At 41.1% G+C, this 102,525-nt stretch carries 91 protein-coding genes; 30 read left to right on the top strand and 61 right to left on the bottom strand.

Annotated features, from left to right (window positions below; genetic code table 11):
- Positions 1–75: 75 nt before the first annotated feature.
- Positions 76–1,596 (top strand): M20/M25/M40 family metallo-hydrolase, encoded by a 1,521-nt coding sequence (locus tag OU792_RS08450; RefSeq protein WP_274669952.1) that lies wholly within the window; start codon positions 76–78, stop codon positions 1,594–1,596.
- Here the strand turns inward: OU792_RS08450 and OU792_RS08455 are convergent, their stop codons facing one another.
- Complete coding sequence (locus OU792_RS08455; RefSeq protein WP_134202000.1) at positions 1,597–2,298, bottom strand: NUDIX hydrolase; 702 nt, start codon at positions 2,296–2,298, stop codon at positions 1,597–1,599. It lies immediately after the preceding gene.
- Between the two features lie 88 nt (positions 2,299–2,386).
- On the opposite strand from OU792_RS08455, the gene OU792_RS08460 reads away from it, so the two are divergent.
- Complete coding sequence (locus OU792_RS08460) at positions 2,387–4,024, top strand: carboxylesterase/lipase family protein (protein ID WP_134201999.1); 1,638 nt, start codon at positions 2,387–2,389, stop codon at positions 4,022–4,024.
- 13 nt (positions 4,025–4,037) lie between these two features.
- Here OU792_RS08460 and OU792_RS08465 read toward each other — a convergent pair whose 3' ends face one another.
- Positions 4,038–6,296 carry a helix-turn-helix domain-containing protein gene (locus OU792_RS08465; RefSeq protein WP_134201998.1) on the bottom strand — a complete coding sequence of 753 codons (2,259 nt, stop codon included), beginning with the start codon at positions 6,294–6,296 and terminating at the stop codon, positions 4,038–4,040.
- Between the two features lie 194 nt (positions 6,297–6,490).
- Between OU792_RS08465 and OU792_RS08470 the strand changes: the two genes are divergently transcribed.
- Positions 6,491–6,775 (top strand): hypothetical protein, encoded by a 285-nt coding sequence (locus OU792_RS08470; RefSeq protein ID WP_134201997.1) that lies wholly within the window; start codon positions 6,491–6,493, stop codon positions 6,773–6,775.
- 3 nt (positions 6,776–6,778) lie between these two features.
- On the opposite strand, the gene OU792_RS08475 is transcribed toward OU792_RS08470, so the two are convergent.
- Positions 6,779–8,407 carry a hypothetical protein gene (locus OU792_RS08475; protein ID WP_134201996.1) on the bottom strand — a complete coding sequence of 543 codons (1,629 nt, stop codon included), beginning with the start codon at positions 8,405–8,407 and terminating at the stop codon, positions 6,779–6,781.
- 47 nt (positions 8,408–8,454) lie between these two features.
- Between OU792_RS08475 and OU792_RS08480 the strand changes: the two genes are divergently transcribed.
- Both OU792_RS08480 and OU792_RS08485 read left to right on the top strand, forming a co-directional pair.
- Positions 8,455–9,258: an endonuclease/exonuclease/phosphatase family protein gene (locus tag OU792_RS08480; protein ID WP_134201995.1), complete on the top strand. Its 804-nt coding sequence runs from the start codon at positions 8,455–8,457 to the stop codon at positions 9,256–9,258.
- A 2-nt stretch (positions 9,259–9,260) separates the two neighbouring features.
- Positions 9,261–10,115, top strand: a complete 855-nt coding sequence (locus OU792_RS08485; RefSeq protein ID WP_134201994.1) for a 3-keto-disaccharide hydrolase — start codon at positions 9,261–9,263, stop codon at positions 10,113–10,115.
- Here the strand turns inward: OU792_RS08485 and OU792_RS08490 are convergent.
- From OU792_RS08490 to OU792_RS08565, 16 genes are all read right to left on the bottom strand, one after another.
- The gene (locus OU792_RS08490) at positions 10,112–11,518 is read right to left on the bottom strand and encodes a Gfo/Idh/MocA family protein (RefSeq protein ID WP_134201993.1); all 1,407 of its coding nucleotides are present in this window, start codon (positions 11,516–11,518) and stop codon (positions 10,112–10,114) included. The two genes, OU792_RS08485 and OU792_RS08490, sit on opposite strands and share 4 nt — an antisense overlap.
- Before the next feature lie 240 nt (positions 11,519–11,758).
- On the bottom strand, positions 11,759–11,968 hold the full coding sequence (locus OU792_RS08495; protein ID WP_026946028.1) for a YgaP family membrane protein: 210 nt from the start codon (positions 11,966–11,968) through the stop codon (positions 11,759–11,761).
- Positions 11,969–12,065: 97 nt separating this feature from the next.
- Positions 12,066–13,106 (bottom strand): glycoside hydrolase family 113, encoded by a 1,041-nt coding sequence (locus OU792_RS08500; RefSeq protein WP_274669953.1) that lies wholly within the window; start codon positions 13,104–13,106, stop codon positions 12,066–12,068.
- Complete coding sequence (locus OU792_RS08505; RefSeq protein WP_222582916.1) at positions 13,103–14,320, bottom strand: bifunctional alpha/beta hydrolase/OsmC family protein; 1,218 nt, start codon at positions 14,318–14,320, stop codon at positions 13,103–13,105. The genes OU792_RS08500 and OU792_RS08505 overlap by 4 nt, the downstream gene beginning before the upstream one ends.
- A 6-nt stretch (positions 14,321–14,326) precedes the next feature.
- A complete protein-coding gene (locus tag OU792_RS08510; RefSeq protein ID WP_274669954.1) occupies positions 14,327–15,070 on the bottom strand; it encodes a DUF6503 family protein in 744 nt (247 codons plus the stop codon).
- A gap of 2 nt (positions 15,071–15,072) precedes the next feature.
- Entirely contained in the window at positions 15,073–17,127 is a 2,055-nt protein-coding gene (locus tag OU792_RS08515) for a glycosyltransferase family 87 protein (RefSeq protein ID WP_134201990.1), read from the bottom strand.
- 20 nt (positions 17,128–17,147) lie between these two features.
- Positions 17,148–18,029, bottom strand: a complete 882-nt coding sequence (locus OU792_RS08520) for a hypothetical protein (RefSeq protein WP_274669955.1) — start codon at positions 18,027–18,029, stop codon at positions 17,148–17,150.
- A 10-nt stretch (positions 18,030–18,039) separates the two neighbouring features.
- Positions 18,040–18,741: a glycosyltransferase family 2 protein gene (locus OU792_RS08525; protein WP_134201988.1), complete on the bottom strand. Its 702-nt coding sequence runs from the start codon at positions 18,739–18,741 to the stop codon at positions 18,040–18,042.
- 3 nt (positions 18,742–18,744) lie between these two features.
- Positions 18,745–20,214 (bottom strand): cellulose synthase family protein, encoded by a 1,470-nt coding sequence (locus OU792_RS08530; protein ID WP_134201987.1) that lies wholly within the window; start codon positions 20,212–20,214, stop codon positions 18,745–18,747.
- On the bottom strand, positions 20,207–21,751 hold the full coding sequence (locus OU792_RS08535) for a 4Fe-4S binding protein (RefSeq protein WP_274669956.1): 1,545 nt from the start codon (positions 21,749–21,751) through the stop codon (positions 20,207–20,209). The genes OU792_RS08530 and OU792_RS08535 overlap by 8 nt, the downstream gene beginning before the upstream one ends.
- A complete protein-coding gene (locus OU792_RS08540; protein WP_134201985.1) occupies positions 21,748–23,103 on the bottom strand; it encodes an NAD(P)/FAD-dependent oxidoreductase in 1,356 nt (451 codons plus the stop codon). Before OU792_RS08540 ends, OU792_RS08535 begins: the two co-directional genes overlap by 4 nt.
- 27 nt (positions 23,104–23,130) lie before the next feature.
- Positions 23,131–23,883, bottom strand: coding sequence for a DUF547 domain-containing protein (locus OU792_RS08545; RefSeq protein ID WP_134201984.1), 753 nt, complete (start codon positions 23,881–23,883; stop codon positions 23,131–23,133).
- Positions 23,884–23,961: 78 nt separating this feature from the next.
- Positions 23,962–24,468: a rhodanese-like domain-containing protein gene (locus OU792_RS08550; RefSeq protein WP_134201983.1), complete on the bottom strand. Its 507-nt coding sequence runs from the start codon at positions 24,466–24,468 to the stop codon at positions 23,962–23,964.
- A 35-nt stretch (positions 24,469–24,503) separates the two neighbouring features.
- Positions 24,504–25,217, bottom strand: a complete 714-nt coding sequence (locus OU792_RS08555) for a Crp/Fnr family transcriptional regulator (RefSeq protein ID WP_134201982.1) — start codon at positions 25,215–25,217, stop codon at positions 24,504–24,506.
- 56 nt (positions 25,218–25,273) lie between these two features.
- Complete coding sequence (locus OU792_RS08560; RefSeq protein ID WP_026946041.1) at positions 25,274–25,753, bottom strand: type I restriction enzyme HsdR N-terminal domain-containing protein; 480 nt, start codon at positions 25,751–25,753, stop codon at positions 25,274–25,276.
- A gap of 28 nt (positions 25,754–25,781) precedes the next feature.
- A complete protein-coding gene (locus OU792_RS08565; RefSeq protein ID WP_134201981.1) occupies positions 25,782–26,447 on the bottom strand; it encodes a ComEA family DNA-binding protein in 666 nt (221 codons plus the stop codon).
- Between the two features lie 172 nt (positions 26,448–26,619).
- Here OU792_RS08565 and hemA point away from each other — a divergent pair, with 172 nt between their 5' ends.
- The gene (hemA, locus tag OU792_RS08570; RefSeq protein WP_026946043.1) at positions 26,620–27,888 is read left to right on the top strand and encodes a glutamyl-tRNA reductase; all 1,269 of its coding nucleotides are present in this window, start codon (positions 26,620–26,622) and stop codon (positions 27,886–27,888) included.
- A gap of 65 nt (positions 27,889–27,953) precedes the next feature.
- On the top strand, positions 27,954–29,519 hold the full coding sequence (locus OU792_RS08575) for a WG repeat-containing protein (RefSeq protein WP_134201980.1): 1,566 nt from the start codon (positions 27,954–27,956) through the stop codon (positions 29,517–29,519).
- A gap of 9 nt (positions 29,520–29,528) precedes the next feature.
- On the opposite strand, the gene floA is transcribed toward OU792_RS08575, so the two are convergent.
- The 3 genes from floA to proS form a co-directional block, all read right to left on the bottom strand.
- On the bottom strand, positions 29,529–30,521 hold the full coding sequence (floA, locus tag OU792_RS08580; protein ID WP_394373325.1) for a flotillin-like protein FloA: 993 nt from the start codon (positions 30,519–30,521) through the stop codon (positions 29,529–29,531).
- A gap of 20 nt (positions 30,522–30,541) precedes the next feature.
- The gene (locus tag OU792_RS08585) at positions 30,542–31,000 is read right to left on the bottom strand and encodes an NfeD family protein (protein WP_134201979.1); all 459 of its coding nucleotides are present in this window, start codon (positions 30,998–31,000) and stop codon (positions 30,542–30,544) included.
- A gap of 124 nt (positions 31,001–31,124) precedes the next feature.
- Positions 31,125–32,606, bottom strand: a complete 1,482-nt coding sequence (proS, locus tag OU792_RS08590) for a proline--tRNA ligase (protein WP_134201978.1) — start codon at positions 32,604–32,606, stop codon at positions 31,125–31,127.
- Positions 32,607–32,726: 120 nt separating this feature from the next.
- Between proS and OU792_RS08595 the strand changes: the two genes are divergently transcribed.
- Together OU792_RS08595 and OU792_RS08600 are read left to right on the top strand one after the other, a co-directional pair.
- Entirely contained in the window at positions 32,727–34,058 is a 1,332-nt protein-coding gene (locus OU792_RS08595) for a DUF5320 domain-containing protein (RefSeq protein WP_134201977.1), read from the top strand.
- A 77-nt stretch (positions 34,059–34,135) separates the two neighbouring features.
- Complete coding sequence (locus OU792_RS08600) at positions 34,136–35,641, top strand: OmpP1/FadL family transporter (RefSeq protein ID WP_134201976.1); 1,506 nt, start codon at positions 34,136–34,138, stop codon at positions 35,639–35,641.
- Here OU792_RS08600 and OU792_RS08605 read toward each other — a convergent pair.
- The 3 genes from OU792_RS08605 to OU792_RS08615 are packed head-to-tail and all read right to left on the bottom strand — an operon-like array spanning position 35,618 to position 37,798.
- Positions 35,618–36,160, bottom strand: coding sequence for a shikimate kinase (locus OU792_RS08605; protein WP_035483433.1), 543 nt, complete (start codon positions 36,158–36,160; stop codon positions 35,618–35,620). The genes OU792_RS08600 and OU792_RS08605 overlap by 24 nt on opposite strands.
- Positions 36,157–37,257 (bottom strand): BT_3928 family protein, encoded by a 1,101-nt coding sequence (locus OU792_RS08610; protein ID WP_134201974.1) that lies wholly within the window; start codon positions 37,255–37,257, stop codon positions 36,157–36,159. Before OU792_RS08610 ends, OU792_RS08605 begins: the two co-directional genes overlap by 4 nt.
- On the bottom strand, positions 37,247–37,798 hold the full coding sequence (locus OU792_RS08615; RefSeq protein WP_026946052.1) for a DUF1599 domain-containing protein: 552 nt from the start codon (positions 37,796–37,798) through the stop codon (positions 37,247–37,249). The genes OU792_RS08610 and OU792_RS08615 overlap by 11 nt, the downstream gene beginning before the upstream one ends.
- 15 nt (positions 37,799–37,813) lie before the next feature.
- On the opposite strand from OU792_RS08615, the gene folP reads away from it, so the two are divergent.
- Complete coding sequence (gene folP, locus OU792_RS08620) at positions 37,814–38,695, top strand: dihydropteroate synthase (RefSeq protein WP_166669401.1); 882 nt, start codon at positions 37,814–37,816, stop codon at positions 38,693–38,695.
- Positions 38,692–39,567, top strand: a complete 876-nt coding sequence (gene cdaA / locus OU792_RS08625; RefSeq protein WP_026946054.1) for a diadenylate cyclase CdaA — start codon at positions 38,692–38,694, stop codon at positions 39,565–39,567. The genes folP and cdaA overlap by 4 nt, the downstream gene beginning before the upstream one ends.
- On the opposite strand, the gene OU792_RS08630 is transcribed toward cdaA, so the two are convergent.
- On the bottom strand, positions 39,568–40,161 hold the full coding sequence (locus tag OU792_RS08630) for a helix-turn-helix domain-containing protein (protein ID WP_274669957.1): 594 nt from the start codon (positions 40,159–40,161) through the stop codon (positions 39,568–39,570).
- A 147-nt stretch (positions 40,162–40,308) separates the two neighbouring features.
- Complete coding sequence (gene kbl, locus OU792_RS08635) at positions 40,309–41,505, bottom strand: glycine C-acetyltransferase (protein WP_274669958.1); 1,197 nt, start codon at positions 41,503–41,505, stop codon at positions 40,309–40,311.
- Between the two features lie 155 nt (positions 41,506–41,660).
- Between kbl and OU792_RS08640 the strand changes: the two genes are divergently transcribed.
- Positions 41,661–42,617 carry an NAD-dependent epimerase/dehydratase family protein gene (locus OU792_RS08640; RefSeq protein ID WP_134201971.1) on the top strand — a complete coding sequence of 319 codons (957 nt, stop codon included), beginning with the start codon at positions 41,661–41,663 and terminating at the stop codon, positions 42,615–42,617.
- Here the strand turns inward: OU792_RS08640 and OU792_RS08645 are convergent.
- The 21 genes from OU792_RS08645 to OU792_RS08745 all read right to left on the bottom strand — a co-directional run bounded on the left by OU792_RS08645 (position 42,607) and on the right by OU792_RS08745 (position 61,623).
- Positions 42,607–43,614: a helix-turn-helix domain-containing protein gene (locus tag OU792_RS08645; protein ID WP_274669959.1), complete on the bottom strand. Its 1,008-nt coding sequence runs from the start codon at positions 43,612–43,614 to the stop codon at positions 42,607–42,609. The two genes, OU792_RS08640 and OU792_RS08645, sit on opposite strands and share 11 nt — an antisense overlap.
- A 17-nt stretch (positions 43,615–43,631) precedes the next feature.
- Positions 43,632–44,279, bottom strand: coding sequence for a carboxypeptidase-like regulatory domain-containing protein (locus tag OU792_RS08650; RefSeq protein ID WP_100627352.1), 648 nt, complete (start codon positions 44,277–44,279; stop codon positions 43,632–43,634).
- Complete coding sequence (locus OU792_RS08655) at positions 44,269–45,669, bottom strand: CsgG/HfaB family protein (RefSeq protein ID WP_051260677.1); 1,401 nt, start codon at positions 45,667–45,669, stop codon at positions 44,269–44,271. The genes OU792_RS08650 and OU792_RS08655 overlap by 11 nt, the downstream gene beginning before the upstream one ends.
- A gap of 13 nt (positions 45,670–45,682) precedes the next feature.
- Positions 45,683–46,105, bottom strand: coding sequence for a curli production assembly/transport component CsgF (locus OU792_RS08660; RefSeq protein ID WP_134201969.1), 423 nt, complete (start codon positions 46,103–46,105; stop codon positions 45,683–45,685).
- A gap of 12 nt (positions 46,106–46,117) precedes the next feature.
- Complete coding sequence (locus OU792_RS08665; protein ID WP_026945147.1) at positions 46,118–46,642, bottom strand: CsgE family curli-type amyloid fiber assembly protein; 525 nt, start codon at positions 46,640–46,642, stop codon at positions 46,118–46,120.
- 60 nt (positions 46,643–46,702) lie between these two features.
- The gene (locus tag OU792_RS08670; protein WP_134201968.1) at positions 46,703–47,362 is read right to left on the bottom strand and encodes a hypothetical protein; all 660 of its coding nucleotides are present in this window, start codon (positions 47,360–47,362) and stop codon (positions 46,703–46,705) included.
- A gap of 11 nt (positions 47,363–47,373) precedes the next feature.
- Positions 47,374–48,354, bottom strand: a complete 981-nt coding sequence (locus tag OU792_RS08675; protein ID WP_274669960.1) for a hypothetical protein — start codon at positions 48,352–48,354, stop codon at positions 47,374–47,376.
- Positions 48,355–48,406: 52 nt separating this feature from the next.
- Positions 48,407–49,249 (bottom strand): hypothetical protein, encoded by an 843-nt coding sequence (locus OU792_RS08680; RefSeq protein ID WP_134201966.1) that lies wholly within the window; start codon positions 49,247–49,249, stop codon positions 48,407–48,409.
- A 508-nt stretch (positions 49,250–49,757) separates the two neighbouring features.
- Positions 49,758–50,108: a Spx/MgsR family RNA polymerase-binding regulatory protein gene (locus OU792_RS08685; RefSeq protein ID WP_134201965.1), complete on the bottom strand. Its 351-nt coding sequence runs from the start codon at positions 50,106–50,108 to the stop codon at positions 49,758–49,760.
- 2 nt (positions 50,109–50,110) lie between these two features.
- On the bottom strand, positions 50,111–51,412 hold the full coding sequence (gene hemL, locus OU792_RS08690) for a glutamate-1-semialdehyde 2,1-aminomutase (protein WP_274669961.1): 1,302 nt from the start codon (positions 51,410–51,412) through the stop codon (positions 50,111–50,113).
- Entirely contained in the window at positions 51,412–53,058 is a 1,647-nt protein-coding gene (locus OU792_RS08695; protein ID WP_274669962.1) for an ABC transporter substrate-binding protein, read from the bottom strand. The genes hemL and OU792_RS08695 overlap by 1 nt, the downstream gene beginning before the upstream one ends.
- A 268-nt stretch (positions 53,059–53,326) precedes the next feature.
- Complete coding sequence (guaA, locus tag OU792_RS08700) at positions 53,327–54,856, bottom strand: glutamine-hydrolyzing GMP synthase (RefSeq protein WP_274669963.1); 1,530 nt, start codon at positions 54,854–54,856, stop codon at positions 53,327–53,329.
- Positions 54,857–54,996: 140 nt separating this feature from the next.
- On the bottom strand, positions 54,997–55,896 hold the full coding sequence (locus OU792_RS08705; protein ID WP_274669964.1) for a phosphotriesterase family protein: 900 nt from the start codon (positions 55,894–55,896) through the stop codon (positions 54,997–54,999).
- Between the two features lie 191 nt (positions 55,897–56,087).
- Positions 56,088–57,083, bottom strand: a complete 996-nt coding sequence (locus tag OU792_RS08710) for a ligase-associated DNA damage response exonuclease (protein ID WP_134201961.1) — start codon at positions 57,081–57,083, stop codon at positions 56,088–56,090.
- 43 nt (positions 57,084–57,126) lie between these two features.
- Complete coding sequence (locus OU792_RS08715; RefSeq protein ID WP_134201960.1) at positions 57,127–58,266, bottom strand: hypothetical protein; 1,140 nt, start codon at positions 58,264–58,266, stop codon at positions 57,127–57,129.
- A gap of 74 nt (positions 58,267–58,340) precedes the next feature.
- Positions 58,341–58,970, bottom strand: a complete 630-nt coding sequence (locus tag OU792_RS08720) for a flavin reductase family protein (RefSeq protein WP_134202982.1) — start codon at positions 58,968–58,970, stop codon at positions 58,341–58,343.
- Positions 58,967–59,410, bottom strand: coding sequence for a hypothetical protein (locus OU792_RS08725; RefSeq protein WP_026945134.1), 444 nt, complete (start codon positions 59,408–59,410; stop codon positions 58,967–58,969). Before OU792_RS08725 ends, OU792_RS08720 begins: the two co-directional genes overlap by 4 nt.
- A 15-nt stretch (positions 59,411–59,425) precedes the next feature.
- Positions 59,426–59,689 carry a hypothetical protein gene (locus OU792_RS08730; RefSeq protein WP_026945133.1) on the bottom strand — a complete coding sequence of 88 codons (264 nt, stop codon included), beginning with the start codon at positions 59,687–59,689 and terminating at the stop codon, positions 59,426–59,428.
- A 69-nt stretch (positions 59,690–59,758) separates the two neighbouring features.
- A complete protein-coding gene (locus OU792_RS08735; RefSeq protein ID WP_274669965.1) occupies positions 59,759–60,439 on the bottom strand; it encodes an SDR family NAD(P)-dependent oxidoreductase in 681 nt (226 codons plus the stop codon).
- A gap of 109 nt (positions 60,440–60,548) precedes the next feature.
- Complete coding sequence (gene folE, locus OU792_RS08740; protein WP_026945131.1) at positions 60,549–61,253, bottom strand: GTP cyclohydrolase I FolE; 705 nt, start codon at positions 61,251–61,253, stop codon at positions 60,549–60,551.
- Complete coding sequence (locus tag OU792_RS08745) at positions 61,213–61,623, bottom strand: 6-pyruvoyl trahydropterin synthase family protein (protein WP_024281987.1); 411 nt, start codon at positions 61,621–61,623, stop codon at positions 61,213–61,215. The genes folE and OU792_RS08745 overlap by 41 nt, the downstream gene beginning before the upstream one ends.
- A 282-nt stretch (positions 61,624–61,905) precedes the next feature.
- On the opposite strand from OU792_RS08745, the gene OU792_RS08750 reads away from it, so the two are divergent.
- A complete protein-coding gene (locus tag OU792_RS08750; protein ID WP_134202984.1) occupies positions 61,906–62,607 on the top strand; it encodes a murein L,D-transpeptidase catalytic domain family protein in 702 nt (233 codons plus the stop codon).
- Here the strand turns inward: OU792_RS08750 and OU792_RS08755 are convergent.
- From OU792_RS08755 to OU792_RS08770, 4 genes are read right to left on the bottom strand one after another with little or no spacing between them, the layout of a single operon-like run.
- Positions 62,587–64,206, bottom strand: a complete 1,620-nt coding sequence (locus OU792_RS08755) for a L,D-transpeptidase family protein (RefSeq protein ID WP_274669966.1) — start codon at positions 64,204–64,206, stop codon at positions 62,587–62,589. The genes OU792_RS08750 and OU792_RS08755 overlap by 21 nt on opposite strands.
- A 5-nt stretch (positions 64,207–64,211) precedes the next feature.
- Complete coding sequence (kdsA, locus tag OU792_RS08760) at positions 64,212–65,039, bottom strand: 3-deoxy-8-phosphooctulonate synthase (protein ID WP_274669967.1); 828 nt, start codon at positions 65,037–65,039, stop codon at positions 64,212–64,214.
- Positions 65,040–65,046: 7 nt separating this feature from the next.
- Positions 65,047–65,631 (bottom strand): KdsC family phosphatase, encoded by a 585-nt coding sequence (locus OU792_RS08765; protein WP_166669436.1) that lies wholly within the window; start codon positions 65,629–65,631, stop codon positions 65,047–65,049.
- Positions 65,613–67,154, bottom strand: a complete 1,542-nt coding sequence (locus tag OU792_RS08770) for a bifunctional GNAT family N-acetyltransferase/carbon-nitrogen hydrolase family protein (RefSeq protein ID WP_026945126.1) — start codon at positions 67,152–67,154, stop codon at positions 65,613–65,615. The genes OU792_RS08765 and OU792_RS08770 overlap by 19 nt, the downstream gene beginning before the upstream one ends.
- Positions 67,155–67,317: 163 nt before the next feature.
- On the opposite strand from OU792_RS08770, the gene OU792_RS08775 reads away from it, so the two are divergent.
- From OU792_RS08775 to OU792_RS08785, 3 genes are all read left to right on the top strand, one after another.
- Complete coding sequence (locus OU792_RS08775; RefSeq protein WP_026945125.1) at positions 67,318–68,226, top strand: mechanosensitive ion channel family protein; 909 nt, start codon at positions 67,318–67,320, stop codon at positions 68,224–68,226.
- A 45-nt stretch (positions 68,227–68,271) separates the two neighbouring features.
- Positions 68,272–69,201 (top strand): hypothetical protein, encoded by a 930-nt coding sequence (locus OU792_RS08780; RefSeq protein ID WP_026945124.1) that lies wholly within the window; start codon positions 68,272–68,274, stop codon positions 69,199–69,201.
- Between the two features lie 149 nt (positions 69,202–69,350).
- Positions 69,351–71,036, top strand: a complete 1,686-nt coding sequence (locus OU792_RS08785) for a Na/Pi cotransporter family protein (protein ID WP_274669968.1) — start codon at positions 69,351–69,353, stop codon at positions 71,034–71,036.
- On the opposite strand, the gene OU792_RS08790 is transcribed toward OU792_RS08785, so the two are convergent.
- Positions 71,000–71,824, bottom strand: a complete 825-nt coding sequence (locus OU792_RS08790) for a universal stress protein (RefSeq protein WP_274669969.1) — start codon at positions 71,822–71,824, stop codon at positions 71,000–71,002. The two genes, OU792_RS08785 and OU792_RS08790, sit on opposite strands and share 37 nt — an antisense overlap.
- Positions 71,825–71,925: 101 nt before the next feature.
- Positions 71,926–72,387 carry a GNAT family N-acetyltransferase gene (locus OU792_RS08795; protein WP_274669970.1) on the bottom strand — a complete coding sequence of 154 codons (462 nt, stop codon included), beginning with the start codon at positions 72,385–72,387 and terminating at the stop codon, positions 71,926–71,928.
- Positions 72,388–72,457: 70 nt separating this feature from the next.
- On the opposite strand from OU792_RS08795, the gene OU792_RS08800 reads away from it, so the two are divergent.
- Positions 72,458–72,961, top strand: a complete 504-nt coding sequence (locus tag OU792_RS08800) for a RidA family protein (protein ID WP_134202989.1) — start codon at positions 72,458–72,460, stop codon at positions 72,959–72,961.
- Positions 72,961–73,485 carry a hypothetical protein gene (locus tag OU792_RS08805; RefSeq protein ID WP_274669971.1) on the top strand — a complete coding sequence of 175 codons (525 nt, stop codon included), beginning with the start codon at positions 72,961–72,963 and terminating at the stop codon, positions 73,483–73,485. Before OU792_RS08800 ends, OU792_RS08805 begins: the two co-directional genes overlap by 1 nt.
- A gap of 1 nt (position 73,486) precedes the next feature.
- On the opposite strand, the gene OU792_RS08810 is transcribed toward OU792_RS08805, so the two are convergent.
- Positions 73,487–76,324 carry a PD-(D/E)XK nuclease family protein gene (locus OU792_RS08810; RefSeq protein ID WP_134202991.1) on the bottom strand — a complete coding sequence of 946 codons (2,838 nt, stop codon included), beginning with the start codon at positions 76,322–76,324 and terminating at the stop codon, positions 73,487–73,489.
- Positions 76,321–79,569: a UvrD-helicase domain-containing protein gene (locus tag OU792_RS08815; RefSeq protein WP_134202992.1), complete on the bottom strand. Its 3,249-nt coding sequence runs from the start codon at positions 79,567–79,569 to the stop codon at positions 76,321–76,323. Before OU792_RS08815 ends, OU792_RS08810 begins: the two co-directional genes overlap by 4 nt.
- A 172-nt stretch (positions 79,570–79,741) precedes the next feature.
- Between OU792_RS08815 and OU792_RS08820 the strand changes: the two genes are divergently transcribed.
- The 4 genes from OU792_RS08820 to OU792_RS08835 all read left to right on the top strand — a co-directional run bounded on the left by OU792_RS08820 (position 79,742) and on the right by OU792_RS08835 (position 85,625).
- Positions 79,742–81,904: an alpha-glucuronidase family glycosyl hydrolase gene (locus OU792_RS08820; protein ID WP_274669972.1), complete on the top strand. Its 2,163-nt coding sequence runs from the start codon at positions 79,742–79,744 to the stop codon at positions 81,902–81,904.
- A 113-nt stretch (positions 81,905–82,017) separates the two neighbouring features.
- Positions 82,018–83,874, top strand: coding sequence for a tetratricopeptide repeat-containing sensor histidine kinase (locus OU792_RS08825; RefSeq protein ID WP_134202994.1), 1,857 nt, complete (start codon positions 82,018–82,020; stop codon positions 83,872–83,874).
- A gap of 5 nt (positions 83,875–83,879) precedes the next feature.
- On the top strand, positions 83,880–84,689 hold the full coding sequence (locus OU792_RS08830; RefSeq protein WP_134202995.1) for a creatininase family protein: 810 nt from the start codon (positions 83,880–83,882) through the stop codon (positions 84,687–84,689).
- Between the two features lie 12 nt (positions 84,690–84,701).
- The gene (locus OU792_RS08835; RefSeq protein ID WP_134202996.1) at positions 84,702–85,625 is read left to right on the top strand and encodes an NAD-dependent epimerase/dehydratase family protein; all 924 of its coding nucleotides are present in this window, start codon (positions 84,702–84,704) and stop codon (positions 85,623–85,625) included.
- Here OU792_RS08835 and OU792_RS08840 read toward each other — a convergent pair.
- A complete protein-coding gene (locus OU792_RS08840) occupies positions 85,622–86,215 on the bottom strand; it encodes a uracil-DNA glycosylase family protein (RefSeq protein WP_134202997.1) in 594 nt (197 codons plus the stop codon). The two genes, OU792_RS08835 and OU792_RS08840, sit on opposite strands and share 4 nt — an antisense overlap.
- Positions 86,216–86,337: 122 nt before the next feature.
- Here OU792_RS08840 and OU792_RS08845 point away from each other — a divergent pair, with 122 nt between their 5' ends.
- The 7 genes from OU792_RS08845 (at position 86,338) to OU792_RS08875 (ending at position 95,632) form a co-directional block, all read left to right on the top strand.
- The gene (locus OU792_RS08845; RefSeq protein WP_166669437.1) at positions 86,338–86,496 is read left to right on the top strand and encodes a hypothetical protein; all 159 of its coding nucleotides are present in this window, start codon (positions 86,338–86,340) and stop codon (positions 86,494–86,496) included.
- Positions 86,497–86,512: 16 nt separating this feature from the next.
- Positions 86,513–87,100 (top strand): DUF4136 domain-containing protein, encoded by a 588-nt coding sequence (locus OU792_RS08850; RefSeq protein ID WP_134202998.1) that lies wholly within the window; start codon positions 86,513–86,515, stop codon positions 87,098–87,100.
- Positions 87,101–87,467: 367 nt separating this feature from the next.
- Positions 87,468–89,657: a hypothetical protein gene (locus OU792_RS08855; RefSeq protein ID WP_134202999.1), complete on the top strand. Its 2,190-nt coding sequence runs from the start codon at positions 87,468–87,470 to the stop codon at positions 89,655–89,657.
- Between the two features lie 170 nt (positions 89,658–89,827).
- Positions 89,828–93,061 carry a S41 family peptidase gene (locus tag OU792_RS08860; protein ID WP_134203000.1) on the top strand — a complete coding sequence of 1,078 codons (3,234 nt, stop codon included), beginning with the start codon at positions 89,828–89,830 and terminating at the stop codon, positions 93,059–93,061.
- Between the two features lie 220 nt (positions 93,062–93,281).
- The gene (locus OU792_RS08865) at positions 93,282–93,779 is read left to right on the top strand and encodes a DUF937 domain-containing protein (protein ID WP_134203001.1); all 498 of its coding nucleotides are present in this window, start codon (positions 93,282–93,284) and stop codon (positions 93,777–93,779) included.
- A gap of 25 nt (positions 93,780–93,804) precedes the next feature.
- Positions 93,805–94,194, top strand: coding sequence for a hypothetical protein (locus OU792_RS08870; protein ID WP_026945108.1), 390 nt, complete (start codon positions 93,805–93,807; stop codon positions 94,192–94,194).
- A gap of 52 nt (positions 94,195–94,246) precedes the next feature.
- Complete coding sequence (locus OU792_RS08875) at positions 94,247–95,632, top strand: glycoside hydrolase family 30 protein (RefSeq protein WP_274669973.1); 1,386 nt, start codon at positions 94,247–94,249, stop codon at positions 95,630–95,632.
- A 31-nt stretch (positions 95,633–95,663) separates the two neighbouring features.
- Here the strand turns inward: OU792_RS08875 and OU792_RS08880 are convergent, their stop codons facing one another.
- The 3 genes from OU792_RS08880 to OU792_RS08890 form a co-directional block, all read right to left on the bottom strand.
- Positions 95,664–96,914, bottom strand: coding sequence for a M14 family metallopeptidase (locus OU792_RS08880; RefSeq protein ID WP_274669974.1), 1,251 nt, complete (start codon positions 96,912–96,914; stop codon positions 95,664–95,666).
- Between the two features lie 39 nt (positions 96,915–96,953).
- Entirely contained in the window at positions 96,954–98,294 is a 1,341-nt protein-coding gene (locus tag OU792_RS08885) for a Gfo/Idh/MocA family protein (RefSeq protein WP_274669975.1), read from the bottom strand.
- A gap of 236 nt (positions 98,295–98,530) precedes the next feature.
- Positions 98,531–99,298 carry a 3-keto-disaccharide hydrolase gene (locus OU792_RS08890; protein WP_274669976.1) on the bottom strand — a complete coding sequence of 256 codons (768 nt, stop codon included), beginning with the start codon at positions 99,296–99,298 and terminating at the stop codon, positions 98,531–98,533.
- A 131-nt stretch (positions 99,299–99,429) separates the two neighbouring features.
- On the opposite strand from OU792_RS08890, the gene OU792_RS08895 reads away from it, so the two are divergent.
- Positions 99,430–101,970: a M14 family zinc carboxypeptidase gene (locus tag OU792_RS08895; RefSeq protein WP_274669977.1), complete on the top strand. Its 2,541-nt coding sequence runs from the start codon at positions 99,430–99,432 to the stop codon at positions 101,968–101,970.
- Positions 101,971–102,049: 79 nt separating this feature from the next.
- Here the strand turns inward: OU792_RS08895 and OU792_RS08900 are convergent, their stop codons facing one another.
- Positions 102,050–102,481 (bottom strand): lipocalin family protein, encoded by a 432-nt coding sequence (locus OU792_RS08900; RefSeq protein WP_134203006.1) that lies wholly within the window; start codon positions 102,479–102,481, stop codon positions 102,050–102,052.
- Between the last annotated feature and the right edge of the window lie 44 nt (positions 102,482–102,525).

A 102,525-nucleotide genomic window follows, 5' to 3' on the forward strand; every position in this document is an offset into this window, starting at 1 on the left:
GTCACTAGCTGTCTAAGAATATTTGGCTACGTGTAGGATTCCGAAGAGTCATATTTTTCAAAAAAATATCACCCCATGCAAAGACTATTTACGCTAATATTTCTTTTTGTTTGTGCTCAAAGCTTCGGACAATCACCTCAGCAATCCCAACTAGAATCATGGACAGAGGAGTATTGGCAACACGGTTTGAATTTGCTCACTGAAATAGTAAAAATGCCCAATGATGCAGTCTATACGGAGCAAATCGAAACAAATATTCAATGGTGTGAACAGCAATTTGAATCAAGAGATTGGTCCTATGAGCGGCTTTCTACGGGAGGAATCCCAATTCTTTTAGCTCAAAAAATCAATCCCAACGCAAATACTACCATCCTTTTTTATTTTCACATTGATGGACAAGCAGTAGACAGAAGCCAATGGGATCAACCGGATCCTTATATCCCGGTATTAAAGGAAAAAGACGAAAGTGGTTATTGGAAAACGATAGATTTTCAAAGACTGCAATCGGAATACAATCCAGAGTGGAGAGTTTTTGCTCGATCCACCTCAGATGACAAGGGACCATTTGCTATGTTTTTGACAGCATGGGATGTCCTAAGAGAAAAAGAAAGCTTACCCGATTATTCGGTCAAAGTGATTTTGGACTTTGAAGAAGAGCAAGGATCGCCAAATCTTCCGGATGCTGTCGTGAAATACAAAGACAAGCTTGCTGCCGATCTAATGCTAATCATGGATGGTCCTAGACATAGCTCAAATCTTCCCACTTTAACTTTTGGGGCGAGAGGAATAGCCCAGATGACCTTGACAACATTCGGCCCGAAATTACCTCAACATAGCGGTCATTATGGAAACTATGCTCCCAACCCTGCCCTTCTACTTTCTCAATTATTGGCAAGTATGAAGGATGAGGATGGACGGGTCAGTATTCCAGGATATTATGATGGCATTGAACTGAGCGAACAAGAAAAAGTAATCCTTGCGGCAGTTCCTGATAATGATGAAGCGATTCAAAAGCGTCTAGGAATTGGAAGAACTGATCAAGTAGGAAATACTTATCAGGAAAGTATTCAGTATCCATCCCTTAATATTAGAGGGATGCGATCTGCTTGGGTAGGCCCTGAAGCTAGAACTATCGTCCCTGCTACTGCATTAGCTGAGGTTGACATACGCTTAGTTCCAGAGTCAGATCCAGAGCGACTTTTCTCACTGATTCGCAAGCATATCGAAGATCAAGGTTTTCACATTGTAGAATGTGATCCAAGCGATGAAGAAAGACTTCAGTATCCAAAAATTGTGAAGCTTGAAAGTAAGATTTCCTATCAAGCATTTCGAACTCCGCTAGATTCCTATGCCGGCGATTGGCTGCGATCGGCTATGAATAGAGCCTTTGGTCAGGAACCCATTCAGATCCGAATATCGGGAGGAAGTATTCCGATTTCGCCCTTCGTTGATGCCTTGAAGATTCCTGCTGTTACTATTCCCACTGTCAATGCAGACAATAATCAGCACAGCCCCAATGAAAATATCCGGCTTGGAAATTACCGTGAAGGAATTCAGACGATTTTGAGTGTTTTGACTGAGCCCAGCAATAAATAACTACTTGAGAAAGCTATACAAGTATGGAGCTTTATGAGACCCTCCGGAATATAGCTTCTCGTGACGCTCCAGAATCCCTAAACTCAGCATCTTGCGTTGGAAATTAGCTCGATTGAGATTTTCTCCCAGGATAGCTTCATAGACTTGCTGGAGCTCCTTCATAGTGAATCTTTCAGGCAATAGATTGACTGAAAGCAGTTTTTGATCCAAATGTGTGCGGAGGTGCTCCAAAGCTTTCTGGACAATAAAATTATGGTCAAAAAGAAGATCAGGAACTGAATCTACATCATACCAACTGATCGAATCAGAAAGCGCGTCAGGTCTTGGTTCTACTTTCTCGTAGTCAATCAAAGCGTAGTAACCCACCGAAACAAAGCGCTCAAAAAGCCAATGATCTTCCGGCACTACTTTTTCCTGCGACGCCATGATTTTCCGCATGATCTCCGGCTTATTTCGTTCCAGAGATCCAAATGTGTAAAACTGCTCTAGGTAAATATCATGGAGGCTGGTTCTTTCTCTCAAACCACGCTTGACTGCTTCATCTAGTGGTTCATGAATTTTGACAAAGCCTCCCGGTAAGGCCAACCATCCTGTTTTGTGGTATTCAATCAAAAGTATTTTTAGCTTTTCACCTGAAAACCCAAAAATGACAGAATCATATGCTAAATGAGGAATATATTCCTCTCTTTTCAAAGTTGACATTCTTTGCTGAAAATTTATTCAAATAAATAGGATTTCAGTCAATTTCCAATTACTATTGTTTCAATCAGATACATTAAAACCAGAACTAATGAGGAAAGGCTGGATCACTTCACTCATTTTGATTTCATTGATGATTGGGTCAAAACAGATTTTAGCAGAAGATAACTTTTCATTCCCAGTAAGAACTACCATTGCTACTGGAATCATCGAAGGCGAGTACAATACAAAAACCGAAATTGAAAAATATTTAGGGATTCCTTATGGACAGCCTCCTGTGGGCGAACTTCGATGGAAAGCTCCTCTTCCTGCCAAACCTTGGAACGGAGTTAAGGAAACAAAGAAATTTGGTCCTAGAGCAGTCCAAGCTCCTGTTTTTGGAGATATGAACTTCCGCTCGGATGGAATCAGCGAAGATTGCCTGTATCTAAACGTGTGGAGTCCATCTACAGAGACTGAAGAGAATCTTCCCGTATTGGTTTATTTCTACGGAGGAGGATTCGTAGCAGGAGATGGAAGCGAGCCTCGATACGATGGAGAAAGTATGGCACAAAAAGGAATAGTGGTAGTGACAGTAAACTATCGTTTGGAACTTTTTGGTTTTTTTGCCCATCCCGAATTATCAGCGGAAAGTTCTTATAAAGGCTCCGGAAACTACGGGCTGCTAGACCAGAATTTAGCTCTGAAATGGGTAAATGAAAATATTGAAGCTTTTGGTGGTGATCCTTCCCGAGTGACCATAGCTGGCGAATCAGCTGGATCGATCTCCGTAAGTTACCAAATGGCATCTTCCCTATCCAAAGATTTAATTGCTGGAGCTATCGGGGAAAGCGGTGCCGGAATCAAGCCCACACTTCCTCCAGTTTCCTTATCAGAAGCGGAGAAAACCGGGAAAGAGTTTGCTGAAAATGCGGGTGTTTACTCGGTGGCCGAACTCAGAGCAATGTCTACGAAAGAGCTTTACGAAATCTATCAAGAGTCTGAAAGATTTGGGTTTCCGGTTGTCATCGACGGTTACTTTCTACCCAAAACATTACCTGAAATCTTTAAGGCCAAAGAACAAGCACAAGTTCCATTATTGGCTGGGTGGAATTCAGCTGAAATTCCAGGGGCGGCTTTTATGCAAGGAAGGCCTTACACCCAAGAAGCATTCATCGAAAGAGTGAAAGCATCCTTTCCAAATGATTGGGAGGAGGTACTACAATTGTACCCTCATCAAACACCAGAGGAGGTCGAACGCTCAGCTACAGATTTAGCCTCCGATCAATTCATCGCTTATAGTACTTGGAAATGGCTCGATCTCCACGCCAAAAATTCCAACCAAGCGGTCTATCGATACCTTTATAGCAAACTTAGACCCGAACTTAGAAACCCAGACCTAGTACCAGGATTAGCAGGTGGTACCATGGAGCGAGAAGGTCAAGAACCACCCAAGGCAATAGGAGCTCCTCACGCCTGCGAAATAGAATATGCTATGGGCAATCTCCACTTGGTCGAGGACTATGCTTGGGGGGCAGAGGACTATCAGGTTTCAGAACTCTTTCAAAATTACTTTGCAAACTTCATCAAATCCGGAAACCCAAACGGTGATTCATTACCAGAATGGCCAAAAATGACAGCTAATGAGACTGATCCGGCCTTTATAAACATCGACGTACAAACAAAAATGGAGCGCTCTGAGGTCGAAAAAAGGTATCAATTTCATGACCGCTTCTACGGAAATCAGTAGGTCATCAAATATCCTAACTCCTTTTCACTCCCGCTAGCACCATTTTCAAAGTAGCGTAATCATACTTCCCATTAAAGTGCTCACGAAGTTCTTTCATCCCCGAAAACTTATCCAAACTTCCCATCACCTCCAAAATTACCTCAGAGGGCAGGCAATCTTCCAGTTCTATTCTACCAGCTGAGATTCCTTCTGCCAAATGTCCCTTGATAGTAGACTCAGCTAGGCCGCGCTCTAGGACTATTTCTGGAATTTTCCTTCCTGACTCGAACAACTGTAATGTCAATTCTACAGAGTCTCCTTTGTGACGTTTAGGCTTGGCAGAACTGGATTTTCTTCGACCGGTTTTATTCTTGATTTCATGAATTTTTTCGCCAGCAATTACCCGGTTCTTTTGGATAAGTTGCTGCCTAAGTTGGACAAGGTCTTTCTCAAGCGCTGTCATTTTTCCAGAAACTTCACCTGCCAGAATACTAGATGTCAAAGCTCCGACCTTTCTTATTTGAAGCAATTTCCGAAATACTGACTGCTCTATTCCTTCCAGTCCCTCCAGATATTTCTTAGTGCGGGAAAAATTGGATACCATCTGAGCCTGAAGGTGAATTTTCTCCAGAATTTTAATTAAAATCTTTTCGTAATAAGCTGATCCCTTGGCTATTCGCTCATGAAGAAGTTTTTGATCTTGGCTTTGAAGCAGGTACAAGAGCTGTTGACGAAAACGCTCCGAATTACCTAATTCAGAGCGGAATTGTTCCTGCATCTCGGGGATCGCGCTTTGCATGGTTTCATCTTCAAATTCAAAAGAGGACTCCTGATCCTTGGCAAAGTAGACTAGGTCTTTCAGCAGCGGTTCAAAATCAAAGGTTTCTCGGACAAGTTTTTGAATAAAGTGATTTTGATGAAGATGGAGTAATTCGTCTAATCGCTTTTGAGCTTTTGCTGAATGGGAGAAATCCACAACTGATTTATCAGAAAAAACAAGATCAGGTTGGATTCGGCTTCTTAGAATCAATCCATCCAAACTCCTCAAGCGGCTCAGAGCAACATACACCTGTCCCGGGGCAAATGCCCTTCCCACATCGATGATTGCTTTATCAAAAGTTAAGCCTTGGCTTTTGTGCACAGTCACTGCCCAAGCCAATTTGACCGGAAAATGACTGAAGGTTCCAATCACTTCCTCATCCAATTCATTGGTCTGCGAGTTGACGACGTATTTCTTGTTTTCCCAGGTCTCTTTTCGAAGTAAAAAATCAGAACCGTCTCCATCCATTTCCACTCGAATTTCATCTTCTGAGAGCTCCTTCACTGTGGCCAGTTTACCATTGAAATAGAGTGAAAGGCCTGAAGAATCATTTTTAATAAACATGATTCTTGCTCCTTCTCGAAGTTCTAGCTGCGCTGGAAGAGGGAAAAGTGATTCAGGGAAATCTCCCTCTACTTCAGCCTCATAGAAATAAGGCTGGCCAGAAAGATCCTGCAGTTCTCCTTGATTAATTTGTTCCGCTTTGTAATTGTGTGTAGTAATGGTGATACAGTCCTTGATTTCCTTCGTTTCCGCTTCGCTTTTGAAATGTTGATTGAGAATTCGTACATCCTCAGCAGTCATCTGATTATCCCTCAGATGATTTAGTACTTGAATAAATGTTTCGTCTTGCTGTCTGAAGATTTTATCCAGCTCCAAGTAAACCATTCCCGACTGCTGTAAAGCCTTGGCTTCAAAAAAATGCATGGATTTATAAAACCGACTCAAGACCTGCCATTCTTCCTCTCTGACGATAGGCGGCAGCTGATACAAATCACCAATCAACAAGACCTGTACACCTCCAAAAGGCTCCTGAAAATTACCCTTGACACTTTTTAGCCGATAATCGATCGCGTCCAGTATATCTGCCCTCAGCATGGAAACCTCATCGATCACCAGCAAATCTAAGGACCGAAGTACATTCTTTCTCGGCTGATTCAAAGGATGCTTTCTGGCGATAGTATGCTGGGTAAAAAATCCATACTTATCTGTGAAATTCCCCTCTGGTTCCCGAACCGGGAGGAAACTTCCCAATGGAAGCAAAAACTGTGAGTGAATAGTCACTCCTTTCGCATGAAGGGCGGCAATTCCAGTCGGAGCGACCACGATGTAGTTTTTATAAGTTTGATCTGCAAGACTTCGAAGAAAGGTCGTTTTACCAGTACCGGCTTTACCGGTCAAAAAAATAGGCGCCGCTGTGTTATTGACAAATTGGGCGGCCAAGGATAGCTTGTCCGTTAATTCCTCTTTCATTAAACTAATTTATAAATAAAATGTGATTATTTCCTGTACCAATCTCTGTGGGTTTTCTACTCTTAATCCACTCAACCAATTTAACCCAATCTATATTGGTGAACAGAAGTAATTAAAGCAGATTATCCATGAAAGTCATTTTTCTCCTCCTTCATTTTTATTAACTTTAAGTAAATTAAAACTAAATTTTTATTATGACTTTAGATGAAATTAAAGCAAAATTTAAAGAGACCGTCGCTGAAGCGAAGGAAAAACTCGATGAACTAGAAGCCAAAAGAGAATCTCTCTCCGATGACCTGAAGAAGGAATTTGATGAAAAAATGGCCCAGCTTAAAACCAAGAAAGATGAATTGGAAGCCAAGCTGGAAGAAATCGAAGATGATTCGGAGGATAAATGGGATGAGTTTAAAGATAAACTTGGGGACGCATCTCAATCCTTCAAAGAAGGCTTCAAAAAGCTAGGAAGTTTATTTACTTAAATCTCAAGGGGCCTTTTTAGGCCTCTTCTTTTTTGATTGACTGGGAATAAAAATCTTTACGACACCAGCTGGCATAATCTCCATCACACCACCCTTGGTACTCTCCCAAATAAAATTGAAAGGGCCTCTATACATATTTCTCGTTGAGCTGTATGATGCAACCCGATAATTGTTCTTTTCGGGAAGGTTCGTCGATCGCAGAGCCAGATTTCCTGCGAAAGTTTTGAGACCATTATCCCCATCATTTTCACCTTTTGCAGGGACAGCCATGGTGAAATTTTCATAATCGAAAGTCAATTCGTTTTGAGAACCAAATTCATTGGCGTTCATAGCTAGGGCCAAGCGATGCAACTGTCCTGAATTGACTTTAACTCCTGCCAATGGTTCTGTTATTCTATTTAATTTATTCAACTCCATTCCCTCAAGGCTTAACTGCAACTGAAAGGCTTCACTATCATAGGGTACTTGGAAATTTGCATTTAGCTTGGTTTCGCCAAGAAAATCAGCCTGAATCTCCATCGTCATTTTCCGTGATTTTTGAAGAGAATCTACTGTCACAAAACCGAAGATTTGAGCATTCAAATTATGAAAGTCAATCAAGCCAGGATTTGACTCACCTTCGGGTACTTCCAAATATTGGACATGACTATTTTGAATAATCAGTGTATCCATATCCACCGGAAATGGTATGCTTTTTAGAAGTCCCGAAAAGAGCTTTTTCTTCTGTTCAACTGGCCGAGGATTATTTTTATTTCGCAGGTCAACAAAAACCAAGCTATCTAACACCATCTTTTCGGCAAAAGCTGACCACTTCCCATAGAGATCACTGCTCGCATCTATTCCTATAATCTGAAGTTGCTTCAATTCAACTTCAATCAGATCTTGCTGGTATTGCAATGCATTTGAAGATTCCAAAAGCCCTTCATCATACCTGACAGAAATATTCTCTAGCTTCATTTTCTTTCCTAGCAAATCAAAATCTATCGAACCCAATTCAAAGGTTTGCTTTGTAGGAAGTGTCAATTTCAAATTCCTGAAAGAAGTGTTGATTTCATCTAATTCGAAAGGAACAATATGAGTGATAATTCTCCGATCTGTTCTTAAGCCCCGAGCTCTAATATTAAAATCCGTAAATCCACCGATCCGTTCTAATTCTTCTTTTTCCAGAAATACCTCCGCAGTTCCATCCATTAATTGAAAATTGCGGATGGTACCTCTGGTGATAATATCTTCAAAAAAGCTCTGAAAGGCTTTGGTTCCCTCTCGTCCCTGAGTTTCTTGATCGGTTAGAGTCAGACGAAAGGAAGGTCTAAACAGAACCAAATCCCCAATGATAAGCTCTCTCGAAATTAAAAAATCCCAAACCTGAAAACCATTGAGGATTATTTGATTGATTGTTCCTCTGAAAATCACCTGGGTATCAGGTGACACGGGACTTAACTGGATGGTGGACAAGACTACTCGACCACGAATAATACTAACATCCACCTCTTCTAATTTCAAGTCATAGGATCTATCCGGGTTGTTATTGATGTTGGCCTGAAGTCGATTACTGATGATTCTTACCAAAAAGAAGTTTGCGGCAAAAAGGAAGACTGCAAGTGCGAGAATTATCAAGAGTGGTTTTTTCACAGTCAATTATTAATGAGATATTTATATCATCCATTCAATCATGAAAGATGAAAAATTTTCTTCAAGTATTTTCACTAATTACCCTAGTTTCTTTGCTTCTTTTCACCCCTTTTTCCCTTTCGGCCCAAGAAAACATCATGAAAATCCTGTCTTATAATATTTATCATGGTGAAGATCCTCTAAATCCAGGAAACTCTAATTTGGATTCCATAGCGGATTTTATCAATCAGCTCGGACCTGATTTGGTTTTGCTTCAAGAGGTCGACAGCATGACTACTCGCTCTGCTTCAATTTATGGAGTGAAAACAGATTTGTTGGAGCTTTTGGCCTTAAAAACAGGGATGAAAAGTTACTTCGCAAAAGCCATGGATTATGCTGAGGGAGGCTATGGAGAAGGAATCCTTTACAAAAAGGGTATTTCATCGGGGTCCATAAAACTGCCAACCCCGGCTGGAGGAGAGCCTCGATCTATGGCCTGGGTTGAGATTGAAATTGCAGGTAAGCACATTGGTGTAGGAGGTACTCATCTCTGCCATCAATTTGAAGACAACCGGGCCGCTCAAGTAAATGCAATTTTGGAATTTACTTCCAAAAAAGAGATTCCAGTCATTTGGGGAGGGGACCTCAATTTCAAACCAACCGACCCAGAATATTCCAAAATCCCCTCAAAATGGTCTGATGCTGCCCGTATATCAAACAATCACTCCCCGACTTATTCCTCATCAAATGATTCAGGTCGGATAGATTACATCTGGTTCGAATCTGATCAATTCGAGCTAGTGGAATATCAAGTATTCCAAGTAAATTACTCAGACCATTTTCCGGTATTTGCAACTTTCAAAATCAAATAGTCATGACGAATAGGCTTTGGATCCTTGGACTTTTATCTATCATTTTCTCCTGTCAAAAAGCTGAACAGGAAGTTGAAATCAAATGGCAAGAATTATTTAACGGAAAAGATATTCAGGATTGGGAAATCAAGGTTCGTAACCATCCTTTGAATGAGAACTACGCCAATACCTTTCGAGTCGAAGATGGAAATCTGAGTGTGCGCTATGACGGGTATGAAGATTTCGGGAATCAGTACGGCCATATTTTCTACAAGGAGCCATTTTCTTATTACCTCTTACAAGTCGAGTATCGATTTATTGGTGAGCAGGCACCTGGCGGTGAAGGTTGGGCATACAGAAATAGTGGTGCGATGCTTCACTCTCAAGATCCCGAATCCATGCTTCAGGATCAAGACTTCCCTATTTCAATTGAAGGCCAGTTTCTTGGAGGCAATGGGACAGATGAACGAAGTACCTGCAACCTCTGCACACCAGGAACAAATGTGGTCATGGGAGACACCCTATTCACTCCCCACTGTATCAATTCTAATTCAAAGACATTCCACGGAGATCAGTGGGTTCAGGCTAACTTCATAGTATTGGGAGCCGAGGAAGTACAGCATCTGGTAGGAATGGATACAGTCCTAAGCTATTATCAGCTCCAAATCGGTGGTGGAATGGTCAGTCCAGTTGATTCTTTAGTCAAGATTGATGGTAAGCTATTAGAGTCTGGATATATAGCTTTGCAAAGCGAAAGTCATCCTATTGATTTTCGAAGAGTTGCCTTAATTGACTTAAGCACAATAAAAACGGATAGAATCGCCATGACAAAAATAATCAAAGAGGCGCTATCTCTTAGCCAAACTAAAGGCGATTAAACCCGAACATTGGTAGTTCCACCACCAGCCAAGGTAATCGGAACAGGCTGGTTTTCTTTCCAGCTTCCTCCTGTGAAATCAGGAACATCGATGGAATTTGACCGATTGGCTACTGACCACTCACTCAACGGACTGATACAGCTCCAAAGCGCAGCGTCATACACGTCTTGATCAAGAGGAAGGCCATTTCTCAGACAATCTACCAATCTCCAATCCATCATAAAATCCATTCCGCCATGACCTCCGATTTGCTTTGCCAATTCCCCTACTTTTAGTACAATTTCGGGAGTGTACTTTTTTTCCAGCTCTTTCATTTCCTCTTCCTTCATCCAACTGTGACCTTTGGAAACTCTTGGCTGAGGATATTTTTGAGCAAATCCCTCGGTACCACTGACTACATGCAATCGGCTATAGGGTCTAGGGGAAGTCACATCATGCTGAATCATAATGGATTTGCCCAGCTTAGTCTTCACAACCGTAGTATTCATATTCCCTCGGTAAGACTTGGAAGCAAATTCTGTCCAAAAAACATCTTTCTGAGCCAATTCTTGGGCCTTCTTTTTCATTTGGAAATCATTCGAACTCAAAGAAGTCAAATAATCCATCTGATCTCCCCGATTGACATTCAAAATCTGGCAAATGGGACCAAGACCATGAGTCGGATACAAATTTCCATTTCGGTAATTTTCCCTTAATCGCCACATATTTTGATAGCCGGTATCTTTGTCAAAATTCAACCAAAGCAAATCATGAATATAGGCTCCTTCCACGTGCAAAACCTCGCCAAAGAAACCCTCTCGAGCCATTTTCAAGGTCATTAATTCAAAGAAATCATAGCAGCAATTCTCCAGCTGCATACAATGCTTTTTGGTCCTCTCCGATGTCTCCACCAATTGCCAGCATTCATCCAATGTCCGCGCTGCAGGAACCTCTACGGCAGCATGCTTTCCAGCTTCCATGGCATAGACTGCCATAGGAGTATGCCATTCCCATGGAGTGGCGATGTATATCAAATCCAAATCGGGCCGATCGCACATCTTTTTCCAAGAGTAAGCATTACCTGAGTATAATTCTGGCTTATGTCCAGTGCCTTCAAGAGATTTCTTAGCTTTTTCTGCGCGTTCAGGAATCAGGTCACAAAGTGCCTTGATCTCAACTCCCTCGATCTTACTGAGCCGGTCTACGGCACCCGGCCCTCGCATCCCCAATCCTACAATTCCAATTCGTACAGTCTCCAACTTAGGGGCAGCATAGCCACACATATTGAATTGTTGATTTCTACTCGTGCCATATTGGGCCTCTAGTGGCAAAATGGATTTGGCAGATGCATGACCTGCCCCAAAAAGGCCCATCCCTAGCGCTCCAGCAGATTTCAAAAAGTCTCTTCTACGATTGGATTTCATTGCTTTGATCGGTTGATTGATTTGTCTAATTAAGGAAAAATCGATTAAAGTCTAAATTCATGAGATTATAATTTGTTTAAACGGTCTGAACCCCTTCAACACCAAAACTCAGAGAAGCCTATCCTAGAAACAAGTATTCCCCATTTGTCGTTTTCGCCATGGGCTTTTCGTATGCACAATAAAAAAACCGGAAATAAAATATTCCCGGCTTTCCCAAACCTATTACGCATTATCTATAGTCTATGCTTTTGCTCGTGGGCAGGTATTCATTCCTACCAACGTGTATAAAGGGCAAAATCCAACGAGTGTAGTCAAGGTGAATACACCACCGACAACCAAGGCAATCACTCCCAAGGTACCAGTCACAGTACCGGAGAAATATAATCCAATCAAAACTGCGGCAATCACTAGGCGAATCGCTCTATCAGTCACTCCCATATTCTTTTTCATAACTTTTCGGGTTTAGGTCAATTGATTAAAATCATTGTCTAAAAATCCTAAAAGCCCACATCAATTACCATGACAAAAGTCACAGATGAAGCTGAATTCAATCAACTGACGAGAAATGAACTTCTAGGACTTCCTGTGCTTTCAGACCTTGTGGTGAAAAATCCGGGTCACGCCTTTTTCCTTCAGGATACCACTTCCAAAAATACACTCCTGCCAGCCAAGGCTTCTTCCAAGCGGTTTCAAAAAATGCCTGATAACAACGCGCCTGTACTTCTTCGGACAGCGGAGATTCCTTTCTTTCATTGGGCCAAACCCATGGCTCAGCAGCTGCATCGGCAGTATTGCAATAGCCAATTTCAGTAAAAATAACGGGCAACTGATAGTTCCTAACCAACTTTTCAATTGAAGCGAGTGGGTTTTTCCATCCCTTTTTTAATTGGTTCAAATCCGGCTCTTGACCCTCGCTTATTGGAAAATAGGCTTGAATTCCGATGTAGTCCAACTCATCCCAAAAAGTCACGTGCTCAAACTCTGTGAAGTTGGCAGCATAAATCAACTTACCCCCGTAGACTTCTCTAATTGATGAAATTATCTCTAACCATTCCTTCCTTCTGTGAACAGTCTTTTCCAATTCAGTGCCAATACATAGAATGGGAAAATCCAATTCAGCCGCCAATTTTGCATAGTCTACAATGAAATTCTTATAATTTTCAAACCACAAAACCCAATCTTCTTCTGAGTTCATTTCAATCTCTCCAGGCCAACTTCCTCTTGCCCAGAGATGTGGTTTAAGCATATTGGAAATTCCCAAATTGATCGATGAGTCGGCAGTGGCCCGAATTCCACGAGCTGACTCTCCCCACCATTGACGTTCTGCATCCAGAGACCAACGAATCTCGGGTTTGTTTTTATCTGCTTGCCAACCAAATGGTGTCTGAGAAATTGCATTGGCCCCAATATCCCTTAAGGCTGCTAATTCTCCTCCTTGAAGAGGCTGTCTACTCCCAACCCAACAAACTCCTTTTAATTTTTCATTTACGGAAGGCAAGATTGGCTCAGCTTCCAAAACCCAAAAACCCAGTCCCAGCACAAGGACTGTGAAGAAACTGAGATAATATGGTGGTTTGATTTGCCTCACGAAACCAAGAGCGTTTGAATGAGTATTTCTTCTTCCAAGGTACGGTGGACAGGGCAGCGATTGGCGATTTCCAAAAGCCGCTGCCGCTGATCGGAATCAAGATCACCTTCCAACTCGATCTTACGGGTAAATTGACTGACTTTAGAACTCTCCTTTTCAGGTTTCTCAGAATCTTTCCGATGGACTTTTTCATGCTCAAGATATACCCTTACTTCTTCCAATGGCCATTTTTTGCGCTCAGCATACATTCGAAGTGTCATCACCGTACAGCTTCCCAATGAGGCCATTAACAAATCGTAAGGCGTAGGACCCAGATTTTTCCCACCTACTTCTAGGGGCTCATCTGCAGTTAAATGATGAAAAGGAGTTTTGATCTCGGTCGTAAAACCAGCATCCGCACTTAGTCGAACCATCACCGGATGGCCTTTGGTATCATTTTCAATTTTGTCTTGTTGATCTACATAGCGTAAACTCCAAGAAGAAAGGACTTGTCCAATGTATTCTGCATCCGCTTGATTCGATACTAAGTGATTTGCTCCGTCCAGGGAAATAAAACTTTTGGGATGCCAGGCTGATTTATAGATCTTTTCGGCATTTTCAATTCCCACAATTTCGTCTTGAGGAGAATGCAAAATCAGCAATGCCTTTTTCAGATCTTTAAGGAATGATTCAATTGGTTGCTGATCTAAATTGTCCAAGAACTCTTTACTGATCATGAATGGCCTACCTCCAATACTTACTTTGGCCTGTCCATTTTCTAGAATGTCTTCAAGCTTATTTTGAAACAAATGACGCACATGAAGCGGATCAGCGGGTGCACCAATTGTCGCGAGTGCATTCACTGAAGGAAGACTTTGAGCCGCATAAAGTACTGCTGCACCACCTAAAGAGTGGCCTATCAGCATAGCCGGAGCAGCGTAGTTTTTTTCAAGAAAACTCGATGCATCCAAAAGATCTGAAATATTGGAGGAAAAATCACTTTCTGCGAATTCTCCTTCACTCCTACCCAATCCGGTAAAATCAAAACTCAACACAGCAATACCTTCATTGGAAAGCGATTTGCTGATCCGTGTTACTGCTGAAAAATTCTTGGAGCAAGTAAAGCAATGAGCAAAAATGGCGTAAAATTTCGGTTGCCTTTCCAAAGGCAAATAAAGATCCCCAGAAAGCTCTAGTCCTTTTGAATTTTGAAATTTGACGCGCTTGGGGTTCATGTGAATTTAGTTGAGAAATTCTACCTGGATATTCTCCAAGTTAATTTCTGATAATAACTCCAAGTTACCCTTTTCATAGAGTTCTTGCATATTTTCGACCGGAGTATTTTTATCTTCTGGCTTGAAATTCAGGTAGTTTTGAAATCTGATTCCATCCACAGTCACCACAGAGCTCACCTCTCTAAATCGAACTCCACCCCCATCGGTATGATAGCTGTAGGCCATAAAATCCACATAAAAATCTTCCGTTCCAATCCAATATAAAAACTCATCATCAAAGTCTTCTCCACCGCCATCTTGCTGAAAGGTCACTTTTACTAAATGGTAGTTTTCACCATTCAGCGTGGTTTCCCCCAAATAGGATTTAATAGCCGCAGGGTCATTGAGTCCATAAGGTAAAAATGCGAAGTAAGCCACTGAATTGACGGAACGGGAAAAGGCGCCTATGCGCTCTTCACTTAAGGTATCCACCTCCACGCCATCTATCCATCTGGTAAACCCTTCATTATTCAATAAATCCTTGACTTGACCTAAGGAATCGGAAAACTCCCGAGTGTATTCAAAACGATCCGGACTTTTGAGAATCTGATAGTGAATATCCCGAAAATCGAAATCTATTCGAGCTGATTTATAGCTTTCACCCCCATGTGAGGCAATAGACTTATCTACGATTTTTTCAGCTTCTGTTTTCACCTCACAGGCAGCAATCGTCAGAATTAATACCAGCAGTCCTAATAGCCTATGTTTCATTTTTATTTCATTTTTATTTCAAAATTATCATAAAGGTAATCCGCCCTCAAGTAAAGCTTTTTCCCACTTGAATCTACCCGATAGCTTTTTCGAATTTTATAAAACCTGAATGGCCCAACCTCATTGAAGCCGATATTTTCAACAAGACTTCGGTGATCTTTCAGTTGAATTTCGGTTCCTAGGATCAAATTCGTCTCGATATCCAAATAATACCACCAAATATCTCCATCTGGACCATAATTAACTCGAAGAGTTTTGGCCTGACCCAAGGGTGTCTCTCGAATTCCCTCAGAGCTCCATTCAGAACCTTCTTCGTTCATCAGATTCCAAGGCTGGGCAAATGCATAAAAGGCCGCTTCAAAATCACTTCGTTTGCTTTCTAAAAAATCCCTGTTTGAGATCTCATTTCCACCAATCGAATAAGAGATTTGATCATCTTTCATTGATAAAATATGTACTACCGAATCCTGAGTCCATGATATACTTCCAGAAAGGGAAGGATTAAATCGAAAAACAATTTGCTGGTCCGTTTCCTTTTCGACTCCTCCATCTTCGAGGAGCAGCTTGGTCCACTTTCTAAAGGAAACTTGCTCTAAATTATCCCAATTGTCTTGTCCTCCATGCGCTTCGATGCTATCAGAGAGAAATAATTTTGCTTCTCTTTTTTCCTTTGGAGCACAGGAAAATGAAAGTATAATAATAGCCAATACAAGACCGGATGTGACTTTTTTTAGGTACATTTTTTTATTCAATTGATCCCGAAACTTAGGAATAAAATCCCAAGCTAAAGCCACAAGAAGCAGTCCGTACTCTAAAAAGAGCAGACCAAAAGACTCACTGACTGGCTCTTGGCTGTAGGCTGAATAGGAGAAAACCAATGAAAAGCTCCAAACTATCCCAAAAATCCGACCATTGAACAAGGAAAGTCCAAGTAAGGGAATCGTGTACCAAGGATGAACTACAGGCTGCAAAACCAAATAGACTAAGTAAATCAAGCTCCAAAAATCCACAAAGTGTAAAAGTCTTTGGGTTTTGATTCTTGAGCTGAGATAAAAGATAGCACCAATCGTAATGACCGAAAGCAATTTGGTCAGGATCGCAATGGTATTGTATCCCTCTATCCAATACCCCACCTCTCTTGCGAGATAGTAAACCGAGGCATTGAATTCAAATTTCCCTTGATAGAGACTCAATGTATCCAGGAAATTGCCCCAGGCATCTTGCCAAACCAAAGGCAAGAAAGCGATAAATAGACCTAAGAGAGCTCCTATCCAAAAAAAGGCATGAATACGTGTTCTCCTAAAAAAAAGAAGGCTAGGCACTAAAATCAAAGGAACCAATTTGACTCCCACTGCTAAAGACCAAAAGAGACCTGAAATAAATTTTCGATGTCTGACAAGCGCCCAAATACTCGCAAGCAATAAGAAAAGCACAATCCCTTCGAAGTGAAGGTTGACAGTAATTTCCTGAATTATAAAAGGATTCAACCAATAGAAAATAATCCGTCGAAGGGGGACAGAAAAAGCCTTAAAAAGCCTGAGAAAAAGCAAAAGAACTCCGACTTCGAAGACGATCAAAATCAACCGGAGAACCTGAATACCTGTGAATAGATTGTTGTCAGCTATTTTGGCCGAAATACCAAATATCAATTGATTCAAGGGTGGATAAACCGAAAAATAATCGGGTGAATTGAGTAGTGGGTACGCGGTTTGAAAAAACTGATAATCTTTTTCTGCTACTTCTACAGAATCCAACAATTGAGTGGGGGTAAATCGGTAAGGGTTCTCTCCCAAAAGAACTACCTCACCATCCCATAGAAATCGGACATAATCCTCGGACCAGCTAGGTACAGCACCCAACATCCCCAAGCGGAGTACTAGGCCCAGGAAAAATACCCAAATCCAGTTTTTAAGCCGTCTCCATTGCCAAAAAAGACCGAGCATAGCCAAAAAGCTTAATAAAAATGTCAGGAATAAAATCGTGAAACTTTCCCGAGGGATCAGATAACCCATCAGGAGATTACCCAGAACTAGGACAAGCAAAAAGATTGCTGTCAAAAAGTGGTTTCCAGTACCTTTCACAATCCCAATTCTTTTCGAATAGACTCGTGAATCAGACCATTTTTGGTCCAATAGTCAAGCTTTTGATGATTTCTCCGGGTAGCCGTGGTACTCTCAAGCTGCCCATTCTCCTTAACTTGAATTTCTTCCCAACTGACAATTTCGAATGGAAATGACTCTTTGAACTGGACTTTTAAAGTTCTTCCCAATTCGGGGTATTCAACCACAAACTGATTAGTTTGATTTCCGAGTTCCTCCAACTCAATCTTCGCTCTGTAAGCTTTCAATTCGATATGAGAAAATCGCTGATAAGTCAGAGAAGGAATCAGTCTTCGATCACCAGTAATGACTAAATCGGGGTTTAGTCGAATTAAATTAAAAATCTCATCCTCTGTATGAGCATCAATCTTGAGGTTTTGATCGCCCTCAGATTCAAAGTATGAAAAGAGATTTGCATGGTAAGCTGCATTTTTCCTATTCATCTGAATAAATGTCTGTCCACACCATTCTATCATGGTCTGTGTGAGTTTGTAGGCCGGAAGATCCTCATTCACAGGTGTAAAGACGCTTAACATCGTATGATAAGGGTAAACACCCGTGACAAAATCTCGGGTCATATTCAGTTTTAGCACCTTTCGAGCATCAGCTCCAGCATTCTGAGGATCATCGAGTTTGACCTGCTTGGATTTTGAAAAATCCTCAGTTACAAAAATCATCACTGCCTTCCCTTCTCGAGGCTGCCCATATCGATACTGCTTGAGATCAAAAACATTCAATTCTGCTTGACCCTGATACCAATATTTTCCAAAGGCATCCATATCCACATTTTCTCTGGAAGCAGTACCACAGGAAATCAGAAGACAAGAAAAAAACAACAGCGTGTAAAGTCGGGTAAGCATACGTTCTATTTCATTCAGGAGATCTATATTTAAAAATGGTCAAAATTATCTTATATCCCGCACCAATCACACCTTTAACCGTCCCGCTTACTTTAGACTGACCTATTCGTTTTCTGTAGCGAACCGGAATTTCAAGATAGCGTAGGCCTTTTTGATGCGCTTTGATTTGCATCTCGATGGTCCATCCAAAGTTTTCATCCCGCATTCCTATCCTCATCAGCGAATCCCATCGAATTGCCCGAAAAGGTCCCAAATCAGAAAAATAGGCTCCCTGAACAAGCCGCATCAAGCGTGTCGCCAACCAATTTCCAAAAACCTGCGGAAATGTCATTGATCCGGATTCCCGCACTCCATTTGCTCTCGACCCCAAAACAAAATCAGCTTCACCCTTGGCTATGGGTTCTAAGAGTAGGGTCATTTCTTCAGGGTAATCACTGTAATCTCCATCCAGAAATACAACCACATCAGGGGCTTGAGTTTGTTGACTGATCCAATCCATAGCCGTCAAACAAGCTTTTCCATAGCCTTTTTGGGGTTCAAATACGACCACAGCTCCATGACTTTTGGCTACCTCAGCAGTAGAATCTTTTGAATTATTATTGGCCACTACGACATTTCGTACCAGCGAAGGTATTGCCTGAATGACTTTCCCAATAGACTTCTCTTCATTGTAGGCAGGGATGACCACATCCACAATCAAATCCTTCTTCATAAATTATTTCCCCAAACTATAGGACCGAAACGAGGTAAAAAAAACAAGGCCATATCCAAATGCGAGCATGGCATGAAAAGGTAAAAACAGATAGTAGCCAGACTGTATAGCCAAAATGACCATCACCAAAAAGATTAATGCGAGAAATCCCTCTGCCCAGGTAGTCGCAGGCATAGGGAACTTCAAGTAAAGGTTATTTCGAAGGCTGGATTTTCTTGACTCAAGGTTGAACTTTGGAGTCCTGACAAATGGAGATTTCTTGCCTGTCAACCCTTCCCAAACTGCTTGGGAATTGTGAACTGCCATCCCCATAGACACGGAAAGAAACAGCGGAAGAATAAAAATAGCTTCTAGCAGGGATTTGAAGAATCCCTTTTTGGAATAAAAATAGGAGATCAGGTAAACCAAAGCGATGATCACAAAACCAATCAAGAAAATACCGGCAAATTGGGTCCATCTGGTGCTAATGAAACCTTGGAAACCCATCCACCAAACTGCTATACTCGCCAAGCTTACAGCCAAAATCACCAAGAAAATACTGCTATTAAATAGATGCGCCATGGCATGCAACTTGGTTTTGACCGGCAAATCAGCTTGGAGTACAGATGATGCATGCTTTTTGGCACACTCAGCCCCACCCTTATTCCAGCGAAACTGCTGAGACTTGATGGCTGACATGATTGGTGGAAGTTCGGCAGGCGATTCGATCTCAGGTCTGTAAATGAACTTCCATCCCTTCTTTTGTGCCCGATAGCTCAAATCCAAATCTTCCGTCAGCGTATCATCTTCCCAATTGCCGGCATCCAGAATACAATCCTTTCTCCAAACGCCGCCTGTCCCATTGAAGTTAATGAAGGCCCCTAAGGTATTTCGACCTACCTGCTCAATCAGGAAATGGGCATCTAAAGCAAAAGCTTGGAGGCGGGTCAAAAGCGAATAAGACTCATTGATATGCGTCCATCGTGTTTGAACCATTCCGACCTTTGGATTTTGAAAATGAGGGATAGTCTTTTGTAAAAAATCAGGACTTGGAAGAAAATCCGCGTCGAAAATCGCAATGAATTCCCCTTTTACTTTTTCTAATCCTTCTTTCAAGGCTCCTGCCTTAAATCCCTTCCGATTTTCCCTATGAATGTAAACAAAAGGGAAATCAGGGAACTCCTTGATTTTTTCACGAATTAAATCCTGCGTTTCGTCCGTACTATCGTCTAGAATTTGTACTTCAAGCTTTTCTAGTGGGTATTGGATCTTAGTGATCGCTTCAATAAGCCTCTCGGCCACATACTGCTCATTGAAAATTGGCAATTGTATCGTGACCCGAGGCAAGTCTTTAATGGCTTCAGGTTTCAGATTTCTCTTTCTGGCTTTCCAAAAATTGAATAACAGATGACCCTGTGCCAAAGCATAGCCCAAAATCAACAGCATACCTAGGAGATATACACTCAGAAAGAAGTAAGAAATAAAATCAGGCATTGAGTTTTACAGAATCATTGCCAATCAAAATCGGCATTTCATTGATTCGGCCCTCCTCAGGACCATTTTCGAGTTTCAGTACGCCACGCGGACAGACAGCAGAGCAAACTCCGCAACCCACGCAGGAAGAACGGACTATATTTTGACCCCTTTGGGCATACCATCGCACATCGATTCCCATTTCACAATAGGTCGAGCAGTTTCCACATGAGATACACTGACCTCCATTAGTAGTAATTCGAAATCTAGACTTGAATCGCTGTACCATCCCCAAGTAAGCAGCCAAAGGACAGCCAAATCGGCACCATACACGATTCCCCATGAAAGGATAAAATCCTGTCCCAACTACTCCTGCAAACGCAGATCCGATTGCAAAGCCATAGAATGAGTGAAGCTGATTGGTCACATTTCCAAGAAAGCTGAATGCTGAAAAGTAATTGGCAATCGTAAGAGCGGTCATCACTACCGCCAAAACCAATACTCCGTGAATCAAATAGCGCTCGATTTTCCAGGATTTTAGGGATTTATCTGAAAGCTGCCGGTAAGGATCTCCCACAGTCTCCGCCAATCCGCCACATCCACAAACCCACGAACAGTACCATCGCTTTCCGTAGAAATAAGTGAATAAAGGCACTCCAACCACAATCAATAGTATTCCCCAAATCAGCATAAACATCCCGATTGCCCCTGAGCTGGTTAAGGTCTCTATTCGATAATCATAGAAAAATGAATAGTCAAGCGGCCAAATATTCTTAAAATCAAAATAAGGCTTATTCAACAAGACAAGGATTTCAGGAATCAAAAAAGCGAAGGCTGTCTGGAAAAACATGACAGAGGCCGTTCGGATTTGCTGGTATCGATTTCCTCGATATTTCCTAAACATCCGTACTCCCATTACCAAAATGGCAAGCGTATAAATCAATCCATACAAAAACCACTGACTTGCAGGATTGCCTGATAGAATAAGACTCAAAGGCTCCACCATCCAAACCAGATTAACCATGTAAGCTGGAAACCAATACAAAATCACATAAAATAGGATCAAGTAGCTTCCTGTCAACATGCCAAGCCAACCTCTATTTTTCATTTTGGAATGAAAAATTCCATTGTTCTTAACCCCTTCAGGCTCTCCTTTAAATTTTGGAAAATTATAAAAAAGTCCTCCGAGTACAGTCAGGCCAATACTTAAAAAAAGGAAAAGCCAGGGATGGTTTTGAACTGGACTTGAAAGAGAAGCTTTAGCCAAAGGAAAACTGTAATCATCCCAAATGACTTGGTCCCAGTTGGATTCAGCTTTTAGCACGGAATTGTAGTCATCTACTCGTTGATTAAGCTCCCGAATGAAACTGAATGAATTTGAGTACTCCTTACCATACATGGGCGCCAATAACTCATTCATCTTTTCTTGATGAATATCCTTGGTATTGTCAAGCACAATCGCCTCAGAAATGGTGTATTCACCCAAAAAGGGAATGACTGTGAAAGCCAGTAATCCTGTCAGAAATAAGGTTAGCCCAATTAGTTGAATGTACTTCATAGCTTCGCTCCGATCAATCTTTGAAAGAATGAGGGTTTAGAGATTTTCAAGGTAATGTTATTTTCTTCAGCATACTTTCTCTGTATTGCTGAGATATAGGGTGCGAAAAACTCAGGATCAAAATTAGCCTTATCCAAATTTTGAATCACTTTTTGCCCAGACCACTGTTCGCGGATAGCTTTATCAAAGAACTCATGTCTAAGCCTAAACCCAAAATTATTCACTCCCAAAATTCTTCCGTCTGAATCACAAAGCATGCGGAAACAGACTTTGCCAGAACTGTGCTCATAATAGAAATTTAAGACTTTACTTTCATCCCAATCGGCTGGAACCTGTCCATACGTTTGGTATTCAATATCCAAAAATTTAGCTGAATTGAACCAAACACCAGGCTTATAGGGCGTAGGCTTACCCAGAATGGTTTGGGCCAAAGTCTCACCATGCATCCTCCCGGTATACCAGACTTGTTCGATTATATTTCGGTTTTTATCGGGCTTTTCTCGAAACTGTGCGCAGTCTCCGATAGCAAATACATCCCTGAGATTGGTCTGAAATAAGTGATCAACCAGAATTCCTCTATCCAAGTCCAATTCAGCGCCTTTCAGAAAATCTATGTTTGGACTTACTCCTGGAGTCAAACCCACAAATTGACAGGGAATTTCCTCGCCAGACTTTGTTTTTACCGCCTTGACTTTTCCACTTCCATCGGATATAATTTCCTCAAGCTCTGTATTGACCCTCAAATCAAAATGATGCTCTCGGATATGCCTTCCTACCATTTCGGACTCTTCTTCTGGGAGAATATTTCTCCAAAATCCAGACTCACGAACCAAAAAAGTAACTTCAATATTTTTGTAGGCTAACATTTCAGCCATTTCAATACCAATTAGTCCTCCCCCAACGATCACCGCTTGGTTCACTCCTGATTCGGTGTTCTTTTCCATCAATTCCAAATCCTGTTTGGAATATAGGCCCTGCACACCTTCCAAATCCTGACCAGGCCAGCCAAATTTATTAGGCTTAGATCCAGTAGCCAAAACCAATTGGTCGTAAGTGATGGTTTTTCCGCTTTGGCAGCACAATTTTTTTTCCTTGAAATCCACTTTCTCAACCCAATCTTGAACAAGGTCAATCCGGTTTTTCTCCCAAAACCAATTCTCGTATGGTTGCGTGTGCTCGAATTTCATGTGCCCCATGTACACATACATCAGGGCTGTTCGGGAAAAGAAATATTTGCTTTCACCGGAGATTACGGTTATTTGAATATTATCATCACCTTTTCGGAGATGTCGCGCACAGGTGATACCTGCAATTCCATTACCTAAGATGACAATATGTTTGCTTGGACTCATGAAGATTTCTTGATGATCAAAGATAGCCTATTCATTTAGACTCCAGTCATAGTCCAGATGACTGATTTTGGCATTGGAAGAGAGTTTGACTTTGGAATATTGGTTTAAAAAATCAATCAAGCTCCCATTTTTGGTAAAATCACCCTTGAACCACGAAAATATGGATGAGATTTCAGCCTTATCTTTTGAAATCTTATTTCGCTTAGGGTCATTGATAAATGATTTGGCTACTTCATCTAATTGCTGATCTATTCTTTCCGGAACAAAGGCTTCATTTAGCAGAGGTGGACAAGAAAAAGATGCACAATTAATGGCAAAGTGAATCCTAGGTTCTTCAAATTCTTTGCGAAGAATACCATGTTCTATTTCATCTAGACTACTTTCCTGCCCCCCTATTTTGAAAAACTTATAGTGCCAAACATCTTTGATCAGGGGGATTTTCAATTTAGGGCCAAGGTCTCGTATGCTTTCCACTGGATAATTATCTACAATCAGCTTGACGGTAAAAGCATTGTAAGCATTGATCCAGTAGGCAAGTTGCTCTTCTTCAGACCATTTTTCTCGATCAGGGGAATTGCTGCTAATGGTTTTGAGGTAGATTTCCAGCTTTTCCCGATCTCTTATAAAACCTCGGTAGTCGACCATTCCATCCTCTTTCACATGCTTACCGAGGAGTTCATTCCAGACGCTATGATCTGGTGGGGTCGTATTGATGCCTCCAAGGTCAGAAGCTCCACAGGAAAGAAGTGAGAAAACTAAAGCAATCATGAGATTATACATAAATTCATTATTTCTAATTGAAGATTGAATAAAGGTAAAGACTATTAGAAAAGTGAACCGTCGTCCAGAAGACAGGTTTCAATAAACCTTTTCGCCTTTGTTGAGCCATACTCCCCAGGCCCGATTATAAGCATGCACCTTTTCCGTCTTACCCAGTGAGTCATAAACCGGTAATCCATCATTTACCCATTGGAAGATGCCTCCGTAAAGATTTACGACATTGAAGCCCTCTTGGACCAACTTTTTACCAATATCCTGAGATCGTGCCCCCACTGAGCAATAAACCAACACAGGTCTGTCAGGATTTAGCTTTTCAAAAACCTCCTCCGAAAAATCATCGTATCCGACGCAAATTGCTCCATCCAAATGGCTGACCTCATACTCCTCTTTTTCTCGGGTATCCAAGATTTGGTACTTAGACAGCCTTTCGATTTGATTGGGATAAATGACGGGAAAATCTGAATCGTAAAGCGTACTCAGCATGGTCCGATAGGCCAAAGACTGTCCATTGGCTGAGAAGGCCAAAAATGAAATGGCACAGTATATAATGAAAGCTTTAGCAGGCAATAAACATTTTGAAATCATAAAGCCTAAACCCCAATTTGGCTTGGGAGGTTCTATCAGGCGTAAAAATCTGAAAGCCGCGCAAGACCTCTTCGATCCTTGATGATGATTTTCTTTCCTTCAAATTCAATTAGATTATCCTTTTTGAATTCGGAGAGTAGTCGAATCACTGACTCCGTGGCCGTACCCACGATTCCGGCTATTTCTTCCCGACTGAGAACAAGGTCAATTTTTTGAGCTTCATTTCCTTCCACACCATAGCTACTTGCCAAAAGAAGAAGCGTGTAGGCAAGTCGTTCCCGAATACTCTTTTGGGTGGCATCTGTCAGTTTATCCTCCATGATATTGAGTTCATGGCTTAGCTGCTTCGTCACCCGCTTAAAGAATTGTGTATTTCCAAAAAGAGTTTCTAAAAATGATTCTTTAGGTATAAAGCATATTTTCGCATCCTCGACAATCATCGCCGAAGTAGTATAATTTTCTTCCCCCAAAAGTGCAGAATAGCCCAAGAAGTCACCAGCTTTAGCTAGATGTATAATCTGATCTTTCCCATTCGAAGCTGTTTTGTAAACTTTGACCACTCCAGAATTGATACAGAATATTCCTAAAGGCTTGGTACCTTCATAGAAGAGAATTTGCCCTTTTCGATGAGAAATCAAGTTTTTACTTTCAGAGATACTGCAGATATGAGATTCTGACAAATCAGAAAGCAAAGAATGTTTTCTGCTGGCGCAAAGTTCGCAAGGAAGTTGTTTTACTGAGTTAGACATAGTGGGGTATTCGTTAATGATTAAAAGGTAAAAAAAATGACTGAAATCATAAAATTTCAATGAGAAAATGGTGCTTTGGGTAGATTTTTTTCTTGGAGAAATTGATTTTTTGAGAAGTCATATTTTAGAAATATGTGTGAGAAACCATTACTGAGGATCAAAAAGTTCGACTTGAGCTTGAAGTGATAGAGGACAGCCTGATCCACTGTCTTTTGATTGATTGGGACAGTTGGTGCCTTGCACTCCACTAATAAGTAAGGAGCTCCTTCTTGATTACGCACAAGTATATCCGTACGCTTTTGAAGTTTATTATAGGTCAACCCTTTTTCAGTTACAAGGAGACCCTTCGGATATTGATTTTTCTCTACCAAAAAATAAATCCAATGCTGCCGTACCCATTCCTCCGGGGTCAGCACAAGATGTTTCTTTCGGATCGAATCAAATATCAACAACTTCCCTTCTTCTTCAGTGATTCTAGGATTGCATTCGGGAAGGTTGAGTTGAGGAAATTTTTCTTTGAAGAGTACCTCTTTCATGCCCCAAAGATGGAGCTTGCTGGCCAGATTAAAAAGTCAAATAAGGGGCTATTTTTTGGATCCACTCCGGATCAAAAATCCGGATTTTAAGCAAGTCATCTGCCTGCTGAAAATTCCCGTGCTGATTGCGGTATGCTATAATTACTTTTGCCTGCCCATAACTGATATAGGGGTGCTTTGCCAGATCCTCCACGGTAGCATCATTGATGGCCAATCGATTTCTGATTTCTCCGTCAAATTCAAAATATTCCCATATTCGATCTGCAACCTCAGGCTGTACCCCGTAAATGTCTTTCAATTGATCTTTTGAGAAAAAGCCTCCCATTGAAACTTCATATTTGATAATCCTAGCAGCTAAAGTTGGGCCTACTCCCGGAACAACTTGAAGTGTAATGGAGTCTGCTTCCGAGAATGGAATTTTTCGAAGCCCCTGCATGGACCTATTGACAGTGTCCAATCCTACTCGAACCGGATAAGGTGAAGAAACTTCCTCAAAACCCAACAATCGAAGCGAATCTGCGATCTCTATCAAGTTCTTCTCCGTGGCAGGATCAATTTGCCTCGAAATCAATGAAAAAAGCTCAGGACTAAAGGCTAAAAAAGTCAGAACAGGAACAACTAATAAAAATCCTCTGGACTCTTTTCGGCTAAATCCAATTTCCCTTTTCAACCAATACAAAAAACGAAGTCTCATACTTCAATAGAATTGATCAATAACGGATAAGTTAAGAATATTGGCATTCAATTCAAATAATTCAGACCTTTGCTAACAATTTATTTAGACGGTTTCTAAATTGATTGATAAATGACATAAATCACATTTCCTCCACCTGTGTCTATTAAATTTGCGAGGCAAGAAGAATACTATGCAATTTAAGTTCAGTGCAATAAGTTTATCCCACAAGACAGCTCCTGTTCAGATTCGTGAATTGATTGCTTTAGATGATCAATCTATTCATTCAATTTTGATCAAATTGAAGGAGTTTTTCAGTCTTCAAGATGCCCTCATACTCTCAACTTGCAATCGGACAGAAGTTTACTACTCACATGAACTGGATCTCAGTTCTGAAATAATCAAACTGATCGGACTGGAAAAAGGAATTCCTGAGGTCACTGATTATTTGGAATATTTTGAGCTCTACAAAAACGATCAGGATTCTGTTTCTCACCTTTTTCGAGTGGCAGTCGGTCTGGAAGCTCAGGTAGTGGGAGATATTCAAATTGCTAATCAGGTCAAAAGAGCCTATCAAACCTCTGTTGATCTGGACATGGCAGGTCCATTTTTGCATCGTTTGATGCACACCGTTTTCTTCACCAACAAGCGTGTGGTGCAGGAGACTGCTTTCAGAGACGGTGCAGCCTCGCTTTCCTATGCCACCATCGAATTGATGGAAAGTTTGACTTCCAACACCTATCAACCTCGAATTTTATTGATTGGTCTAGGGGAAATAGGTGAAGATGTAGCAAAAAACATGGTTTACCTTCCTGACGCGAAGGTCAAGATTTCCAATCGTACGCAAGAGAAGGCAGAAATTATAGCTGCTGAGTTGGGTTTTGAGGTGGTTCCATTTGATCAATTAGATCAAGCAATGGATGAGGCAGATGTGATTGTTTCTTCCATTCATAGAAATGATCCTTTTATCACCAAGGAACTCATCAGTCGTTTCAAAATCCAATCATACAAACTTCTGATTGACCTCTCAGTCCCTAGGTCCATTGAAACTACTGTAGAAGAAGTACCTGGGGTGATTCTATACAACGTAGATAATATTCGAAGTAAAGCTTCTGAGGCTCTTGATAAAAGACTTGCTTCGATTCCTGATGTGGAAAAACTGATTTCAGAATCAATTGACGAATTCTACAATTGGAAAAAGGAAATGATGGTCTCTCCTACCATCAATAAATTAAAGCAGTCACTAGAGCAAATTCGACTAGAGGAAATGTCTCGGTTCCTCAAAAATGCATCTGAGGATGAAGTGGCCATCATCGATAAGATTACCAAAAGCATGATGCAAAAAATCCTCAAGGTTCCGGTAATTCAATTAAAGAATGCTTGTAAGCGGGACGAGGCAGAGGAAATGATCGAGATTATTTCAGACCTATTCGATCTTGACAAGATTAAATCAGATAAATAATTCGGTTCAATAACATAGATGAAGACCAAAGAAGTAGCTTTCTTTGGTCTTTATTATTCTAGGACATGGAAAACCTCAAAAAACTTTACATTCTAATCTTTTTCGCTCTTTTCCTGGTCGGTAAATCAAATGCACAAACCTGGGAGGTTTATAACTCGGAAATGAGCCTTGTCTCAAGGTTGATGTATAATGAAATCCTTGTACTCGGGGAAGCTGTGAGAATTGCAGAAACCAATGAGGGTCTTTTTCTCCTTTCCAATGACTATCAGCCTGCTGTCCAAATCGAAGGCCAAGAAGTCTATCAGTATCTATCGCCCTGGATTTTGGTAAAGGGCGAATCTGGACTGGGAGCCTATCACGAATATGGTCAAAAAGTTCTGGACCTAAAATATGATCAAATTGAGGTTTTTTTCAATCTTCTTCTTGCTAAAAAAGGTCAGGAATACTTTGTCTATGAAAGAGGAAAAGGGACAACCCGGTCTTTGGGAGTGCTGGATCATGCTTGGATCAGCAGTAGAGGACAGGTAATTGCAGAAGATAACGGAAAGTACTATTTGCCCTTGTCCATCAATCCCACAAAGGATTATGAATCATTAGAGGATAATGACAGTGACTACCTTTTAATCAAAGATGTAGAAGGATATGGCTTGCTCAATATGGAAGGTCGAGTGGTCTTGGATGCTGTTTTGGATTCGCTTGAGCATACCCGAGGAAACTTTTACTTTGGATTCAATGAAAACCAATATCTTTTGGTGGAGGGAGATCCTATTCAGGCAAATGTCCGATACAATAGTTTCCACAGAATCTCTTTCGAAAATGATCTTATGCTAGAATTCATTCATGGCAAGCTTCGTCGAGTAATGAAAGAGGATGGCATACTACTGGATGCCGTAGGAATGACCGAGGTAAACCGAATCGGCCCGGATTTGTACAATGTGAAATTTAGAGACAATAAACTGGGGCTATTGGGAAGAGATGGATGGCTGGTAGGCCCTAGCGATAGCCTTTCTATTATCCGTGGAAGTGATGAAAAACTTTTCCCTGCTAGTAATGAATTAGGTAAATGGGGAGCCGTAGACTCCAATGGTCAGTGGATAATTAGTCCAAGCCTCGATGAAATGGGAAGCTTCAAAAATGGAATTGCTGCCTTCAGAAAAGGGGGTTTTTGGGGCATTATTGACCGAAGCGGAAAAATCCTTTCCGATGCAAACTGGGATAGAGTCAGTATTCAATCGAATGGAAGAGCAATCGGTGAAAATTCATCAGGGAAATTCATTCTAAGCGCTGATAATGAGTACAAAGGAGTTGAAAGCTTTGAAAATATCATTCCCTTAGATGAAGGAGAATTTATCGCCATCCGTAATGGGAAAGCAGGCTTTTACTCTTCTAATCAAGATCCGAAATTAGAAAACCTTTTTGATAGTATTCTAGTGCAAGATGGCCGCTGGCTGACAGCTGAGTCTGATGGGAAAATCGGGCTTTTCGATAGAACAGGAAAAAATGTCCTTCCGGTAGATTATGAGGACATAATTTTTGATCAATTTAAAAATACTATCCTCGTCAAATGTACCTACAAGCCAATTATTGTAGTGGAACCAATGGATCCTAAAAAAAGAAAAAAAGGGCGCTAAGCCCTTTTCTTATTTTTTCTCGTTTTTGCCCTTGCTCGAATCCGAACTATCTGAATCAGAATTGGCTATGGAATCTCTCATGGAAGTATCTGATTTGATATTCTCCATTCGATAGTAATCCATCACCCCAAGTTGACCAGATCGGAAAGCCTCTGCAAGAGCCAAAGGAACTTCCGCTTCTGCTTCAATAACTTTGGCACGCATTTCAACAGACTTGGCACGCATCTCTTGTTCCAAAGCAACTGCCATTGCTCTTCGCTCTTCTGCCTTCGCCTCTGCTACTTTAAGGTCAGCTGAAGCCTGATCGATTTGAAGTTTTGCACCGATATTGGTTCCCACATCAATATCTGCAATATCGATTGAAAGGATCTCAAATGCAGTTCCTGCATCCAGGCCACGTTGTAACACGAGTTTCGAAATTTTGTCTGGGTTTTCGAGTACGCTCTTGTGCGTATCAGCCGAACCAATAGAGGTAACAATCCCTTCTCCTACCCTTGCTAAAATGGTGTCCTCACCAGCACCACCGACTAGTTGGGCGATATTGGCTCTCACAGTCACTCGTGCTTTTGCGACTAGCTGAATTCCATCTGCAGCCACTGCAGCGACACTCGGTGTATTGATCACTTTTGGATTCACACTGATTTGAACTGCTTCAAATACGTCCCTACCTGCCAAATCAATTGCTGTAGCCTGCTTGAAGGAAAGATTAATATTGGCCTTGTCTGCGGAGATTAGAGCTCGAATTACATTTGGCACGTTTCCTCCTGCCAAGTAGTGCGTTTCTAGATCATTTGTCGTGAGTTGCAAACCTGCCTTGGTCGCAGTAATCATCGAGTTAACAATAATACTCGGTGGTACTTTCCGGATTCTCATCCCGATGAGTTCACCGATTCCTACACGTACATTCGCAAATTGAGCCGTAATCCAAAGATTTACGGGTACGAAATAAAGGAAAATGAATAAAAGAATAATCCCTGCCACTGCAGCGATTAAAATGAACATTGAACTGTTTGGATCCATAATTATTTAACTAAAATCAGATTATTTTCTATTCGAATAACAGTAATCTCCGTACCTACTGGAATGAATCCAGATTCGGATTTGACTTCATAGATTTGATCTTGGAAATCTGCCTTTCCATAAGGTTTGATGTCAGAGGCAGCTTTTCCCATCATCCCTACTTGAAGCCCTACCAAGCGATCGTCGAAAGCCCCACCCTGCATGGAAGACTTCAAGGAAAACTTATCCCAAACTCCTGAGCGAAAGCCATAGACTACAGCGGCTAAATTGATTATGACTGCGCCAGTTGTGATCCACCAAGCTATTTCAGGATTAAACGTAAGAAAGGCATAGGTCACTCCTGCAAGACTGATCACTAGGCCAAATATTCCCACGACGGTAGTACCTGGAACGAATAGGATCTCAGCCAATAATAAAATCAGCCCAATACCTAGAAGACTTACTAAAATCAAAATCGACATTTGAAACCTTGATTACTTCAAAACCAAGATACGACAAAGAATTATAATGGAAATAGAAACTTCGAAAACAATTTAGTTTTGGAATTAAAGGCAATAAAAAAACCCGGTTTGACCGGGTTTGAATTTAATAAGCTTTCGCAAAAAGGACTCTGCCTTTGGAAGGCTTTCCTGTTAATACGCATTTTCCACTTTCTTCTTTTTGATCAAGTGGAATACAACGGATAGTGGCTTTAGTCAATTCTTTGATTTTATCTTCAGTCTCACTAGTTCCATCCCAATGAGCAGAAAGAAAACCTCCTTTGGATTCTAGGAGTTCTTGAAACTCTTCCCAAGAGTTTACCTCGGTCGTATGCGACTCTTTGAAATCATTCGCTTTCTGGTAGATGGAAGTTTGAATTTCATCCAAAAGCGTTTTAACCTTCTCTTCGATTGGCATAGAATCTAATGCAAATGATTCTTTTGTTAAGGTATCCCTTCTAGCGATTTCGACAGTCCCATTTTCCAAATCTCTTGGACCAAGCGCAATACGAAGCGGCACACCCTTCAATTCATATTCTGCAAACTTCCAACCTGGCTTGTGCGTATCACGATCATCAAATTTAACAGAGACACCAGCTTTTCTCAATGCTGAAACCAACTCATTGGCTTTGACACTAACGGCCTTAAATTCATCATCTCCACGATAAATTGGAACAATTACTACCTGCATCGGAGCAAGTTTCGGAGGTAAAACTAACCCATTGTCATCAGAGTGAGCCATGATCAAAGCTCCCATCAGACGGGTACTCACGCCCCAAGATGTTCCCCAGACAAAATCAAGTCCACCTTCTTTAGTCGCAAATTTCACATCAAAGGCTTTAGCAAAATTCTGCCCTAAAAAATGAGAAGTTCCTGCTTGAAGAGCTTTACCGTCCTGCATCATTGCTTCAATACATAAGGTATCTTCAGCACCTGCAAAACGCTCATTTTCGGTCTTTCTTCCTCTCACCACCGGTAAAGCCATGAATTCTTCTGCAAACTGAGCATACACCTGCATCATTTGAAGTGTCTCAGCCTCAGCTTCCTCTTTGGTGGCATGGGCTGTGTGGCCTTCTTGCCAAAGAAACTCTGCTGTGCGAAGGAATAGTCGAGTTCGCATTTCCCATCGAACTACATTGGCCCACTGATTCACTAGCAACGGAAGATCTCGATAGGATTGAATCCAGTTTTTATACGTACTCCAAATGACCGTCTCAGAGGTAGGACGTACAATTAGCTCTTCCTCAAGCTTTGCCTCAGGATCTACGACAACTCCCTTTCCATTCTCATCATTCTTTAATCGATAATGAGTGACTACGGCACACTCTTTTGCAAAGCCCTCCACATGAGAAGCTTCTTTGCTCAAATATGACTTAGGTATAAAGAGTGGGAAATAAGCATTGGTATGACCTGTTTCTTTAAACATCCGATCTAACTCGGCTTGCATTTTTTCCCAGATTGAATACCCATAAGGTTTAATGACCATACAGCCTCGAACAGCCGAATTCTCAGCTAAATCAGCTCTTTTCACTAATTCATTATACCAAAGGGAATAATCCTCACTTCGTTTTGGAAGTCCTTTACTCATTATAGTTGATTTGGAAGTTATTTGTAGATAATTTTGCTAAATTAAGCGTCGCAAATATAGCCAAAAAGAATAACCCTACACCCTTAAGGCCGTATACTGTACTAACAACTAAATAAAGCTATGAGGCAATTTAAAGGCATCTTATCATTAGTAATCATCGGAGCAGTGACTTTGAGTTCTTGCTCTACATCTCAAATAGCGAGTACCAGCCCATCGGATAATCTCTATTTCATGGCTTCTGATGCTCAAATTTCGAGTACTTATGCCGTAGCAAATAATACTCCGGAGACTTTTGAGCAATTTGAACAAGCTCAAACAGTTCCGAATGAAAGTTTCAGTAGTAGAAATGTAAATCCGGAATATTTGGCAAAATACTCTGCCACTCCCGAGGAGACAGGAGATGAAGTGGTGTACTTCGATGACAACACTGAAACTCAATCAACTCAAGGAGACATTGACGCTTACAATAATTTTTCTGTAAACAACAATAATAATTCTTTCAATTCAGGCTTCAACTCCGGACTTGCATTCAGTATGGGATTCATGACAGGCTTCAATCCTTGGGGATTCGGCATGTGGGATCCATTCTGGGGTCCTAGCTTCGGCTGGGGAGCCGGATGGGGCTTCAGACCTGGATTTTCTATCAACATAGGATTTGGTTTTGGCAGTCCATTCTGGGGCTCACCTTGGGGTAATCCATTTTACCGACCTGGATGGGGAGGATTTTACGATCCTTTCTGGGGACCAAGCTACGCCTGGGGAGGCGGATGGGGTCCCGGATGGGGAATGCCAATCTATGGTAACCGTCCGATTTATGTATTGCCAGGTGGAGAATTTGGAGATAGAAGAATTGTAAGAGGAGCAAGACCTACCCGCGGTGCATCCTTAGCTGGAGTTTCAGGAGACCGAAGCAATGCAGTATTGCCAAACACATCAAGAGCTCAAGCACGTAGAAGTGCAATGTCCAATAGAAGTTTGGTTTCTTCTGATCGCTCTAGAGTACCTGCCAGAGACTTCTCAAATAGTCAATCAGATTATTATAACTCCAATAGATCAAGAATAGCGAATTCTTCTCCTAGAAATACAGGATCTGCAGCCATGAACCGATCATCTGCGACTCGCTCTAGAAGTGCTATGCCAACTGCAAGACCTTCTACCAGAACTATGGATAGAAGCGGATACGCTCCTTCAAGATCTATGAACAATTACAATTCAAGAAGAAGCACTAGCCCATCTTATAATAGAAGCGCTATTCCTAGTAGAAGTTCTAGTCCTTCTTACAACCGTGGTACAACAAACAGAACATATACACCAAGCCGCAGCTCTAGCACTCCAAGTAGAATGAGTACTCCATCGAGAAGCTCATCTAGTGGGGGCATGAGATCTTCTGGAGGTGGCGGTGTCTCGAGAAGTAGTTCCTCATCAGGATCGAGAGGAGGAAGGGGAAATTAATTCCCCTTTTTTTTTGAATTAAATTTATCCGTTTCAATCATTTTTTCGTTTTTAAATTCAAACTATCATTAAAATTTATGAGGTATATAATCGCTATTGTCTTTTCGATATTCTCTTTGGGTGCAGCTGCACAAAGTGGATATTTTGAAGATGCCTTACGATTCAGTCAAAGCTTCCCAGCAGGTTCAGCACGAATAATGGCTATTGGGGGAACACAGTGGTCCCTAGGTGGTGATGTGTCAAATATCGCCGGCAATCCTGCAGGCTTAGGTTTTTTCAGAAAATCAGAAGCTTCAATTAGCTTGGGATATAGTGATTGGGGAGTACAGACAAATTATCTTGGACAAAATAGATCCTACAACACTTCTAATTTTTCTGCACCTAATCTATCCATCGTATTTGCCAACCCAAAAGGAGTAATGGAGAGGGGTTCATTTAAAGGTGGGTCTTGGGGAATCAGCATTCAGCGTATTGCAAATTTCAATTCCGAGTTTGGTTATTTTTCAGATGCTTTAGGAGAAACCTCAATTATTGATTTTTACCTCCAAGATGCTTTCGGTATACCTGAAAGCCAAATTGAAACATTTGGTATCACCGGAATGGCATATCAAACTTATCAGATAAATCCAGTAGCATTTGATCAGGATGGTAACCCCATTGCCAATCCAGATACTTATGATTCCTTTGTTTTAGGGCTTCCCTTTCAGGATGAAAACGTTTTGCAGGAAGGCTCATCCAACCAGATTACCTTTGGATATGGAGCCAACTTCGACCATAAGCTTTTCATAGGAGGTTCTTTGGGGATAAGATCGCTCAGTTATTTCTCACAGAAAGTTTATAACGAAGGGTTTATTGACGAACCTCTTTTTGCAAGCTCTCTTCGTGAGGATTTGTTTATCAATGGGGCAGGATTCAACCTAAATGTAGGAGTAATCTATAAGCCGATCGACTTCTTGAATTTAGGATTCAACTTCCAGAGTCCTACTTGGTATGGATTGAATGAAGAATATCAAGCTTCCATGGTCGCAGAGTACAACAACTTCTATTATGAACCTGAGGATATCACTTTAGGTAGACAAGAGGCCGTGACGGATCTTTTCATTAACAACTTTAGATTAAACACACCGTTGAGATTGGGTGGTGGAGCTACCTTCTTTTTGGGAAAAAATGGTTTCATCTCAGCTGATGTGGACTGGGTTGATTATTCTGCGGCAAGAATCAACTCTAATAGTTTCAATGAAGGACCGGATAATCAGGCTATTCAAAGCCTATATACCAGCACAATAAATTATCGAATCGGTGCTGAGGGAAGAATCAATAAGTTCTATATCAGAGGAGGTTATGCTCACTTTGGGGACCCTTTTGCAGATAATTTTATTGACAGAAGTACCACTCAGATCAGTGGTGGTCTTGGAGTAAGGCTCAATAGTTTCAATATTGATTTCGCATTGGTGAGCCAGCAATCTAGTGCATTGTACCAGTCTTATCAGGTCCTAGACAGTCAAAATAATAATATCGGGCCAATTACCGATGTAGAAAATTCAATCATCAATGGCGTATTAACTATCGGATTGACTTTTTAAAATACTGATCAATTCCATAATTAGAAACTCAGCGGAGAAATCATTTCCGCTGAGTTTTATTTTTGCCTGATCATAAAACCTTCCACGCTGAGCGAGTAGATTTTTTAACTTCAAAGTGATTTCTCCGGCATCCAACCCTTCAAACATTGGTCTATTAGATACCCTAGAGTGTTGAAGTCTAGAGGAAATTTCATTCAAGGGCACATCCAGATATACTGAGATTCCCTTTTGATTGATGAGGTCCATATTATCGTTGAAACATGGACATCCACCACCTGAGGCCAAAACAAAAGACTCTTTATTGCTTAGCACCCTTTCAAGTTCTTTTGATTCTAATTCGCGGAAAGCCCCCTCTCCCTTTTCTGAAAAAATCATGGGAATGGTTTTTCCAGACTGCTGCTCAATCAGCCTATCCAAATCTAAAAAATCAACTCGAAGTTCTTTTGCCAAGACCTTACCAAAAGTACTTTTCCCTGATCCAGGAAGTCCGACAAGAACAACTTTGAGTGCCTCCATCATTGAATAAATAAATCTAGAGCTTCAGAAGCAGTAGGCGTATTGTTGTGGTGATATTTAGCTAAAACGGTACCATCCTTCATAATTACAATACCCGGATTGGATCTAATAATCGTTTTTACAACAGTTGCATCCGACTGCATCCCAATAATACTCCAACCATTCTTTGAGATAAAAGCATCGATCTCTTCCTGAGGTGCAGCTGCCATCAATACCACATCGACCGGAGCTCCTTCCATATTTTTTACCAAATCGTGAATATCCGGCAAATTATCCTGATCAAATTTCCCCATGTTAGGGCTCAAAATCAGAACTTTATTGCCTGCAAAAATGAAATCAGACTGATCTCCTGACTCATTCCAAACTGAGAAATCCGAAATCTTTGGTAATGCCTCAGGGTTTTTCAAATTCATCTCTACAAATTCATAACTCTTGTCTGTAGGGTATTGATCCATGGTGAGCAATTCTCCATCTTTTTTCATGACATATGAATATTGCAAGGGTTCGGACGGCTGCATATTGGCAGGAATATTAACCCCTACTTTATACGCACGAAAATCAATGAAAGGAAGATTTCTGATAGCGGTAAGGGAAAGGACAAAACAAAAGACACCAACCAACCACACAACACGTTTCTGCCAAGCTGAGGAAGATTTGGGTAAATGCTTTTTTAAAGCCAGGATTCCCAAAATCATCACCAGCAATATAATATCCTTATAAAAAGACTCCCATGGTGTCAACTTGATAGCATCTCCAAAACATCCACAGTCAGTTACCTTATTGAAGTATGCAGAAAAGAAGGTGAGAAAGGTGAAGAAAAGAATCATTCCGGTCAAAGACCAAACAGTCAACTTACTACGAACTCCAAGTATGAGCATTACCCCGAGGACTACCTCAAGTACTACTAGAAAAACTGCTAAATAAAGAGCAAATGGCTTCAAATAAATAAAAAAGCCCGCAATATCATTGGAAAAAACATCGAAATACTCCTCCAATTTGATGGCTGTTCCGACCGGATCATTGACTTTGATCAGCCCTGAAAAAATAAATAAGCCTCCTACAAAAATTCTTAAAACCCAGAGTATTCCTTTAGCTAGCATGATGGTATCCCATTTTGATTAAACAAAAAACTGCATAATTAATCATGTCCTGATAATTAGCCTCAATTCCTTCAGAGACCAGTGTTTTGCCCTGATTATCTTCGATTTGCTTCAGACGAAGCAATTTCATCAGGATAATATCAGTCATAGAACTGACTCTCATATCACGCCAAGCCTCTCCATAATCATGATTTTTATTTTCCAATAAGCCTCGTGTCAAATCCACCCACTGATCGTAATGCTTTTCCAACTCTTCAAAAGGGAGTTCCATTCGCTCATCATCTTTGAAAGAAATCTGGATTAGAGCTATAAGGGAATAATTGATTATTCCGACAAAATCATCCTCCAAGGGATCATTTATTTTCTGACTCCCCTTTTCCTGTACAGAACGAATCCGTTGAGCTTTGATGAAAATCTGATCGGTAATAGATGCAAGACGCATAATCCGCCAAGAAGTCCCATAATCGAGCGTTTTCTTGCGAAAGAGTTCTTTACATCGACTGATTACTTGTGTATATTCGCTATTGGTTTTAGTTTCCAATTTCTTGCTGTTTTAATGAGCCTTATATCTTTTCCTTCGACGATCGAAGATAAATTATTTCCTCAAAAGATTACACTACAAATCAAAGGAAGACTGATTCTATGGGACGAACCTCAAATAATGGGAGTCATGAATCTCACTCCAGACTCTTTTTACGAGGGAAGTAGGCTCAAATTAAATAAAGACGACGTATTGGGAAGAGCCCAACAAATGATAAATGATGGCGCTGACATACTTGACATAGGGGGCTACAGTAGTAGACCAGGTGCCGCAAATATTAGTATTGAGGAAGAAATCCAACGAATCGAAGATCCTATACAATGGATCAGCGAAGAATTTCCCGAAATAATAATCTCTGTGGATACGTTTAGGTCAGAGGTCGCAAGACGTGGAATAGAAGCAGGAGCTCATATGGTCAATGACATTTCAGGAGGCTCACTCGATCCAAATATGTATAAAACCATTTCGGAATTATCTGTTCCCTATATCATTATGCATATGCAGGGAACTCCTCAAAACATGCAGGGAAAAACCCATTATGAAAATATTTTACGGGAAATCTTGAACTATTTCTCAGAAAAGCTACATATTATAAGAGAGTTTGGCATCAAAGATGTAATTATTGATCTAGGGTTTGGATTTGCAAAGACACTGGAGCAAAATTACTTTCTGCTTAAAAATTTGGAGCTTTTTGATATGATCAACCTTCCGATTTTGGTAGGATTATCTCGAAAATCCATGATTTATAAACTGCTGGAAGTGGAACCTTCTGAAGCCCTAAATGGCACCACTGCATTGAATATGGTGGCTTTAATGAAAGGAGCTAACATACTAAGAGTACATGACGTAAAAGAAGCAAACGAAACCCGAAAACTATTTAAACAACTCTACGCTTGACCTTTCTTTTTAAAATAGGATTCCTAGATGTATCCATCGTCAATATGATTGATATTGCGTTGGTATCTATGCTATTGTATCAGGTCTACAAGCTTTTGAAAGGTAGCGTAGCGATTAAGATTTTTCTTGGTTTTCTGTCTATTTACCTGATTTACTTATTGGTATTGGCCCTGCGGATGGAATTGTTATCCTCGATTTTGGGTCAATTCATGGGAGTCGGAGTTTTAGCTGCTATTATCATCTTCGCTCCTGAAATCCGTAAATTCCTCCTTCTCATAGGACGATCCTCCCTCCTTTCCAGCGATAATATGTGGAGAGACATTCTCTTTTTCTGGAAAAAGAAAGACGATACCTCATTCAACATTAACCCAATCATTGAGGCTTCCAAAACCCTTGCCGGTAGTAATACAGGCGCATTGATGGTCATTTCAAAAAGTACCGAATTGAAGTTTTATGCAGAGAGTGGAGATATTTTGGATGCTGAGCTTTCAAAAAGACTATTGATTTCGATTTTTAACAAGTACAGTCCTCTTCATGATGGTGCTGTCATCATTCACAACGGTAAAATCAAAGCTGCACGCTGCATTCTTCCTGTGACCGAACGAGAAGTCCCTGCTCAGTTTGGATTGAGGCATAGGGCAGGAATAGGGATGTCAGAGACTACCGATTCGCTGGTCTTGATTGTTTCGGAAGAGACTGGTCAAATTTCTATGGCCAAAAATGGAAAGATTTTGCACAACATGTCTTTTCAGGAAGTGAGAGAGACACTCAATGATTACCTAGCCAACCATGATGTCAATGAGCGCTTCGAAGACCTCGAAGAATATGAAATGAAGAAACGGAGAAAAATGGCTATGACGAGTAAATCTTAATCATCTTATTATTGGAATAGAAATAGGCCAAAATGTTCTTTTTCCTCTAAACAAAGCGATCGCATTCCAAATACAGAAAGTAACGGCTAGGGAGATAGTAATCGCATTGACCCAAATAATAATTTCAAAAAAATCATGAAATCCATTTAAGGAAATGTCACCATTGGCACTTGGCTGAAGCTTAATCCAAGAAATAGCACGAAGTAGATAGATTGGAATAGCCATTAATATTAAGAAATTGATCATTTTCTTACCTAAATCATCAACGCCTGTAACCTTTCCTCGTCGGTTTAGCCATAAAATCAAAGGGATAAAAATCCCTAATAATGGAGAAAATATAAACGTAAGCCCTGATAAAGCCATCGTACTTAAAAATCCCCTATTATCCTCCATAGACCAATCAAGAACCTCTTCCGGACTTTTGCCAAAGATTTGAAAAAGCCTTTGAACAGTATCTCCCCTAGGAGTTGTTTCAGAATTTTCAAATCGCTGCACCGTACGTAAACTTACACCAGCTCGTAATGCCAACTCCTCTTGAGATATTCCCCTTTTGATTCGAAGATTTCTCAGTTGATTTCCTAGTTTATTTTCCATTTTTTTGCTCAATCATTTTTTCAAAACTATGTCCCCATGAGATAAAGGCAAAAATTAGCTTACGTCATTTTTACGTCATTCATGACGTCAAATAAAAAACCCGATCTGATCGCTCAAATCGGGATAATTTATTTCCAAAAAGAAATTTTAAGAAAGCACACCAAGCTCTTTTCCTACTTCAATAAATGCCTGAATAGCTTGATCCAAATGATGCTTGTCATGAGCTGCTGAAATTTGTACCCGGATTCTAGCCTGACCCTTTGGCACAACCGGATAGTAAAACCCAATCACATAAATTCCTTTCTCCAATAATTTTTCGGCCATTTTTTGAGACAGGACCGCATCATAAAGCATGATAGGTACGATAGGGTGTTCGCCTGGCTTGATATCAAAGCCTGCTTCCTCCATTTTACTTCGGAAGTACTTGGTATTGTCCTCTAGCTTATCACGTAGTTCTGTAGTTTCCGAAAGCAAGTCAAAAACAGCAATGGAAGCTCCTGTAATAGAAGGTGCAAGGGTATTAGAAAACAGATAAGGTCTCGAACGCTGGCGAAGTAATTCGATAATTTCTTTCTTACCAGAAGTAAAACCACCTGAAGCTCCTCCTAATGCTTTACCTAAGGTGCCGGTAATAATATCCATTTTACCCATCACTCCTTTTAATTCGTGTACTCCTCTACCGGATTTGCCCATAAATCCAGTGGAGTGACATTCATCGGACATAACCATAGCTTCATATTTTTCAGCCAATTCTACGATTTTATCGAGTTGGGCGATTGTACCGTCCATAGAGAATACTCCATCGGTCACAATCACAATTTGCTTTGCCCCTGCTTCACGAGCTTCTTTTAGTTTCTCTTCCAAATCACTCATATCATTATGCAGGTAGCGAAAGCGCATAGCCTTACATAAACGGACACCGTCAATGATAGAAGCGTGATTGAGAGCATCAGAAATAATCGCATCTTCAGTACCTAGTAGAGGCTCAAATACACCACCATTCGCATCGAAAGCAGCTGCATATAAGATGGTATCTTCCGTGCCTAAAAACTCGGATATCTTTCGTTCTAGTTTTTTATGGATATCTTGAGTTCCACAGATAAATCGTACTGAAGAAAGACCAAAGCCATGGGAATCAATCGCTGCCTTTGCTGCTTCAATAATTTTGGGATGAGATGATAGGCCCAAATAATTATTGGCACAAAAATTCAAAACTTTTTTTCCACCTTCGATCGTAATTTCAGCTCCCTGCGGAGAGGTAATTACTCTTTCTTTTTTAAATAAACCTGCTTCTTTAATCTCTGCAATTTCTTGTTCAAACTTGGGTTTAATCTGTTGATACATGTTGATTGGTTTTTGATCAGCTTATTCTTTTTATTGATTTCCCATTCGTCAAAAAACGCCATGGGACATCGGTTTTTTATTACTTTTGCGCAAGCAAACCCAAATATAATCAAAAAGCCAGGCATCACTAGCCGGGAAGAATTTACTCCTTTCTCATGGAAAAAATCCTAGTAATTGGAGCTGCAGGACAGCTCGGATCTGAACTTACCAAAGCCCTTACAGACCGATTTGGTTCGGAACATGTCATCGCTACAGACTTAAATGCAGAGGCAAAGGAAAAATTTGACTTCTGTAGATTTCAGGTTTTGGATATCATGGATCAAGAAAGTGTCCGAAGCTTAGTTAAAAACGAAAAAATTACACAGATTTATCATCTTGCTGCTGTGCTTTCGGCTACGGGAGAAAAACGGCCTCTTTTTGCATGGGAGCTTAATATGGAAAGTCTTCTTTTTGTATTAGAATTGGCTCGGGAATTCAATCTCAATAAAGTTTATTGGCCTTCTTCTATTGCTGTATTTGGACCCAATACTCCAAAGATCAATACACCTCAATATTGTGTAAAAGAACCCAATACTGTCTATGGTATTTCAAAGCAGGCCGGAGAAAGATGGTGCGAATATTACTTCCAAAAATATGGAGTAGACGTTAGAAGCTTGAGATATCCTGGACTCATTGGATACAAGGCACTACCCGGAGGAGGCACGACTGACTACGCAGTGGATATATACCACAAAGCCTTAAATGGAGAGAAATTTACATGCTTTTTAAGGGAAGACTCCATGCTGCCAATGATGTACATGCCTGATGCCATCAAAGCCACCATAGACCTCATGGAAGCACCAATTGAAAATGTCAAAATACGGTCAAGCTACAACTTAGCAGGGATGAGCTTTTCGCCAAAGGATATCTATGAAAGTATCTTGGTGCACCACCCTGATTTCAAAATCAACTATGAACCTGATTTCCGTCAGCAGATCGCTGATGGCTGGCCAGATAGCATCGATGACCATTTTGCCAGAGATCACTGGGGATGGAAACCAGCATACGGTCTGAAAGAAATGACAAAAGATATTTTAGAGAACTTACCGAAATTTTTTCCAATCAAACTCTAACCTCTGAATCGGAAAAGAATAAAATTGCCTCTAAAATATTATGTGCATCTGCCTTCTGCATAATATTAGCTCGATGCCTTTCAACAGTTCGCTTTGATAAGCCAAGGCTTTGCGCGATCTCTTTAAGTGGTAGACCTTTGGATGAAAGGTCTAAAACCTGCCTTTCCCTTTTTGTAAGCTTTTCATAATCATTTGAAAAGCCATTGATGTTATGTTCCTGGTAGTTCTCGTTTGTTAAAAGATAAAGGTCCTTGAAAGACTCTTTTTGAAGCTTTGATACCGGATGAATTTCAGCGATAAATCTGGAAGATCTATTAGAAACACTAATGGTTCGAATATGGAATAACTCATTGTTTTGACGCAATCTCACATTTAAGAATTCGACCGACTTTACTAACTGGTGTTCAAACCGTTGCAAATTTAAAGAATTCGACTCGTGTGATTCGAAATCAAAAAGTTTAAAGAATTCTTTTCCGATAATACTTTTCTCATTTAGTAAGCTGGCACTTTTAAAAAAAGCATGATTTGCACGCTCTACAATACCTCTTTTTACAAACATTTTGGGATTACTCGAATTATCAAAAAATAGTTTATAATCTTTAGAATTATAAAAACTAAAAAACTTTTTTTTATCTTGAGAATTCTTGAGCTTATTTATTGCACTACTTAAATCCAAGGGTAGAAATAAGATATTTTCCACTCCCGCCTCGAGAGCAATATAAATTTCTTCCTTGCCACAGGTTTTTCCTAGAACCAGAAAAAAGGAAACATTATTTTCTAAAAACACAGGTTTAAGCTTACGATGGAATTTAAGCCACTCCCGCTTACAGCTATGATCGTCAAAAAAAATAAAATCAAATTTTTCAAAATACTCATAGGAAGGCAAGGCTTCATCCAAAATTATTTTATCTAAAATAAATTTGGACGAAATCTCCTCAAGAACCTGAATCAAATTTGATTCAAGAATCGGGTTTTTACCAATAAGTAGAGCCCTCAACACCATTCAATAATTATTTATTGATCACCAGTAGCAAAAGTCCAAGTAGGGCTATTTGCTACATTCCTTCCTTCATACTTTGCAACCACATACCAGAAGTAGGTAGTATTTGGTTTCAAACCTGTGACATTGGCCTCGTTAGTAGGCAAGTTCTCACCCACCAAATCCTGTACAGTACTATTTGACTCAAAAATGAATACTGAATAAGCCAATGGAATACCTGGATTCTCCTGATCCACATTCCAAGAGAAAGTAAAACTCAGATCTTGATTGACAGCTCCATTTCCTGGAACTGGATCAGAGAGTATTACACTTCCTACATTATTTTCATCCTCTAAAAGAAAAAAGGTGACCGCAGTATTCTCTTCCTCATAAACAGCGACGTTAATCGTTCCATTTAGAAAGTCTTTTTTTCTAGCAGTAATAACAACATCACCATCCTTAATCTTTTCTAATTGAAAGGTCCCACCTTCGTCAGTCAATACGGCATTGCTAGATGGAGTAGTCGTAATAAGCACTCCTTGCAATGGCTCGTAAGTATCACCATCCACGACTATCCCAGATATGGATCCGAAACGCTCAATGTCAAAAGTTTCTTCTTCACATGCTGTAGTAAAGATCAGAAAGAAAACGAGCAAAAAGCCCCCTATTTTTTTATTTTGCATTATTTCCTATATAAAATCGTAATCCTAAATTCACTCCCCATATCAAATCATTAAAGCTTCCTGACTCAATGCCATCATATTGATCATTTAGCATTTGGTTTAGAAAAAGCTTACCAGTGAGTGCTGTGCCCCCTGATAACATATACTCCAATCCTCCACCATATTTTACATATGGTAAGTAGGTATTTTGAGAAAAACCTACCTGATCAGTGAAATCAAAAAAGGAGCCCGCTCCTACAGATACAAAAGGCGATAGCTTACCAGTCGAATTAGCCATATACAAAAGGCTTAAATCACCGTGGTAATCAACCGATCTAAACAATTCAGGCACCTCTATTTGATGAAAACCAAAGCCTCCCTCCATATAAAGTGAATTAGATAACTTGAATGCTAAAGAACCCGTAAAACCTGGTCTGAATGCCGTTCTAGAGTAATCTCCTACGTAAGTTTGGAAATTTCCACTTAGGGATAAAAATATATTGGATCGGTCCACCCCTTGGTGTAGTCTTCCTATATAATCAGTTTTTTGATTCTCCTCTTTTTCTAACTGATAAGCCTGCATGACTTGGGCAGTGGTATCATTTTCTGATTTAAAATTCCACAAACCGTCCACAACTCCCTCTAAAATCATACTATGAACGGCCTTTTCTACAGCCTCTGTAATAGCCATTTCAGTGGGTTCGTTGTAAGTATATCCGGTTTCAGCCTCTAAGAGTCTTTTAAATTTAACGTACCGGAAAAACCCAGCTGAAACTTCTTGGGAAAGGATAGATTTAGTTGTGTAAACAGTCTTCAAAATCTTTCCATTATTGGTGGAGACAGCTCTTAGATAAATACTAACCCGATCCTCTCGGTATTGAGATGATGCATCTGCTCCAAAATATCGAACACCCGCACCTCCGGTGAAAATATTCGTTTCATAAGAAATAATTCCTCCTTCTAATAGTACTCCTGCAAAAAGGAGTGGCGGCAGAAGAATGTTTGTAGTACCTTCATATTGTTCCCTACTGGAACGAATAATTTTACGCTCATTCAAAAGATTTGAAATATTCTCCCGCTCGATTGGAACAAACCAACCAGATTCTTCCAAAGCCCGAATTAAGATATTGGTAGCTCCCTGGGTGACTGCCGTTGACCAGTTTGCACCCACGTTTGACTCCTTATATTGTCCTGTTTGATCTCGAAACTTGTAGACTGCTACAAAAATAGGCTCAGCAGGCTCGGGCAAACCTAGCAATTCCGATTTGAAAGGTGTCTCAGGACCTAAACGAGCATCTCTATCATTAAAAGGTTGATAAAAAGATGGAGCACAGCCGTATCCGAAACATAGAACTAACAATAAAACTACAAAAATAAACCTTTTGTAGCCGTGAATAGATTTGAGTTGCATTTAACTTTTTTGGTTAAAAAAATGGAACCTCAATTACTGAGGTGGCTCCTGTTACATTATCAATAATGGTGACAATGAGTCCTGAACCTGAATTTGAAATATCGATTTGATAGTCTCCTAAATTATAAGTCCCTGACTCTAATGACTCTTCTCCAAATTGCCTATCAATAATCTCTCTGGAAAGTCTACTTAAAATTTGTCGGTTTAAACTTTCTGAGAAATCGTTTAAAGGGTCCTGTCCAAAACCAAACCGATCCTCCCTACTAGCGGGATCTTCAAAAGTATCCTGAGCTTGAGCTGAGCTCAACAACCACTGATAATTAAATGTATTTCCTCCAAATGCAGGGTTTTGGGGAGTATAGACTAATCGTTGGGCGAATAAATCTGATAATCCAATTAAAGAAAATACAAAAGCGAATAATATGACTTTTTTCATTTGGTAGTGTATTTAAAATATTCCTGTTCCTTTTCTTTCTTCTCCATCCAATTGCCTAACTAACTCTTCGTATTGAATCAAATACTGCTGAGTGATTCCAATCGATTGCTTAGCTAACTCTTCTACAACATCTGCTCTTGGCTGTAGAAAGGATTGAAAAACCGTAATATCATTTATCAGTATTTCTACTGTTGTAGTATTTAGTCTGAATGGCTTTTCGACAATAAAAATCGAATAATTACTGGCCTCTGGAGGAGCAACCCAATCTCGGTAAAAGAAATCATAAAAGTCTCTTCCACTTTTCGTCTTTGTATCATCGATCAAAAGACCATCAATTTCAAGAACTACATCTGTACTCTTTTTCTGCGTCTCCTGCTTTTTTATTGATTCCAAGAGAGTTTGAAGTTCTTGTATGGTGGCCTCCTTCTTAGCAGTATCCAAGGCAATCCTAGTAGTATCTGACTGAGCCCAAGAATAACTCGTCGAAAAACAGAAAATAAAAATAGAAAAACTTAAATTAATCCAAAGCCTTTTCATTTATACGCCTTTATTAAAATTTAAAATAAATAAATCAATTAAAAGCGACTTTTCCAACAATTATTGTCTCATTGGAAAATTAAAGGTAGTAGTGGAAATATTAAGAGTCATACCAGCACCTCCTATCCCAGAAGTTTGAGTTACTGATACTGGAGATTGAAAAGGATCTATGAGTGCAGTTAAACTTGAACCATTACCAATTTGAGTTGCTTCAAAAGTTTGATTAACAGAACCAATGAATCCATTACCAAGTAGAGCAACATCAATCTGGTTATTGTTCCCCAGTTGATTGAGGATTGCAATTCGTGCCCCTATACCATCATTCTCAATGTACGCATTGATGGTATTATTATTTCCTGCCTGATTTGTATTTAAAGTTATATTTTGGCCAATGGTCCAAAGACCGGTGTCATTTGAATTGCCCAATTGTGTTAATATCGCACGGTTTTGGCCACCAGATTGTTCAATGTAACCGATATTATTATTTCCATTTTGACTCAACATGACCAAGTTTTGACCTTGCTGAAAAACAGATGAATTATTCCGATTACCCACTTGTATCACAGAAGCACTATTACTTTGCAACATGACTTCAGGTGAAATGATCTGATTTGAAACCAATTCTTCCTCCCGTTCACCTTGACTTTCTTGCGAGAATGCAGAAAGCGAAACAGACAAAAAGATAATTACCGCGATAAAAAAACAATTGGGCTTATTCATAAAATTTTAAATTAGTTCTGTGTTGTTAACGAAGAATTGCCAAATCCGGTTTGAGTAGAAATAGCAGTATTTCCAATACCTGTTTGCTCAATAACCGAAGAATTCAATAGACCTCTTTGAATAATGATCCCTGAATTGAAGTCCCCGGTCTGAAAAAGATCTGCTAAATTTTCTTCTCCACGCTGAAATGCCTCTCCATTGTTATCATTACCTAAAGCGTCTTGAAAAGATTCGTTATCAAAACCTCTTTGAGTCGTTAAATGAGTATTTCTAAGACCATCCTGAATAAGTGATACAAAATTATTATCACCTCGTTGAATGATACCTACATCTGCACGGAAATTAGAGCCTGCAAAGTTTCTTCTGCCATATTGCAAAACATCAATTTCATTTCCCTCACCAATTTGACGAGTACCTAAAGAATTTCTATTTCCGTCTTGTAATGAAGTTAGGAGATTGTCATCACCTAATTGAAGGGTTCTAGCAATATTCCGGTTACCTATTTGAGTTTGAAATGCTTCATTGGAGAAATCACTTGGAGTTAAGTTTGAAGACTGAATAGAATTTGGTGCAATCACTTGACCTCCATTAAAACTATCCTGAACGATTCGTGCACGGTTGCGATTACCAACTTGATCTTGTGAAGCTAGATTAAACCCTGCACCAAACTGACCAATCCGAGCGGTATTTCTATTACCTAACGAAAGCTGATCTGCGACATTCATTCCAAACCCAAGCTGACGAACTGCAGCAAGGTTCTGATTACCTTCTTGAACCTGGAAGGCCGCGTTGGAAAACCCTTGCTGACGAAGTCTCGCTGTATTTTCGTTCCCTAACTGAACTACGTCAGAAACATTCTCTACTCCAGTTTGATTTTGAGTAGACCTGTTCCTATCTCCTTCTTGATCAGAGGTAGCTACATTGCCAAAGCCCTGTGCAAACAGAACAGAGCTAAAAAGGGAAAAGACAACTACTAAGGTAAATTTTTTCATAAGGAAAAAACTTGGCTAGGAAGACCTAGCCAAGTATTTAAAAGATCTAAGATTAATTTTGAACTACAACTGAAACGTTTCCATTTCCAGCTTGAATTTGCTCAGAGAAATTAAAGCTACCTGTCTGAGTTAGCTGAGTGAAGTTGTTGTTACCGTCAATGAATACAAAGGCATCATTGAAAGACCCATCCTGAAGAAGGATAGATTCATTATCATTACCAATTTGATCCATAAAGAAGAAATTACCATCCCCTAGCTGATTAATATCCACTGCAAGGTTTCTGTTACCTACTTGGATGAAATCAGCTGTATTACCATCACCTCTCTGGTATGTTTTACCCTGATTTTCATTTCCATCCTGACCGATAAAAGCAATATTGTTACTTGCTCCTAGTTGATCAACTTCAGCCATGTTATCATTTCCTAATTGTTGGATAACTAACAAATGTGCACTAGATGATTGACTTCCGTCGGCATCGTTTCTGTTTCCTACCTGTAATACTAAACCTGTATTACCTCCATTGAAGGTTCTTAGTCTAGCATAGTTCTCTTTTCCGTCTTGAATGATCTCATGATAGCTTGCGGCAGTCCCACCTGGGAAACCCTGTCTTTGCTGGATCAATGCCTCATTATCATTACCTATTTGATTCATAAAGGCTTCAGCATTATTGGACTGAGTTCCTCCTCCACCAAATCCTCCCTGCTGTACTGTACCCATATTTCTGTTACCGTCCTGAAGGAGGGTAGAAATATTGTCGTTACCTAGCTGATCAACAGTAGCTGTGTTGTTATTCCCTGTTTGATCAGTTGTTGAGCTGTTTCCAACGCCAGTTTGAGCAAAGGAAACAGAAGCTGTAAAAGCTAATGCACCGAAGAATAAAATTGATTTTTTCATGATTTGAAATAGTTAATTGTTAGAAATAGATTAATTAAAGTTATAGTCCTATTGTTCAGATTATGAAGCGCTAAGAAAATTTGAACAGTTTTATGCTTTTCAGAATATATTTTTTGTATTTCATTTCAAAAGTAGCGTTTAAAAGTAGTTGTGTCAATGGGTAATTTCCGCCAGTTTATAAAATAAGTTAATGGGTAATTTTACTCAAAAATTCAGTTTATAGTGTTCAAAAAAAATTTTAATCAATTACAATCAAGCCCTTTTCATGTACAAAAATCTGATTATCCAAAATGATAAATACGCCTAAGTTCTCGTGTTATAAAGGCTGAAATAAGGGTCCATATGAGATTAAAAAGTCATCAAGAGTCCCATCAATCTATTCTAGGATGGGTTGTGTCATGACAACTCCTGAAAATAATTTTAAAGAAGCTGCTCGAAACTCGACTGATTTCCAGCCTATCACAGTCAAAAATTAAAGGGAATAAAAAAAGAGGCCGAAGCCTCTTTCCTAAATTTTCCCTGAAATCAAATCAGGATTAAACCCTAAAGTAATACTATCATCCGGATATAAAATGATGGGTCTTTTGATCATACTAGAATTATCTATGAGAATGGGAATGGCAGATTCTATTTTTTCCAAGCTTTCCTTCTGACCTTCGCCTATTTTACGATAAGTCATTCCCTTTCTATTTATCACCGCATCCAATCCTACCTTATTGATAAAACTCTCAAGCAATTCAGCAGTTGGTTTTTGTTTTTTATAATCGATGAATTCGTATGCTATGCCTTCACTTTCCAGAAAATCGAAGGTCTTCTTCATCGTGTTACAATTCTTGATTCCGTATACTTTCAAACTCATAATTATTGGTTTTGACTGTGAATTTCAATCATACTCTCTCGATGGGCTTCTAGAATCTTATCTATCAGCTGATCCGTCAGAGCTGTTGACAAGAATAAACTTTCAAATTGAGAAGGTGCAAGATAAACACCACGCTGTAACATGGCTTGAAAGTATTTTCCAAACAAACCTGTATCTGCCTTCTTGGCGGATTCAAAATCTGTAACGGACTGATCCGTGAAAAACAAGGAATACATGCTTCCTACGTGATTCACAGTATAATCATAGCCTAGTTCCAGGTTAATCTTCTTGATCCCCTCACTGACTTTCCTTCCAATATTCAGCAATTGACCATAAGTCTCCAGGTGACTTTGGAGATATTTCAGCATGGCCAAGCCTGCTGCCATGGCTATTGGATTTCCCGAAAGGGTTCCTGCTTGATATACCGGACCAGAAGGTGACACAAAGTCCATGATCTCCTTTCTACCTCCATAAGCTCCTACAGGCATACCGCCGCCGATTATTTTTCCAAGCGTGGTCATATCCGGAGTGACTCCATAAAGCTCCTGTGCACCACCCGGAGCTAACCTAAAGCCAGTCATCACTTCGTCGAAAATTAAGACAATACCTTCTCGGTTACAAATCTCACGTAACCCTTCCAAATACCCAGGAATTGGAATAGCTAGCCCCATGTTTCCGGGCACGGGCTCGAGAATCAATGCTGCGATTTCACCTTTATTCAATCGCACTAACTCTTCAATTGATTCCAAGTCGTTGTAAGGTGCTAAAAGCGTATCCTTGGCTGTACCAGCAGTCACACCTGGCGAATCCGGCTGCCCCATAGTCATCGCACCTGATCCTGCTGCAATTAAAAATGAGTCACCATGACCATGGTAATGACCGATCATTTTGATGATTTTATCCTTTCCTGTATAGCCTCTGGCCACCCGAATTGCTGACATCGTTGCCTCGGTACCGGAGTTTACCATCCTGACCTTTTCTACAGAGGGCACCATGGAAATGATTAATTCAGCAATTTCAATCTCCCGAGCTGTTGGAGCCCCAAAGGAAGTGCCTGACTCCATAGCCTCAATTACCGACTCTCGAATGATGGGATGATTGTGCCCTAAAATCATGGGACCCCAGCTATTGATCATTTCGATGTAGGCATTATCATTTTCATCGTAAATGAAAGCACCTGAGGCCTTTTTGATGAAAATCGGATCTCCGCCTACTGCACGGAATGCGCGTACAGGGGAGTTTACTCCACCGGGAATAAAATTTTGGGCTTTCGCAAAAAGCCGCTTACTTTCTGAAATATTCATTAATAATTTAAAGGTTTCAATTCACCTGCTGATAGAGAAAATACAGGCACATATCGATTAGAATTACTGTTTTGGAAGTTGAACCCCCATGTCAACTTTCCCGGAGCAAAAACCCGCTGATCCAAACTGGCACGGAAATCATAACCTAAATCAGGACGGGCATTCATCGCCACCCAGTATACTAACTCAAAACCGAGGATAGCGTTTAGGCTAGGAAGCGTAGAGTGCGTTTGATAGTATTCGTTCCGGAATAGTTTCATTGTCTCGGATTCGTAGTTTGGGGTGTTATTAGCGATGAAATAGTAATTCTCATGAGGAAGCATTTCATAATTCGCGAAATTGAAACTTAGCCAAGAATCCATTACAAAAATGGGAATTTCAGTCGCAACCGATTCTGAAAATGAAAGAATAGGACTGGCAATATTGGGATCATCGGAAAGAATTATAACCTGATCTACATTCGCCTCTACACTGTCGAGCGTGGGTCTGATACCTAAATCTGTCAAAAAAGAAGCTGCATTTCTGGGGTTCAGTTCTTTAAAATCAACCAATTGAAATCCATCTGATTCAATCCGTTCTTTCAATTCGTTGGCACTTCGTAGGTCTTTAGAGCTTCCTCCATAGCCAATCGCAATTCGACTTCCCCAGCTTTGACCTTTGATCGCTCTAAAAACTCCCTCGGATATATTCTCGGCAGAAGGCCGGAAAAGGAAGCTATAATTCTTATCCTCAAATCGATCCCCCAAGTTGGAAAGTGGATGAATAAAAGGAATCTGTGCTGATTCGGCGAAGGCACTTACCAAATCTGCTTCTTCTGGGTAAATCGGACCAATAATCACATCGGCAGATTTCACTTTTTCATCCGAAAGTATAGACCGGAGATTATCAACTGACCGCTTTGAATTGAATGTACCGATACTGACACGCATTCCCTCTGACTTCAATTGGTCGATACCCAATAGAATACCCTCATATAATTCAAAAATAAAACTCTCCGGATCTGGAGACTGAGTACCTGATGAAAAAGGTAAAATCACCACCAGGTCCAAAATGTCATTTTTAACGGTATTCCCGGTTGACCAATTTTCTCCCTGACCTCTAAGCTCGTAGTAAAGCGATTTTTCATCTGTTGAAAGAACAGTTTTCTTATTCAGTACAGTGCTGAGTGCAGCAGTATAAGCCGGAAAATCCTGATACTCCTTTAAATTTCTCACCAAAAAATCAAGACTCTGCTTGACCAAGTACTCATAAGCTAGATCATTAGCCTGTTCTTCATAAGATTGGGGTAATGCTTTAAGCAAGTCCAATCCTTCGGTAATATTCTTATTAAATAAAAAAGCTTCTGCCAGTAGCATTATTGTTTCATTCTGATTGTCCCAAGTTCTATCAGCCAAAGGCCTCAAAATCCCAATGGCAGTTTCTGCTTGGTTGGCTTTCAAAGCTGATTCTCCGGCATGGTAAGAAGCATACAAAGCCAATTTTCCATATTTCGACTCATCAGTGAAAGCCCGAAAGCTATTCATCGCATCCCAGTAAGAACCTGAAGCCAATTGTCTTTTGGCTTGTAAATAACCCTCAGGCGCGTTTTGGGCATTTACGGTAAGTACTAAAAAAAGAAGGGCTAAAAAAAGAAGTGATTTTTGCATTCCGATCAGTTAGATAAGCTTATGGACAAATTTAAATCATTATTTCCAAACCCAAAGTTTAGGCCGAAAACCCATTCCAAAAGAAAACCCGAAGGAAACACTCCGGGTTTTTAAGATTTTTAAGAAAGCTATCGACTAAAACATCAACAAATGAATTCCAACCAGTATTTTGTTTTAAGCATTCTTCAAGCTTCTCTCCCCCAACTTCCAAACGTATAATTAGGAAATTCAAGGTAAAGGGACATATTTCAATCAATTGCCTTTCAATCTATTCCCACTCAATAGTTGCCGGTGGTTTGGAGGAAATATCATAAACCACTCGGTTTACACCTTTCACGCGATTGATGATTTCATTTGACATTTTACCAAGAAACTCATAAGGTAAATGAATCCAATCAGCCGTCATTCCATCTACGGATCCTACCGCTCTCAAAGCTACAACCCGCTCATAGGTACGCTCATCACCCATGACTCCTACCGACTGAATGGGAAGCAAAATGGCTCCTGCCTGCCAGACTTGGTCATAAAGTCCGTGATTTTTCAATCCTTGGATAAATATGTGATCTACTTCCTGTAGTGTCTGTACTTTTTCTGGTGTAATATCTCCCAAAATCCGAATTGCCAAACCCGGACCCGGGAATGGATGCCGTCCGATAATGGTCTCAGGAATCTCCAATGCACGCCCTACTTCACGTACCTCGTCTTTGAACAAAGTATTCAAAGGCTCGACTACTGAAAGCTTCATAAAATCAGGCAAGCCTCCTACATTATGGTGGGATTTGATGGTAGCTGAAGGACCTTTTACAGAAACTGATTCAATTACATCGGGATAAATAGTGCCTTGACCCAGCCATTTTACACCATCTATTTTATGCGCCTCATCATCAAATACTTCGATAAAGACTCGCCCTATTGCCTTTCTTTTAGCTTCGGGATCTGAGATTCCAGCCAAGGCATCATAGAATCGCTGCTTGGAATCTACTCCAATGACATTCAATCCCATGTCCTTGTAGGAATGAAGTACTTCCTCAAATTCATTTTTGCGAAGCAACCCATTATCAACGAAAACGCAGGTCAACTGATCTCCAATGGCACGATGAATCAAAGTAGCGGCTACCGAAGAGTCTACTCCACCTGAAAGTCCCATGACTACCTTATCCGAACCGATTTTTTCTATCAGCTCAGCTACGGTCGCATCGATAAAGACGTCGGATGTCCAATCCTGAGCACAGCCACAAATCGTGACTACAAAGTTTCTGAGAAGATTTTTACCCTCGGTAGAATGGGTAACCTCTGGATGGAATTGGATTCCGTAAGTTTTTTCTCCCTCGACTTTGAAGGCGGCAACTTCCACCGAGGAAGTACTCGCAATCACCTCAAAACCTTCGGGTAATTGTTTGATGGTATCACCATGGGACATCCAAACTTGGGATCCATGGGTCATTTCTTTTAGTAGGTCATGATGCAGATCGATGTGATCCAAATTAGCACGACCATACTCTCTGATAGTAGACGGCAAAACCTCTCCCCCATACTTCTGAGCAAGAAGCTGTGAACCATAGCAAACGCCCAAAACTGGAAGCTTTCCGCGAAGACTATCCAAGTCAAGGTCAGGAGCCCCTTCATCCCGAACGCTACAGGGTGATCCAGAAAGGATTACACCTTTGATCTCGGGGGTGATTTCAGGAAGGTTATTGAAAGGATGGATTTCGCAATAAACGTTCAGTTCTCTGACTCTTCGAGCGATGAGTTGGGTGTACTGAGAACCGAAATCAAGGATGAGGATTTGTTCTGCCATGCGCAAAGGTAAGCAGGTCGGACCGATTGATAAAGGTTGGCAAAGAAAATTTGGTAGCAGATGGAAAAATTTGGTCGTGGTAGATTTAAAGATTTGAAAAACTTGTCCGCCGGGGCGGATTGAAAAATTCTTATAATCAACTATTTATGAATTGAAAAAGCTGATTTAGGATTTTCTTTTAGCAATAAACCCCAATCTTCTTCAGTGAATCCTCTTTCATTAAGAATTGGAATCAGCTTTTCAAAAATATTGGTGAAAGGCTGGAAATCTCCGCCACCCGGTTTGGCTGGATCAAACCAGCCGGCATCATGAGAAATCAGCACATTGCCCAAAATTCCATTTTCTTTGGCGAAAATCAGGCGATTCACATAGGGGTCAATTGCCCAGCCGATTCCGTCCAAGCTAATCCAAACACCCATTTCTCCCGCAACTTTATAATTTTCAAAATCTTGTTCATTTTGAGCATGAACCCACACAAATTCGGATGGATTAACACCCATTTCTTGAAGTATTCTCACCTCTTGCACAGCAGTTCTCCAAAATCCTGTATGTGAAGCTACAGTCAATCCTGTTTTTTGATGGGTAATCCCTGCTGCTTTGACTAGCTTCTGATCAATGGGCGAAAGGGTATCTGCTTCATTCACCGAAATTTTAATAAATCCTGGTTTAATACCAGTCCCTTCAATTCCAATTTCAAATTCAGCTATCCACCGATCTGCCAATTGTTCCGCAGATTCCGTTTGGACAAAATCAGGTAAATATTTCCCTCCCACAGCACCATAAAATCCGGTATTAGTCAAAATCTGAATTCCGGATTTCTCACTTAGCGATTTCAGAAGCAAGGGATCTTTGGCCAAATAGCTAGGAGTACAATCCAAAATCGTCCGAACTCCATGCTTTTTCACCTCCATCAGGTAAGGAAGCACTTTGGAAGTCACCAAATCTCGATTCCAGCGATCTGAATTGATCGAATCTGCCCCGATAAAATCCACCAGCATGTGCTCATGAATCAGCGTCAAACCCATGGAGTCAATAGGCATCGGTCCTGCGACAGTATTTATGTAATTATCAAAATTATTTGAAGGGGGATTTTGGCAGGAGCCTAAAAAGATACTTATGAAAATGAAACTCAAAAACCTGGACATAAGGAGGCGATATGATTCTTCGCTCAAGATATTGGTAGGAAGTCAATTTTACAATCTTCCAATTTTTCAATACTGACTTAATTTCCCTACTCCACCTCTTCCTCTCCAAAAAGGGTCTGTAACTCTACGGCATCAATTCCTTTCTCCTCCTGAAGAAACTTCCCAAAAGAGGCGGTACTACCATGCGTCAAATAGACCTTTTCTGCTTCAGTGCTTTCAATGGCCTGAATCAACCCTTCCCAATCAGCATGGTCAGATAGCACAAAGCCTCTATCTGCAGCTCTCCTTCTTCTGGTGCCTCGAATAGCCATCCAACCGGAGCAAATTCCCGTCCGATAAGGTGAAAATTTCCGCATCCAAGGTGTTCCCATAGCAGATGGTGGTGCGATGATCAAGCAGCCCTTAAACTCCGACTTGGGTATATCCTGAGTAACTCTGGGAACGTCTGGCAACACTACACCACTCTTTAACAATGCCTGATTGGTATTCCAAACGGCACCATGTGTAAAAACCTTGCCTATTGACAAATCCAAATTCTTTAAGATCCGTTGGGCTTTTCCCAGAGAATAAGCGAAAAGTACAGAATTTCGACCTTCTGCGGCATTATCCTTCCACCAAGAGTTGATTTGGTTAAATATTTCCAATTGGGATTCCCATTTGTAAATCGGTAATCCGAAAGTGCATTCAGACACAAATTCATGGCACTTAACCGACTCAAAGGGTGTCGATAATCCATCATCCTCCACCTTGTAATCTCCGCTGACTACTGCTATACGGCCTTTGTATTCCAACCTGATTTGGGCCGAACCAGGAATATGTCCAGCTGGATGAAGGGAAATCCTCACACCATGTATGATTAATTCCTGACCATAATCCACAGTTTCCAGACTGATTTCCTGCCCGAGGCGAAGCTTCATCACCTCGGCAGAATCGTGATGAGCAAGGTAATGTTTCATCCCCCATCGGGAATGATCGGAATGGGCATGAGTAATCACCGCCATGTCAACAGGACGCCAAGGATCTATAAAAATTCCTGCAGGTGGACAGAAAAGTCCGTAATCAGTGAGTTCGAGAAGTTGCAGAGCTATCTGGTTTTTACTTACAAACAGGCTAGGGTTTCAAAGGTTACTTTAATTCATAAAAATAAAAAGTCTGGACATCTCGCTCTACCTCATTCGCATCTTCTCCTGGTTTTGCGTTGACTGAGTACAAAAGATCTTTTTTAGTCATTAATTTGATTGGCCACTCCCCTTCCCAAATCTTTTCTTTCCCTTTAAAAATCTGATAAACAGGTGTTTTATATTTTTTCTCAATACTCATGTATTTTTCATCCCCAACGACTCTCCGATCTAAAGCATCAACTTCTTCATCAGGTGTTGCTTTCAGGTACCAAGTCAGCAGAAAGTCATTGGAATAGATAAAATCTTTATACCGAGAACCTCGTAATTCTTCGAAAAAAATACCAAAATTCTCTTGTTCTGGTGCAGGCTGAATGGGCTTAAAATCAGATCCTGGATCCAAGAATAGCGAATCTTTAAGGACTAGCTCAGGATAGCTATAGGTATAAATCATCGGGGTTAGCATAAACTGCAAATCAATTCGATCACCATGAATTTTTGCAACAGGATCATAACCTATATAATCTCCCGGTTTTTGAATGTAATTAAGAGAAGTAGGGACCTTTGAACTAAATAACACGTCTCCTTGAAAATTACTCACTTTTAAGAAATCATACTCGTCCATTTTGATTCGGTTTTCCATCCTGATTTTATCTAGGTCAGATTCTAAATAACCAAACCTAAACTGATACCCCCCCTCCACCAAGAAGCCCTGTGTATCTCCCATCATCCGAGTCATAATTTGAATGCGAGAAGGGCTTGATTCTATTAAATTAAACTGAAGATCATACAAATAATTGCCAGTGTATGTTTCTACAAAGATTTTTTCATTTCTCACAAATCTGCAGGCAGTAAAATAGCTAGACTTATAACTGTCCGGACCATCTCCTGATCGATTGGCAGTGCGAATGATTGTTCCAGATGAGTCGGTTAAAATCAATTCGTCCGATTGAAAATCAAAAAACAAAAAATATTGACCATCAAAGCTATAGTCCAGTAAGGTAGGAACCACCAAACGGTCAATTTGCATGCTGTCTACCAAGGTAAGGGTTGGTGTTTTTTCCAATTGGTCATCAGCTTCAGGACCGGATTGTTTGCAAGAACTTAAGCAAATCGATATGAATGCAATAAAAATGAAGTTTTTCATCGAATCTTAGTTTGCTTTAAACTTAAATATATTTCGAAAACTAAAAAATAAGCTATCTTAAAAAATCCTAAAATTTAAATCTCTTCCACTTCCCGATCGGGTTTTGCATAGCTAAGTCGTGCAAGTTTTTTTCCAATGTGATATTCATCCAACCCTGAGACAGTCACCGCTTCCAACACATTCAAATCCAAGGAGCCATCAGTCCGAAGACCTTTTTCTTCAACATAAATATGATCAATACTTCCAATGACCAATACTGTTTGATTTACCTTGAGAGTTTGAGTTTCCACCAAGGAGCAACCTAGCTTCAAAGGACTATTTTTAACATAAGGAGCGAAGAATTTATTGAGAAATTCAGCCTCTAACCCTGTTTTTTCAAACTCTGAACCATCCCAGCGGGCAGAAGTCCAATGAGCCTCTTTGTAAAAAGAAGGAGTCACTTGATTCATGGTAAAGTACCCTGCTTCTAAAATGTTTTCAAGCGTATCCCTCTGCACAGTATGGGGTCTAAAAAGAATCCCAACCAAAGGCGGACTTGCGCCAATGTGAAAAACCTGAGAAAAAGGAGCCAAGTTGGATATCCCCTCAGAGCTTTTAGTACCTATGAGATTCAGACTTTTATATCCAGAAAGACAATTAATCAGATTCCTCCGAAAGAAAGAATCTGATTCTAATATTTCATCTTTAGTAAAGTGCTTGATCATTTGGCAATAGCTTCCTCAATGGTATCACAATATTTGATATCCAATTGATCAATAATGTTGTCTGGGTAATTTTGCAGGATTTGAGCTTTGGCGATTTGAACCATTTTCTCAAACCATTTTTCATCAGGAAGAATTTTACGGTGTGTTTTCACCCCATATTCCAGCATTTCCTTTTTCCAATAGATGAAATACCATTCCATGGTAGGTTGATGAAAAGCTCTCAGCGACCGCTTATCAAAGATGAATTTCTCATAATTCCCTGCTTTGACTATTTCACCGATCTGATGAAAAGCTTCCTTGAAGTCTTCGATTGGAATGTAGTCGGCAAGAAGTTCACAAATAACAATTTTTAATTCTGGACTGATCAGCACGCGAACATATTTTTGTTCAAAGGCCAGTTCAAAATCCTGCGTCTCGGAGGTATGCAAGGTGTCGTTCATGGCAATAGATCGGGATTAGTAAACAGATTTTTTTCGCGCTTCTTCAGTGCGGTTAACTTCATCTTTAAATTGCTCCAGGCGTACCTCAAGATTTGAGGCATACTCTAGGGTAGTCCGCATCATCTCTTGCTGAGAGCGGATTTGCTCTTTCAATCTTGAAAGCTCCTGATTGACTTCTGAAAGCTTGGACTCGTATTCTTTTTGTAGCCTTTCTTTTTCTAATTGGGCTTTCCTCAACTCTTCCTTAAAAAGTAGGAATGATTCAGGTGGTGTCTTCATATTCACAGCTCGTTCATCTCGGGACCGTACCCGTATTAATGACAAATTCAGGGATGAAAATGTTTAAAATCACTTCAAATTAGACATTCCTCCATCTAAATGAAGAATCTGACCCGTCATCCAAGATGCATCATCAGATAGCAAGTATTCAGCCGCCTTGGCTATGTCTGCTGGTGTTCCAAATCTACCAATCGGATGACGCTTATTGCTTGCTTCTCGCTTATCATCACTTGATAGCAAAGCAGAAGCTAACGGAGTATCTGTCAAAGACGGTGCGATAGCATTTACTCTAATGTTATTAGGCGCCCACTCTGCTGCTAGTGAACGGGTTAGTCCTTCGATGGCACCTTTCGCAGCGGCTATACTCGCGTGGAAGCCCATTCCTGTCTGCACAGCAACTGTACTGAATAAAACAACTGATGCACTTTCAGATTTCTTTAGGCTTTTCATACATGCTTGAAGCACTCGTACAGCACCCAGAAAGTTGATATCAAGTTCCTGTTGGAATTCTGAAATGGAAATCCGGTGAAAAGGCTTCAAATTAATTGTGCCCGGAGCATATACAAGTCCATCAATAACCTCAGGTAGACCGGGAATATCTGAAAAGTCTTCAGTCGTATCCAAGGCTGTGGTGCCTTCCCCACTTTTTGAATACAAAAATAAATTTGCTCCTTTCGCCTTCAAGGCTTCTGCGAGTTCTTTTCCGATTCCTGAGTTTCCTCCTATTAGGACGATATTTTTTCCGTTCATACTGTTGTTTTGTTTCTTTTTTAAGAATCTTTTTATCAAAGATTTGTTTTGAATAAGTCACAAAAAAAACCGGACAATAGCCCGGTTTCTAAGTTGGTTTAGCTATTTATTACTTTTCGAGACTGATATATTTCAGAAACTCGTTTCTTGTTTGTTCGTCGGTGTCAAATTTGCCACTGTAGAATGAAGTCACTGTAGAACTGTTGGTATCATTGATACCTCTTGAACTTACGCACATGTGATATGCGTCCATAATTACCGCCACATCATCAGTTCCCAATGCCTCTTTGAGATCGTTTCCTATCTGCATGGTCAACCTTTCCTGAACCTGAGGTCTTTTGGAGTAGTACTGTACAATCCTATTGATCTTAGAAAGCCCGATCACATTTCCATTTGAAATGTAAGCTACATGAGCTCGACCATAAATCGGTACGAAGTGGTGTTCGCAGTGTGAGAAGAAGGTAATGTCCTTCTCGACAAGCATTTGATTGTATTGAAATTTATTTTCAAAAAGCTTTGCAACTGGCTTATTTTTGGGATTAAGTCCTGCAAAAACTTCCTTGACATACATCTTAGCCACTCGATGGGGTGTCCCCTTGAGACTGTCGTCAGTAAGATCAAGTCCAAGAATATTCATGATTTCTTTGAAATGCTTCTCGATCAATTCGACCTTGAGGTCGTCATCCATTTCAAAGGCATCTTCACGAAGTGGAGTCTCTACTGAAGAAGCCAAATGCTCCTCACCAAGTTCTTCATAAGATGCACGGGCAATATCAATTCCCATCGAAGTCAACATAGTTTCTTTCTGTTTCATAGAGTCGAATGCTTAATTCGAATTTCCGATCAATTTTCTCCCTCAAAATATTCCAAATAACCACTGCAATGTTTTCTGCAGTTGGGTTGAGATTTTTGAATTCATCGGTATCCAAGTTTAGGTTTTTATGATCAAATTTATTTAATACATGCTCTTTGATAAGATCACTCAACACCTTCATGTCATAAACATAACCTGTATCGGGATCGATATCGCCACGTAGACTTACGTGCAGGTCATAATTGTGTCCGTGAAAATTGGGATTATTACACTTTCCAAAGATGTCAGCATTTTTTTCATCTGACCAATTTGGATTGTGAAGCCGGTGAGCGGCGTTGAAGTGTTCTTTGCGAATTACTGTTACTTTCATGCAATTTGGAAACAGCAGTTTTTTAAATTTTGTTTAATATTTCTATTATTTCTTTAAACAAATTATTTAAGTCGTTGAATTTCTGCTATTTAAATTTTAAGTGTTGGCTTATGCTATTTCTATTTTTTTGGTGAAACGTACTAACACCACGAATTCAACGTTTGCTTTTCTGAAAATAGTTCATGCTACGATTAATCTTTTTTGACCTTGATCAAAAGATTATTTGGAACTTATGCTTGAATTTGAGGATTATCAAAATAACCTGAAGCAAAACCCAAGCCTATGCACCTATTCCACATTGCCTTATTCTCTTTACTGCTCAATTTCCACCCAGAAAAAGAAATCCCAAGCGAAGATTTATCTTCAACATACAGCTCTCCTTTAGAAAGTCTATATGAGGAAATCGCCTCAAACACCCCAAACCTGCCCCAGAAAGAAGTATTTGAATATGCGTTCAAAGGCTGGGAACAACTGGAGTCCAATATTTCAAATCAACTCATCACTATCATTGATTTTAGTCTTCCTTCTACCGAAAAAAGACTCTGGGTCATCGATCCTATCAATAAACTCGTACTCGTGAATTCTGTGGTTTCCCATGGCAGAAATTCCGGAGAGCTTTATGCCACAAACTTTTCCAATAAACCCTCTTCATACAAAAGCAGTTTGGGATTCTATAAAACGGCCGAAACTTATCACGGCAAGCATGGCCTTTCCCTTCGATTGGATGGCCTGGAGAAAGGTTTCAATGACTTAGCCAGACCAAGAGCGATTGTAATTCACGGTGCCGACTATGCTAGGGAAGAGTTTATTTCAGCAGCGGGTCGTCTCGGAAGGAGTTTAGGTTGCCCAGCCTTACCTAGCGAGCTATCCAAAGAGGTCATAGAGCTAATCAAGGAAGGTTCACTGCTCTTTATTTATGGAGAAGATCAAAACTATCTCAGCAATTCAAAGCTTATTTCTGCTTCATTTTCTAAGCAAGGTTAATACCTCTTCATCCCTCCCATAGATATCTGGCCGATAATTTGGCTTTCCTGTAGCATCAGCCCAAAACGTCAAATAGATCAGATAAACCGGTATTTTTTCCTTCAGATTGACCGTCTGTTCCTGCTGACTGTTCATCGCATCCCAAATTTTCTGATCATTCCATTCTTTTTGATCCTGAAGAAGAAGCTGTGCAAGCTCTCTTGGTTTTTCTAGTCGAATGCATCCATGACTCAATGCTCTCTCTTCTCGTCCAAATAGCGACTTGGCAGGAGTGTCATGAATGTAAACGCTATGTTTATTTGGAAACATAAATTTGACCAAACCAAGTGAGTTTTGGGGCCCGGGTTTTTGCCTTACCAGATAGGGAATGGTACGCTTTTTCCAATCAATTATACTTGGATCCACGACTTCTCTATTGTAAGTCAAAACTTCCATATTTTTTTGAGTAAGGTAATTTGGGTTTTTCCTTACCGAGGGAATGATCTCATTTCTTACAATCGACTCAGGAATATTCCAATAAGGGCTAAAGACCAGATAACTCATTTTCGCCTCAAAAACCGGCGATTGATGATAGGATTTGCCTACGATAACTTTGGATTGAAAAATAGTATCCTCCTTATCCAAAAGGACCAACTTATAATCTGCAATATTCACTAAGATAGCCTTACTCCCATTCTTTTTACCATCAAGCCATCGAAGCCTTTCCAAATTCACAGCTACCTTATCCATCATATCTTTTGGGGATTGACTTAGAGAAGCTAAGGTGTTTTTCCCTATGATACCATCACTAGTCATTCCATGAAAGGATTGATAAGCCTGGACGGATTTCATCAAAAGAGAATCATATATCCGCTCCGTCAAATCATTTCCTCCGGCATAACCCCAGAACTGAAGTCGTTCACGGATCTCAGGAATCAGGGAATGGCTATCGCCTACTTTGATTGATTTATTGACACTGAGTGAAGACCAGTCCAAGCTATCTACTTTAGAAAGCTCGGATAGATTACGAAGAATCTCCCTCCCACGCAGATAAATTCTAAACTCTGGGTAATATTGAAAAATATTTGATCTTACCCGTTGGGTTTGTTCGATTTGATTGAGGAAAGCTATCGGGTCAAAGGACTCTTTTGTTTGGATAATTTCCCATCCCCATTGAAGCTCCGAAGGATCTACCTTGCCTACATGCAGGTGTTTTGCCAACTGAATTAATCCATCACTTAGAAGCAACTCCAAGTCTACCAGATCTGTCCAATCACTTTTCTCATCTATCTTTTTGTTGGATTCGTAATTTTCAATAAGTGTATTGATCAAGTCCCAATGGTAATCCGAAGGCTGTAAACCATCAAATTTAGCCTGTTCTAATTCATACCGCCCTTCGTAAGCCAACTCCCCTATCCTAGCTTCTTTGCTCCAGACAAATTGAAAGTCTCTCGAAGAATAAAACTTAAAGAGTTCTCCAAAATTCTGAATGCTTCGCCCTCTTACTTCTAAACCAACACTGGCGTCCGTATTTTCTAAGCGTTGCCGAAGCAAATCAGTCTCTTGGCCATAGCTGATGAACCCTAAAAGAAAAAAGTAACAAAGCAGTCTGAATCTCATTGTGTCTATTCAATCTTAAAATCCTGGTACTTTCGGCCCAAAGTCCATGAATCCTTCAGCATGGATAGGAAATCTCCCATTCGATGAAGGGGAATCAAATTGGGGCCATCGCTGAGGGCTTTTGCTGGCTCAGGATGTGTCTCAATAAAAAAACCATCTATACCTGTAGACGCAGCTGCTCTTGCCAAAAAAGGTGCAAACTCCCGCTGTCCGCCACTAGTTCCTCCCTGGCCCCCTGGCTGCTGTACCGAATGAGTAATATCAAACACTACCGGTGCAAACTGCCTCATGATTGGCAAGCCACGCATATCGACTACCAAATTGTGGTACCCCAAAGAAAAGCCGCGCTCGGTAAGACAGACATTTTCATTTCCGGCAGATCTCACTTTTTTGACTGCAAACTGCATGTCTTCGGGTGCCATAAACTGTCCTCTTTTAATCTTCACAGCCTTTCCGGTCTCGGCTGCAGCGATCAGCAAATCGGTTTGTCTACATAAAAATGCAGGAATCTGGAGCACATCTACTACCTCGGCCACTTCTTTGGCCTGATAGCTTTCATGGATATCAGTCACCAAAGGAATATTCAAAGCTTGACCTACACGCTGAAGCACCTCCAGGGATTTATCCATTCCGATACTTCGAAAAGATCCCGAAGAAGTCCGGTTAGCCTTGTCAAAGGATGCTTTGAAAACGTAGGAAAAACCATTCCCTTCAGCCCATTCTTTTACTTTCGTGCCGATTTCCAGACAGATATCGTAGCTTTCTACCGCACAGGGTCCCGCAAAAAGCACAGGCTTTTCTCCCCCTAAAACCACAGAGTCTGTGATTTTCATTTGACTATCAGTTCTCTTCATTTTCTGTTTCGTTGTATGAATCAATTATCGAGCTCAGCTTTCCTTTGGCATAGAGAAGCAGGTCCCCCATTTCCCGGAAGACTCCCTTGCCTCCTGCATAGCGACTGACCCAATCCACCTGTGCGCTCACGTATGGCAGGGCATCAGAAGGACAGCAAGAAAGGCCGATTTTTTTCAAAATTGGTAAATCGATCAAATCATCCCCGATGTAGGCCACTTCATGATGGGAAAGCTCAAGTGTATCCAGAAGCTCATTCAGCTTTTTGCCCTTGTCTTTTATTCCATGATAGTGGAAATCAAACCGAAGCTCCTCACAGCGATTTTCAACCACTTTGGACTTTCGTCCTGTAATCGCTCCAATCAAAAACCGGTTTTTACGGAGATGCTTGACTATCAAACCATCTTTTACCTGAAACTTTTTGAATTCCAGCCCATTATCATCATAAATAATCCCACCATCAGTCAATACACCGTCAATATCGGTGATTAAAAGCTTGATGTTTTTGGCTTTCTCCAAAATCTCCGCAGGAATATGGCTAAAGTAGTCTTGGATTATTTTTTCTGTTTCCATTGGATCGAATATAAGTCAAGTCTACGCTGTTCCAAATTCCGAACACTTCCTGCTTTCCGCTGCTTGGTCAATAAATCCAAATCTACATCCGCAACAATGGTCGTTTCTGCATTCTCTGACGCCTGAGCTACGATGGAATCATGCGGGAAAGAAAAATCTGATGGGCTGTAAATTGCAGCCTGGGAATACTGAATATCCATGTTTTCAACCTTTGGAAGGTTCCCTACAGATCCGGTGATAGCCACGTAGCACTCATTTTCGATGGCCCGAGATCTGGCACAAGTATTTACCCGAAGGAAGGCATTTTTGGTATCCGTCCAGAATGGTACAAATAGGATGTCCATCTCTTGCTCCGCCAGAATTCTTCCCAACTCGGGGAATTCTACATCATAACAAATCAATATTCCTATCCTTCCGGCATCGGTATCGAAAACGTGAATTCCATTTCCTCCCTGAAGTCCCCAATAAGCCGCTTCATCAGGTGTAATATGCAATTTGTATTGTTTGGCCTGCGTACCATCTCTTCGGCAGAGATAGCTTACGTTTCGAAGCTTTTTTCCATCATACTCAGGCATCGAACCCGCAATGATATTGACATTATAAGAAACGGCTAGATCGCTCATCCTGCCCACAATTTCATCTGTATAGTCAGCTAAGTTCCGAATCGCTTCTGAGGCATCCATATCGTTGAATTCGGCCAGAAGTGGAGCATTGAAAAATTCAGGAAGAAGGCAGAAATCCGATTTATAACCTGAAACGGTATCCACAAAAAACTCCACCTGCTGCATCAGATCATCCACGTTTGAAAATCGGCGCATTTTCCACTGTACCAATCCCAAGCGTACGATGGACTTCTTATTACCGATAAGCTTCTCATCCTTTTCGTAATAAATATTGATCCACTCCAGCAAGGTAGCATAGGCTCTAGAGTCCTTATCCTCAGGAAGATACTTGGTAATTACTTTTCTTACGTGAAACTCATTTGCAAGCTGAAATGAAAGTACCGGATCAAAAATCTCCTTATTTTTCACCAACTCGATATACTTCCTTGGAGTCATCTCCTCGGCATGTTTGGAATATCCCGGAATACGACCACCGGCAATTATCGACCGAAGATTCAAATTCTCACATAGCTCCTTCCTTGCATCATACAAACGCCTTCCTAGTCGCATTCCTCGGTATTCGGAATGTACAAAAACATCCGTCCCATAGAGGGTATCTCCATCATGATCATGGGTATCAAACTTCCCGAACCCTGTAATCTGATCGTAGGTGTGATTATCTCCAAACCTTCCGTAATCGACAATGATACTTAAAGCCGCAGCAACTACTTTTCCATTATCTTCGATACAAATCTGACCTTCCGGAAAAACCTTGAGTTGATTTTTCAACTCTTCCCTTGTCCAGGCCATTCCTTTGTTTCGGTAGATGGATACCATTATTTCTCGGATATCATCAAAATCCGAAAGCTTGATATTCCGAAGTTTCAATCGATGTTCGAGCTCTTCTCGTTGTTTACTCATAGTTCAAAATTAAGGATTTTCGATCAAAAATTTTAAATCACAATCCTAACCGGGTACTTTTCAGAATTTTATTTTGATTTTTAAGAATGAATGTAAATTCTGACTTTAGGGTCGATAATTATTGATATTTTGCTTACAAAATTCGACTAATATTTCGAAATCTATGCAATCAGACTCATCAACTGTTTCTAATTCTAATTCGAGCAACTTCGATTTGCTGGAGTGGATAGATCAAATCATGAACCTGAGTCTTTTCAACTTGGGTGATTCTAAATTAACGATTGGGCTCGTCCTAACGCTTATTTTTTCCTTTCTCGTTCTTTTTATAGGATCTGAATGGATCAGAAGACTACTGGTCAATCGGATTTTGAAAAAATATAGTATCACTGAAGGTACGCGACTTTCGATTGGAACGATAGTCAAGTATGTTTTGATCCTAGCTGGTGTTTTTTCGATTCTTCAGACGAATGGGATTGATTTAAGTGCTTTTGGGGTCTTGGCAGGAGCGATTGGTGTTGGTATCGGTTTTGGTCTTCAAAACATCACAAACAACTTCATCAGCGGGCTCATCATTCTTTTTGAGCAGCCTATCAAAGTGGGAGACCGAATCGAAGTGGGAGATGTCAATGGAGATGTCATCAAAATCTCAGCCCGATCCACTATGGTTGTCACCAATGATAATATCACCATCGTTGTACCAAATAGCCAATTTATTGATAATCAAGTAATCAACTGGTCTCACTCTGACCGAATGGTCCGTTTTAATTTTCCAGTGGGTGTAGCTTATCGGGAAGATCCGGAAAAAGTAAGAAGAATTTTGCTCGAGGTAGCCAAAGACAATAAGGGAGTTTTAGAAAGCCCCGAATCAGATGTCCTTTTTGAAGAATATGGAGACAACAGCATCAATTTCAACCTCAGAGTATGGACCTCAGAGTATGTCAATCGACCAAAGGTTCTGAAAAGCCAGCTTTTATATGAAATTTTCAAACGGTTCAAAGAGCAAGGAGTCGAAATCCCATTTCCACAGCGCGATCTACACTTACGATCAGGATTTGAAAATTTAAAAAATTAGGGTAATTTTCGCCCATTGGAAGAAATGGACCGAGCAGGCCTGATAATGAGAAAGCTAGGCTTTATAGTTGTATTTTTGATAGGCTGGAGTTATCAAGCCAGTGCGCAAAGCTTTTACCGTTATCGGTTTGAGGAGCCATGGTCGATTTCTGCCAGCATAGGTCCTACCCAGTATTTTGGAGAGCTTTATTCCTTCTGGAAATACAATGAAGGAGTTCAGCCAGACTGGAATGCAAATATTGCCTTTCATAGAACTATAGGAACAAATCTCAGAGCCAAAGGAGAATTCTCCTACATCAAAATGTCCGGTCAAGATCCTCCCTCCGATCCGAGGGCTTTTCGTACCCCTAGAAACCTTCATTTCCGAGCTCGAAACTGGGAAGTTTCAGGAGTAATCCAATATTTTTGGCACCCTGTCAAAGTTCCGAATATCCACCGGCCTCTTTGGAACCCATACATTTTCGTAGGTATAGGAATGTCCACCAACAATCCTCAAGCTCAACTCGATGGAGAATGGGTGGATCTGAGGCCACTGGCATTGGAAAACAACCCCTATGATCGATTCATCACCGTCTTTCCTATGGGACTTGGCTTCAAATACAAGCTAAATGTGTACATGGATCTGACTTTCGAAGGGAATTACCGCTTCACTTTGACAGACTACATGGATGATATTTCTGCCTATAATGTGTCGGAGTTTTATTTGGACTTGGTGGATGATTATGTATCGGGTAGAAATCCAGATCGACTTCGATTAGCTATCCGAAATCCCGATTTTTTGGATGATAATGGAATGCCGGATGTGGACAAAATTTTAAGAAACAATGGCCGTGTTCGTAGAGGATCTGGGCTCACACACCGATTCGACGGATACATGACAGTGAATGTTGGCCTGGAGATTCATTGGTCCAGGGATATTTTCGACAACTGGATTTTCAGAAACCGAATTAATGAGAAGCGCTTCAGATTCTGGTAATCTTTATCCTTTCCTCACTACCCTAGGTTTTTATCCAAAACTTTTATTGGTATCCAAAGTCTTTTTTCTGAATTGGTAGAGATTTACCTAAATTCACTCTTGCTGTACACTATTCTCTGACTAAAGTCGAGAATTAATCATTTCAAGTTTTGACCTTTCAAATTTGGGACTTTCTGGCTGGGCTGGGAATCTTCCTTCTGGGCATGCATCAGATGGAGGCTGGTCTTAATGAGTTTAGCGGTAAGACTTTTCGTCGCTTGCTCCAAAAATTTACTGATACTCCTATCAAGGGGATTATCAGCGGCACCCTAGTGACTGCACTTTTACAAAGTAGTTCTTTGGTCACTTTGATGGTTTTAGCTTTCCTAGGCGCCGGAATAATTAGATTTAGCCATGCAGCAGGAGTCATTTTAGGGGCCAACCTAGGTACAACTGTTACCGCATGGCTGGTTTATAGCCTTGGTTTCAAAGTAGATATCGCTTCATTCTCTTTACCCCTGATCGGCGTTGGCGCTTTACTTTTCATTTTAGCATCCCGTTACTTTATTCTGAAAAATCTAGGCTCCTTTTTATTGGGTTTTGGACTTTTATTCTTTGGTATTGATTTGATGAAAGGGTCGATTGAATACTTGGCAGAAAACTTTGATTTTAGCCTGTATGCGGACTGGGGTTTAGTTGTTTTTGCTTTGATTGGACTTATCCTTACTGCCATCATTCAGTCAAGTTCGGCGACCTTAGTAATCCTACTTAGTGCGATTAGCTCAGGGATTTTAGGACTAGATCAAGCTGCAGCAGCTACCGTTGGGGCCAATATCGGTACCACAGTCACCGTCAGTTTGGGAGCCCTCGGAGGTACTCCGGATAAAAAAAGGCTGGCCTCACTTCATTTTCTTTTCAATGTAGTTACCGGACTGATTGTCTTGTTTTTTATACCGTTGATTATTCAATGGATAAGCAGCCTACCTATTGGACAAGACCCGCTTTTGGATCTAGCCCTCTTCAATACCATCTTGAATGCATTCGGAGTTCTGCTTTTCCTTCCATTTATCAAACCTATCACCAAATGGCTTAAAGGCCGTTTCCTCACAAAAGAAAAACCCCACACCCTTTACATTCAGAATGTTGACGTAGCTGTTCCTGAGGCGGCAATTCAAGCATTGGAAAAGGAAATTGAGGAACTTTTTGTGAAGACAAAAAAATTCATTTCTCTAACTATCATGGAGGAGGACATTCCATCCCCCAAACAGGGGATATTCGAAAAAATACTGAGCAGACCCGTTGAATACCTAGGGTTATATCAAAGCTTGAAGCTCGTAGAGGATGAAATTACTACCTATCATCTCAAACTTCTAAAGACGAGTATTACTGAGGAGGAGGCAAAAAAACTCACATCACTGATGCTTTCCGTGCGATTGATGATCTTCTCAGCTAAGGATTTTAAGGATATACATCACAATATCAGGGAGTTAAGAAACTCGTCTAGAAACCTTCCGAAGGATTTCTTGGAAGAATTAAAAGTAAAATTCGAAGAGCGAATTCTTGAAATTGATCAACTGGCCAAAGTTGAACAACCTGAGATTCAAGTTCCATCGTGGATGCGTGAATCGGAGCTAGACTCCAGTCAATTGGTTGAAAAATTATTTCAGGAAGCAAAAAGTCATAAAACCGACATCCCTTTTTCAACCTTTACGAATGTCGCTAGGGAATTTTCTAGAGGACTGTATAATTTGGGTGCCGCTGTATTGCATTGGCGACACCCAATCAATGAAGTTTTTGACCCCTCTGAAGATACTAAAAGTCAAGCTTTAACACTCAAGACACCTAAATCTCCTTGAAAGAGGACAGTCTCTGTCACCCCAATCTGATAAGCTGGACTTAGCTTATGATCTCCTGAAACAAGAGCTACCAAATGAAGCCCCTCTTCTTCACAAAAGGCAACGATTCCTTTTTCTACCTCTTCGGCGCTGTAGGTATGTTGGTGAAATACTATTTCCTCGTTACCAGCCTGGAACAGTTTCATTCCATCCTGGATTTTTTCTGAAGTATGGAAATTTCCTGGAGTATTGACAAAAAGCTGGTGAACAGATGCCTTGAAAGCTTTTACAAAAGGCTTGATTTTCGCGAAAGCCTTTGGGGTATCTTGCTGGAAGGTAGAAGCAAAGGCGATTTTCCGAAGATCATTTCCATCCAAAGCCACCTTGACAGCCAATACCGGCATATCTGCCATTCTTAGAATCTTTTGGAGATTAGAACCTATGAATTTCCCTTCAGTATACCCTTTTCCATAGGCCCCCATCACGATCATATCAGCCTCGGAGCGATTAGCTTCACGGAGGATTTGCTCATGCGGCACCCCAATTTTCACTACCTGTTCGATTGGAGCCTTGGCAGGTGCTATTTGCTGAATGTATTCGGGCAATATCTCCTCAGCCTCGGTCTTTTGTTCGATTAGGTCTGTATATTTCAATTTTGCTTCCTCAGAGAGTTTTTCAAAGTCTACCTCGGAAGGAATGACCGTCACACAGACAATCGTTGCTCCAGACTTCACACTTATTTTTTGTGCAGTTTTCAGAGCCTCTAGTGAATAGGTAGAAAAATCAAAGGGAACGACAATGGTTTTCATAGCTTTTGGATTTTGATTCTTCTCAAATTTCCAAAAAATATGTGGCCTTGCCTTTGATGGATATCAAGCAAAAAAATGATAATTGTCAGCTAATCAGTTTTTTAAACATCAACTTCCATCATCAGATCACATCGGCAATATTTACCGTCTCTTACAGGCACCTCTTTGAAACCTAATTTCTGGTAGATTCTTAACGCAGCTTGGAGTTTGGTATGAGTATACAAAACCACTTTATTCGCCCCCATCTCTTTGGCCTTATTCAAAGCCTGCTGTCCTAAAAACATGCCCACTCCTTTACCCTGAGCCGATTTCTTGACTCCCATTTTGATTAATTCAAAGGTATGTTTATCGACTTTGGATAGTCCTACAGTCCCTAGAATTTGATCATTCATTTTGGCAAAATAAATAGCCCCACCTTTTTCTATGATGGTTTCCTGAGGTGATTGAAGCTGAGCAATATCAAAAGGCTCTAGCGAGAATAGCTCCTCGACCCATTCTCGATTGATGGCTTCAAATTCAAGCTGTAATTCAGCTTGGAAAGGGATGATTTCAAGGTTTTGCATTAAAAAGGAAGTTTGAGAACCTAAATTTCAGGAATTTCTCCTAGATTGAAGTGATTTAATCAATTTGATCATGAAAAAATACTGCCTTTTATTATTCTCAATTTTTGCTTTTTACTCCCTTATCCATGCCCAAACACCTGAAGAAAAAATCCAGCAACTAGGACTCTCTATTCCTGAGATCAGTCAGCCGATGGCCAACTACGTGAAATGGAGGCAAGTTGGCAATGTGTTGTATCTCGCGGGCAATGGCCCGGATGTCTTTGGAAAAGTCGGAACTGATCTAACGCCTGAAGAGGGATACCAAGCAGCAAGGGAAACCGGCCTAGAAATCATTGCTGTCCTGAAGGCTGCTACAGGAGACTTGAGTCGCATCAAACAATTTGTCAAGGTCCTAGGAATGGTCAATTCGGCACCGGATTTTACCGGGCATCCCGCAGTGATCAATGGATTTTCGGACTTGATGGTAGAGGTCTTTGGAGAAAAAGGAAAACATGCCCGGTCGGCGGTGGGAGTTGCTGCTTTACCCAATAATATTGCGGTGGAAATTGAGGTAATAGTAGAGCTGGAGGATTGATGACTAGAGCCTTTCTTTCGATTTTATTACCCTTAACCTTACTTCTCCTGCCAAATGAAAAAACCTTTTTGGCAGAATATATTTATGTTGATGGATTGGCATTTGGTCAGCGAGGGCTGAAAAGCATTTTTGAAAAGTACGGTCCAACCAAGAGAACATATCCCGATTATGAATGCGGCTTCCATTCCAATCAGGAACAGGGGAAAAGCTATTATCAGCTAATCTATAATCAAGTCACTTGGATCGGAAACGCTGAAGAGGGGTATCTAGCAGAGTTGGTTCTTTTCGACCCAGAAGGTGAAATGAAATGGACCTATTTTCGAGAGATTGAATTCAGTGGAAAAAGCACTCAAAGTGAAGTTGAGCAATTTTTTGGAAAGCAGGCCAAACCCATTAGATTTCATGGACGGGATGAAGCTGATTTATTCAGCCTTGGGGGCCGATTCACTAATGCCGATGATGGCTTTTTCTTTCTGTTTAAGGAAGAAAAGCTGATTGAGTTTCATTATTGGAGTCCGTGTTGATTTATCTCCCACAAATCTCCTTATAAGCACAAAATTTACATTTTTCCTCATCCTGGGTTTGAGAGAAAGGAATTTCCGGATTTAGAATCTCCCCAAGCATAGCCGATAGGCCTGACACAAATTCTTCTTCCACTTCCCGGTAGTCATGAATTTCCTGTCCATTCATCTGAAGGAATGGATTGAATTCAGGATTGTAAATTTCCCGAATATTAAAAATTCCCGGTTTTAGAGCCTTTCGATTTTCCGGATGCTCATATTGATAGAAATAAGCATACAAAAGGGTCTGCATGGCTGCTTTATTTCGCTTCTTCTCATCTCGATCAAATAGAGAGGCGATAGAAAGCACTTTTTTATCGTCCTTTCCGGTCTTGTAGTCAATCAATCGCACGACTCCATCCTTCATATCAACCCGATCTATGACCCCCTTAAGGGCAAAATGAACTATCCCCTCTTTCGTTTCCACAGGAATACTTGCAGGGACATCTTTCTCAACACCCAAAATCGTGAATTCCCCATTCTCTTGATCGTATTCCAAGATGGCTTGCAGGTATTTGACAAAAATCTCCCGCGCTATCTGCAACTGTCCGGAGTAATCCATCTGCTTCCCTTCTTCCAGTTGATAGAAATTACGAATCGCGTGATCCACAGCAGTCTGTACTTGAGGCATCAAGCGCTTGATTTCATGTGAATCAATTTTCCGAGCATTTTCGCTTTCACCCAGTCCATAGATTATCTCCATTGCATTATGCAAAATAGTCCCAAAAGTAGAGGGATCGATCTCTGTGACCACTTCCTCCCGCTCTTTCAAACCAGCTACATAGCGGAAATAAAATTTGAGCCTGCAATCCAAATACATATTGAGTGCAGAAGCGGAAAGTGGTCGTTGTTTTTCCTCTGGATTATTCTTAGCTAGAAAAGCCTCCATGTCCTTCAGAACTTCAGGGCTTTTCCCCACTTCTATGACCTTTGAAGGAGTCAAGCCGACCGGAACCATAGAAATCTCCGGGGCAGCAACTCCCAATTCCGCTTGCATCTGCTGAAGAAAGCGGCTCATCTCCCCTGCTTTACCTTGATCCGCCGCCGTCGTATAGATCAAATGAACTTCTTCAGCTCGATGCAGAAGTCGATAAAACGTGTAAGCATAAATAGCGTCATTTTGCTCCTGAACAGGAAGTCCAAATGCTCTGCGAAGATTGAATGGGATCATGGAATTGATGCCACCTCCGGGAGGAAAACTCCCTTCATTCAGATCGCAAATGATGACTCTTCGAAAGTCCAGGTTTCTGGACTCCAGTACTCCCATCATTTGCAGGCCCTGAAGTGGCTCACCCTCAAAAGGAAGCTTGAGTTCTCTGAAAATCTGCCGAAAGAGCTTGAGTACAAAATCAATTTTTAAAGCCTTGGAATGATTGCCTTGGAAAATTTCCTTGATTCGGTTCAATTGTTTGAAAGCCTGAAAAAGATAAGACCGCTGAACCTCATCCTCCTGTAGCATCAATGCCAGGTGAGTGATCAATTCCGTCAAGTAATCAAAAATCTCTGAAGGGTTTACTTGCTTGAAAACTAGCGCAGCTAATTTAGATTGGCCGACCAAAAGATTAGCAGGAATTTCTAGAAGATTTTCGCCCTTGATTTTGTCCAGCAATCCCTGAAAATGAGTTGGGTCTTCCTGCAATAGATAGGAAAATGACAATAAATCCGTCACTGGCTTGTGATAAAAACTCACCCCATCTTCCCGGAATTTCACATAGCGCTGCAAATCCAAGACCGCATCCAAAAAGGCATAAACAGGCGCATTCCTGACCGGATAGCCCATGGTCACATTCAACTTATCAATCTGCCGCGGCAAATAATGCAGTACCGGAAAAAGAAGCTGTTCATCCGGCAAAATAATCACCGTCTCTTCCAAGGCCTCTTCCGCAGGAATCTCTTCCAAAAGCTTCCCAACCAAATTGGCCTGGTTGGTTTTCAATGGGATGGAATGTACATGAATATTTTCTCGCTGATGCCGAATTCGATCAGGTATTTCCTCCGGAAAAGTCTTTCCAAAAATGGAATCCCGATGATAATCTCTGAAAAACAAACCCGCTTCCTGCAGTTTATCATTCAGGTAATATTGGTCTAGATCCCAGAAAATCTCCGCACCAAACTCCTTGACGAAATGCCCAATCAATCGTTCCTCTGCCAAGGTGAAGGCATTGAAACCCACAAAGACATGTTGCTTTTCCGGTCTTGGGATCGTATCCAGATTCTCTGCTACTTTTCGATATAATTGGCCTGAATATGCCAATCCAGCTGTTTTAAGTCTATGCTGAAAGTCCTCATACAAGCGGCCCAAAATTTCCCAAAATCGAAGAAACTTCTGTTTTTCCTGATCATTTTGCTTGGCAAATGCTAACCAAAACTGAGAGATCAAGTCACGTTGCTCTGGGGTGAGGAAACTTAAATCGGACTCAAAAGCCTTGATTTCGGCGAGGTTTTGATACAAAACTTTTGCAGGAGCAAGAAATTGGTCCAGATCATTGAAGTCTTTTAAAATCAACTCTCCCCAAAAATAAAAGCGATCAAAATCCTCGGGTTCCTCTTGAATTTGCCTGTAAAGCTCATACAACTCAAAGATCAAAGTCAAATCATCTGCGGGCGTATTTCCAGCCAAACCATAAAATAACTGCTCGATCGTTTTGACTTCCGGCATCCAAAGGGGCTGATCAATCAACTCACCCAGATATCGCGTAAAAAACAGCCCTGCTCTTCTATTTGGCAAAACCACCACCAATTCTTCCATATGATGATGCGAATCCAAAAGTTTTTGAGCAGTTTCTTTCAAAAATGGGTTCATACTTCAATAATTTCTGTGGGTTCTAAATAGCATAAAAATCCTTTGACAGGTTTCTGACTCAGCTGATGAACCAAATCCATGTATTCTTTGACTTGCTTTGGATGAGAGGAATACTTTTCACCTGTTTTAAAATCTACTACAATGACTTCCTGATCGCCGATCAAGACCCGGTCCGGTCGCTTTTGGTTTCCTCCAGGTAAAAGAATTTCCTGCTCTGCCAAAGTCAGATAATCCCCTCCAAACCAGCTTTGGAACTCGGGTATTTCAAATAGTTTTTTCAATTGATCCGTGACATCATTGGCTGTTTCTTGATCGATTCTTCCCTCAAAAGTATATTGTTGAAGGAGTCTAATGGCCTCTTCTTGGGTTTGGGAAGCAGCCAAGAGTTCATGGACAATGACCCCCAATTTTCGCTGCGCTCGAGCTTGCAAACCATTTTCCGAAAAGTCCCAGGCGATGGTTTTCGTTTTAAGTTTGGATCGCCAGTCCTGAGTTTCCCATCGCAATTGCTTCTGAACAAAACTAGGCTGGGTTTCGCCTTTCTTGAGAGCAGCCCATTCCCCTGCTTCAAAAACCAATTTTTCCTTATCCCAACGCTGATTTGAACTAAATTCAGAAATCTGAAAATTGGAAGAAAACAGATTGAATAAAACATTCCCGGTGGATTTTTGGGAAACCCCACTGGATTTACTATTTGTGAAATTCGAATACCCCCAAACCACCTCCTCTGCCCTTGTGAAGCCCACATACAGCATATTCAAAGAATCCAGATAAGCCAGCTTGACTTCATCTTCGTAGGCTTTGGAAAAATAGGAATCCTTCAAAGTGCTTCCATGAGTCAAAGGAACAATGGTTTTTAGCCCATTCTCGGCTTCAAATGGAGACCAAATCACGGGAGCTTGAAGCCCCGAGGAGACAATCTTCCAATCCAAGAAAGGCATAATCACCACCTTGAATTGCAGTCCCTTGGATTTATGAATAGTCAAAATCCGCATGGCATCATGATCTTCTGGGATTTTGACGGTACGTTTCCTTTTGTTCAGTTCCCACCAATCCAGAAATCCGACTAAATCAGCGCGATTGTTTTTTACAAAATCAAAAACAGCCTCTTTGAAACCAGAGATATAGGCCAAATCAGCCCGAAGCTCCATCAAGCCTAGGAAGGCAATGCTTTCCTCAATCAATTCCAACAAAGGCAACTGAAGAAATTCATTGGTTCGCGCCTTCAATTCTTCGTCCTTGGATTTTAGCTCAGGTACTTGTTTGAACTTATGGAAGAGTTCATGAGAAAAAGGAATCTCATGTAGCAAAGCATAATAGTACCAGGCAGTTTTGAGTGCAACGCGGTCAGACGGATTGCTGAGATATTGCCATAAAGCGAGTAAACATTTGACAGCGGCAGACTTATCCAAAAAGAGGGATTCCTCTGAAAGCACATCAAAGCGATAGGAAGAATCAGGATGGTCTCGGTCATAAGCCATCAGGTAATCAGCGATTTCTACCCCTTGTGCATTTTTCCGAACCAGGAAGGCGATATCTTTTAACTGATAACCTCTGTCCTGCAGGTCTTTGACGAGTTGTGGCAACTTTTCCAAAACTCCATCTTCTTCTTCCTCCTCATCTTCTTCAACTTGATACCCTGACCGCGCCGGCTTTTGGGTAAACTCAATTCGTATTTTGCCCTGAAAATCCAATTCGAGTTTCTTTTCAGGAATTTCTTGCTTGGCTTCATTGAAGGCACTACTGAGTAAGTCTTCCGAATCAATGCCGAATTCTTTTTCAATACCAGCTTCCATTAGAGATGGGAGCGCTTGAAACAAGGCATTGTTAAACCGAATAATTCCAGGTAAGCTTCGGTAATTGGTATCAAGGTTTTTCTCTTGAATGTAAGAGCCGGGAATTTGCTTTTGAACTTCAGACAGCAGCAACTCCAGCTTCCCTCCTCTCCAGCGATAGATGGATTGCTTGACATCCCCCACCAGCAAATTGGTATTACCTGAGGCAAGTGAGTTTTCAAGTAAAGGCTTAAAGCTTGACCACTGAAAATCAGAGGTATCCTGAAACTCATCAATCAGGAAGTTACGGTATTGATTGCCTATTTTTTCATAAATAAATGGCGTATCATTGTCTTTGGTAATCTCCTGCAAAAAGTCATTCACATCCGAAATCAGAAGGATGCTTTCCTCATCCTTCAGCTCACGCAATTCCAAAATCAGGTCTCTAAAAACGCCAAAGGCATTGAGATTTCGGTGTAAGGCTTCAAAGGTATTCCATTGCTTCAACTTTTCTGGCCAAGAAAAGAGAATCTGATCCAATCCATCACGAATTGCTGACTCTATGGCTGAAGCATTTTTATCTCCTTTTTTATACCAGTTTTGCGGATCTGGCAAGTCTCTAAGCATTGGCCCCGTCAATTCAGGTATCGGATTGTTCGGATCGCCCAGTCTGGAAAATCGCAATGCAAAACTTTTACTTCCTCCTTTAAAATCCGTCCATTCTAAGCCATGAGCAACCCGGATTTCCTCTGCTTTCTGCCTCATGGACTCAGCTTCGGCTTTTAATTTGGCCCGCTCAGACCGGATGAATTGACGGAATTCCCCCAAGAATCCTTCTTGGGCTACACTTTGTTGAAAAAGCAGTCTATAGGCCTTGAAACCTTCTTTGAAAATTTCAGAACCCAAACTTTTGATCCCTGATCGGATATCCCAGGACTTCTCATTTTCAATCTGCTCCTTTGCATAATCTACCAGCCAAGTACTCAAGTTTTTATCCTGACTAACCTTCTCTACAAGTCGGTCCACCAATCGCTCCAAAACGGCATCTGTATCCATTTCAAGATCAAATTTGGCTTGTAGGTCCATTTCCCTTGCAAAAGACCGAATCACCCGCTGGAAAAATGAATCAATGGTGCTGACAGCAAAATAGCCATATCCGTGAAGGATATGAAGGAGTGTTTGCTTGGCTCTGGATTGAAGTTCCTCGGGACTCAAACCTAAAGACTCCATCAGGACCTTTTCTAATTCTGAGCCAGAAATTTCCTTTCGACTTAGCTGACCCAAAACCTTCAAAATTCGCTCCTTCATCTCCTGCGTGGCCTTATTGGTAAAGGTTACAGCCAAAATCTGCTTAAAAGCAGTTGGTGGATTTTGGAGGGCAAGTTTGAGGTATTCCAAGGTCAACGTGTAGGTTTTGCCCGATCCCGCCGAGGATTTGTAGATGATAAAAGGTTTGGATTGCTCAGCCATATCTCAAAAGTCAGAAAGCGAAGATAAAAAAGCTCTTCACTATTTAGGCAGTGATCGGCATTCTTTGACGTGAATTGTCAAGGATGAAGTTTTTCAGGTTTTGACCACTCCTCCTATTTGATTGGCAAAGCCACTAATTTTTTTACAATTTTAGGAAGAGACAATTAAACACATGAAAAACCTATTATTCGCATTTCTAATTACCTTTTTTCTGCTGCCAAACCTACAAGCAAAAGACGGTTACCAGCTTTGGCTTTCTTACGAAAAAATCGAAGAAAGTAAACTCCGAGAGGAAGTCAATCAGCTCTTTTCGGGAATCTATTTTTTTGCTAAAAATCCCACTTATGATATCATCAAAGAGGAGTTTACTCGAAGTGCTGAGGGATTTTTAGACCAAAAAGCCAATTTCCTTTCAACAAGGGACGGGGATTTCAAACTCCTTGTAGGTACTCGATCTGAACTATCTCAGTATCTCGGGCTGTCACAGCAGGCTGAAATCAAAAATCTAGGCGAAGAAGGATACTGGCGTGGACCGCTGGAAATCAACGGAAAGAAGATCTACATCATCACCGGCAACTCTCCAATCGGGGTTTTGTACGGAAGTTTTGACTTTTTGAAAAGTATCCAAATCGGTGAGTTCGATTCAAATGCGGAAAATTCGGATCAGCCCAAGGTTCAATTGCGGATGCTGAATCATTGGGACAATTTGGATCGCACGGTGGAACGAGGCTATGCAGGGTTTTCGATTTGGGATTGGCATAAGCTTCCGGGCTATATCGACCCGAGGTATATTGACTATGTTAGAGCCAATGCAAGTCTTGGAATCAATGCAGTTTCCCTAACCAATGTCAATGCAAATGCTTGGATTCTACGGGAAGATTTTATCGAAAAAGTGAAGGTTCTTGCAGACCTTTTCCGACCCTATGGCATCAAGGTTTATCTCACTGCCCGTTTTTCAGCTCCTATCGAAATGGGAAATCTGGATACAGCCGATCCGCTAGATTCGGATGTCCAGGGATTCTGGAAGGAAAGAGTCCAGATGATTTACCAGCATATCCCTGATTTTGGTGGATTTCTGGTCAAGGCTAATTCAGAGGGTCAACCCGGTCCTCACGAGTATGGTAGAAATCATGCAGAGGGTGCAAATATGCTAGCGGAAGCTTTGGCTCCATTCGGCGGGAATGTGATTTGGAGAGCATTCGTTTATTCGAATGAAATCGACGAAGACCGACACAAGCAGGCAAATCTCGAATTTGAACCTTTGAATGGAAAGTTTTTGGAAAATGTAATTATCCAGGTCAAAAACGGGGCAATTGACTTTCAACCCAGAGAGCCTTTTCATCCGCTATTCGGAGCAGTGGATGAGACCAATCTGGGTATGGAATTTCAAATCACTCAAGAATACCTGGGGCAGGCTACTCAATTGGTGTATTTGGGTCCTATGTGGGAGGAGATTTTGAATACTAAAACTTATCGACCTAGTCCATCTTCAACTGTTGCAAGCATCATTGACGGTTCGGACTCCGGCCAAGAACTGACATTAATGGCGGGCGTCTCTAATATCGGGACAGACAGAAACTGGACCGGACACTTATTCGGTCAGGCTAATTGGTATGCCTTTGGCAAAATGGCCTGGAACCCCTATCAAGATGCGGAAAGCATAGCTTCAGAATGGATCAAACTAACCTTTGGCCATGAAAAGACATTGCTCTCTTCTATCCAAAATATCATGATGAAATCACATGAAGCAGCAGTCAATTATATGACTCCACTAGGATTGCATCACCTAATGGGTAGAAGCCACCATTATGGTCCTGGGCCTTGGGTAGAAGGAGGAAGAGCGGATTGGACTTCTCTTTATTACCATAAAGCTGATAACCAAGGAATCGGTTTTGATCGGACTTCTTCGGGAAGCAATGCCCTTGGCCAATATGCCCCTGAAATAGTCAAAGAATGGTCTGACCCAAATCAAATTCCAGAGAAATACCTGCTTTGGTTTCATCACATCCCTTGGGATTTTCAAATGAAATCGGGAAAAACACTCTGGGAAGAAATGGCTCTTCACTACGACTCGGGTGTAAAAACCGCTCTTGAAATGAAGGGAAATTGGCAAAAACTTGAGGGTCAATTGGATGAAGAGCGATTTCATCACGTCAATCAATTGCTTTCTGTTCAAATAGAAGAGGCTCGATGGTGGCGAAATGCCTGCCTTTTGTACTTCCAGACTTTTTCTGGAAAACCATTTCCCGACGAGATTGAAAAACCGCAAGGTGATCTCGAATATTACAAGAGCTTAAGGTTCCCTTTTGCTCCTGGCATCAAGCCAAATTGGTAAAATTCTCGAAATATTTACAATGAAAATCAATATGGTCTAATTAAGCTTTCGTCAAGCAGGAATATTCTATAATTTAGCAATTCTTATTTCAAATACCCTTTCAAACCTTGGTAGTGAGATTTGTCCTAGTTTGGATTTTCGTCTTGGCAACTCCCTTAGCACTGTTCGCTCAACGGGACACTTTTGATAGCTTGTTAGATCGGTCTATTACATCCCGATACATCAGACTAGACAGTGCATGGTACTTTCTAAATCAGGCAGAGAAGATTAGAAATGAGTATTTCCCAAAGGACCCCATACTTCTAGGAAAGCTTGAAAACCAATCCGGCACCCTTTATTATGTTAATGGTGATTATCCAAGTTCTTTAAGGCATTTTTCTAATGCAATTGCAATACTAAAAGACCAAAACAGTAAAAAAGATTACGTCTATGCTCTCAATGGAAGAGCGCTCATTTATCTAAGTCAGCACGAGTATGAAAATTCAATCAAGGTCTTGGATGAATGCATTAAAATCAATCAAGAACTTCAAGACAGTGTTGGGCTAGGAAAGAATTATTTTAACAAAGGAATTTCTGAATCTGAATTGGGGAATTACGAGGAGGCCATGATTTCACTCAAAACAGGCCTGAATTTTTTGAGTAATTATCCCGATGAGCCGCTTGTGCCCATGATAATCAATAGACAGGCTAAGGTCTATTTTGAAATGGGGGACTTTTCAAAGTCTGAACAGACCTATCAGCAAGTTTTGAATGAATATCCCAAAATCTCAAACTGGGAATTGACTTTTACCTATGCGGGTCTTGCCGAAATCGAATGCGAAAGAAAGGATTATACAAGTGCAATCGAATACGGAAAACTAGCCCTCAACTATGCTGAGCGGGTCGATGCGCTTTGGGATAAGGAGCGGGCTTCGGCAATTCTTTCGACAGCTTACGAGAAGGCAGGATCCTACCAGCAAGCATTGGTGTTCAGCAGAATCAACAAGTCTTATTCTGATAGCCTTTACAATCAAAACAAAAATTCGGAGATCAGTTTTCTACAATTGCAGCTGAGCGATGCAGAAAATGAGGTACTTAAGCAAGAGCAGGAAAGTGCCCAAAACGAATTACGTCTCAATAGAAAATACTTGATTCTTTTGTTGATCGCATTGGCAGTGACGATATCCGGGCTAATCTTGTACTCGAGACTTTTGGTGAAGAAAAATAAGTTTGCTGAGCAGCTCAAAGTCAAACAAGAAGAGATCGAGGCCAAAAACGAAAAGCTCACCTCTATAAACGAAGAAAAAAACAAGCTTTTTTCTATCCTTTCGCATGATTTAAAAGGACCTGTTACTTCCATCAAGCAACTCTTAGAATTGAGTAAGGCAGGATTTTTCAAAGGGGAAGAAGAACGAAAGAGTGTACAAGACCTACTTACAAATCAAGTCAATCAGACTCATCAACTTCTAGAGGAATTGCTAGATTGGTCACATGCTCAACTTGACGGTATTATCACCAAGCCAATCGAAGTAAACTTAGAAGAAACCATTCAAAAGCAATTAAATCACCTCTCTTATCAAGCGATGGCAAAGAGCCTCAGCTTTAAATTTGATCCGCCAACTTCTCCAGTTTTTGCTATAGCAGATCCTCAGCAACTCAAGATCATCCTTCAAAATTGCTTGCAGAATGCCATTAAGTTTTCAAAGCCTGAGGGACAAATTTCAATTCAGCTTTCCGAAGAAAAAAACAATATACTACTCTCTATCAAAGATGAAGGTGTGGGGATATCTCCCGAAAAGTTGGATGAAATCAACAACAAGATGGTCAGAGTGCAATCTTCTCCAGGAACACACAAAGAGAAAGGAACAGGCCTTGGACTACTGCTTGTCAGAGAGTTTATTGAGAAAAACGAAGGTTCATTGGAAATAAAAAGCGAACTTGATGAAGGCACCGAGATCCTAATCAGTCTTCCCAAAAGCAAAACCACCTAATCCCTATGAGAAAGTTTATTCCATTCCTTGTCCTTAATTTTTTTGTACTCTCATCTATAGCCCAGACCCTTACGACAAGAGAAATGGACCGAATAAATTGGATGGAGTTTGCAGAGTTTGTCCCAGAAAAGATTCAGACAGTATTACTTCCTACCGGAACTCTAGAACCACACGGAGTCATCAATAATGGCGCAGATAATACCGCTCCTTTTGCTATGGCTAAGGATATTGCTGATGAGCTCAATGCGTTGATTGCCCCTACATTGAACTATGGGATGACAGGCAGCATGGCCAATTACCCTGGAGCCTTCGAGATTTCTGAGGAAGCCTATTCGCTTTTTATCCGAGACATTTTAAAAGGACTGGCCAGAAATGGTTTTAAAAACATCATCATTCTGAATGGACACGGCGGAGGACAAACAGCTGTCCTTCAAAAAATAGCAGGTGAAATAGCCAATGAACTACAAATCAGAACTTTAGTAGTCAACTGGTGGAGCTATGCTTCGGATGTGACATTGGAAGTATTCAAAGAGGACGGAGGCCATGCGGGGCTTAATGAAACAGCGTATATCCAAGCTATCGATCCCACCCTTGTTCATCAGGAGCGCTACAACTCCAATCAAGCTACTGCCTACCCAAAAGACAAGTCCTGGTCTGCGGTGCCTTTCCCATCCTCAATCGGCCTCTATCAAGAAGGTCAGGGGTACCCAAATTTTAACCAAGAACAAGCAAAGGAATACTTTCAAAAAGTCAATGAAAAAATCCTTGCTCTGATCGAAGAAACCATTGCAAAATGGGACTTGGCAGGGTTATAATTATTCTGAATTATGAAAAAGGCATTAATTCTCGGCGCAAATGGCAACATCGGACAAATCATTGCTAAGGAATTGGCTGACAAGGGAGTAGGGATTAAATTGTTTAGTAGAAACCCAAAGAAAGTCAACCCCAATGACGAATTAATCAGCGGCAACCTTCTTCATGCCGATGATGTCCTAAAGGCGGCTGAAGGTGTTGATGTAGTTTTTTTAGTAGCAGGTATTCAATACGACAAAAAGGTCTGGGAAAAAGAATGGCCAATCATCATGGAAAACACGCTGGAAGCCTGTAAAGCACAGCAAGCCAAATTGGTCTTTTTTGACAATATGTATGCCTGTGATCCGACAAAAATCGGGAACCTGACTGAAAGCACCGCCCTGAACCCCGAAAGCACCAAAGGCAAGGTCAGATTGCATATTTTGAAAATGCTCTGGCGAGAGGTTGAAGAAAAAAGTCTGGAAGCAATTGTTGCGAGGGCTCCTGATTTTTATGGACCCAATGCCAAAAACAGCCTTTTGCATGAGCTGATCATCAGCAGGATGAAATCAGGCAAAAATCCTCAATGGCTCTTCAATGCCAAAAGTAAGCATTCCTTTATCTACATTCCTGATGCCGGCAAAGCAACGGTAGAATTGGCATTAAGCCCAAACACTTGGAATCAGACCTGGAATCTACCTACTGATCAAGCTTTCAACTCTGTAGAGGAAATTACCCATATCCTAAATACCCATCTCAAGAAAGATTTCAAACTTCAGGTCCTTCCATCTTGGGCAATTTCGCTTTTAGGTCTGTTCATTCAGCCTTTGAGAGAAGTAAAAGAACTGAGCTATCAGCTCGAAGAAGACTATTGCTTCGATAGCAGCAAATTTGAAAAAGCCTTTGGCTGGAAAGCCACTCCCATGGAAGATGGGCTTAAAAAATGTCTTGAAGCCTAGCCCAAAATTTGCCAAACCCTTTTTCGCAATTGAGGGACTACTTCAGATTCAAACCAAGGGTTGTTTCGCATCCATAAACGATTTCGAGGAGAAGGATGGACTAAAGGAAAAAGGTCTGGGCTGTACGCTTCAAAGCTTTTGACGGTCTCAGTCAGTGTCTTTTTTCGGCTTGCACCCAAATAATACTTTTGAGCATAAGCGCCTATCAGAAGTGTAAGCTGAACATTAGGCATCCAGTCTAGAAGCGATGCATGCCACTGAGGAGCGCATTCGGGCCGAGGTGGTAAATCACCGCCCTTTCCCCTACCCGGATAGCAAAATCCCATCGGCATGATACCCACAATTTCCGGATCGTAAAAAACCTCCTTTTCCATTCCCAACCAATTTCTCAAATTATCGCCACTGGGGTCATTCCAAGGAATGCCTGTTGCATGCACTCGTGTGCCCGGTGCTTGACCTATGATTAGAATCTTACTTTTTGGATGGACTGAAAAGACCGGATTGGCTCCTAGCGGCAGGTATTTTTCGCAGATTTTACAATCCTTAATCTGATGAATATGATTTTCGAATTCGTGTTTCTCAGATAACATGTTTAAGTAGTTAAAAATCAAATTAACCAGCGTCAGAAGAATGACAAATTATTGATTTCAAAATAAGATAATATCGCAGATTATCTTTTCTGGAAAAGAATTTTTAAATTTCATCATACTGGATGTCAATACTTTGGAACAAACATCTGATTCTGAAGTTTTACATTTTCCTGAATACCAACAACCAATCAAATCATGAAATCGAGCATGTCAGAGCCGAGATACACTGGGATGCCCCGATGGATCGGGGAATTCATGCAAGATTCCATGTGACCGCTTAAAGACAAATTAAAACACATGAAAAGCTCGATTATATTATTTGGAATGATCGTCATAATAGCTACGGGGTGTTTCACTCAAAAAGACTATGTGACCGAATATGACTACAATTATCAAGCATCTTTCAAAAGGTATAAGACTTTTGCTTTTGTAGAGCCGACAGAAGTAGATACGAGTCTGATCCGACCAGTTTTGAATGCAACCATTGGAGCACGTCTAGGGTCTCAGGGCTTCAGAGAAAAGCCCGAAAAACCTGATATGTTGGTTTCCTACAAGATTTTCATGGATTCGATCCGCTATCGTGGATACGTACAACCGGAGTTTGATTATTGGCTTAAAAGCAGAGGTGCGGAAGTAGTCGAAGAGGATGAAGATGAAGAAGAGAAAGAAAGAGAAAAAGACGAAACGTACAATCAAATCAAGTACAAGGAAAACAATGGGATGCTGGTCATCTACGTGATCGACACCAAACGGGGAAATACTATCTGGCAAGGTTACACGGCAGCAAATTTTGATGAAGCTTCTCCTACTTTTCAAGCTGACATCACCCGAGCAGCCTATCGTGTCATGAATGAGTTTAAAGTTGTCAATAGATTGATGGAATAAGAACTAGGTTTATTCTCTAATTAATTTTACTTCTTTAATTAATAATCTGATAATTAACGTTTTAATAAATCTTCAAGGAAATGTATTGATTCTTTTTTCAGTCATAAAAACCCCAAAAAAGACGTCATTAAACTCAATTTTCACAGTGTTTATACTCTTGCTTTTTTCGTTTAAGTTTTTACGATAAAAACACAAAATCTTAGCTTTTTGATTGAGAAATTAGTGGACAAGCCCGCCTTTATATTTTAACTTATTTGCTTGATTTTTAGGTATTTATAATCTATATTCCGAATGTTTATAGCGTATTTCTATTGTTTATTACCCCCATTTTGAATTTTCTTTTTGTTCAACTATAAATTTTATTGCTATGACAAGTTTTAACGATCCGGGGATGGGTTCTTTTGTAGAAAATAGCCCCGAAAATCAGTTCGAAGAAGAGTTCCAGCAAAATCCTTTTCAAGAAGAGGGACTCGAGATTGACCAGGCGGAATTGGATGCATTGGAGGAGTCAAGTCCTGATGCAAACATTCAAAACATCAACACCATCCAACCAATCGATCGGAGAATTCTGGACTGGAGGCGACCTATAGAAATCGCTAGACACCGGGTATCGGGAAGTTATGAAACAGTTCAATCAGGCTGGCAGCTCATTCTGAGAGTGGATGTCGATGGCACCAGCAATCTCAGAATGGCTAGTTTTGACTTTTTTCGAGTAGGAAGTACGACCAGCTATTGGGGTTCTTTTATCATGAAAAATCCCACAGTGGTCTATGGCTCAACCAAAGTGACTATTTCTGGCTCGTTTACAGGCACTAAATCCATGTGGGCTAACCGGGCAAAAATTGAAATCTCTCGAAATTACATCTTTGCTACTAGGGCCTCAGCCAAGGTGACCATGATGCAAAACTCTACCTCGGGTGCTATTTATACCTGTGCCTTCAAATCGCAATATTTCAGAACCTTGCAGCTTGAGACAGATGTCGAGCAGGGAACGACTCTATTTGGAAGTTACAATACCGGTACCTACTCAAACCCAGGTCCTACACGGACTCTAAACTTAGTATCTGCTTTCCAGGAAGCTGGAATTCAAATGAATTATACGGGAAGCAACAACTACATCAATACCAGCGAAGCAGGGAGCGACTCCAAATGGACAGAGAGCGAGATGCATGCCAGCATGGTGAGGCACTTCAGTGTGTACAAAAATTCCCCTCAGTGGGCCGTTTGGTTGTTTGCTGCACGAAGAGCTGTCAGCAATACGCTTTTGGGAATTATGTTTGACTATAAGAGTTCAAACAAGCCGCATAGACAAGGAGCTGCTGTATTCCAAGATACGCTTGCCAGCTATTTCAGTGGTAATAATTATACTAGAAACCAACTCTTCACCTATGTCCACGAATTGGGACATGCCTTCAACCTCCTGCATAGTTGGGATAAAAGCAGACCCGATAGCTTAAGCTGGATGAACTATCCTTGGGGCTATGACAACCGCAACGGAAATGGACAGTTTTGGGCCAATTTCACCTTTGCCTTCGACACTGGAGAGCTAGAACATCTGAGACATGGATATTACAATAGTGTAGTCATGGGTGGAAATGATTGGGCACAAGGCGCAGGTTTAGAGGCTCCCCATCGCCACATAGAGGACCTCACCGCAGATATCCACGATGACAACAGTGGCCTCAGGCTAGAAATCGTTCCTATTAAAAGCTCTTACGCTTTAGGCGAACCGGTGGTCGTTGAGATTAAACTTCGATCGCGACTCAAAGATGATCAACGGGTAAATGCTCATGTACATCCAAAATATGAGCAAGTTCGCATAGGTATCATGAAGCCTAATGGACAGGTAATGAATTATGAGCCCGTTGGACATAACTGCGTAGCGGTCAAGGATGCCGTGCTGACTGACGAAAAAGACACGCTCTACGCCAGTGCGTATATAGGCTACGGAAGAGATGGATTTTATTTTGATGCACCAGGTATTTACAAGATTAAGGGTGCTTACAGAACGCCAGATGGTTCTGTCATTCAAAGTGAGGATGTGAAAATCAGGGTAAAATCACCTCTCAATGCGCAGGAAGATGCTATTGCTGATAGCTATTTCCATGATGATGTAGGGATGCTTTTCTACTTAATGGGATCAGATAGTCCAAGCCTTAAAAATGGGAATGATCTTTTGAAAGAAGTATCAGAAAAACATGCCAAAAATTCGCTGAGTATTTATGCTGACTTCATCTTGGGTATCAATGAATCTATGACTTATAAAATAGTAGATCCCGAAAGTCAAAAACTACAGGTGAGAAAAAGAGACCTCGGGCAAGCGACAAGTCACTTGGACAAGGTCTTCTCTGAATCTGCAGGAGATAAAGGCCTAGATAATATCACGCTGAATTGGGCTTACAGGCAATTGGCTAATGGTATGCTCAAAGAGGGTGATGAAAAAGCCGCGGTGCAATTGATGAAAAGTATGGAAGCGACTTTCAAAAAGAAGAAGCTGAAAGCTTCTGTCATGGAAACAATCAAATCACAGATCAACTCCTTGCTGGCTAATCGCTAGAAATCCTTTTCTTCCTAATAATCCGTCCCCTTCTCTTAGATCTTAAATAGAAGGAGGACGGATTTTTCCATTTAAAGGCATCCCGAAAGCCACTTATCAGAATAGTGCGGGTACTTTTCGGATTTACTCACAATTCATCTATTTTTATAAAAACCCAAATTCAATCATTTATGAAAAACCTCATCACATTATTGATCTGTGGTGTGCTCAGCCAGTCAGCTTTGGGGCAGGGAACCCAGCTGCTTCGACAGCCTACGCTTAGCCAATCCGAAATTGTTTTTGTCTATGCAAATGACCTTTGGAAAGTATCTCGAAGTGGAGGTCAAGCGATCCGGCTTACCAGCAATGAAGGAGAAGAATCTCTTCCACACTTTTCTCCAGACGGCACACATATCGCATTTACGGCACAATATGATGGCAATACGGATGTCTACCTGATTCCATCAGAAGGTGGTGAGCCACAACGATTGACCTGGCATCCAGGTGCAGATAATGTCACAGGATGGACTCCTGATGGACAGCACGTTTTATTTACCTCTGGCAGAGACGGACATGCGACAGAGGAATCTAAATTTTTTAAAATTTCCAAGAATGGAGGAATTCCCGAATCATTGGCCATTCCAAGAGCTGTGAATGGAGAACTTTCCCCTGATGCTTCTCACATTGCTTATCAGCAAATTTCATTTTGGGATCCGGAATGGAGAAATCATCGCGGTGGACAAGCCAAACCCATCTGGATAGTCGATATGAAAGACTATTCTCTTCAGATGACCCCGCAATTGGACAATGAGCGGCATACTGATCCTGTTTGGCTCGGAAATAAAGTTTATTACATTTCGGAGCGGGATTTTCTGGCCAATCTTTGGTCCTTCGATCCTGTAACCGGTCAAGAAAAACAAGAAACCTTCTTGAAGGATTTTGATATCAAAAGCATTGATGCCGGGCCAGATGCAATCATTATCGAGCAAGGAGGGTATCTACACTTATTTGACCCTGGAAATGGCTCTTTGACGCAGGTAGAGATCGAGGTTAAGGGCGATTTCCATTGGGCTAGAGAGCGATGGGTGGATGTTTCTGCCAGTCAACTTCAGAATCCCTACCTCTCTCCTACCGGGCAGCGCGCATTATTTGAATTTCGCGGTGAGATCATCACCGTTCCAAAAGAAAACGGATCCGGCAGAAATATCACCAATACCTCGAGTTCTGCCGAACGAGCCCCAGCTTGGTCACCTAATGGCCAAAAGATCGCCTACTTCTCTGATCAATCCGGAGAATATCAATTAATCATTGCCGATCAAACAGGCAGTACCATTGAGAAGACTATCAAAATTCCAGATCCAAGCTTTTTCTTCGAGCCGGAATGGGCTCCGGATGGAAGACATCTCGCATTCACAGATACGGACTATAATATTTGGCTTGTTGAAATTGAAAGTGGAAATGCACGAATAGTTGAAACAGACCGATTTGCACATCCTAATCGCTCCATGAATCCAGTTTGGTCACCTGACGGGAAATGGATAGCCTATTCCAGACTGATGGATAATCAGTTCAAATCGATTTTTGTCCTCAATGTTGACACCAACGAAAAGATCCAAATCAGCGATCAATTAGCCGACGCCATTTCCCCAGTCTGGGATGAAAGTGGAAAGTATTTGTACTTTCTAGCCTCCACCAATTTTGGACTGAATACAGGCTGGCTGGATATGAGCAGCTACGATAGGCCTGTGACAAGGCATCTGTATTTTGCCATTCTGGATGCAAATGAAAAATCTCCACTTCTTCCAAAAAGTGACGAAGAAAAAGCCAAAGAGGCTAATGGGGAAAAGAAAGAAGAGAATGGAGCAGTCACGGTAAAAGTTGACCCTGAGAATATTGAAAGAAGAATTGTAGCCGTGGATATTCCTGATCGAAATTATATTGGTCTTGCCGCTGGTCCAGAAGGAACGGTTTTCTACATGGAAGCAATTCCCAATCAAGGGACAGTCCTCCGAAAATATGACCTTAAAAAGCAAAAGTCGGAAGAATTTTTATCTCGAGTAAATCAAGTGGTAGTCTCTAAAGACAGAAAGTCCATACTCTACCAATCAGGCTCAACTTGGGGAATCATCGAAACTTCTGGATCAAACAAGAAAGTAGGAGATGGAGCGCTTAAAGCAATTTCCTCCATGAAAGTCAAAGTCAACCCGCAGGAAGAGTGGCAGCAGATTTACAGAGAAGGCTGGCGCTATCAGCGAGACTTCCTTTATGTTGACAATGTGCATGGTGCCCCTTGGGACGATATCTACGAATGGTATAAGCCGTGGGTAGACCATGTGCGTCACCGTACAGATATGAATTACATCATCGATATCATTGGTGGTGAAGTAGCGGTAGGCCATTCCTATACCCGAGGTGGCGATTTTCCTGATATCGACCGTGTACCCATTGGACTCTTGGGAGCTGATTTTGAAATGGTAAATGGACATTATCGTATCAGCAAGATTTATAATGGAGAAAGCTGGAATCCAAATCTGACTGCACCATTAGCTCATCCAGGCAATGAAGCGAAAGTCGGGGAATACCTGGTAGGCATCAACGGAAAAGAAATCCAAGCCAACACCAACTTGTATGAATACTTGGAAGGAACAGCAAATCAATACACTACTATTCACCTTAACTCAAAGCCAGGCTTGGACGGAGCAAGAATGATCGCTACCAAACCCGTAGCCAATGAATCCCAATTACGAATGATGGATTGGGTAGAGGGTAATAGAAGAAAAGTCGATGAACTATCGGATGGAAAGCTCGCATACGTCTATCTTCCAAACACCGGTCAACCAGGATATACCTATTTCAATCGGTACTACTTCTCCCAGCAGGACAAAAAAGGCGCCGTAATCGATGAGCGAAATAATGGAGGCGGGTCTGCCGCTGACTACATGGTAGACATCATGGCTCGAGAACTTCATGGCTACTTCAATTCAAGAGCGAATGACCATCGCCCCTTCACCACACCTATGTCTGGTATCTGGGGACCAAAAGTCATGCTGATCAACGAACGTGCTGGATCAGGAGGAGATTTACTTCCATATCTTTTCATTAAGATGGAAATAGGCCCACTCATCGGAACTAAAACCTGGGGAGGCTTAGTAGGTACTTGGGATACGCCTCCTTTCATAGATGGTGGACGGATGGTCGCTCCAAGAGGCGGTTTCTACGATGTCAATGGTGAATGGGCTGTGGAAGGAGTTGGAATTTCCCCAGATATTGCGGTAGAGCAAATGCCTAAAGATGTAATCGATGGAAGGGATCCTCAATTGGAACGAGCAGTCACTGAGGCATTGAAGCTACTCGAAACTGAAGGGATAGAACTCAAGCCAGAACCAGCACCTCCTATTCGATATTTCAGACCAAAAGAAAATTAATTGCTAGCAAACTTCTAATCAATTACTGCTTTCACCATCAATACCCAGCAGCTGATTCTGAGTTATGGAATCAGTTCTGGGTATTTCCTTTTTTTAAAAAATGCGACTAAGAATTTAAACCTTTTAAAGCAAGGGTTTTAACATTTACTGATTTAAAACATTTTTGATTAGGACTAATAAATTGAATTTTAGAACTTCAATCAATTAAACTTTTATAATTATGATAGATCAATTATTAAAAATGGCTGATGGGCCATTGAAAGAATTTCTGGCAAATTCAAATGTAGATGCAGGTCCAGGCGATGCCTCTGCAATCGAGGAGGTTCTTGGTTCTCTTTTGCAAAAGAAGGCCCAATCTGGAGATCTCTCCGCTGTGAAGGAAATGTTTTCAGGTGCTGATACCCCGGCTGACAGTCCGGCCATTCAGGGACTTTCGGGGGATTTTGCTTCAGGACTGATGGAGAAACTGGGACTAAATAGTCAGCAGGCGATGAGCCTTGCGGCAGCGGCACTTCCTATGCTGATGAACTTCTTCAATCAACGTGTAAATGACGCTCCACAAGACAACAATGACATTATGAATTTGGTAGCAAAAGCCTTACAAGGTGGTCCGGGTGCCGGAGGAGCAGATATCCTAGGTTCACTATTAGGTGGTGGAGGAAAAGGAGGCATGGATCTCGGCGGGCTCATGAATATGGGTAAAGGTCTTTTTAAATAATTTCATCAACATAAACTCCGAACAAATGAAAAAACTAACGATGATGGCGTTCATTGGAATCTTTGTATTCCTTGCTAGCAATGCTCAGGCACAGGGTCTTAAAATCCCAAAAATGGATTTAAGCTCTCAAGTTTTAGGAATTCTGGACAATACCAAAGGTCTGGGCTTGAATGCTGACCAAGAATCAAAACTTAAGAAAGACAATAAGAGTTTTGTAGACGATTTGATGAAAATAAGTGGAAGCAATGCTTCTGACGAGGATAAAAAGGCAAGTTTTCTGGGTTTAAAAAACAAAAGAACCAAGTTCCTGATGGACCTCATGGGGAGTGATTTATTTAAAAAATATTCAGGTCAAATACTGAAGGGAATCAACCCACTCAAATCGAAACTGGGGCTAGCTGCTCTAGCCTTCTAGCGCTAATTGCTTAACTTCACAGCCTCGGTCATCCGAGGCTTTTTTATTACATATGAAAAATCTATTTCCCTTTCTGTTTGGATGTATTCTCCTAGTCTCTTGCCAGGTTCAGGATCCAAAAGTCAACTTTTGGTTGACAGATCCGAAGTCTGGAATTCTTTTCGAGAAAAATCCCGAAATGCTTAAATCTGGACAAGAACCTCAAACCATAACTATTGACATCGAGTCACGCTTCCAGTCTATGGATGGCTTTGGATTCACCTTAAGTCAAGGCTCTGCTCAGCACATTCTTCAGATGAGCGATTCGGCACGCAATTCACTCCTTCTTGAGCTTTTTGGCAATGAGGAAAACAGCATCCGAATCAATTACCTTAGGCTTTCTGTTGCTGCCTCTGACTTGAATGAATTCCCCTTTTCTTACAATGATCTGGAAGATTCACTGGCAATAGACCCCGAACTGGAAAATTTTAGCCTTAGCTACGACACCCTGGATGTAATTCCAGTATTGAAGATGATTTTGGAAATCAACCCCAAAATCAAATTAATGGCCTCCCCTTGGTCTCCACCTAAGTGGATGAAAGACAACAAGGATACAAGAGGAGGATCCCTTTTGGAAGAATTTGAGCCTGCCTATGCAAAATACTTGGTTAAATATATCCAGGCTATGAAAGCTGAAGGCATCAACATAGACGCCCTGACCATACAAAACGAGCCCTTGCATCCTGGAAACAACCCTTCACTTCTGATGCTTCCGGAGCAGCAAGCCCGCTTCATCGGGAGGTACCTGGGACCTGCTTTCTCGGAATCAGGTATCGAGACCAAAATTGTGGTTTATGACCACAATGCGGATCGACCCGACTACCCGATTTCAGTCATGAGTGACAGTTTGGCTAATCCATTTATTGACGGTTCGGCATTTCATCTGTATGGAGGAGAAATTGAAGCACTTTCAGAAGTTCATCGAGCCTTTCCCAACAAAAACATCTACTTTACAGAGCAATGGGTAGGTGCACCCGGTAATTTGGAAGGAGATATTCCATGGCATGTAAAAAATCTACTGATCGGAGCGCCTAGGAATTGGGCAAAAACGGTTTTGGAATGGAATCTAAGCTCAAATCCAAGTCTGACTCCTCATACTGACCGTGGAGGATGTGACCGTTGCTTGGGTGCGGTGACAATAGATGGAGATCAAGTTACGCGAAATCCAGCCTATTATGTCATCGCTCATGCCAGCAAATTTGTAGATGAGGGCTCGGTCAGAATCGAATCCAATTCAATCGAAGGTTTACCGAATGTCGCCTATCAAACACCTTCAGGGAAAAAGGTCCTGATTGTGCTAAATGACAGTTCGGCTCCTGTAGCTTTCCAAGTTCAGGAAGGCAAGACTCAATTCAGCACCAATCTAAATCCTGGAGCAACTGGAACCTGGATTTGGTAAGTGAACATTTTTCAAAACACCGGTAGGGCGCTTACTTCCTATTCAAAATACGCATGAGTTCTCGAGCCGTTGTTTCACCCTTTTGACGAATCAGTCTTCGAGGTGTATTATCTCCCACCTCAAAGGTCATCGCCTCTGCGCCATGAACAAAGAAGAAGTAGGAACTCGAAGTGACTCCTCGTTCCATACCTTCCGATGGTCGAATATTGGGGTCATAACCCGGGATTTTTCGAGATGATCGCTTTATTAATTTGGGAATGAGACCAGGATGATTCCCATCCAAATCCTCATTGATTGTGTAAAAAATATCTTCCCAAGTAGCATGAAAATCTGCTGCAAACACGAATTCACCCCCTGTTTCGCGCACTTTGGACTCCATAAATTCGGCCAAAGCTTTCGGCTCTGGCTGGTTGAAATTGATCCAATCACGATTAGTATCTACCCCTCCTACATTATGCCGCCAATGACCCCTGGCCACTCCATCAGGGTTCATCAAAGGCATGACATAAAGGTTATATTTACTTCGGAATTTTTTAGCCTGAGGACTATCCTCACAAAGTGTCTCGACAAAGCTTTTTAAGGCAAGGAAACCTGGAATTTCGGGTGGATGCTGTAAGGAAATAGCCATGAGCATTTTTTGATCATCAGCTTCCCCTATTTTCAAAATCTCCAGTGGTCTACCTTCTTTGCTTTGCCCAATTTCAATTTTTTCAACAAAATCATTTTCAAGGATTTTCCCTTTCCACCGCTCCACATAGGCTGTCCCTGCAAAATCCTGTGCCGCTATCCAAAGCGTATCCGGACCTACCCAAACCTTCGCTTCAGCAAATTCAATCTGCCTACGCCCATCTTCCAATGTTTTATAATGCGGATGAAAAGCTGCAGAATCCAACTTCTTATAATAAAGCCCTCGCTTATTGATTTTGGGGTAATAGCGGTGAAAGCCATTTTGAGGATATGTCAGCCGAATCCATAGTTGCTTTTCCTCTTCTGACCACATTTTGAATGCATACCATGGACTAGGATTGATGGGCTGATTCTCTGGTAAAATCATCACCTCGATCAAGGTATCGTTGACCCTCTTGGCATCATTCAGTCTTCCACCTTCCATTTTATTAGAAATAAAAAAACCATCACCCAGATCAAAATCCCGATAGACTTGGGTTTCGATTGGTTTATCCTCGGTGGGAACCACATTAATAGGGCCTTGCCCAGACCATTGTTGGGTTGATTTACAAGCGAAAAAAATAAAGATGAGTAGAATTGGGGCTAAATACTTCATTCTGGAATTTACAAAAAAAGATTTAGCCCCAAATTAGATTTAGACTTTTGGGACTTGCCATCCATTGTGATAGTGGGCTTTCATCAAGTCGTTTGCCTCACTATCACTAAATTGGTTTTTACCTGCGTCCCAGTAAACTTTCTTACCTGTTTTGTAAGCGATATTTCCCATCTGAGCATTGATAGCCGCTACCGAACCAGTCTGAATAGCACATTTCAACATACCCGGATCATTTGCCATCACAGAATCAACAAAATTGACTGCATGCAAATCCAGTGCACTACCTTCAGGTCGTGTATGGGGAACCTCTTCCACTTTTGGCTTTCGTTCACCATCTACATTTTCTGTTTCGGGGATTACTTTCCAGCCTCCACGATTGACCACAAGGGTAGCATTATTTCCGATAAATGCGATTCCTTCAGTCGTGCCATAATTTCCTCCATCGATGCCTGTTGCATGCTCCCATAGCATATTGAATCCATCATATTCATAGACAGTTTGCAATGTATCAGGGGTCTCGGAAGCATCATCAGGATAGGCAAATTTCCCTCCTGAAGCCATGACTGATTTAGGAGCACTGACTCCCATCGCGTAAAGTGCGATATCTATTTCATGAACTCCCCAGTCTGTCATCAAGCCACCCGCATAATCCCAAAACCAACGGAAGTTGAAATGAAAACGATTGGGGTTGAACTCCCTTTTCGGTGCAGGACCCAGCCACATATCGTAATCTACCCCAGCAGGTGCCGGGCCATTGGGGAGCACAGGCACGGGCTTCATCCAACCTTGATATGCCCAACATTTGACTAGTCGAATCTGTCCCAAGTTCCCGGATTTGACATAATTGATAGCTTGATCATATTGACTTCCAGATCGTTGCCATTGCCCAACTTGGACGACTTTTCCATATCGCTCTTGGGCCTTCACCATGATTTGACACTCCTCGATCGTATTGGCTATGGGTTTCTCTACATACACGTGCTTGCCTGCAGATACCGCATCGACCATGTTCAAACAATGCCAATGGTCAGGCGTACCGATGATCACCACATCAATATCCGGATCTTCCAGCATCTTTCGGTAATCTTTATACTGCTTTGGACGAGTACCTCGCTGCTTAAAAACATCCTCAGTTCGTTGGTCCAAAACAGATTGATCTACATCTGCTAAAGCAACACAATTGACGTTAGCCATTTTGAGATGTGCGTTCATATTGGACCAGCCCATACCTTTGCAGCCGATGACTCCATAATTGAGTTGATCTGAAGGCTTGATTTTTCGGGTAAAAGCACCAAAATCTGCCGCAGTTAATACTGATGGCATGCTGAGTCCAGCTCCTAGGAGCATGGTATTTTGTAGAAATTTTCTTCGAGAGGACATTTTTTCAAGGGTTTATGGTAATGGGTTTTATGATTATCCGCAATCATGCCTTTGCCTTATTTACTTTGCTTGAATGGTGGGAAGAACGAAGCCCGAAGCTTCCGGATTCTGATCCTTTCAGCAGAAAATAAGTCGACTTTTTATCAATACTGGTAAGAAAGCGAATATCCATGATGGGTTTTTAGTAGGCGTAATCTATTTTCACAAAGGAATACTTGATACTACATACCTGCTACTTATAGTGGTCGTACCCAAATATTTCTAAATCTCACCGGATTGCTATGATCCTGAAGCTTAATTGGAAGAGCCTCTGCGTGAGCTTTGTAATTAGGGATGCCGATGTACTCAGTAGGTCCGCGAAGGATAACATGATTTTGTACCAAAACACCATTGATCAAAACGGTCACAGTAGCTGGAGATGTAAGCACTCCATTTTTATCAAAACGAGGAGCTTTGAAAATGATATCGTAATAATTCCATTCTCCCGGGGCACGAAGTGGGTTGACTAGTGGTGGAAACTGCTTGTAAATACTCCCAGCCTGTCCATTGGTGTAAGTCTTGCTTTCGTAGCTATCCAAAATCTGAACTTCATACAGTCCCATCAGGAAAAAACCGGAGTTTCCGCGACCTTGGCCCTCACCCTTAATCTCTGTTGGAGCTGACCATTCGATGTGATATTGTGCATCTCCAAAGGCCATTTTTGACTGGATATCCCCTTTCCCTGGAGTCACGACTAGTTCACCATTTTCTATAATCCACTCAGCGGGACTAGACCCATCTCTGGCAGAAACAAAACTATTCAAGCTACTTCCATCGAAAAGTACGATGGCATCCGAAGGAGGAAGATTGTTTTCAGCTCCGGGAGTAATTTTTGGAGGGACAGGTGTATAAAACTCAGTAGCTTGAGGAGGCATAGGCGGTGGAGTTTTCTCCTGACCGTACAAGGACAAACTCAATCCAACCGAAAGGAAAAGGAATAAAAGTGATTTAAATCGAATGTTCATACCGTAGATTATTTTAAGGTTTATAATTTCACAGGATAAATTAAGTCCAAATGCGCTCAATCAAAAAACCATTGATGGATTTTTGATTGCAAGCGCCATAAGCTTTCCTAATTTTCTGAAAATTTCACCTTATGAAGAAGATCTACCTCTCTATTTTAAGTCTGTTTTTCACAGCTCAATTCGCTTTTAGTCAAACCGAATATTATTTCCCAGGGGAAAAATTTAATCCAGAAATTCCATCACCTGAGGAATTCTTGGGCTACCCTGTCGGAGACTGGCATACTCGCTATGACCTCATCGTCAAATACTACGAAAAATTGGATGAGCTCAGTGATCTGGTCAAACTGGAAACGATCGGCTATACACACGAACACAGGCCGAAAGTTATCCTGACCATTGCCAACGAAAGCAACATGGCCAACTTGGAAGCGATCAGACAAACTCAGGTACAATTGGCAGACCCAACTCAACCCAAGCCAAATGTCAGCCAAATGCCATCTATCGTTCATTTGGGGTATGGGGTGCATGGAAATGAACCTTCTTCAGCAGAAGCAGCACTCTTGACCGCTTATTGGATTGTAGCGGGTCAATCTGAACTCGCACAGAGAGTCAGAGAAGAGTCTGTAGTACTCATCGATCCAACCCTCAACCCAGATGGAAGGGACAGACACAGTCTTTGGGCTAATTCTAACAAAGGCTTCCCACCGGTTGCAGATGCATTGGACAGAGAGCACAATGAGGCTTGGCCTGGAGGCCGAACCAACCATTATTGGTATGATCTTAACAGAGACTGGCTTCCACTCGCCCATCCTGAATCACAGACCAAAGTCCAATGGTATCATCAGTGGTATCCTAATGTGACCACTGACTTTCACGAAATGGGAACGAATAGCACCTATTTCTTCGAACCAACCAAACCCTACGGATCCGAAAACCCTGTAGTTCCAAGAAAAAACTACGATGAAATCAACCCGATTTTTGCCGAATACTTTGCGAAATACATGGATGAAATCGGTAGTCTTTATTGGACAAAAGAGGTTTTTGACAATAGCTATCCTGGCTATGGTTCTACCTATCCAGATATCCATGGAGGTCTAGGTTTGGTATTTGAAACAGCCAGTAGCCGTGGCCATCTTCAAGCTAGTCAGCGAGGCGACATCTCTTTTGCATTCACCATTCGAAATCATGTGGTCAACTCCCTAGCCACCCTAGAAGCTGCTATTGACAATCGAGAATATATGCATGATTATCTGCGGGAATTCTTTGAAACGGCCGTTGCTGAAGGAAGAAAAGACCCGGCTAAAAACTATGTGTTTGGAGATGAGTATGACGAAAGCAGAAATAGACTCTTTGTTCAATTTCTACTTGATCATCAGATTGATGTATATGAAAATAATGCTGATTTGAGGGTTGGAAATAACACCTTCAAAAAAGGAAAATCATGGGTGGTCCCTACCGCACAACCTCAATACCGCATGGTTCGCACCATGTTTGAATACGTAAAAGAATTTGCTGATTCGGTTTTTTACGACGCATCAGCCTGGACCATGGCGGCAGCTTATGGGATGCCTTTCGCCGCTGTACCATCTGCTCAAGCAGGTGAGGAAGTAAAAGAGGTGGCAAAACCTTCCTTTGAGTTTCCTGAAGGAAAAGCCTATGCCTATCTCATTGACTGGTCAGATTATTTTGCGCCGAAGGCACTTTATGAGCTACAAAAAGCTGGAATTCATGTAGAGGTAGTCAACCGACCATTTCGATCGCAAACTCAAGAAGGTGCGGTAGATTTTGCAGCAGGGACCCTAATGATTCCGATGGGTTTCCAAAAAATCAAGGATACAGAATTGATCGATCTGCTGAAAAACATCGCCAATAAAAATCAGCAGAAAGTATATAAGGTAGAAACGGGGCTAAACCTTTCAGGAATTGATTTAGGATCTAACTCAGTAGGTGCCGTTCAACAACCAAAAGTCATTATGCTGGTAGGACCGGGTGTTTCTAGCTATGAGGCTGGAGAAATCTGGCATCTGATGGACTCAAAAGTAGGAATGCCTATTACAAAAGTAAATACAGATGATTTTGGAAGGGTAAACCTATTTGATTACAATACGCTGATACTGGCATCCGGTAATTACAACAGCCTTTCTAATTCGGCTGTTGAGCACCTCAAAGATTGGATTCAGCGAGGAGGAACCGTTGTTTCACTCAAAAGTGCAAGCCTTTGGCTGAATCGGCAGGGAATCACCAATGAATCTGCAGTAGAACTTGAGGAAAAAGCCGAACCTGAATCTCTTCCTTTTGCAAGTAGCCGTGATTTCGAAGGGGCGAAAGCTGTAGGAGGTAGTATTTATATGGCAGAGCTGGACTTAACCCATCCTATTGCTTATGGATACCAAATGAAAAATATCCCTGTCTACAGAAACAGCAACATTTTCATCCAACCTAGCAAAAACAAATACCTCACGCCTATCCGATACACTGAGAATCCACACCTAGGCGGCTATATTTCCGACCAAAACCTTGAGAAACTCAAGCAAAGCGCCAGTGTTCTTATTTCTCCATCGGGACGTGGAAGAGTCGTTCATTTCTTCGACAACCCTAATTTCAGAGGGGCTTGGTTTGGAACCAATAAGCTCTTCTTAAATGCGATTTTCTTTGGAAATCAAATGGATTGAAACTTTTGATAAATCAAAAAAACCGCGGAAAACAGTTTCCGCGGTTTTTTTACGAGCAAACCCTGTGAGAATAAATTTTTTAGCGACTATACGTCAATAAGATCCTACCTGCCACTTTGCCTTCAGGAGTCTCCATTTCAACTGAATGTGAAGTGGTAAGACGATTTTTTTCAAGTGAGACGATTTCATATTGTATCACATTTTGTCTTTCATCAGTCAGAGTCAATACTTTATCTTCCAATTTCCAGATACCTTTTCCATTCATGCTTCCATCAGGATTGACCATTTGATAAGTTTTGTTAGGACTCAAAGTCAACGTTGATTGAAGGTGAATAGACTTTCCTCCTTCTTCCAAAGCTGGCAACTCAGGACCCTCGTGTTGCTCAAACTTGAAGCCTGTCCCCTTCCAAGTTCCAAGGACCTCTTCCGGAGAAGGCCCGATCCAAGCGATAAACCCTAAAAGAATCAAGGCAGAAATCATGTAAGCTTTTACGTTTTTTGTAGTTTTCATAGTTTTGCGATTTTTTCGTAGATAGTTTTAAAATTTTTTAGCGC

The organism is Algoriphagus sp. NF (assembly GCF_028823735.1).
In the GTDB taxonomy this organism is placed as follows: Bacteria; Bacteroidota; Bacteroidia; order Cytophagales; family Cyclobacteriaceae; genus Algoriphagus; species Algoriphagus marincola.

Coding starts and splice junctions, on each gene's coding strand:
- OU792_RS08450 (WP_274669952.1), top strand. CDS start 76: ATGCAAAGACTATTTACGCTAATATTTCTTTTTGTTTGTGCTCAAAGC.
- OU792_RS08455 (WP_134202000.1), bottom strand. CDS start 2,298: ATGTCAACTTTGAAAAGAGAGGAATATATTCCTCATTTAGCATATGAT.
- OU792_RS08460 (WP_134201999.1), top strand. CDS start 2,387: ATGAGGAAAGGCTGGATCACTTCACTCATTTTGATTTCATTGATGATT.
- OU792_RS08465 (WP_134201998.1), bottom strand. CDS start 6,296: ATGAAAGAGGAATTAACGGACAAGCTATCCTTGGCCGCCCAATTTGTC.
- OU792_RS08470 (WP_134201997.1), top strand. CDS start 6,491: ATGACTTTAGATGAAATTAAAGCAAAATTTAAAGAGACCGTCGCTGAA.
- OU792_RS08480 (WP_134201995.1), top strand. CDS start 8,455: ATGAAAAATTTTCTTCAAGTATTTTCACTAATTACCCTAGTTTCTTTG.
- OU792_RS08485 (WP_134201994.1), top strand. CDS start 9,261: ATGACGAATAGGCTTTGGATCCTTGGACTTTTATCTATCATTTTCTCC.
- OU792_RS08490 (WP_134201993.1), bottom strand. CDS start 11,518: ATGAAATCCAATCGTAGAAGAGACTTTTTGAAATCTGCTGGAGCGCTA.
- OU792_RS08495 (WP_026946028.1), bottom strand. CDS start 11,968: ATGAAAAAGAATATGGGAGTGACTGATAGAGCGATTCGCCTAGTGATT.
- OU792_RS08505 (WP_222582916.1), bottom strand. CDS start 14,320: ATGAACCCCAAGCGCGTCAAATTTCAAAATTCAAAAGGACTAGAGCTT.
- OU792_RS08510 (WP_274669954.1), bottom strand. CDS start 15,070: ATGAAACATAGGCTATTAGGACTGCTGGTATTAATTCTGACGATTGCT.
- OU792_RS08520 (WP_274669955.1), bottom strand. CDS start 18,029: ATGCTTACCCGACTTTACACGCTGTTGTTTTTTTCTTGTCTTCTGATT.
- OU792_RS08525 (WP_134201988.1), bottom strand. CDS start 18,741: ATGAAGAAGGATTTGATTGTGGATGTGGTCATCCCTGCCTACAATGAA.
- OU792_RS08530 (WP_134201987.1), bottom strand. CDS start 20,214: ATGCCTGATTTTATTTCTTACTTCTTTCTGAGTGTATATCTCCTAGGT.
- OU792_RS08535 (WP_274669956.1), bottom strand. CDS start 21,751: ATGAAGTACATTCAACTAATTGGGCTAACCTTATTTCTGACAGGATTA.
- OU792_RS08540 (WP_134201985.1), bottom strand. CDS start 23,103: ATGAGTCCAAGCAAACATATTGTCATCTTAGGTAATGGAATTGCAGGT.
- OU792_RS08545 (WP_134201984.1), bottom strand. CDS start 23,883: ATGTATAATCTCATGATTGCTTTAGTTTTCTCACTTCTTTCCTGTGGA.
- OU792_RS08550 (WP_134201983.1), bottom strand. CDS start 24,468: ATGATTTCAAAATGTTTATTGCCTGCTAAAGCTTTCATTATATACTGT.
- OU792_RS08555 (WP_134201982.1), bottom strand. CDS start 25,217: ATGTCTAACTCAGTAAAACAACTTCCTTGCGAACTTTGCGCCAGCAGA.
- OU792_RS08560 (WP_026946041.1), bottom strand. CDS start 25,753: ATGAAAGAGGTACTCTTCAAAGAAAAATTTCCTCAACTCAACCTTCCC.
- OU792_RS08565 (WP_134201981.1), bottom strand. CDS start 26,447: ATGAGACTTCGTTTTTTGTATTGGTTGAAAAGGGAAATTGGATTTAGC.
- hemA (WP_026946043.1), top strand. CDS start 26,620: ATGCAATTTAAGTTCAGTGCAATAAGTTTATCCCACAAGACAGCTCCT.
- OU792_RS08575 (WP_134201980.1), top strand. CDS start 27,954: ATGGAAAACCTCAAAAAACTTTACATTCTAATCTTTTTCGCTCTTTTC.
- floA (WP_394373325.1), bottom strand. CDS start 30,521: ATGTTCATTTTAATCGCTGCAGTGGCAGGGATTATTCTTTTATTCATT.
- OU792_RS08585 (WP_134201979.1), bottom strand. CDS start 31,000: ATGTCGATTTTGATTTTAGTAAGTCTTCTAGGTATTGGGCTGATTTTA.
- proS (WP_134201978.1), bottom strand. CDS start 32,606: ATGAGTAAAGGACTTCCAAAACGAAGTGAGGATTATTCCCTTTGGTAT.
- OU792_RS08595 (WP_134201977.1), top strand. CDS start 32,727: ATGAGGCAATTTAAAGGCATCTTATCATTAGTAATCATCGGAGCAGTG.
- OU792_RS08600 (WP_134201976.1), top strand. CDS start 34,136: ATGAGGTATATAATCGCTATTGTCTTTTCGATATTCTCTTTGGGTGCA.
- OU792_RS08605 (WP_035483433.1), bottom strand. CDS start 36,160: ATGATGGAGGCACTCAAAGTTGTTCTTGTCGGACTTCCTGGATCAGGG.
- OU792_RS08610 (WP_134201974.1), bottom strand. CDS start 37,257: ATGCTAGCTAAAGGAATACTCTGGGTTTTAAGAATTTTTGTAGGAGGC.
- folP (WP_166669401.1), top strand. CDS start 37,814: ATGAGCCTTATATCTTTTCCTTCGACGATCGAAGATAAATTATTTCCT.
- OU792_RS08630 (WP_274669957.1), bottom strand. CDS start 40,161: ATGGAAAATAAACTAGGAAATCAACTGAGAAATCTTCGAATCAAAAGG.
- kbl (WP_274669958.1), bottom strand. CDS start 41,505: ATGTATCAACAGATTAAACCCAAGTTTGAACAAGAAATTGCAGAGATT.
- OU792_RS08640 (WP_134201971.1), top strand. CDS start 41,661: ATGGAAAAAATCCTAGTAATTGGAGCTGCAGGACAGCTCGGATCTGAA.
- OU792_RS08650 (WP_100627352.1), bottom strand. CDS start 44,279: ATGCAAAATAAAAAAATAGGGGGCTTTTTGCTCGTTTTCTTTCTGATC.
- OU792_RS08655 (WP_051260677.1), bottom strand. CDS start 45,669: ATGCAACTCAAATCTATTCACGGCTACAAAAGGTTTATTTTTGTAGTT.
- OU792_RS08660 (WP_134201969.1), bottom strand. CDS start 46,105: ATGAAAAAAGTCATATTATTCGCTTTTGTATTTTCTTTAATTGGATTA.
- OU792_RS08665 (WP_026945147.1), bottom strand. CDS start 46,642: ATGAAAAGGCTTTGGATTAATTTAAGTTTTTCTATTTTTATTTTCTGT.
- OU792_RS08670 (WP_134201968.1), bottom strand. CDS start 47,362: ATGAATAAGCCCAATTGTTTTTTTATCGCGGTAATTATCTTTTTGTCT.
- OU792_RS08675 (WP_274669960.1), bottom strand. CDS start 48,354: ATGAAAAAATTTACCTTAGTAGTTGTCTTTTCCCTTTTTAGCTCTGTT.
- OU792_RS08680 (WP_134201966.1), bottom strand. CDS start 49,249: ATGAAAAAATCAATTTTATTCTTCGGTGCATTAGCTTTTACAGCTTCT.
- OU792_RS08685 (WP_134201965.1), bottom strand. CDS start 50,108: ATGAGTTTGAAAGTATACGGAATCAAGAATTGTAACACGATGAAGAAG.
- hemL (WP_274669961.1), bottom strand. CDS start 51,412: ATGAATATTTCAGAAAGTAAGCGGCTTTTTGCGAAAGCCCAAAATTTT.
- OU792_RS08695 (WP_274669962.1), bottom strand. CDS start 53,058: ATGCAAAAATCACTTCTTTTTTTAGCCCTTCTTTTTTTAGTACTTACC.
- guaA (WP_274669963.1), bottom strand. CDS start 54,856: ATGGCAGAACAAATCCTCATCCTTGATTTCGGTTCTCAGTACACCCAA.
- OU792_RS08705 (WP_274669964.1), bottom strand. CDS start 55,896: ATGCCTATTGACTCCATGGGTTTGACGCTGATTCATGAGCACATGCTG.
- OU792_RS08715 (WP_134201960.1), bottom strand. CDS start 58,266: ATGAAAAACTTCATTTTTATTGCATTCATATCGATTTGCTTAAGTTCT.
- OU792_RS08720 (WP_134202982.1), bottom strand. CDS start 58,970: ATGATCAAGCACTTTACTAAAGATGAAATATTAGAATCAGATTCTTTC.
- OU792_RS08725 (WP_026945134.1), bottom strand. CDS start 59,410: ATGAACGACACCTTGCATACCTCCGAGACGCAGGATTTTGAACTGGCC.
- OU792_RS08730 (WP_026945133.1), bottom strand. CDS start 59,689: ATGAAGACACCACCTGAATCATTCCTACTTTTTAAGGAAGAGTTGAGG.
- OU792_RS08735 (WP_274669965.1), bottom strand. CDS start 60,439: ATGAACGGAAAAAATATCGTCCTAATAGGAGGAAACTCAGGAATCGGA.
- folE (WP_026945131.1), bottom strand. CDS start 61,253: ATGAAACAGAAAGAAACTATGTTGACTTCGATGGGAATTGATATTGCC.
- OU792_RS08745 (WP_024281987.1), bottom strand. CDS start 61,623: ATGAAAGTAACAGTAATTCGCAAAGAACACTTCAACGCCGCTCACCGG.
- OU792_RS08750 (WP_134202984.1), top strand. CDS start 61,906: ATGCACCTATTCCACATTGCCTTATTCTCTTTACTGCTCAATTTCCAC.
- OU792_RS08755 (WP_274669966.1), bottom strand. CDS start 64,206: ATGAGATTCAGACTGCTTTGTTACTTTTTTCTTTTAGGGTTCATCAGC.
- kdsA (WP_274669967.1), bottom strand. CDS start 65,039: ATGAAAATCACAGACTCTGTGGTTTTAGGGGGAGAAAAGCCTGTGCTT.
- OU792_RS08765 (WP_166669436.1), bottom strand. CDS start 65,631: ATGGAAACAGAAAAAATAATCCAAGACTACTTTAGCCATATTCCTGCG.
- OU792_RS08770 (WP_026945126.1), bottom strand. CDS start 67,154: ATGAGTAAACAACGAGAAGAGCTCGAACATCGATTGAAACTTCGGAAT.
- OU792_RS08775 (WP_026945125.1), top strand. CDS start 67,318: ATGCAATCAGACTCATCAACTGTTTCTAATTCTAATTCGAGCAACTTC.
- OU792_RS08780 (WP_026945124.1), top strand. CDS start 68,272: ATGAGAAAGCTAGGCTTTATAGTTGTATTTTTGATAGGCTGGAGTTAT.
- OU792_RS08790 (WP_274669969.1), bottom strand. CDS start 71,824: ATGAAAACCATTGTCGTTCCCTTTGATTTTTCTACCTATTCACTAGAG.
- OU792_RS08795 (WP_274669970.1), bottom strand. CDS start 72,387: ATGCAAAACCTTGAAATCATCCCTTTCCAAGCTGAATTACAGCTTGAA.
- OU792_RS08800 (WP_134202989.1), top strand. CDS start 72,458: ATGAAAAAATACTGCCTTTTATTATTCTCAATTTTTGCTTTTTACTCC.
- OU792_RS08805 (WP_274669971.1), top strand. CDS start 72,961: ATGACTAGAGCCTTTCTTTCGATTTTATTACCCTTAACCTTACTTCTC.
- OU792_RS08810 (WP_134202991.1), bottom strand. CDS start 76,324: ATGAACCCATTTTTGAAAGAAACTGCTCAAAAACTTTTGGATTCGCAT.
- OU792_RS08815 (WP_134202992.1), bottom strand. CDS start 79,569: ATGGCTGAGCAATCCAAACCTTTTATCATCTACAAATCCTCGGCGGGA.
- OU792_RS08820 (WP_274669972.1), top strand. CDS start 79,742: ATGAAAAACCTATTATTCGCATTTCTAATTACCTTTTTTCTGCTGCCA.
- OU792_RS08830 (WP_134202995.1), top strand. CDS start 83,880: ATGAGAAAGTTTATTCCATTCCTTGTCCTTAATTTTTTTGTACTCTCA.
- OU792_RS08835 (WP_134202996.1), top strand. CDS start 84,702: ATGAAAAAGGCATTAATTCTCGGCGCAAATGGCAACATCGGACAAATC.
- OU792_RS08840 (WP_134202997.1), bottom strand. CDS start 86,215: ATGTTATCTGAGAAACACGAATTCGAAAATCATATTCATCAGATTAAG.
- OU792_RS08845 (WP_166669437.1), top strand. CDS start 86,338: ATGTCAATACTTTGGAACAAACATCTGATTCTGAAGTTTTACATTTTC.
- OU792_RS08850 (WP_134202998.1), top strand. CDS start 86,513: ATGAAAAGCTCGATTATATTATTTGGAATGATCGTCATAATAGCTACG.
- OU792_RS08855 (WP_134202999.1), top strand. CDS start 87,468: ATGACAAGTTTTAACGATCCGGGGATGGGTTCTTTTGTAGAAAATAGC.
- OU792_RS08860 (WP_134203000.1), top strand. CDS start 89,828: ATGAAAAACCTCATCACATTATTGATCTGTGGTGTGCTCAGCCAGTCA.
- OU792_RS08865 (WP_134203001.1), top strand. CDS start 93,282: ATGATAGATCAATTATTAAAAATGGCTGATGGGCCATTGAAAGAATTT.
- OU792_RS08870 (WP_026945108.1), top strand. CDS start 93,805: ATGAAAAAACTAACGATGATGGCGTTCATTGGAATCTTTGTATTCCTT.
- OU792_RS08875 (WP_274669973.1), top strand. CDS start 94,247: ATGAAAAATCTATTTCCCTTTCTGTTTGGATGTATTCTCCTAGTCTCT.
- OU792_RS08880 (WP_274669974.1), bottom strand. CDS start 96,914: ATGAAGTATTTAGCCCCAATTCTACTCATCTTTATTTTTTTCGCTTGT.
- OU792_RS08885 (WP_274669975.1), bottom strand. CDS start 98,294: ATGTCCTCTCGAAGAAAATTTCTACAAAATACCATGCTCCTAGGAGCT.
- OU792_RS08890 (WP_274669976.1), bottom strand. CDS start 99,298: ATGAACATTCGATTTAAATCACTTTTATTCCTTTTCCTTTCGGTTGGA.
- OU792_RS08895 (WP_274669977.1), top strand. CDS start 99,430: ATGAAGAAGATCTACCTCTCTATTTTAAGTCTGTTTTTCACAGCTCAA.
- OU792_RS08900 (WP_134203006.1), bottom strand. CDS start 102,481: ATGAAAACTACAAAAAACGTAAAAGCTTACATGATTTCTGCCTTGATT.